This window comes from Rhizobium sp. NFR03 (assembly GCF_900111275.1).
Taxonomy (GTDB): Bacteria; Pseudomonadota; Alphaproteobacteria; order Rhizobiales; family Rhizobiaceae; genus Ferranicluibacter.
In genome coordinates this window covers 1-113,997 of record NZ_FOGR01000009.1, presented here as the reverse complement: position 1 = coordinate 113,997, position 113,997 = coordinate 1, and the positions used below count along the sequence as shown (strand labels likewise).

The window sequence follows — 113,997 nt, the reverse complement described above, 5'->3', positions numbered from 1 at the left end:
CCGTGCAGGGTGCCGCCGCAAGAATGATCAGGCCGGCAATATAGCTGTCGATCTGGGTCTCCGGCAGGTAGGGGCGGAATAGCCAGCCTATAAACAGCCAGCCCAGCAGCGCCATCGAGAACGGCTTGACCGCCCAGTTGATGAACAGGGTGACGCCGATACCGCGCCAGTGGCGACCGACCTGGGCCAGAGCCGAGAAATCGATCTTCAGCAGCATCGGGATGATCATCAGCCAGATCAGCACCGCCACCGGCAGGTTGACCTTGGCGACGTCCATCGCGCCGATGGTTTGGAACACCCCGGGCATCAGGTGCCCGAGGCTGATGCCAACTACGATGCACAGGGCGACCCACAGGCTCAGGTAACGCTCGAAAGTCGTCATTGCCGGCTCTGCGGAGAGGGCGGGTCGCAACAGGGGGTGAGAGCGGTGATCAGGGGCGCGCACAGGTCGGCACTGCCGCCGCAGCAATCCTTGACCAGATAGAGGGTCAGGTCGCGCAGCGCATCGATCTCGGCGCGGTAGATGATCAGGCGGCTGTGGCGCTCGCCTTTGATCAGCCCGGCGCGCGACAGGATCGCGAGATGGGCAGACATCGTGTTCTGCGGCACGCCAAGCAGACGTGCGAGTTCACCGGCTGGTACGCCCTCCGGCTCATGGCGGACCAGCAGCCGGAAGGTGTCCAGGCGGGTGGATTGGGCAAGGGCTGCAAGCGCCGCAATAGCTTTATCTGATTCCATGTATCCAGAGTAATGGATGCATGGATGTTGTCAAGCCTCTCGATCCCGTCAGCGATAACATTTCAGCACCAGTGAGCTTGTACTTTGCGCAATACTCGGCCCGATAAAATCGAGGGACATATGACCGCTGTTGGCGCGAAGTGAAAGACACTCCACAGCCCAAAGCTGTCATTCGTGCGAGCAATCGGCTAAGCGGGTTTGCCGTTTGATGCTCGCTGACAGACAACCGGCGATCCACACGGCGAGCGCAAGCCCGCTGAATGTTGCTCCTAGAATGGAAACTCCCGTCCAACCAGATCGCGCGTAGGTCGCCGTGGCGGCAATTGCCCCGATGGCGCTGCCGATCGAGTAGAATACCATGTACCCTCCAATCAGGCGGCTACTTTTCTCCGGGTTAAGAGCCACGATGACGCTGAGATTGCTGACGTGGACAGCCTGGACCGCCAAATCGAGCAGGAACACCCCTATCAATAGCATTGCTATGGAGAATGATAGGAGAGCGATCAAACCCCAGGATGCCAGCAGGATGGCCAGAGAGATTCCGGTCGTCCAAGCATTATGCCCTCGATCTGCCAGCCTTCCCGCGAATGTTGCACCGATTGCTCCGGCCAATCCAACCAGCCCGAACAGGCCTATCTGAGTGTGAGAATAGGAAAAGGGCGGAGTGCTCAGCGGAAAAACGAGTGCCGTCCAGAAGGTACTAAAGGATGCGAAGATTAACAGCGCGAGACCGCCGCGAAAGAGCAAGACGGGGTCTCGCAAAAACATTCCTGGAATAGACAGTACAGCGTTGAAATATTTTTCCGATTTCCTTTCTACCGATTGCCGCGGCAGAACTGACATCAGAATGCCGACCATCACGAGAGTCGCAAGCGCAGATGTTAGATACACCGCCCGCCACCCACCGAGATCGGCAACCGTGCCAGCGAAGGCGCGGGCTGATAGGATGCCCGCTACGACACCGCTGGTAACCGTACCTACCACCCTGCCACGCTGAGCCGGAGTGGCCAGCGCCGCCGCCTGAGCAACCAATACCTGAACGACGACAGCCAGCAGGCCAAGCGAGGCCATACCAGCCAAGAGCATTGTTTTCGCTCCTGCTGTCGCGACGACCACAAGAGCAATCGTCAGCAGTAGACCTTGGACTATGATGAGCTTGCGTCTATCGATGAGATCGCCAAGCGGCACGATAAAGATCAAACCAAGTCCGTACCCGATTTGGGTCAGCATCCCGATGAGACCGATGACAGCCGACGAGATCCCAAGGTCGGCTGCAATCATGTCGAGCAAGGGCTGTGAGTAATAGATATTCGCCACGCTCAAACCTGCGGCGGATGCAACTATTAGCGTCTGCGCTCCCGACAATCCATGACCCTGCACCTCGCGGGCACTAGTCGCCGTCTTCTCGTCCATCATGCAACCCTCGTCATCTCGTCAGCCATATTCCAAGACCACTTGGCGTGCGGCATTTCCAGTTCTAAGATAGAACCAGATTATGAAATGGAGACCAGGATAGATGGTGAAACGCGTAAGCCTATGGAATGCCGGTTGCCCGGTGGCGCGTTCTCTTGATGCAATCGGGGACTGGTGGTCGCTCCTGATTATCCGCGATGCGTTCGATGGAAAACGCCGTTTCGGGGAGTTCCAGCTTGGGTTGGGCATCAGCAGGGGTGTGCTGGCAACCCGATTGCGCGACCTCGTGAAGCGAGGGATTTTCGAGACAGGACCTGCGTCGGATGGAACGGCCTACCGCGAGTATGTCCTGACCGCGAAGGGGTGTGGCCTGTTCCCCGTGATTGTCGCACTCCGCCAATGGGGTGAAGATTTCCTGTTCGCTGACATGGAAGGTCACTCCTCATTGGTAGATCGAGAGAAACGCGTACCAGTCGCGCGACTTGTGGTCCATGCAGCAGACGGCCGATCCCTTGACTGGCACGACACCGAGGTGACACCTGATCGTGTCCCAGCGCGTGGTGTGGCTTAGACGACCATAGCTCATCCCAGAGGACCGGAGGAGTGTCAGTTTGCGGCTGGCAGGTTGATGAGCGGCTCATCGTAGGGACCGTCTTAAGTGTCATGTACCGGGATCGCTGGACAGCCCGTCCATCGTTCTGTTCAAGCAGCAGCGCATCAACCAAGCGAACGATGGCTTCATCGTTGGGAAAGATGCCGACGACCTCGGTCCGCCGATTGATTTCTCCGTTCGATCGCTCGATCGGGTTATTCAAGTGCAACTTGGTCCAGTGCGCCTTGGGAAAGATCAGTAGGCGGCGCTGCGGTTACCTGGCGCGCGATACGTGAGAGTCGCTCGGTGCCAGCAGACCTGAACGACCACGCGCACGCGGCGCACGGCTGATAGCGAGCATGTCCTGATAGCCGTTCGCAATCGGGTAACTGCTGAAACTTTATGCCTATCGCATTCGTCTTGCACCGGACCGAAACAACGAGATGGTGTTCCAGTTTGCAGAAAATGACGAGATACTACTTCCACACGAGGACCGGCGACGAATTCCGCGAGGATGCGGAAGGAATTGAGCTGCCCACACTTGATGCCGCCATGACCAAAGCCGTAGGCGATGCATACTCGTTGATTGCCTCGTGTGTTCAGCAGCGCAAAGACATCCGGCCACAGCTCATCGAAGTTACCGCCAAAGAGGGGGGTGATCGAGGTATCGTCAATCTGCACCAGCTCGTTTTCGACCTGCTGAAGACCTAAGCAGCGCGACCTCGCTCAAACATGATGGTCAGGAGGCGAAGTGTTGGCGAACGGAACTCCGATCACTTCCGCTAAGGTCTCGGCCACAGAAACCTCTGCTAGGAGCTGCCCGCTCTCGCTGCCGACACGAATACTGGTGAGGGTGAACTTCCTCTTTGCCCTCAAGGCATCAGCTGCCATTTCTCGTATCGTATCGCGCGCATCGCTTTTCGCGGTTTCGAGGTCGGGCAGCTCGGCGCCGTCTGGGTCCTGGACACATTCTCGAAGGTAGTTCAGGTGGAGGAAATATTTCTGCATCTCAATATCGGTTCTTTTTTCGGCCCCGGCTTTCACCAAATCGAGCAACGGATAAAATGTTGCACCCGGCTACCGTACAGAACTCGAAGGCCACAGACGTCTAGAACGCCCTGTTGATCAACCGCCGGTACTCCTCCTCGGGAAGCCCATAGCTCCCTCCAGCAGTAGCGATAAGTCCCGGTCGGTCCAAGATGGTGATGGACGCTCTCTCAGCTTTGATAAGATGCTCCCCCTCAAGGACATGCATTGCCGTCGTGACGCCGGGACGACGCACTCCGAGCATGAGGGCTAAAAACTCGTGGGTAAGGGGCATCTGATTGCCTAAGCGGTCCTGACACATGAGCAGCCAGCGAGCCAATCGTTGTTGGAGGGTGAAGCGCCCATCTGCGAGAGCAGACTGTGCAATCTGCGTCATAAAGACGTGCACATAGCGCGAGAGCAGTTTCCGTAGGCTGGAGCTCTGATCCACCATCCTAACCAGATCGCAAGACCGAATACGTAGCGCGGTCCCGGCCCCCTGCATGAAGGCATAATGGGGAGAGCATTCGACATCGAGCAGGACTGCATGTCCGGATAGGCCCTCCCGCCCGACGCAGCCGACCTCAATGTTTTCGCGACCAACCGTTGCGATTTCGGAAGAGAGGCCGCTGAGGAAAAAGTAGACATAGTCGATGGGTTGGTGCGCATCGAAAAGCGGCTGCTTCAGCTCAAGTTCTACCAGCGTGAAATGAGGTTCGAGCAAAGCCCGGTCGTCACGAGACATCACGGATAGCAGGCCGTTCTCCATCAAGGCATTTCCCTCCAAAAGCATTCGGGGGCAGATGTAGCTTCTGACCAGCTCACGGCAATTGTCAGAAACGCACAATGACGGACGACGACGATTGTCTTTAACGACAGCCTGACCTTGTGATAGGACGCATGCGGCAGGCCGTACTGCCGAAAGGGAAATTGGCTCGCTCGCTATTCCATCATCGCTCGAAGCAGAGGCCACAAAACCAGCGCATATGCGGCAACTGTCAGAGTACAGCCAATAACCTGACCTGCGCGATCCACTGTTTTAAAGCTAGCTTCATCAATCATGATCGCCTCCGTGGTCTCAATAGCCATGCTCTCTTAGCGGAGTATCTTCGTCAAGACTGGGATCGCTGCTGCTCAACGATTATTGTCCCCAGTCCCTTTGATAGCAGCAGCAATCGTGGCCGCGGGTCCCAGAAGCATCCCTAGAGCCACCCATTGAAGCATCGGCAGTCGATGCGTGTACGCAATGAGCGCCGTACCGGCAATCGACGCAAGCCATACAAAGGCAATTTCCATTTCTTGTCTCAGACCCGATGTCACTCCTTGCCTCAAGAGCACGAGGTGAAGTCGGTGTCTATTACTGAGCGTGCTCATGCGACCAAGAGATTGTTGATTATTCTCCCCCGTGACCAGCTTCTTTCCGCAGCGCGAGCTGACCCAAACCGTGCGTGCACCGCGTGGGCGGGATCGCCAAGTCTGCTTGGGTCAGCTCGTTTCTAGTGGACGCCACACTATCGTCTCTCCCGTCGGACAAACAATCGAGCCTCTCTCGCTGTTCTGTAGGAATGCCGCCAAGAACAGCCGACCACAGTGTCGTTCGTCGACGAGAGCTGACAGCTCCTTCGTCGTCACATGCCGATCCACGCTAATGACGCCATCGGTGTTCGCAATCATGACGCGGTGTTCGTAGCTCAAGCGTCGCCACCATGTTCAAGCGCTTCGGCTAAGCGGTCTGTTTCGCTTGGGGCGTTTCCAGAATCTGAGTTTTCTCTCTCCACGGGAGTACAAAGTAAAATTCGCGCATACGCTTGCTCTGCGGCATCTGCCGCCGCGATGTGCGAAGGCGCCTGGCCAGCTACATCGTCTGCGGAGAGGCCCTTATGGTGTGCCGTCAACTCCCAATGCCAATTCTCATTCAAGCTGATGTCGGAGACCGCGAGGTAGATACGCGCAACAACCTTATCTCCGGCTAGGCCCTTGAAATCGCCATGACTAATCGGGTTGGCCTTGCGCCATTCAAGCCGCTCGTTAACAGAAGGGAGGACGGTTTTGCTCATGTTCTCGAAACCCCTGCTCGCCCGTGTTGTTCCGTGGGGGCAACATCGCTTTCCGCTATCGGCAGGTCGTTCAACCTTAAGCCCTCCCCTCGCCGGCTGCCGCGTGCATTTGCAAATGCCGCACGCTCTAAGACTGACGGCTTCATATGCGCACCGACTTCCAGAAGGAGACCGTGATGATAAGCCGTACTCGATGCGAACCGGTGCTCGAAGACGTTCGCAACTACGCTGCCCGAGCTACGACGCGGTTCTTCGCGGGGTCGTTCCGAGTGACTGTAGGTTTGGGTTGATCAACCGCCTGTACTCACTTTCCGGCAAGCCGTAGCATCCGGCGGCGACGTCAATCAGACCCTGTCGATCTTTTACAGTGATCAACGCTCTGACGGCCCTGATGAGATTCTCGCCTTCGAGCACGTGGATCATCTCCGTTACACCTGAACGGCGTACCCCCAGCATCAAAGCCAGGAACTCGTGGGTGAGAGGCAGCTCATCCCCGATGCGGTCCTGACACATCAAGAGCCAGCGCGCCAATCGCTGCCGCACTGTGAACCGCGCGTCCGAAACAGCGGATGAGGCAATCTGCACCATCAACACATGAATGAAGCGCAGGAGCAGCATGCGAAGCCGTTTGCTTGTATCGGTAGCAGATAGCAAAATGTCTGAACGGATGCGGAGTGCACTGCCGCTCGCTTGCATGAATGCAAAATGAGGCGATGCCTCCACGCCAAGCAAGACGGAGTGGCCTGAAAAGCCTTCTCTGCCAACACAGCCGATTTCCAGCTGCCCTTTTCCGTCGAGAGTTGCAATCTCGGAGGAAAGCCCTCCCAGGAAGAAGTGGACGTGCTCGATAGGGGCATCGGCTTCAAACAGAATGTGTTTGAGTTTGAGCTCGACTCTCTCGAAATGTGGCTGCAGGAGAGCAAGGTCGTCAGCATGCATGGCTGCTAAAGTGCCGTTTTCCAAAATCCTGCTCCCCTCGAGAAGAGGAGGGTGTAGGCTGCCCTTGATGCAAGAGATATGTTACAACGTACAGAGCAGCTACTGCGGTACGACTATCGACGCTCACTCGTGCTTTATGAGTTCGCTCTCGTAACCCCGGGGTACAAACTAAACGATCGCTGCCTGTTTTTCTGGTAGGAGCGGTAAAACCGCTTCGGTCATTGTCACAGAATGTAAAACAGCGCCTGCAGTATCAGTGACTTCGATCGCATAGACCTCAACGGGGTCTGCCGTCTTCAGGCTGTCTCCCGCGATTTCGCAAAGAGAAGAGATCGCGCCCATGTATGCTTCCGCGAAGGATGCAAACTCTTGGCCTTCCTCGTCAATGCATAGGCTAGTCCGTCGGCGAATGTTGAAGAAATAGCGGGTCATAGGCTCTCCGTTTTGCAGGAGCCTACAACAATCACGACATCATGTTCGTTTCAGTACGTTTCTGACGTAGGGCCACATCGCGCGTTTGTCCTGCAGGGTGCCTACGGCCTTGAACGAATTTCTGGAGTTTTGACGTGATGGGCTTCCCCAGTCGAAATCAGTTTCTGCAAAAGCTCGGTGGAGTGTGACGCGATAGTGCAGCACCTGAACTGCTCGTCTTTCCTTTGAACGAGCATGCCGCTAATCTGAGTTTCTTGAGATGCTGCGAGGCGGACGACAGAGAGAATCCAACCTTGTCAGCTAGTTCGCTCACCCGCTACTCACCTTCGAACATGACGTGGACCATGCGTATCCGCATCGCATTCGCCGTCGTGGCAACCAAGAAAGCCGCTTTATTCGCCTGTTCTTCTGTCGTGTTATCCTACCTCAGCTGAACGCCTTATCAGTAATCCTCGTAGGAGGGCGTTACTACCAAGGAGAGTTGATAGTTCTAGAGTCAGGCGCGTATCTCACGTGTCATGCCGCAAATTAATGCGATGTCTTCGTCTGGCGGTGCCTGTGATCACGGTTCAAGACCTCTGCGAGATATTCCGCAGTCGGAAGATCCATCCCGTCCTGCGCTACGCCGGTTATGGCAGCTGTTTCTCCTGTGTGAATATCTTCGACGGCCCACGAATTGTCGCGGTCGAGCCGGGGCCGGTAGCGGCTCTTAAATCTAACGGTCATTCCATCTCCGGCACTTTAACCGCCTAAAATCGCCCGGTATGACATCACCCCGAGAAAGCCGATCCAGCCAAGATTGATCGCGCCGACGGTAACGATAGCAACAATGCCCATGCCTGCCTCCACATTTGAAACCTTAGAAAAGCATGTTTTGAAGGGCACGCCCAACTGATCGTTAAGTTACGCTTAGCGAACATGGTTAACATCTCGGTAGCCTCGCTCCAGCCTGTCATGCATACTGCTAATGCGGAGGCTGGCTGCACCGTTGCCCGGTTACAGCCTCCGCGGTTCTCCCAAGACCTGAATTGCGCGCCCCCTTGTCATAACCGGCGAGGGGCTTTTTATTCCATCTTGCAGGGTGCCCACCCGGGTGCGCGGGCGTCCTAAATCGAGGGGTATGAATTCCTACGAAGGTCAGTTCCGCGCCATTGTCAGTGAAGACTTCGACTCATCACGGGATCTCGGGGCTGTGTTTCGGCGCGGTCTTTGACCCCACTACAGGCGTCGAACGGTGACCCATTCATTCTGCCGAAAGGGGGGCAAAGTTCCGGGCTCAATCACAGGCGAGCTCTCGGAGTATTTGTCGACAGTCGGAATCAGCCCTTCCTTTCCGATCTTTTCAAACCAACTGGTGAGAAACAGACTCCTGGAAGCGTCTACAGCAGCAGAGCACAAGGCATAGCCCTGACCGAGTCTCGATTTATCACGAGCCTCAGTGTGATATCGGTTTTGCGAATAGTTCGAGGTAGGTGATGAGCGACAGTACACCAGACATTGAGATGATCGACTCGAAAGTCGTCTACGAAAACCGGTGGATGAAGGTCAAGGAGGACAGCATCCGGCGGCGGGATGGTAGTTCCGGAATCTACGGCTTTGTTGACAAGCCTGATTTCGCGATGATCGTTCCTTTCGATGGAGAACGCCTCTACCTGGTTCAGCAGTACCGCTACCCGATTTGTCAGCGCCAGTGGGAATTTCCGCAGGGTTCGTGGGAGGACGATCCCGATGCCAAACCAGAAGACCTGGCGCGCGGTGAACTTGTGGAAGAAACCGGTTTAAGCGCCGATCGGGTCGAGCAGATCGGGCAGCTGTTTCCCCTTTACGGCACAACAACGCAGTCATATCGAATATTCTTCGCCACCGGTCTCACGCAAGGGTCCTCCAGGCTCTCTGTAGAGGAGCAGGACTTGGTCGTTGCCTCTTTCACCGTTGATCAGGTCGAAGCTATGATCCTATCAGGTGAACTGCGCGACGCCGGGACGGTCGCGGCACTATCGATCGCAAAGCTGCACGGTTTGTTTAGTTCATCCCGGCGATAGGATTGATGTGCCGTGTGAAAATGGAATTTCACATTGTCCTCACCTGGGAGAAGAGAAGATAACGTAAGGCTGCTACGCCGAGCCGGTCATCAGTCCGATCCGACGACGCCGAAGCGAGCGACTGGATACCGGACTGGGGGACCCCTGCGCGCAAAATCCGATCAATCCTGCCCGGTGCTATCCTCATCAACGCCATCGAACGGTAGCGCCACATCAGTTCCGCGCCCCTGCATCAGCCCCGCATCCTCCAGCAGCTCGACATCCGGCAGATCCTGGATCGTCTCCATGCCGAAGGCCGAGAGGAAATGCCGGGTGGTCACGTAGGTGTAGGGCGCACCGGGCGTCGGGCTACGCGGCCCCGAGGCGATCAAGCCGGCGCTGCGCAGACTTGCGATCGTGTCGCGGCTGATCTCCTTGCCGAAGGTCTTCGACAGCTCGCCACGGGTGACGGGCTGGAGATAAGCAATGGCCATCAGGACCGTTGCTTCGTTCTTTGAGAGAGCCGCCGCCAGGGACCGTGTCTGTGCCGTGGAGGCTCGAATGGTTTCGGCATAGACGCTGCGGGTGCGATGTTGCCAGCCACCGGCGACGGAGACGAGCTCATAGGGCCGCCCAACCAGATCCTCGCGCAGATCGTCGATCAGGAGATCGATGGCGCAATCCTTGCCGACGACGCGTGCCAGCGTTTCGCGCCTGACGGGCTCTGCGGAGGCAAAGATCACCGCCTCGACCCGCATCATCCACTCCCGCCACCGCAACGCTGGCGGCAGGTCCTCGAGCTCTCGGTCGAAGGCGCGATCCTCGTCCCGTTTCCCGGTGCGACGGCGGGAGCCTGTGCTTGCGCCCGCCATCGTCACAGCCCGTAGATCCGAAAAGTGCTGCGGCCGGACAGCTCCCGCACAGCACCGGAAGCCTCCAGCCGCTCGAACATGCGCCGGCTGGCCCAGCGCGACAGGTTTGCCCCGGGGGCAGAGGCGGACACCGCATCCTCATCCAGCAATCGCCGGAGCACGCCCTCCCCGCCTTTCGTGCGCAGTTTTGGCGCCACCGTCACGAGCTGCCGGGCGCGCCGGTCGATCTCACTCGCCGACTGCAAAGCGGCCCGCGCGCCCTCGACCAGCGCCAGACACACCGCACGCGCAAAACCCGGCTCGCCTGATCGCACCCGGCCGCGGCCGCCCAGCGTACGGAAGGCGGGTCCGCTTCGCTGCGCCATCAGGAGAAACAAGGGCCTCTGCCAGCCGAGCCGTTGCGCGATCAAACCGTCGGCAAGCGCCCAGGTCAGGCGTTCGGCATCCGGGCGAACGGCATGGATGGCGGAGACGAGATCGGCCGCGGCAAAGGGCGCGGATCGGGGTGACTGCAGCGCGCCGTCGATCAGATCGACCACCCCGGCCAGATGATCGTCCCATCGCAGGGAGAGCAGCATGGCGAGTTCTTTCAGGATTGCCGTGTTCACGGGCCCATTGCGGACACCGAGCTTCCGGTAGGCGCAATAGACGTGTCCAGCCGGACCGGGATCACCGGCGTCCGACGACAACAGCATGGCATCCCGCAGCTCGGCTTCCCCCTCGGTGCGCCCCGTCAGGCGTACGGCGGCAGCGGCGGATCGGAGCGCTAACCGTGCGCGCCAGCAACCGCTCCAGACCGGCTCGGTGCGAACCAGATCATCTAGCGTTTTCAGGGCGATGCCGGCGGAGAAGGCCGCGTCGCTTTCCGTCCCGGCAGACCGCAGCAATGCCGTCCATGCCGGCAGGACGAAGCTCTGGGCAGGTGAAGAACCGGTCGGGATGATGCGCGAATCCATGGCAAGAACATAGACCCGATGTGCGGATCCTGCTAGTCAATAGTGCCTGATCCGCACAGTCTGTCATCGTCGAAATACGTCCGATAACGTTGACTTATCGGACGTCTTCTTCATGATGCGCAAATGGCCCAAATCATCGAGCAGACCAACGAAAATCACATCGCGGAGCCATCCGCGCCGTCTCCTGCCACTGTACCCGGCAGCCTTTTGACCGCGCCAGATGTGTCAGGCAGCAACCCCCTCCCCTCCCCCGCCGATGCGGATCGGTCGCCCGCGCATCTTGCCGGCCTTGCCGATCGTGCGCGCGGTTACGTCGAAGCCGCCAGTTCGGCCAATACCCGCAAAGCCTATGCCGCCGACTGGAAGCATTTTTCCGCCTGGTGCCGTCGATCCGGCCTGTCTCCCCTCCCCCCGCAGCCACAGACCGTCGGCCTCTACATCACGGCCTGCGCCTCGGGCAGTGCCGTTGGCACCGCAACGCGCGGCATGAAGGCGAATGCCGTGTCGACGATCGAGCGACGTCTGGCGTCCCTGTCCTGGAACTATGCCCAGCGCGGCCTTGCCCTCGATCGCAAGGATCGTCACATCGCAACGGTCCTGTCCGGTATCCGCAAGAGCCATGCAAAACCTCCGGTTCAAAAAGAGGCGGTGCTGGCGGACGACATCATCGCCATGATCGCAACACTGGATCGCGGCACGCTGCGCGGCCTGCGTGACCGCGCCATGCTGCTGATTGGCTATGCCGGCGGCCTGCGACGTTCCGAGATCGTAGGTCTCGATCTGAAAGCCGACCAGACAGAGGACGGGCGCGGCTGGATCGAGATCCTCGATCAGGGCATGCTCGTCACCCTGCGGGGCAAGACCGGGTGGCGCGAGGTGGAGATCGGGCGGGGGTCGTCGGATGCCACCTGCCCGGTCGTGGCGGTGGAGACCTGGATCAAGTTTGCAAAGCTGATCCACGGGCCGCTGTTCCGCCGGGTGACGGGACAGGGCAAGGCCGTCGGGCCGGATCGTCTCAACGACCGGGAAGTGGCGCGACTGGTGAAACGCGCGGCGATGGCTGCCGGTGTGCGCGGTGATCTCGGCGAGAGAGAGCGGGCGATGAAGTTCTCCGGCCACTCGCTGCGCGCGGGCCTTGCGTCCTCGGCCGAGGTCGATGAGCGCTATGTGCAAAAACAGCTCGGCCATGCTTCCGCCGAGATGACGCGGCGTTACCAGCGGCGCAGGGATCGGTTCCAGGTGAACCTCACGAAGGCGGCCGGGCTCTGAGGTTGCCACATATTGAAGGGGTGCGGATAAGGCATTCCCGTGCCTTTTTGAATAGCTTTATCCTTTATCTGCGTCGGACTCCTTCGGCAGGATCAGAGGAACAGCGGCGAGGATAATCAAGACGATAACGGTCGATAACACGGCAGTTACTTCAAGTCCAAGACCGGCGATCACGCCGATCCCTGCGGTAGCCCAGATGTTCGCCGCAGTCGTAAGTCCTTCGACCTGACGCTGCGCCGAGCGAACCATAATAGCACCCGCGCCCAGGAAGCCTATCCCCTGAACAATGCCCTGGATCACGCGTGACAGATCTCCGATTTCCATTCCGCTCTGTAGCGGACCTACAACGAACAGTGCCGCACCCACGGCGACCAGCATGTGGGTTCGGACGCCGGCGCTTCTTCCCTTGCGTTCACGTTCGTATCCAAGAACCCCGCCCAGCACTGCCGCGATCACCAGACGGACCGTAATCAAGATGATGGTAGACACGTCTGGAACGTCTGAAAATTCTTTGACGAGGCTTGACCAGATTTCCTCTAGCACCGTGATGTCCCTATTCCGTTTTTATAATCTGGAGCAAGCAAAGCCCCGGCGGGGGCTTGTGAAAAAGTAGCGCAGGAATCTCAGAACACGGCTCATCCTCTTTGTTGACCTGACCGTAAACTCTCAGTCACGCGGGAGCGCAGACTTCACGACACGGCCGGAGGGACCCAAACCCTTGTTCTCGTTCAAGCAGCCACGTAAAGGCAGGGCGTAGCGGTCAGTTTGCTCACGATCGAATAGCCAGATCCACTATGCGGCCTCTCTGGTAATTGACCAAGAGGAGCGCGTGCTACGGCATAAGGGATCATGCGGCTTCAGGCGACGACAGCAATCTAATGTCTTGAAACGGTTGCGGCCTGCCGAATAGATACCCCTGCAGCACCTCGCAACCTAGCTCTGACATGATAGCCGCCTGCTCTTCCGTCTCGATCCCTTCGGCAACAACTCCAATGTTGAGCGCCTTTGCGATATCCAGAATGGAAGACAGCACGCGACGCTTTTCCACCGACATGGCGACATCGGCAATGAGATGTCGATCAAGCTTCAGCCGGTCGGGTCTTATCTTAAGCAGACCGAGCAAGGAGGCATTGCCCGTTCCGAAGTCATCGATCTCGATACGTGCGCCCAACGCCCGCAAGATGTTAATCGTGTCCAGGACCTCCTTCGTCGGATCATCGAGGAACACCGTTTCGACGAGCTCGAAGCTGATACCCACCAGCGACCGCTTCGTGTCGCGGATACGTTTGATGAAGCTTTCGTCCTGAAGGCGAGCGGCGGAAAGGTTTACAGCCATCTGCGGAACCGTCTTGTCATCCCGTGTCCAACGGTCGCGGTCCTCGAAGACGCGGAACAGGATCGCAGCATCCAGCTCGGCCGCAAGTCCGGCTTCTTCGGCAACAGGCAGGAAATCATTCGGTGGGAGCAACCCACGCGTGGGATGCCGCCATCGAGCCAGGGCCTCAAGCCCGATGATCACGCGCGTAACCGGTGAAACCTGTATCTGATAGAACGGCAGGATATCTCCAGTAGTCAGTGCAGGTTCGAGATCGGCGGAAAGCTGCCGGCGCACCAGCGCTTGGGCCGCTGATCGTGTTTCGAACAGGTGGGCCTGCCCGCGCCCTGCGCGCTTTGCCTCATACAAGGCCATATCCGCGTGGACAGGAAGATTCTCGAGAGAGCCCTGCCTCGTCGTGCTGATGCCGATCGATACGCTGGCGATTATATGCTTTCCGCCAACCATTAGCGGGTTAGCAATTCTTGCTATCAAGTCCTCTGCTGCTGCCACGAGGCTGCTCTCGTCGGATGCTCCGGGAAACAGCACGACGAACTCATCACCCCCGATACGGGCTGCGGTCCCGCCTACTGGAAGACAACGCAGAATGGACGTCGCTACATGCCGAAGAACCTCGTCCCCGGTTGGATGCCCATAGGTGTCGTTGATCCGCTTGAACTGGTCGACATCGATATGAAAAAGCACAAACACCCGATTTTTCGTATCGTTCGAAACTTCCCTGAGAACGCTATCGAAATGTCGACGGTTCGAAAGGCCCGTGAGGTAGTCGTGATTGGCGGCATGCGCGACTTCCGCATGCCCGAGAGCCAGAAGCAGCGCGGCCTCTTCCGCTTTCACCTGTTGTTCCCGCAGTTCGGCCGCCATGAGAACGTGATCGGTCACATCCCACTCACCGCCTATCAGACAAGGCTCGCCGTCGTCGTTGACATAGTGGCGGGCGCGGGAACGAAGGTGTCTTATCCTGCCATCGGGCCAGATGATCCGGAAATCCGAAGCATAGGGAACGGCGTTGGTGACAGCGCTGGTGAGGTCGGCGAAGGCGCGATCGACGTCTTCCGGATGGAGACGCTGGGACCAGACTTCTGCCGGGACTTTGCCGTTCATGTGTTCAGCACAGTAGAGGGCGTACATCTGCTCATCCCAGATAACCTCCTCCCGTTTCAGATTATGCTCCCACACACCCATGCCAGAAGCATCGAGCGCAAGCTCGAGGCGTCGTAGGAGATCACTGTTGTGTTTGCGCGCGTCTACCAACCGATTTCTTACTCCTTATCACGCGACAATGACGGTAAGTCATTAATGCCGCTTTAGGAGCGGAGCCGTCTTATCGGGAGCTTTAACTGTTTTCGAGGGCATAACGGGAACCCTGCCGTGGAGTCTCAAATTCCTTTGCAGGTGGCATCATCGATGCTCACGCTCGCTTAGAAAATTTGGGATAGGGGCCAAACGTCCGGGCATATCGCGCTGGACTCATCTGCGGATTTCCCCATACGAAATGGTGTTGTCCGAGAGCGGTGCAATCTATATGTGATAGATTGCGGCGAATTATCCGAGGAAGAACTGCATGACCGCGCACGTTACGACGCTACAGGCTGCCTCCATGGAAGGCCGCTATCGCCTGCTCGTGGACGCCATAACCGATTATGCAATCTACATGCTCGATATCGAAGGCCGTATTTCCAGTTGGAATACCGGCGCCCAGCGCTTCAAGGGCTATACGGAGCAGGAAATTCTTGGAGAGCATTTCTCCCGCTTCTATACGCCAGAAGACCTTGCCGCCGGAGTCCCGGCCACCGCGCTCTCAACAGCGGAAGCAGAGGGTCGATTCGAAGCAGAGGGCTGGCGTGTCCGAAAGGATGGACAGCGGTTTTGGGCCCATATTGTTATCGATGCTATTCGTGATCCGCACGGCCAGTTACTAGGCTTCGCGAAGATCACGCGTGATCTTTCAGAAAGGAAGGCGGCTCAGGAGGTTCTGAAGCGAAGCGAAGAGCAGTTCCGTCTCTTGATCCAAGGCGTCACCGACTATGCAATCTACATGCTTGATCCAGAGGGGAATGTCTCGAGCTGGAATGCAGGCGCCAAGCGGATCAAGGGCTACGAACCGGAAGAAATTATCGGACAGCACTTCTCCAGCTTCTATACCGCTGAGGATCAGGCTGATGATCTCCCGCGGAAAGCCCTTGAGATTGCGGCCAAGGAAGGACGCTTTGAGAAAGAAGGATGGAGGGTTCGCCGCGACGGCACGCGGTTCTGGGCGAATGTCATCATTGACGCGATCCATCTAGAAGATGGCAAGCTCATCGGCTTTGCCAAGATTACGCGGGACATCACCGAGAAGCGGCAAGCTCAGCACGCCCTCGAACAAGCGCAGCAGGAACTGTTTCAGGCACAGAAGATGGAAGCCGTCGGACAACTAACCGGTGGGATAGCTCACGACTTCAACAATCTGCTTATGGCGATCCTCGGTAGTCTCGAGATCGCGCGCAAGCGGGCCATCGAAGGGCAAAACGTTGTTGATCTGATCGACAACGCGATCACGGGCGCGAAGCGTGGTGCCTCACTGACGCAGAGACTGTTAGCGTTTTCGCGCAAGCAGGACCTTCAGCTTGAGGTCGTGGACGCTCCAGCTCTCGTTAGAGAAATGGCCGAGTTGCTGCAACGCTCTATCGGTCCGGCCATAGAGATCAGCACCACGTTTCCGCTTTCTCTGCCGCCCGTGGTATCCGACCCGAACCAGCTTGAGAGCGCCCTGCTCAATCTGGTGGTCAATGCCCGTGACGCGATGCCGGATGGCGGAACCATCACTATCTCGGCACGCAAACACGTGTTGAAGGAAAAGCAGGTTCCAGATCTGCGCGCGGGCGAATACGTCTGCTTGTCCGTTAAGGACGAGGGCGAAGGCATGGACGCTGCGACGCTAGAGAAGGCGACGACGCCTTTCTTCACGACAAAAGGCATAGGTAAAGGGACTGGGCTTGGACTACCTATGGTCCAGGGTCTGATGGCCCAGTCTGGCGGGCGCTTGGTTATGAAGTCTAGACTTGGCCAAGGTAGCACTGCCGAGCTATGGCTTCCAGTCGCTCAGATCAATGAACTGCCCAAGCCTGTCGCGGAAGCGCCCCCGTCCACTGCTGTACCGCCACTGACTGTCATGGCAGTCGACGACGACAGCCTAGTCCTGATGAACACGGTCCTCATGTTGGAAGATCTTGGACACACCGTGATCGAAGTAAGGTCGGGAGCGGAGGCGCTTAGTCGTCTTGAACAGGGAGTACGTCCCGATGTTCTCATCACCGATCACGCCATGCCGCACATGACAGGCGCGGAGTTGGCAAGGCACGTAGCCGAAAGACATCCTGCTCTTACCGTAATCCTCGCCACCGGCTATGCCGAGCTGCCGGGTGGTGAGGGTGCTGGTCTGGCTCGACTAGCCAAACCCTTCACTCAAGCTCAACTAAACGAAGCTCTTGGCGCTGCAGTGCGCGTCCAGCTGCCGTAATCTGCAGCTCGTCACCTATGGTGAGGTGAAGAACTGTCGGTTTGGTGCTTATCAGCCAGAGCGACTGTCGGCCCACTGCGGTCAACCGCCGTCGAAAGTTTGGCGCCAATCTCGGATTTGCGACCGCGTGAGACGGCATTCCCGCTAAACCACGGCTTCAGTTGCGGACCCTAAGCCCGTCCCTTGTGACACTTTTCGCCAAAGGCGCCGATCCAGCATATTCGCAGAGTTAGCCCCCGGGTGATCACTCGACATTGAAGTCGGAGAAGGCCGGTGTGGTTTTGTCGGAGGAGCCTTCGGTGGCATCGTCCTGCGGATCCGGCTCCTTTTGATAGACAAGTGCCCGACCTCTGCGACTTCCTCCAGAGCGGAGAGGACATCAGCCCTACGCCAGCCGGCCTGCACCGCACCTTCGACAAGTTCTTGTATAGGTAGGTCGAGCGCCACCTGACAGGAGAGATCATAGTCGGGATGGTGAGGTGAGAGGGATGGCTGCGGAATTTTCATACGGTCAATCTCGGTTGCACACGAAAGTTAAACTCAGTCATGCGGATGGCACCTGTCTGGAATTCAACTGGTACTCTCCCACAAGAGTCCGCGTCCGCCGATGTCGGCGACGATTCCGCCCAAACATAGCCGATGCCTGAAGACCAAGTTCAAGGCGGTAGCGGTGCGCATCAGGCACCTTGGCCCCAGTTCATTTCAAGCCCGCCGTCGATCGTGAAGCTCTGACCGGTGACGTAGTCGGCGTCATCAGAAGCAAGGTAAACTGCAAGGCGCGCTACCTCCCATGGCTCGCCCGGCCTATGCCAGGGAATACGCAGCATTTCCTCGGCGCGCTTTTCAGGATCGTCCGTCCTCTCCATTGTCATCGGCGTCCGGATCAGGCCTGGCGCAATAGCGTTGACGTTGATCCTTTGTTCGGCGAATTCCATTGCCAGGCTTCGAGTCAGCGTCAGCAGCCCGCCTTTGGCTGCGCCATAGGCTGTGATTCCGGGGCTCGGAATAGCTTCGTGAACCGAGGTGACGTTGATGATCTTGCCACCCCGCCTCCCCTGACGGCGTCGGACGAATTCGCGGCAGAAGAAGAAGGGGCCGTAGAGGTCGGTTTTGATCACATTGTCGAAATCCTCGAACGAGGTCTCGACGAACGGTTTGGAGCCGCCGATCCCGGCGCAGTTGACAAGAATGTCGGGAAGACCAAGCCTTTCCTCTACTGAACCCATGAGCATCATGACGCTTGCTTCATCGCGCACATCGAGGCTTTGGACAAAAGATCTGCAGCCGGCAGCTTCCACCTGCGCTGCCGTTGCCCGGGCGCCCTCATCATCGGTGTGATAGGTAACGGCAACGTCGGCACCTTCCAGGGCGAAGGCCTCCGCAACCGCGCGTCCAATGCCCGAGTCGGAGCCGGTAACGATGGCGATCCGGCCGGCGAGCGCTTTGACGCGTTTGCCGGGACCCGGCTCGAAATTCTCGGGGTCGTTTTCGGTATCATTGCCCATCGCCGTCTTCCTCGTTCTGAACGGTCGTGTCGTCCGGCGCCGGGCGCCAGAACATCGTTTCGGTCATCCACCCGGCAGGGATCCCTTCCGAAGATCCTGCGAACCTCCGTGGGCCGGCGAAGTTCCTTGCAGTCGAATGGGGAGGCATGCCGGAACACCAAGCGCTGAAGAAAGTTCGCGACGAGATCTTGCATTGAAGAGGAGGCACGATGCCCGCCGACCGTACTGTCGCTCGCCATGTCACATTGGCGGAAGGCTATCCCGGCTGCCTTGCAGCTGTTGCAGGCCGATCGGAATGACGGTCTGGCTTTGCCTTTCCGGCGGCAACGCTCTGGGTGCCTATCAGGCCGGGGTGTTTCAGGCGCTGAGCGAACATCGCATCGAGCCCGCACGGATCGCCGGCGCGTCGATCGGCGCCGTGAACGGGGCGATTATAGCCGGCAACGTTCCCGAGCAGCGGATGCCACGCCTGCTGGACTTCTGGCAATCGACGGCCGACGATGGTTTCTCCCCGGCCGCTCCGTCGGAGAAGAGCCGCTCGACGCTGCAGGCGCTGCTGACCGGACGCCCCACACTCTACAGGCCAAAGCTTCCGGGACTGTGGTCGACGCTTCCTTTCGCGGCTCCTGACGACAGCCTCTTCGATACTCAGCCCCAACGCGACACTCTGGAACGTCTCGTCGATTTCAGGCTCATCGGCGAATCCGCTGGCGTCCCGCTTGCCGTAACAGCCATCGATCAGGAGACCGGGGAGGATATCACGTTCGACAGCCGCTGCTCGGCGCTGAGCGTTGACCACATCATGGCAAGCACCGCATTGCCTGTTTTCTTCCCGCCCGTAGAGATCAATCGCCGCAAACTCATCGATCCCGGCGTCTCCGCCAATCTTCCGCTGGCCGCTTTGTTCGCGGAAGCACCGCCCGGCGCGGTAACGTGCATCTGCGTCGACCTCTTCTCGACCCGAAGCAAAGCTCAGCGCTCGCTCGGTTCTGCGCTCGGCCGTGGAACAGACCTCGTCTTTGCCAAGCAAAGCGAACATGCCCTGAACGCCATGAAGCGCCGGCTTGCGAACGGGCGCGGTCCTGAAATCGACATCGTTGTCTTGTCCTACGAGAACGAAGACGAGATCGGGATGAAGACCTTCGACTACTCTCGCAGGTCTGTCGATACACGGTGGGCTCTGGGCTATCGGGACGGTCTGCGACTGACAAACGCATTCGATCAGCGCCCGCCACGCCGAGATCGGGTGGAAATATACCGAATGGCCGGAGAACGCCTGACCAGCTGGATGGAGGATAGACGCGGGTAACGAGCGGCCAATCCCATTGCCCACTGCTCAGGCAGCATAGCAAGGCTCAGTTAGGCGCACCTTCCATGAAGTCTGCTGGCTTAGGCAGGCAATAATGCAGCCCCTACGCCGGCCGAAACACATCACCCGACGCCACCTGTGCGGTCATGGCGGTCGAGACGTGAATCCGGTTTACAAAGCTGGGTCATGGGCAGCTGTTCCTACGGGTGACGGGACAGGGCAAGGTCTCGGGCCGGATCTCCTCAACGACTGCGAAGTCGCACGTCTCGTCAAGCGTTCAGCCATGGCTGCCGATGTTCGCGGTGATCTCAGCGAGATCGAGCGGGCTGAGAAGCTCTCCGGCCATTCGCTGCGCGCGGGTCTCGCCTCGTCGGCCGAAGTCGAGGAACGCTATGTGCAGAGGCAGCTCGGCCATGCCTCCGCTGAGATGATCCGCAGATATCAACGGCGGCGGGATCGGTTCCGAGTGAACCTACCAAGGCAGCAAGGTTATGAGGTTTAATCGGACCATAGCGAATCTTCAGCTTCCTCGATCTAGTGACACAAGGATTCATGCGTCAGACTTCAAGTCCGATTAGCGTCATCGTCGGACTTGGTAGAGCCATTGGTTAAGTTGAATACGAACTGCCTTGCTACGCTGTTATCAAAAGAGGCGGATTCGAGGCTACTCTTCAGCAGGTTTGACTAGAGACGTTTAACGGCCTTCCAGCTATGTGATCTATCCTGTCACTGTTTGCGTAATTGCCGACCCTGATAAGAGCAAACAGGAGAAAGTCGGCGTGGAACATCCTTTGTTACTGGTCGTAGAAGATGAGGCGCTGTTGCACATTTTCCTTGAGGACGTTTTAGAGGGCTCTGGATATACTGTTTCAGTTCAATCTACTGTTGACGGAGCTTTGAAAGCGCTTGACGCAGATATCTCGCGCTTTTCTGGTCTCATCACTGACATAAGACTGGGCGACAGGAAAATGACCGGCTGGGATGTAGCTCGGCATGCCCGCGAGCTGTGTCCGACTTTACCTGTCGTTTACATGACAGCGGACAGCAGCCACGAATGGGCTGCATATGGCGTTCCAGGAAGTGTCTTGCTTGGTAAGCCATTCGCGGAAGCTCAGCTCGTCACCGCTATTTCTCAGCTGTTAAATGCGCAACTACCTGGCTGAGTGCCCCGGATCCGTCACAGTGCTGTTGGCATCGCTTTCATGCATTTTTGCGAAGTGACTTCTTCACCCTTTGCCTCGCTGAGAGCTATGATTGTTTATGAATGGGTCCGGATCATCGTCACCAGCAAAACACCTCCCGAGTTCCTGCTGAACAAGAAGACCGGCGTGTCTTTCTCCGTTGCACCGACAACGGCAGACCAGGATTATTACCCCCCGCTTCCGAACTGAGGAAATAGACAAACCACCATGACAACGGCTCAACTTCTCAAAAGTCGGAGCCTTTGGCGAAGCCGGTTTGGGTCAGTTCCCCATCGGTACTTATTCTGTCCAATGCGTGGTCATACTTTTGGACGTGCGGCTGCCTGGCGCGATCCCCAACGGCGATCAGGTTCAGCTCCCCGTGCTCCTGTTCAACAAGACCGCTCAAGTAGCGGAAATCACGCCAGATCGACGCAAGAAACGCGGCCTTCGCAATGGGTAGGTCAATAATCTGGTCGAGCTTCCTGAGCAAAGCACCGCTCGCCTTATGAATTTGTAATGTGGTGGCGGGATCGGCGGATACAGCCGACACGATGGCGTGGATCTGCCGCACCGATCGAACTTCGCCAACTCGCTTCAGGTAGGAAGATATGCTTTGTCCCATAATGCCACCCCATTTGCAGCCCCGCAGGTAGTGCAATCGACGTCCAAAATCACGGGTGAAGCGGCCAGCTTGGTTAAATGCAAGTTACCATACTCATTCGAAGACTTGGCGACTTTAGCAGTATCAAGACGAGCCACCGGTACTCGTGATCCGTTTCGATGGTCATTTTTCTTCCCTACGGTCCTAAGTCACCATTTGTCGGTCTTGGATCCGCAACAAATAAACTGCGTCCCACTTGCTAAGGCCTGAATAGAAGCGCTATCGGAAACGCGCTACATGCTGTTTCGGAGCTGCCTATGCTTGAGAACCCGTCTGTCGATGATCCAGTCATCGTTCTAACGACACGTGTCGTTGCCGCCTATGTCGGAAAACACATGGTTCCCGCGGCGCAATTGCCAGTCTTGATCGCACAGACCTACAGCGCCTTAAAGACGCTGGGTCAAGCTCAGACACCTGTTGCTCCCGACGTTGCTGGGAAGCTGACCCCTGCAGTTCCTATCCGCAAATCGGTCCAGGATGACTACATCATCAGCCTTGAGGACGGAAAACCGTTCAAGTCGCTGAAACGGCACCTGATGTCCAAATACGGGATGACGGCGGACGCCTACCGCGAGAAGTGGGGTCTACCAAAAGACTATCCCATGGTCGCTCCTGCCTACGCAGCGAGGCGTGCTGAGTTAGCCAAGGCGATCGGACTGGGAAACATACGTTCGAACCGCCGGTCAGTGACGAACGACAAACCGCAAACTTCGTGAACGGGCGGCGACAGGAATCCGACAGGTAGCCTGATGCAATGTCGTTTGCGTTGGGACTTCGACAAAACGGCGTGGGAAAGCTCAACTGACCTCCGCTAGGTCGTTCGCATGAATACGTGGCTGGATGTAAGCGGCCCGCGCCAGTTTTGATGACTATCGCTGCCCTGCAATACAACTGCAGGAGCGGTTTCTTTGCGCGCTAAATAGAATCGCTAATAGAGCGACGTCTTTCGAAATAAAATAAGATAAAAGTCCCAAAAGATGGGTTTTTTCATTTTCTTTTAATCGAATTCTCTGAAATGTAATTCAAGGGCTGGACGTCAACGCCAGCGAGTTGCGTGAACGTTTACCTCAGCAGATATGATGTCTGCATCTAGACCCCCAGCATGATGATTTTGCTTCCCGGGATCCGCGTGTCCTTCAATCAGGCTGGCTTATCGGGAAGTTTGTCATGCAAAATATCTCCATCATCGGAAAATTCCTCACGATCATGGCGGCCTTTGGGCTGTTCATCTTAGGTGTTGTTGCCTACTCCTCAACGCAAATCCTCAATGTCGATGCGCGATATTCAGAGTTGATGGTCGGTGAAGTGGTTGCTTCTCAGAAGTTGCTGCAAGCCAATCGAGCGTTTCAAACGGCTCGGGCTGATATCTCGGAAATGGCGGTGGCGCGCTCCGACCAACAGAATAAGCGTGCTCTCGATGAGTTGAGCGTCTCGAAGGTAACGATCACATCGGCCTTCGACGCCGCTATCGCTGCTATGCCATCAGAGAAACACTTCGTGGAATTAAGGGATCAGGTCCTGAAGGTTTTGAACGAGGGCTGCAGATCCTCAATCGAAAGTGCCGCTCGCTCAACATCCGAAGCGGACATCAAAACGAGCCAGGACCTTTTCTTGTCCGAGTGTCAGCCATTGTTTCCGGAACTGACGCAGGCGATCGCGACATTGTCGAACGCCACGAAAGACAAGGCTGACGCAGTCAACGCCGAGCTGTCCGCAATTTCCATAAGCACAGTGGTAAAGTCCATGATCGGCTCGCTGCTGGGGCTCGCTGTTGTCATGCTTGGTGGTTTCCTCGCAATTCGCGCCTGGATGGTGTCACCGATCAAGGCTCTTGGCTCGGCTATGGCGCGATTGGCGACGTCCGACTTCACAGCGAACGTAGATGGAACAGAGCGGAAAGATGAGATTGGCGGGATGGCTAAAGCCGTACAGGTCTTCAAGGACAACGGCGTCAAAGCAGAACAGCTGGCGGTCGAGACAGACGCGATGCGCGGAGAGGCTGAACGCAACCGGATGCGCACGGCCGATGCCGATCGCGCTCGGTCAGAAGCAATGGCTCAGGCAACGACGGGACTTGGCGAAGGCCTGAAGCACCTTTCGAACGGTGACCTCACGTTCCAGCTTGAAACGCCATTTGCCGCGGATTTCGAGGCACTCCGCACGGATTTCAATGCTGCCGTTGCGCAACTGGCAGGTACACTTCGCGCCGTAGCGGATGCGACAGGCTCTATCGATAATGGTAGCCGCGAGGTCAGCGTCAGCGCAGACGACCTTTCCAAACGCACGGAACAGCAGGCTGCTGCGCTGGAGGAAACGGCAGCTGCCCTCGACGAGATTACCGTAAACGTGGCAAACTCCTCCAAACGTGCCGATGAAGCCCGAAAGATTGCTGTTCTTGCAAATGAAAGTGCCGCACAATCGGGAAAGGTCGTCGCAGATGCGGTCGATGCGATGCAGAAGATCGAGCAGTCGTCGAACGAGATTTCAAACATCATCGGTGTCATCGACGAAATCGCATTTCAGACAAACCTGCTTGCGCTCAACGCAGGCGTGGAAGCCGCCCGTGCCGGAGAGGCAGGCAAGGGCTTCGCTGTGGTGGCGCAGGAAGTGCGTGAGCTTGCACAGCGGTCTGCGAAGGCTGCCAAAGAAATCAAGGATCTTATCCGTAACTCGTCCACCGAGGTGGAGAACGGCGTCAGGCTGGTCAGCGAGACGGGACAGTCGTTGAAGACGATCGAGGGCTTCATCGTCACAGTGAACCAGCACATGGAATCCATCGCCACATCTGCACGCGAACAATCCGTTGGACTGGCCGAGGTCAATACGGCCGTGAACCAGATGGACCAGGTTACACAGCAAAACGCAGCCATGGTGGAAGAGACAAGTGCCGCAGGTGCGACGCTCGCCAGCGAGAGCGGCAGACTGCGCGAACTCATTTCTCAATTCCAGCTCGGAAATGCTCTTCGGAAGACAGCTGCCGTGATGGCCGCGATGCCGGCTCATCGTCCGGTCCAGTCGCCTGCAAAAAAACTAGCCGTGAAGGTAGCTGGCGCGTTTTCCGGAAATGCAGCTATGAAGGAGAGCTGGGAAGAGTTTTGAGGTCTCCCTGCCAGGCCCATGACTTTATTGCTGCAGGACGACCCTTAATAGGGGGTCGTCTGTTACTCTACACGGGACAAGGTTGTTTGTCGCAGCCACGATGGCGTAGTTTTGGTACACCTAATCCGCACGGCACCGACTACGCCCGTTCGCAGCATACTACTCGATCGATACGTGTCACTTATCGGACATCTTCTTCATAATGTGAAAATGCCCCAGATCATCGAGCAGAACAGCGAAAATCACATCGCGGAGTTATCCGCTCCGGGTTCGGTGCCCAGCAGCATTCTGTCCGCGCCGGATGAGTCGGGCAGCAGCCTCCTGCCCTCCCCCGCCGATGCGGATCGGTCGCCCGCTCATCTTGCAGGGCTTGCCGATCGTGCGCGCGGTTACGTCGAAGCCGCCAGTTCGGCCCCGCAAAGCCTATGCCGCCGACTGGAGGCATTTTTCCGCCTGGTGCCGTCGATCCGGCCTGTCTCCCCTCCCCCCGCAGCCACAGACCGTCGGCCTCTACATCACGGCCTGCGCCTCGGGCAGTGCCGTTGGCACCGCAACGCGCGGCATGAAGGCGAATGCCGTGTCGACGATCGAGCGGCGTCTGGCGTCCCTGTCGTGGAACTATGCGCAGCGCGGTCTTGCGCTCGATCGCAAGGATCGTCACATCGCAACGGTCCTGTCCGGCATCCGCAAGAGCCACGCCAAACCTCCGGTTCAAAAAGAGGCGGTGCTGGCGGACGATATCATCGCCATGATCGCAACGCTGGATCGCGGCACGCTGCGCGGCCTGCGCGATCGCGCCATGCTGCTCATCGGCTATGCCGGCGGCCTGCGACGTTCCGAGATCGTCGGGCTGGATCTGAAAGCCGACCAGACGGACGATGGGCGCGGCTGGATCGAGATCCTCGATCAGGGCATGCTCGTGACACTGAGGGGCAAGACCGGATGGCGCGAGGTGGAGATCGGGCGGGGCTCGTCGGATGCCACCTGCCCGGTCGTGGCGGTGGAGACCTGGATCCGGTTTGCAAAGCTGGTTCATGGGCCGCTGTTCCGCCGGGTGACGGGACAGGGCAAGGCCGTCGGGCCGGATCGTCTCAACGACCGGGAAGTGGCGCGACTGGTGAAACGCGCGGCGATGGCTGCCGGTGTGCGCGGCGATCTCAGCGAAATCGAGCGGGCTATGAAGTTCTCCGGGCACTCGCTGCGCGCGGGTCTTGCCTCCTCGGCCGAGGTCGATGAGCGCTACGTACAGAAACAGTTGGGGCACGTATCCGCTGAAATGACTCGCAGATATCAGCGGCGACGTGATCGTTTCCGCATTAACCTGACTAAAGCTGCCGGTCTATAGAGCCCTCAGAGCAGGTCGCAGATTTACCTGTTTCGCAACGTTGCAAAAATCAGCTGTAAATTCGCTTGCAATAATGGCCCCCTGAGGGGGGATTTCGCGTCCAATATCCATCCCCTCTGACGATTGGTGTCAGCGTCCTTTCCTTTTGGCCCCGATTGGCCGGGAAGGGCTTACGGGGATGATTTGCGTGGAAAAAATTGGTGACATCAGGCGTGCGTATTTCGAACAGGGGCGAACGATCAAGGAGATCGTGCGCACGCTGTCGGTTTCGCGCGAGACGGTTCGCAAGGTTGTACGAGGCGAGAAGACCGAGTTCAATTACGCGCGTGGTGTTCAGCCGACGCCGAAGCTCGGAGACTGGATCAAGGATCTGACAACGATCCTTGAGAAGGAAGCGAAGCTGCCGAGGCGTGAACGCCGTTCGATACAACGGCTATTCGAGGAGTTGCGCGGCCGCGGATACGACGGCGCGCATGACAGTGTTCACCGGTTCGCCAAGGCATGGCGCGACGAACGCGCTCGTGTCCCGGTGCATGCCTATGTGCCAATGAGTTTTGCGCCTGGTGAAGCCTACCAGTTCGACTGGAGCCACGAGACGATCACGCTTCAGGGGCTGCCTGTGACGGTTAAAGCAGCGCACATGAAGCTGTCGCACGGCCGCATGCCGTTCGTGCGGGTTTACTTTCGGGAAACACAGGAACTGGTGTTCGACGCTCATGACAAGGCGTTCCAGTTTTATGGTGGTGTCTGCCGGCGCGGCATCTACGACAATATGAAGACGGCGGTGGAGGCGATCTTCGTCGGCAAGGCGCGCCGATATAATGGCCGCTTTTTACAAATGTGCTCGCATCATCTGGTGGAGCCTGTTGCGTGCACGCTTGCATCGGGTTGGGAGAAGGGTCAGGTCGAAAACCAGGTCGGCAATCTACGCGACTAGATGTTCCGTCCCAAGCCGCGGGTAAAAGTCTCGCCGAGTTGAATGCATGGCTGGAAGATCAGTGCATCGCCTACGCCAGGCGGACCTCGCATCCCGAGTTCAAGGCTCGAATGATCTTCGACGTGTTCGAGGAGGAACGGGCGAGCCTGATGGATCTGCGCGGTCCCTTCGACGGCTTTGTCGAGAAGGTTGTCAGGGCCAGTACCACGTGCCTGATCATGGCCGATCACAATCGCTATAGCGTCGATGCGCGGGCTGCAGGACATATGGTGCTGGTGCGCTCGCACGCCGAACGCGTCGTTGTTCGTTTGGGCGAGGATGTCGTCGCGGATCATCCGCGATGCTTTCGGCGCGACCAGATCGTCTACGATCCCTGGCACTACCTGCCGGTTTTGATGAAAAAGCCCGGTGCCTTGCGCAATGGCGCACCCTTCAAGGACTCGGATTTACCACTCGCCCTGACCCAGGTCCGTGCAAAACTGAAGAGCCATGCCGACGCTGACCAGCAATTCGTCAAGGTCCTGGGTGCCGTACTCGATCATGGCATTGCCGCTGTCGAGAGCGCTTGCACTGAGGCGTTGGAAGCCGGCGTCGCCAGCGGCGATGTGATCCTTGCCGTTCTGGCGCGCAGACAGCAGCCCACGCCGCCGCCCAGCGTCACCACCCCCGACGCGCTTCGTCTGAAGATAGAACCTGTCGCTGACTGCGGCCGCTACGATGCCATAAGGAAGAGAGCCTGATGGAACGCCATAATATCCTGGATGCCATGAACGAATTGAAGCTTTACGGCATGCGTGCCAGCTTTGACGAAATCGCCGGCAAGGGCCTTGCCCGGCGCGACGAACTTTATCCTCTCATCGCGAGTCTGATCCGCGCGGAGCGGACACACCGGCAAGCCCGCTCCATCAGCTATCGCATCGCTGCGGCCAAGTTCCCGGTTCTCAAGGATATCGACAAGTTCGTCTTCGCCGATACGCCGGTCGATGAAGGGCTCGTTCGCGAACTTGCCTCCGGTGCGTTTCTCGACGCCAGGCGCAACGCGAATTTTATTGGTGGCACCGGCACCGGCAAAACCCATCTGTGCATTGCAGTGGCATCAGCCGTCGTACGCGCACACGCCAGGGGCCGCTTCTTCAACCTCGTCGATCTGGTAAATCAGTTGGAGCAGGAAAAGGCCGCAGGTCGTAGCAGCCGGCTGTGCGAAAATCTGCTGCGCTACGATCTGATCGTCATCGACGAACTCGGCTATCTGCCGTTCAGCCAGCACGGCGGCCAGCTGCTGTTCCATCTGATCAGCAAACTCTACGAAAACACCTCGCTGCTGATCACCACCAATCTCGCTTTTGCAGATTGGCCGAGCGTATTTGGCGATGCCAAAATGACAACCGCCATGCTCGATCGCGTAACCCACCACTGCGACATTGTCGAAACCGGCAACCAGAGCTGGCGTTTTAAGAACCGCTCCTGAGCCCAACAGCATAGTCGTCAGACAGGGCTTCTGACAAACGCGTGCGACCCTGACACGCCTTCGGTCGGGCTACGCCCTCCCTACGTCGCGCCAGGGTCGCACACAGCACCATACAGCACCGAACCAAGGTCAAACGTCACATTCCCATGCCGAAATGGGGGTCAATATTGGACGCGAAAAGGGGTCGTCCTTGGAAGCGATTTGACAGTATCGCCCGCGACGAACAGGGCCGACCCCACCGGGTATCGACGCGAGGTAAAGGGCATCGATCAGGACGTGAAGCTCAACCGTGCCCTCTGGACCCTCACGCAAAAGATGGCCGAACTGAAGGGTGTCAGGGTCGCTGCCTGACCTTCAGGCGGGGCGGGTTCGAACTCGCCCCGCGTCGGTTATCCGCTGGAAGGCAGTCGGTATCGATGCGGATGCGTGGCCGCCCCGGGCTCTACGCGGGCCGGGAATTGCGCAGCGGTAAAAGCGGTCCGCCGCGCATCGAGCGCGCCGGACCGCTTTGAGGCCCTCTGCCCGCCTCAAACTCCCCACCCCCGCCCTCGACAGCGTTCGTCTCTCCAATGGCGAGCAGCATCAGGTTCGAGCAAAGGCGAGAAGTGGCGCGATGTCGTGTTCGTCGGCTGCCCGAAGGGCCGTGACATAAGCGTGCCGGGTTTCCTTCGGCTCGATCAGGTTCGCCCGGCCCCACGTCAGACGAGCCGCGCCAAGCTGGACCGCGAGCAGATCGGCCGCAAGGCGGGCATGGCGGCCGTTCCCGTTCGGGAACGGATGAATGGCGACCAGCCGGTGATGAAACCGAACCGCGATCTCGTCGGCTGCATAGGTCTGATGCGCGACCCAGTAGCGGACGTCGTCCAGGAGTTGATGCAGATCCATGCCGATGCGGTAGGCATCCACACCGATGTTGCGGCCCGTGGTCCGGTATTGCCCGGCCCAGCGCCAGACTTGGCCGAACATCCGCTTGTGCAGCCCCTTCAAGAAACGCTTGTCCAGCACGTCGCGCCTGCGCCCGAACGCCCACCGGTCGGATTCCTCGATGCCGATCTGCTCGGCCTCGTTCAATTCATGGCGCAGGGTGATATAGGTCGGGATCAGCCCTTCCCGCTCTTCCGGTGTCAACGGCGTTGCGGCATCGTCCTCGTCGTCAAAGAGAGGATCACTCACGCCTTGTCCCACAGACGACGCGGGTTGCCGCTCAGATAGGATGCCACCAGACGTTCCCGTGCACTGGCGAGGTCGCGCGCATCCAACGCCTGATCTTCCAGGCGCATCGTATGATGCACGCGCGCCAGCTCGGCATCGGCCAGGGCGACCGCGCGCGCGCGCAACATCTCATCCAGCGGTTTGGTCGGCACGATGGCATAGACGAAGGTGCAGCCCATCGCTTCGGCGGCCTCGCGCATCGTCTTCAAGGTCGTACTGCCGTTGACTTCCGCCTTTTCGAGCGCCGGAATCCTTGACGGGACCACGCCGAGCCGCGCCGCCAGTTGTGCGCCAGTTAGCCCTAACGCCTCGCGGATCGCGCGCAGCCAGCCGCGTGCCGGCGGCGCCAACGGGATGGAGCGAAGGGGCGACAGCTTGCGCTCAAGGTGTTTTCGGGCGAGTTCGGTCTGATCCATAGCACTTATATGTGACTTTCTACGTCGTTCAATATCACCCATAAATGACTTTTGGAACAAAAAATAGCACCTATGAGTGACTTAATCCTGCGGTCCTGCTACATCCGCGCTCTCGATGCCCAGCCCGCTGGATATGATTTCGCCTGTCCATTATGTTGGACGGCGTTTCTCAATATGAATAACAATATCTGCAATGCGTACGACGACGAACTTAATCATATGCAAATAGTGTTCACTTCTAGTGGATTGATTGAAACAAAGGAGTCCGAGTTGGGATTCCCTTTCGGTCTTCATCGTGCAACGATATCGTATGCGTACAGGTATCACATTTGACGTCGCTGCGGGGGACCGGGTCCGCTTGGAAGCAATTGTTGCAGCGCCAACCTCTGCTCAGAAGCACGTGTGGCGCGCGAAGATCATCTTGATGAGTGGCGACGGCTCGGGAACGGTCGCGATCATGGAGGCAACCGGCAAATCGAAAACCTGCGTCTGGCGCTGGCAGGAGCGCTTCATGACTGAGGGCGTTGATGGTCTTTTGCGCGACAAGAGCAGACCGCCCGGCATTGCGCCGCTGGATGGCGAACTCGTTGAGCGTGTCGTCGCACTGACGCTTGAGACGCCTCAACAGGAAGCAACGCACTGGACGGTTCGTGCGATGGCCAAGGTCGTTGGGATTGCAGCCTCTTCGGTCGTCAAGATCTGGCATGAGCATGGGCTGGCACCGCTGGCGTAGCTTCAAACTCTCCAACGACAAGGCTTTCGCCGAGAAACTGCATGATGTTGTTGGCCTCTACGTCTCGCCGCCGGCCCATGCCATCGTCCTGTCCGTCGATGAGAAGAGCCAGATCCAAGCACTCGACCGGACGCAACCGGGTCTTCCCCTAAAGAAAGGCCGCGCTGGCACGATGACCTACGATTACAAGCGCCACGGCACGACCACCCTGTTTGCCGCCCTCAACATCCTCGACGGCTCGGTGATCGGCCGAAACATGCAGCGTCACCGGCATCAGGAGTTCATCCGCTTCCTCAACGCCATCGAGGCGGAGTTGCCAAAGGATAAGGCCGTCCACGTCATTCTCGACAACTATGCGACCCATAAGCAGCCGAAGGTCCGCGCCTGGCTGGCAAGGCATCCGCGCTGGACCTTCCACTTCGTGCCGACATCCTGCTCATGGCTGAACGCCGTCGAAGGTTTCTTCGCCAAACTGACACGTCGACGTCTCAAGTACGGCGTCTTTCATTCCGTCGTTGACCTCCAGGCCACCATCAACCGATTCGTGAGAGAGCATAATCAGGAACCAAAGCCGTTCATCTGGAGAGCAGATCCAGACGAGATCATTGCAGCCGTCAAACGGGGGCACCAAGCGTTGGAATCAATCCAATAGTGGAGGGTGACGTGGATCACCACCTTCGACAGGAAAACGTTCATAAGCTCCCGGCCGAAGTGACAATGTGAGCGTTGCTGTGTGTCTACCGCCGACGTCGGCGTTAGAGCCCGCTTATGACGCTAGGCTGCGGTTGGAAGATGCGCGTCGCTCGCCTGCAGCAGCCTTTGAGTGTACGCATGTTGCGGATCGCGGTAGAGGGCTTCCGTTGGCCCCTGCTCGACGATCTGGCCCTTGTACATGACGATGGTCGAGGTTGCGAAGTCACGGATCAGAGCAAGATCGTGAGCGATGAAGATGTAGGAAAGACCGAAATCGCGACGGAGCGTCTTGAGGAGGTCGGTCACCTGCGCCTGCACCGAAACGTCGAGCGCCGACACCGCCTCGTCGCAGACGATGACATCCGGCTGGAGCGCCAGCGCCCGCGCAATCGCGATGCGTTGCCGCTGGCCGCCGGAGAACTGGTGCGGATGCCGGTCGATCTGGTCGGCTTTAAGGCCGACACGTTCGAGGAGATCGATGACACGGTCGCGCCAGAGAGACTTCTCCAGCACGTCGGTGTGGATCGCCCAGGGTTCCGACACGATCTGGCCAACGGTCATGCGCGGGTTGAGCGAAGCCGTCGGATCCTGAAACACGAACTGCATCCGCCGCCGCACCCGGAAGGTTTCAGCTGCCGACATCGCGTTGAGATTGTGGCCGTCGAAGCGGATCGTCCCGAGCGTTGGCTTGTCGAGGCCGAGCAGCATGCGGGCCAGCGTCGATTTTCCCGAACCGGATTCGCCGACGATACCGAGCGTTTCCCCCTTGTTCAGCACGAAGCTCGCATCGTCCACCGCCTTGACGGCGTTCGGGCCGATGTCGGCCACCTTACCGGGAAGAACACCATAGACCCGCGAGACGTTGCGCACCTCAAGCAGGGGCCGGTCGCTCGCGGCGACGCTTGGCTGCACCTCAAAGCCGTGCCGCCCGGGCATCGCGTCGATCAGCTTGCGGGTATAGGGATGCTGGGGTTCGGTCATGATCCCGGTTGCCGTCCCCGCTTCCACGATCCGGCCGTTCTGCATGACGACGACACGGTCGGCCACCTTTTCCACCACGCCGAGGTCATGGGTGATCAGCACGAGACCCATTCCGCTTTCCGCCTGAAGTTCTTTTAGAAGTTTCAGAACCTGCGCCTGGACGGTCACGTCGAGCGCGCTGGTGGGTTCATCGGCAATCAGCAGATCGGGCTCGAGCGCTATTGCGGACGCGATCATGATGCGCTGGCGCTGACCGCCGGAGAACTGGTGCGGGTATTGTTTCGCGCGACGTTCAGGATCGGCAATGCCGACGCGACCGAGAAGATCGATAACGCGCGCATGCGTCGCGGCCTTGTCGACGCCGTGGACCCGCAGCGTCTCGGCAATCTGCCAGCCGACAGGGTAGACGGGATTGAGCGCGGCCAGCGGGTCCTGAAAGATCATCGAAATGTTCTTTCCGTTGATCTTGCGGCGTTCCTCACGTGGCGTCTTCAGAAGATCGCGCCCGCGGTAGAAGATCTCCCCGCTGGTGATGAGGGCCGGCGGCGCGTCCACCAGATCCATCACGGCCGATGCGCTGACGCTCTTGCCGGAGCCGCTTTCGCCGAGAATCGCCAGCGTTTCGCCGGCATTGACCGACCAGCTGACATCTGCGACGGCGTGGACGACGCCGTGGCGGTTGGGGAAGTCGATGGAGAGATTGCGGATGTCGAGAAGCGGCTGATCAGTCATGTCTGCCTACCGATGTCTGGAGGCGCCAGCGTTCGACCGGATCGGTGACGACGCGGAGCCAGTTGGAAAGGAGGTTGAGAGCCATTGTGACGAGCATGATCGCGACGCCGGGCCAGAAGGCGAGCCACCAGGCGGAGCCGAGATAGTTGCGTCCGTCCGCCACCATCAGTCCCCAGGTCACTTCCGGCGGCTGAATGCCGATGCCGAGGAAGGAGAGACCGGATTCCACCAGCATCACGAAGGCGATCTCGAGAGCGGCAAGGTTGATGATGGTCGGCAGGATCATCGGCGCGACATGGCGCAGGAGCACACGGTCTGTCCGGGCGCCCATGGCGCGGGCGGCAACCACGAACATGCGTTCCTTGATCTCCAGCACCTCGGCGCGCACCGTGCGCAGGAAGATCGGGATGCGGGATACGGCAAGCACGAGGATGACGTTGGTCACGCCGGGATCGAAGACGAAGAGCACGATGACCGCCAGGAGCATGGACGGAAAGCTCATGATCGCGTCCGCCAGCCGCAGCAGCACGGCGCTTGCCCATCCCCCCTTGTAGCCGGCAATGAGGCCGAGCACGCCACCGATGGTGACGGAAAGGAGAACGGCGCTGACCGCGATCAGCATCGTGTTCTGGCTGGCGACGACGATGCGGGCCAGCAGGCTGCGTCCGAGCGCGTCAGCGCCGAGAACGAACATCCAGCCCTTGTCGATGGAGAACGGCGGGGCGTTGCGGGCCATGAGATTGAGGGCGCGCGCCTGATCGGCGAGCAGCCAAGGTCCGAAGAGGACGCAGGCAAGGACGAGGGTCAGGAGCGCGGCCGAGACCGTGGCCACCTTGTCCTGCCAGAGAAGGCCGAGGATCTCCCGGACGCCGGAGGACGGCGCGGCGGGCCTGACGGCGAGCGAGACGGGCGCGGCCATCTCAGCTGTACCGAATGCGCGGGTCGACGAGGGCATATGTGATATCCACGATGATGTTGATGACGAAGACGGCGAGTGCCGTGACGAGGACGGCGGCCTGGATGACGGCGAAATCCCGCAGGAGGACCGAGTCTATCATCAGCTTGCCGATGCCGGGGAAGCCGAACACGGTTTCCACGATGACGGCGCCGTTGACGATGCCGGCCGCCTGATCGCTCGCCACGGTGATGACGGGCAACAGGCCGTTGCGCAGCGCATGCACGAAAACAATGGCGCGGGAGCCGACCCCTTTGGCGCGCGCGGTCTTGATGTAGGTCGAGGACAGGGCCGTCATCATGGACGTCCGCACGACCTGCACGAGCACGCCGGTGGGACGGAGCATCAGAACGCCGACGGGCAGGATCCAGTGAAGGGCAGTCCCCGTGCCGGATGTCGGCAAGACCCGCAGCGTCACGGCAAAGACCAGAACGCCGACGATGGCCACCCAGAAGTTCGGCGTGCTGGCGCCAATGAGCGAGAGAATGCTGGCGAACCGGTCAAAGATGCCCCCGGGCCGGTAGGCGGCAAGCGAGCCGGTGACGATCGACACCAGCAGGACGAGCGGCATGGTGATGGCCGCAAGCGCGAGCGTGGTCGGAAAGGCCTGCAAAACGACATCGACGGCTGGACGCGAAAACTGCAGCGACTGGCCCATGTCGAAATGCAGGAGCCCCCACAGGAAGCGGCCGAACTGCTCGATCAGCGGATCGTTGAACCCGTATTGCTCGTTGAACTGGAAACGCGCTTCCGCAGATGCATCCTGCGGCAGATAGAGATCCGCAGGCGAGCCCGTCATGCGTGCCAGAAAGAAGATCAGAATGATCAGCGCCACGAGCGAGAACACGCTCTGCAACGATCGCTTGAAGATGAAAGAACCCATATCAGCCTCCTCCGCCGGATGTGGATCGATAATCGGTTGCGACGCGCCCTTTGCGGCGGGCGCGCCGCAGGATGGTCAGTCGGTCGCCTTGTCGGCCAGCTTGAGCCGGGCCAGCTGCAACTCCACCGCGTTGGCAATGGTCGGCGTGAAATCCAGCCGCTTTCCAACCCGCATGTAGTTGACCATGTGGAACAGCGGCACATCCGCGACGACGTCCTCATAGATCTTGCGGAAAACCTCGTTGTATTCCCGCACCCGCTCTTCGCCGGATTTTGTGCCGGCGCTGACGATCAGCGCGTCCAACGCCGGGTCGTGCAACTCGCTCTGGCGGCCATCGGAATGATACTTGAAGAAGGCCGTGAAAGCCGCATCGCCGCTATTGTTGTCATGCATCGTCAGGAAGATGTTGGGAGCACGGTCGGGTGAGAACGGCTTGTTCGCCATCTTCAGCCATTGCGTCATTTCAAGGTTTTCGAGTTTGATGTTGAAGCCGACCGCCCGCAACATCTCTGCAGAGGCCTCCACGAACTCGTTGGAGTTGGCAAACATCGCCGGCCGGCCGATCATGCGGATCTCGCGATCGACATCCACCCCATCGGCCTTGGCTTCCGCAAGCAGCTTCTGCGCCTGCTCCGGATCGTAAGCCCATGGCTTCAGGTTGGGATTAAAGCCCAGCGCGCTGGGGCCCACCTGCTGCATGGCAAGCTCCGCCTTGTCGCTGATAACGCTTCCGAGAAAGGCCGTGCGGTCGATGGCAAGGTTGATCGCCTTGCGAACGCGGATGTCATTGAGCGGGGGAATATCGACGGACAGCCGGAACAGCGCGCTGTCGGAGTTCGGATAGACTTTGTCCGTCTCCGGATTGGTCGCATCTTGCGGCGCTATGGAGAAGGCAAGATCGGCCTCACCCGTTTCGACCATGGCGGCAGCCACGGAAGATTCCGTGCGCCAGACATAGGTCGCCTTGTCGATCACCGGCTTCTGACCCCAATAGCCGTCGTTCCGGGCAAGACCCACATTCTCACCCTGTGTCCAGTGATCGAACGTGTAAGGGCCTGTACCGATCGGCTTGGCCGTGTACTCGCCCTTCGGCGTGTTGACCGAGGAGATGGTGAGCTGCGCCAGCAGCGTCGGCAAAATCGGCACCGCTGTCTTGGTCGTAAACTTCACCGTCAGTGGATCGACCTCCACGGCCTTGATGTCGATACCGTCAAGATATTTTGTGCGGGTGATGCAGGTCAGCGCCGGATCGTTGGTCCGCCCCAGTGAGTGGACGACGGATTTGGCATCGAACGGTGTACCGTCATGGAAGGTGATGCCTGGCCGAAGCTTGAACACCCACTCGGTGGGCGCCGTCTGCTCCCAGCTCGTCGCCAGACGCGGGAGCGTTTTCTGGTTGGCGTAGTCGAGCTCCACCAGCGTTTCCACGACATTCTGCTTGATGATGCGGCCGATGACCGAGCGAGGCGTCTCGCAAGGGTCCAGCCGGTCGGGACCGGCGGGAAGCACGATGGTAACGGCGGTCGCGTCCTGCGCATGCGCGAGACTGGCCGGGGCGATCAGGGCGGTCGACGCGACCAGCGCAATGGATTTCCAGATATTCAACGACGTTCTCCTCATTGTCGTTCGAATGGATCTGCCCGGTTGGACGGGCTCAGGCTCTCACAAGCTTCAGCCGCGCCTCCTTGAACTGAGCGATCTTGACCCTCTCGCGCTCCTCCTGCGCCCGGATTCCCGGCAGCAGATCGGCTGCCACCTGCGGCGACAGCGCAACCACACCGTCATCGTCCCCCACGATCAGGTCGCCCGGATGGACGACAAGCCCACCAATCGACACCGGCACGTTGAGCGCACCAGGCCCGTTTTTGTAAGGACCCTTGTGCGTGACGCCGCGTGCATAGCAGGGCAGATCGGATGCGCGAATGGCCGATACGTCCCGGATCGCACCGTCGATCACGAAGCCTGCAACACCGATAGACTCCGCATGTGTGAGGATAATTTCGCCGATCAGCGCCTGACTGACGTCGCCACCGCCGTCGACGACGATCACATCGCCACGGCGGGCGATCTTCAGTGCGGCGTGGATGGCGAGATTGTCGCCATTGCGTGTCTTGACCGTCAGCGCCGTTCCGATGAGCGGACCGCCTGCATGGTAGGGCAGCACGCCGGTCGCGCCCGGCAGGCGGGACAGGTTGTCGCTGATGATGGATGTAGCGACGCCACGATATTCGCCGATCAAGGTGGCATCTACCGGCTGCGGGGCTGTGTTTTCGTTGATCGACATGTCTCCTCCTGAGAGCTCGGTGTCTGATGTCCAGAAGCCTCTCCCAAGGCCTTCCGATAGCCGAACCTAGACTTGCAGTTATTCGAAAAAAAGCGATAAATATGCCTCTATCAAAATCGCTTTTGTTCATGCAATGTGAGACATGTTTACGTTAAAGCAGCTTGAAGCACTCTATTGGGTCGCAACGCTTGGCAGCTTCGAGGCCGCTGGATCTTATCTCAACGTGACACAGTCGACGATCTCCAAGCGTATCGGCGAATTGGAGGGAAAGTTTCCGGTACCCCTGTTCGATCGCTCCAGCCGTCAATCCATCCTGACAAGCAAGGGACAGGACATCCGGGATATCGCGGAACAGATGCTGCGGCTGAACGACCGTTTGACGCTGACCGCGCGCACGGCTACCGCGCCACCATTCCGGTTCCGTCTCGGCGTGACCGATCTTGTTGCGCTCTCCTGGCTGCCGCAACTGTTGGCGACCATCATGGAGCGCTATCCCGGCATTACGCTTGAGCCGGAAATCGACCTGACATCGGGTCTGCTGGACCGGCTCAACGAGCGGCGCATTGACTTCGTCATCTGCCCGCGCCTCATCCAGCATCCGCAGTTCGTCAACATGCCGCTGGGGGAGATCGAGCTGGTTTGGATGTGCAGCCCGAAGCTCTATGGTGGCAGTGCCGAGCTTAGCCGTGAGGACTTGCTCAAGTTTCCGCTGCTCATCCAGTCGGCTGGCTCTATGCTGCGCCCCATACTACAGGATGTCATAGACAATCCACGGATGCCGTTCACGAAAACGATTTCGTGCAATAATATGGCAGCCCTCGCCGAGCTCGCCGCCCATGGCCTAGGTCTCACTATCCTACCCAAGGCCTTCTTCAGTCGCTATGTTACGGACGGTCGCCTGCGGATTATCAGGTCAGCACTCCGGCTGCCAAAGCTCGAATATTTCATCACCTATCGCAATGACTATAGCAGCCTGTTTTTCGAGGAAATCGCCCAGCTCGGTATCGAGCTCTGTGATTTCGATCACAGCTTGGCAACTTGAGTGCGGCGACCGAACTCGCCGCAACAGCGCGACGGGCTTTCGCAGGATCACTGCACGGACGATGGATGTTAACTCCAAGTTCTCTATCTTGCCGTCTTCGCCACTTCAGCCTTAAAAATGAAAGCTCGAGAACGAGATGCTCTGAACGCTGTAACAGGCTGCTGAACAACGGCTTGCGTTGCCGCGAAATTGGGTCTGCGGTTTGATTTTTGTCGGCCTTGTCGGTCTGCGATGTGGGATTGGGGCGATACAGACTGTCATTGCTGTCATTCCCGGCCTATCTTGCCGCATCGAGACCCACCTCTCCCGTCGCCGCGATCGATCCGGGCAGGCGCACGATGTTGCAGGCGGCATGCGCGAGGGTGAAGACGGTCCTGACCTTCTCGATCCCGCGGACTTTCAACTGGCCGAGCCTGTCGTCTTGCCCCAGCCAAAGATTTCATCGATCCGCTTGCGGCAGCGAAGACTGACCGCATAGTCGTCACTGGCCGCGACATCGTCAGGGACCGCCGTCTTGCGGACCTTGCCGGTCTTCGACACGGTGCCGTTGATTGCAACATGCGGCACGATCCTGCGCGTCGTCAGTTCCTCGACGAAGGCCTCGGCATCGTAGCCTTTGTCGGCGCCGAGCGTAGCGCCCTGCGGCAGCGCTTCCGTCATTTCCAGCGCCGCCTCCCGCTCCGCCGTACCTGTCGCATGGGTCACCTGTGCTGCCACCGCAAGCCCGTTGCGGTTCTCCATCAGCGCATGGCCGAGACAGGCAAGCCGACTCTCCTGACCGGATGCCTTGTGGTAAAGCCGCGCATCCGGGTCGGTGGTGGATCGGTGGTGGACGCATGCGTCTCGTTCGAGCGCTTCTCCTCGCGAAAATTCCGCTCGCCGTTGCGGCCACCCTCCGTCAGCACCCGCGTCCGGTTCTTCGAAAACGTCGAGGCGTCCCAAACGGGGTCGTCCACCCCAAGACCCACGAACCAGCCAAACAGGGGTCGGAACAAGAGCAGTGCAAAATCGCACGCTAAGGTCGCACGAAACATGAACATCAGGCAGCGCGAAGAAGTCTGCCGGGAATCTGGAGCGGCCTGAAGCCTTCAGGCATCTGCTGCTCGGCGTCCCAGGAATAGATGCCGGTGAGATTGATATCCTCCCAACTGAGCGGTGAGACGTGTTTGAGCAGATCGTCAGGAATATGCCGACCCTGCTGGCGCAGATGGGCCGTCGCCCGGCTGAGATAGACGGTATTCCAATGCACGATGGCGCTGACCACCAGATTGAGGCCGGAGGCCCGGAATGCCTGGCTGTCAAAGGAGCGGTCACGGATTTCGCCGCGCTCGTGGAAAAAGACGGCGCGTTTTAGTTTATGGGCGGATTCGCCCTTGTTGAGACCGGCCTGACAACACCGGCGGAGTGTCGGCGTAGAATCGGGCGATGTTGCTCATCGGCTTTGCTGGAGGTCTTCGGCGCTCCGAGATCGTCGGCCTCGATCTGAAAGCCGACCAGACAGAAGACGGCCGCGGTTGGATCGAGATCCTCGACAAGGGCATGCTTATCACCCTGCGCGGCAAAACCGGATGGCGAGAGGTCGAGGTTGGCCGCGGCTCAGCCGATGCGACCTGCCCGGTCGCTGCGATCGAGACCTGGATTAAGTTCGCTAAACTGGAGCATGGTCCCCTTTTTCGTCGGGTGACGGGGCAAGGGAAGGCTGTCGGGTCGGAGCGGCTGAACGACAAGGAGGTCGCTCGGCTTGTGAAAAGGGCAGCGATGGCCGCAGGCGTGCGCGGCGATCTCAGCGAAATTGAACGCGCCTTCAAGTTCTCTGGCCATTCCCTACGCGCGGGCCTGGCCTCTTCCGCTGAAGTCGATGAGCGTTACGTCCAGAAACAGCTCGGTCATGCTTCAGCGGAGATGACACGCAGATATCGGCGCCGGCGGGATCGCTTCCGCGTGAATCTGACCAAGGCATCAGGGCTTTAGGTGGCCCTCCCCTACTCCAGAGTGAAATCGCAAGAGGAGATTTCAATGCCGAGTCTCTCGCTTAGCACTTCAATTGAAATCGCAAGCTAAAAGCCACAGGCGCTATAACCATTGATAAGGAACCCTTATCGATGGTTATTTGTACAGAGCCGTTGTACGACTTTTGCATCCGTGCTATTATGCGCTTCACATCCATGCCGGAGCCGCAAACCATGCCGCAAACCAGCTATAAAATCAGTGAGGCGCGCAAGAACTTTGCCGAAGTCCTCGAGCGGGCCAATCAGGGCGAAGAGATCATCATCATGCGCGGCAACGATGTTTACGCCCGCATCGGCCCGGCCGATCTTGGCGGCAAGCGGCCTTTCGGACTTTTGCGCCAACGCGGCCTTCCCGACAATCTCTTCGACGAGCAGGATGATGAGCAGGCAGCAATCGATGCCGGCGACTGGAACGATGACGCCGGCATCTGGCAAGGCAAGCCGGCAGATCGGAAGATCGAATCGTGAAGATTCTGCTCGATAGCCATGCCGTCTACTGGTGGACGATCGGCAGTGACCGTCTGTCTTCAAAAGCGCGATCACTGATCGAGGACAAAGCGAACACTGTCTTGGTCAGCGCCGTTTCATTCTACGAGCTGGACAACAAGATGCGACTGAAGAAGCTCGATCTGAAGCCACAGGAATTGCGCGCGGCGGTGACCGCAAGTGGTCTGCAAACGCTCCCCATCAGCGATATGCATGCCGAGCTGGCGGCCGCCTTCGATTGGGATCACCGTGACCCATGGGATCGGATCCTCGCGGCACAGGCACGGCTTGAACATTGCATTTTTGTCTCAACGGATGTGATGTTTGATGCAGTGTTGCACGACCGTGCGTGGTGAGGCGCACTCGACATGAGAATTCTTGTAGAGATTGGCGAGGCTGCCGAGCGGCTGGAGGAATTGATCGAACTGGCAGCGCGTCAGGATGAGATCCTGATCTGCCGCGACGGGCGGCCGACAGCCGTTCTGACATTGATCGCGTCTCGCCTAGATACAATAGACGATTGACGAACCTGGCTGCCGAGAGCCGCGCAAATGTCCCGCCCGGCACCACCTCGAACCACGACGAATTCTACGACGAACATGGTCTGCCGATATGAGTGCCGTCGATCGCCGTGCCGGCGAGCTCGACACCATCGCCGCAGTCCTTCCGCTTGAGCGGCGCGACGAGCTGGCCGAACTGCTGACCGACCACGACATCGAGACCCTCCGCCATCTCGTCAACGAGGGCATGGGCGAAAACACGCTGCGCGCGCTCACCTCCGATCTCGCTTATCTCCAGGCTTGGTCGCAGGCCGCAACGGGCGCCTCCCTCCCCTGGCCAGCACCCGAGGCCCTGGCTTTGAAATTTGTTGCGCATCACCTCTGGCAGCCGCGGCAACGCAAGATCGATCCACACCACGGCATGCCGGCGGATGTCGAGCAGAGCCTGCGCGAGCAGGGGTTCCTCAAAACCATCGGTCCACACGCGCCCGATACGGTGCGCCGCCGTCTTGCGACCTGGTCGACGCTGACGAAATGGCGCGGTTTCCTCGGCGTCTTTTCTTCCCCTGCTCTAAAATCCGCCATCCGGTTGGCCGTTCGCGCAACGCCAAGACCGCACAAACCGAAGAGTGCCAAAGCGGTCACGGGCGATATCCTCGCCAAGATGCTCGCCACCTGCGACAGCGGTAGCCTGACCGATCTGCGAGACCAGGCGATCCTCATGGTCGCCTTTGCCTCTGGCGGTCGTCGGCGCAGCGAGGTGGCCGGGCTACGGGTCGAGCAATTGACCGCAGAGCCCCCCATTTCCAATGAGAATGGCTCTCCCCTGCCCTCGCTTGCCATCCATCTCGGGCGCACAAAAACCTCGGGTGCCGATCACGACGAGGTCGTCTATCTCACCGGCCGGCCGGTCGAGGCGCTCAATGCCTGGCTTGTAGCGAGCCGGATCGAGACGGGGAGCATTTTTCGCAAGATCGATCGCTGGGGTAATCTCTCGCAGTGGGCGTTGGAGCCGGGTGCGATCAATCAGGTCGTCAAGTCTCGAGCGGCGCAGGCCGGGCTCGAGCCCGACGCGTTCTCCGCCCACGGCCTGCGGTCCGGCTATCTGACCGAAGCCGCCAATCGCGGTGTCCCGCTGCAGGAGGCAATGGAGCAATCACGGCATCGGTCCGTGCAACAGGCGTCTAGCTACTACAACAACACAACGCGGCGAAGCGGAAGGGCGGCAAGGTTGCTTTGAGCATCGTTGCGGGACAATAGCATACCCTCGTCGATTGCAACTGACAAAGCTATTGATTTCATCGGCAGCCATTTAGTTCATCGGGCATATCGGTTACGGCATTCTCGACGGCAAACCTTTGAAATCGCGTTCCAGCAATTCTGGTGGCATCTCCACCCAGGCCCATTGCTCGCCGTTCCATCGCGCCACCCCATGCTTGCGATCGAAATAAACGAGTGTGTCGCCGAAAGCCTGAATCTTCAGGGGAACCGGAACATTCTGACTGATTGACGGGGAGTTCAGCACCGGCTTCACCACATCAAGCTTGTGTTCATCGAAACGGCGCAAGCCGTTGTCGGTGGCCATATAGAGCGTCGAAGCGCGGCGGGCAGCGGCGAACATGGTCTCTGTATCGCCATGGAAGCCAAGTGTTTCAAAACCGCCATCGCTTCGGCTCCTCATGATCAGCCCGTTGACGCCGAGCAGCCAGACGCGGCCATCCTCGTCGCGATAGAGACCGCTGATCACGATGTCCTGCGGTACGGAACGTTCGGTAAAGCTGCCGTCGCGATATGTGTATAGCCGCTGCTGGCGCGATCGCGTGCTGCGCTCCCCTTCATCTTCATCCATCATTGCCAGGAACTGCTCCGGTGTCATGTTTTCCCAGCGTTTCGGATCGAGATCCGCAGCCGTCGTCTCGGAAGCCGGCCGTTGGAATGCTTCGATCAGCAGGGCACCATCCACAGCAATAGCCCTGCCGAAATGTTCAGCCTCATAGCCTTCTGCATGGGACGCATCCGCCGAGATGCGCTGCCAGTCGCCCAGTCCGTCGCGTTGATAAAGCTGCCGACTGTTGCCAACGACATACTGGCGCGCGCCATCCACAACGAGAGCATGTATCGCGCCGAAACCTTCCGCATCCTCGCTTAACACCCCGGCTCCCGGTATTTTTGACCACTTGGCCCGATCCTTTTTGACGACATAGACGTCACCCTCGTTGCTGAGAGAAACGGGAACGAAGCCTTCGGAGCCACCCATGTCCAGATAGGCGACGTCGACGATCTCGCGACGAACGTCGGTCCGGCTCCAGGGCTGCGGGAACTGGCCGTCATAGGAGATGATCGCCGTGAATGGATCGTCATATTCGAGTTCGCCGAGGCAGATGGTGAAATGGTCGGCGTCCAGCGCGACGGCTGCCTGCAGTGTTGCAGCCCATTCGTTGCCAAACATCAGTAATGTCCTTTTCTCAGCACCTTCTCGGCCTCGCCGGTTGGTAGCGGCCATTCCTTGATACGACCAGGCGCGGCAGCACCGGTTTTAGCGAACTGTTGCCCGGTCGCCATCGTCGCTGCAAGTTTTTTGCATTCCGGCGGCAGATCCGGGATGTCGTTGATGACCTTGATGCTTTCCCTGAGGATAGCTCCCATTGGGGCTGTTCCGGATACCGGCGTGACCTTTTCCAGCCGGGTGAGGCCTCGCGCAAATGGGCGTGCAGACCTTCAGAATCGCTGCCGGGCTGGCGGCTGAGCTGGCAGATCGACATGCCCTGATTGAGGGTCGGCGAGTTCGGCGTGCGCTTCGCGGTTGAACTGTATTCCGATTTCGCCGGAGGCGCCAAGGCGATAGGCCATGTCGGGAACGATATGATGGGCATTTCCCTTGCAGATCGGCTCGATTTCCCCATAGGGGCCGACGATGCAGTCTTTCTGCGAACCTTCCTCATCAACGCGTGCGCCGGTGGCCGGCTGCGGCGGCGCCCGGGGCTTTAATTGCGCGTCCTGCCTCAGGCGGCGCGCATGTTCGGCTCGTTCTCTGGCAAACCATTCAGCAATGTCATCTTTATCGACGCCCTCCTCCTCGGGTTCGCGGGTCTTGCGAAACAAAGCCCCTTCGAAATCGTCCTGCGGCACTTCATCATGCCAAGGTGGGCGGTGGAGGTCGGCGTCAGCGCCAGAATGACGGCGCCGACGTGGTCAACGCACCGACATCTTCCGGGTTCGACAAACTTCGCTCGAACCGCATCTGCCGTGGCCTGCAGCGCAATGGGCATGCCGGATCACGAAATGGCGCTGAACTGTGGCGGCAGCTTCGAATGAATGGGTTTGGCGGGGGTCTCCGTGTCGTCACAGAATGGGCAACACGACGAAGGCGAGCTGAAAAGGCCGAAAGTGGGCTTGGCCACGCGCCGGCCGCACACGCTATCGTCCGCCTGATGACCCTGGAACGCAACACTTTGACCAAGGCCCAAACGATGACCGTCGCCGCGATTGAAGAGAGCCTACCGGACCTTGTCGAGGCCAGGGACGTCATCGAGAGCTTTCACGCTATGCTGCGCCGAAAGTCTAAAAATGATCTAGAAGCTTGAATCGACCGTGCGGCAAGAAGCTTGGGCGCCTCATTCGCCAACGGCGTCATCCGCGACAGAGCAGCGATTCAAAATGCGATAACTTCAATTTGATCGAACGGACAGACCGAAGGTCAGATCATGAAGCTAAAACTCATCAAGCGCCAGATTTACGGCCGCGGAAAACTCGATCTGCTTGAGGCACGTCTAGTCGGAGCGCCATGATGTCATCGAGATTGCGTCAGACCCAATATTCCACGCCGAAACATAATTGAGAGCGCGATTGAAAAATTCGACAACTGAATAGCCCAGAGATTTGTAAACGCCTTCTTGCCTAACTGTGCGGCAAGAAGATCATCATGAGCAAATCGAATTACAGTGAGGGTTTAAGCTGGACGCGGTGCGTCAAACGACCGAATGGGCCCGTTGCCGTAGTTTCGCAGCGGCTGAGTGTGAGCGAACACGCGCTCTACGAGTCGAAGAAGACGTTTTCCTGCGCGTCTGGCTGTGAACCGGCTTACAAACTTACGTCGCCTAAACAAATTCTTATCGACGCTGATTTTTTCGTTTTAGGTCTGGGTGGCAGAGCTGGCTCGGGGAATTTGAACTGCCAGAGTAAGTGGGACTTCCGACTAGGTGGCGGAAACAGGAGACGACCGTGCCGAGCGATAGTCCGAGTTCAAAGGCGAAAGTTGCTCTGGTAACCATTCGGGCAGACAAACACTGATGGGCGTCCCCTTGCCAGTTTACCGGCCGGTGAACATGGCAGTCATGTTGCCGCCCAGCCGCGTGTCTTGCAGCGGGCGCAGTTGTGCGAGCTTTGCGGCTATTACGCCAGTGCACCGCACTGTCCAGCAATATGGTTCGAGCCAGGCGAACTTGGATTGTTTACCCTCAGGTTCGAATCGGACTTGCTTGGCGCCGGTTTTTGCCTCGAACGGGCGTAGGTCGTCGTAAGCGGTAATTGCGCGTTCCACCGCGCGGTGCAGAGCGTCGTGGCCCTCCCCTGCAAGATCCAGATCGTTGGCCTTGCCGAACGCAGCCATCATTGCCGCGGGCGCTACGGCGTAGACATGGTAGTCTGCTGCACGCGTCTGTCGCTTCAGTTCATTGGGTAAGAAGCCGTCGGCGTCCACCTGCTGGGCAAAGATCGCATACATGTCCGTCGCCCAGTCAAATTGATCGCGGCGATTGGTGACAATGCTCGTCGCCATCACGCTCCAGGCTGCCCAGTAATAGTGATTGTTGATCTTCTCGCGCGCGTCATCTTTGTCCCATTCGCGAGTGACCTGATCGGCGATCTTACCGAGCCAGTCATCTATCTCAGCAGCTTTTGAAGAGTAGACGAGAAGCGGCTGTGAGCGCGAAAATTTGAGGCGTAGCCATGCGCTACTCAAGCTTGCGAGGGCCCATTTGCGTTCTGACTTGCCGGTGTGATTGATCGCCGGGCCGAGAAGCGCTTTTGCGTCGGCCCAGACACTGTACCATGCGACGACACACTGCAGCGTCTGCGTCGAACCGCCGTCCATGTATTGATCGACGAGTTTGGTGGCCCCCTTCTCCATGTCGCTGATGGATTTGGTCAGCGTCTTGTACCGCTTTGCTGACACCTCGTTAAGAGTACTTCGCGATTTGCCAGAACCTTCGTACTTGCTCGGGAATTCGAGTGCTCCCACAAAAGGCTCGGGTGCCGGCGTACACGGTCGCATCGAACCGCTATTATGCTTCACCTCATTGTAATAGCCGGTGGGTGGCACCAAACCACTCGCCAGTGCAGATTTTGCCACGCCACCCAAGGTGAAGACCAAGGCAATCACAGCGGCGACCGGAGTGTGTAGATATCTGCACATTTTGCCATTTTAGCCAAATGGAGGAAGAGGGGAAAGCCCCGTCACCCCATACCCGCCGTGTACGGCGCGGCGTGTTGGAAGAAAGTTTATCCTGTGCCCGCCATCGCATTAGGCGCCTAATGTGTTTGAACGCGCTTAGGGCCAGCGGCGTGGCTTGCCGAAGAAGGGGGCAGAACAACAGCAGTTCAAAATCCTGCGCTAACTTCGTTCGAACGGAGCATGAACCTACGCCTCGTAGCCGCATAATCGTCTGCCGGGAAGTTGCAAATTTCCTCGCGATGGCCGAAACACTCATCCCCAGTTCCCGATCGTCACGGGCATCCTGCTTGAAAGCCGACCAGACAGAAGACGGGCGCGGCTGGATCGAGATCCTCGATCAGGGCATGCTCGTCACACTGCGCGGCAAGACCGGGTGGCGCGAGGTCGAGATCGGGCGGGGTCGTCGAATGCGACATGCCCCGTCGTAGCGGTGGAAACCTGTATCCGGTTTGCAAAGCTGGTTCATGGGCCGCTGGGCCGCCGGGGTGACGGGACAGGGCAAGGCGGCTGGACCGATTGGCTCAACGACAGGGAAGTGGCGCGACTGGTGAAGCGCTCGGCGATGGCGGCCGGTGTGCGCGGCGATCTTAGCGAGATCGAGTGGAAGTTGAAGGTTGCAGGCTTTCCGAGCCCGACCTTACCCCGCTGGGCCGCCGCGAAGCGGCCAAACTCGATAAGGCGGGTCTTATCCGGATGCAACGACAGCGCAAACTCTTGCAGTCGCTCTCGCATCTCATCCCGGAAGCGGCGGGCATTGTTCTAGTGGGGTACCGAGGATACCGGGTCTCCCTGATTGATCTGCCAGCCGGAAATCCAGATGCTACGCAGCCGATCTCCCTCCTTGCGGAAGTGATCTCCCGTCAAAATGCAGCTTTCCATACGGTCAATCCGAAAATTCCGAATTGCCTGTCTCAGTTCACACCATCCGACGATGACGGCAGTTTCTAAATAGTAAATCAGCGCCAGCGGCCAGACGATACGGCTGGTTGGATTGTTCTGCTGGTCCCGGTAGTCGAGCGACAGCTTTTCCTCGTCGCGGATCGCACGGCGGACAATCCCAAAATTGATGCCTTCAGGAACTGGAGTGATTGCGCCCCAAGCGTGAAGGGCGCGTGATGCCAGTGCTTCACGTAAGGGCGCGGGCACGGCGGCTGCGATCTTGGCAACGACCCGTTCGGATGCTCTTTTCAGGTCCGTGTCGCCTGTACGCTCGATCAGCGCCATGCCGAGCACGACAGCCTCCGTCTCTTCAACCGTGAACATCAGTGGCGGCAGATCGAAGCCGGGTCGGAGGATATAGCCAATCCCACGCTCGCCTTCGATCGGCACACGCATGGCCTGAAGGGCGGCGATGTCCCGATAGATCGAGCGCACGGTGACTTCCATTCGGGCCGCCATCTCCGCTGCAGTAACAGGCGTCTTTGCCAGCCTGAGAATCTGGATGATTTCAAAGAGTCTAGACGCCTTCCGCATGCTGATTGCCTCATCACAACTGACACATCCCTGTCAGTTGCACCCATGTATAGCACGCTCCAACCAACGAAAAGATAGGCGGTATCGAGACCGTCGGTCGAATGGAACGGCTCGCAACTGACATGACCTATGTTGAAAATCTCTGGCTTTTCTTTCTTCTGCTGACGGGCATTATCGTCGTTCCAGGCATGGACATGGTCTTCGTTCTCGCAAACGCCCTGACGGGTGGGCGGCGCGCGGGGCTCGCAGCGACTTTCGGAATGATGGCCGGTGGAGCCTGCCATACCCTGTTCGGCGCTTTCGCCGTTGCCGGGCTCACCAGATTGATACCATCTGTTTCCGGTCCAATGTTCATCATCGGCTCGGCCTATATGATCTGGATCGGCGTCAATCTCGCGCGCAGCTCGATCGTGATCGGGTCCGTTTTCAGCGGTGCGGCCCGATCCTCTGGACGTGTCTTCATCCAGGCCGTCGCGACTTGCATCCTCAATCCGAAGGCGTGGCTTTTCATTCTGGCTGTCTATCCGCAGTTCCTGAAGCCTGCCTTTGGACCGCTCTGGCCCCAAGCGCTTGCAATGGGTTTGATGACCGTGTTCGTTCAGCTTGTCGTCTATGGCGGACTGGCGCTGGCTGCCGCTCGGGGACGCGATGCCATCGTCTCCAAACCTGCTCTGACAATATGGATAGGAAGGGGAGCCGGTTTGGTGCTCGTTGTTATTGCGGCATACATGCTGCTGCGCGGGTGGAATGAATTGTGATCAGACCGACAGATTTTCGCGGAACTCCTGATTTTGCAGCGCGGTAAGTCGCGATAACCTTTTCAGAAAAGATCGCGGACTCTACAATATTTTACTTAAGTTCAATAATACGTCTTCCGTAAATGAACATCCCAATCAACTTATAATCTACTAAAATTAATATTTATTTTTTTAGACTTTTAATTTTAAGGTAACGCCATTCCGATATCCTCCAATCTTGACAAGTGCCGCAAATTTGAAAGTGCGAAACCCTTGATTGGTTACCGCTGCGTTCCATGAAGCCTTAAATTTGTGGTTTCCTCACCGGAGATACTTTATGCGGAGCCATCCATTTAGAAAGACTTAAGCGGTTCGATCTCTGCCAGCGCCTGTGATGAGCGACATCTCTTCACCCGCGTAGAGATACTCGCCGTTGTCCAAAAGCAGCGAGCCCGAATTCGATCGTCACGCATCGCCTAGAGGGGCCCGTCGCAAACGCGCGGTATTGCACCGCATAATCATACATGACGAAGTTGAATTCGTCTCGTCGTCGCCTTGCGCAGAATGATTTTGCTTCCGGCCATTCATTCCTTTGAACGTGGGATATCCACGCAGGGAGCATTTATGCAACGTCCTAGAATTAAAACAGCCCTGATTGCAGTCTTTGTCCTTGTTGGACTCATTGTGGGTGGCTTTGCCGCCTTTGCGTTGAATCGGCTCAGTGCGATCAACGGCAATGTCGAAGAGATCGCGACAAACTGGACGCCAAGCCTGAGCGCGGCACAAACAATCACCCTGAATGTATCACAACTCCGGGGTGCTTACCGTGACCATATTCTCTCACCGGACGAAGCCAATATGAATAAGTTCGAGAAGCGTATCTCGGATGTCATGAAGGCACTTCGCGATACGATCTCCGACTATCAAAGCATGCAGCCTTCCCAGATTGAAACCGACATCGTCAAAGATATGCTCGCAAATTTGGAGGATTACGACCGCGTCGGTACGAACTTGCTTGCAATTTCCCAAAAACGTGACGTGGATGGCGCGAAAGATATTTTGTATAATAAACTTTCTCCTATTGGCGAGAAAATAACGTTAGCCTCGGCTGAGCTTGTCAAAATCAACAAAAGTGGCATGGATGTGGCTTATAATGCCAGCAAACAGGTATATTCATCAGCAATTACGTTAACTGTATTTTCGATATTATTTACTATGCTCGTTGTTGCCACTGCTATTTGGTTCGCTGTATCCGGGATTGCGCGTCCGATCCAGAACATCACCTCATCCATGAAGAAGCTCGCAGAAGGCGACAACGCCACTGCCATTCCTTACGAAGGCCGTGCTGACGAGATCGGCGACATGGCTTCGGCCGTCGAAGTGTTCCGGGCCAACGCCATCGCCAACAAGAAGCTTGAGTCCGAAGCTGAAGCCAACAGAAACACCACGGAAGAAGAACGCCGACGCACATTGGAAGCCGACCGGCTTCGGGCTGAGGAAATGGCGCAGGCAACGGCTGGTCTGGGTGAAGGCCTGAAACATCTGGCAAGCGGCGACCTCACCTTCCAGCTAGCGGATCCGTTTGCACCCGATTTCGAAACATTGCGCGCCGATTTCAATGCAGCAGTTGGACAACTATCCGAAACCCTGCAATCTGTTGCCGAAGCAACCGGTGCCATAGACAACGGAAGCCGTGAGGTCAGCGCAAGCGCCGATGACCTGTCCAAACGCACGGAACAGCAGGCAGCGGCCTTGGAAGAAACTGCCGCCGCGCTCGACCAGATTACTGTCAACGTCGCCAATTCGTCCAAACGCGCCGAAGAAGCACGTAAAATAGCAGTGCAGGCGAATGAAAGCGCGGCTCAGTCCGGCCGCGTCGTCGCCAACGCGGTTGACGCCATGCAGAAAATCGAGTCTTCGTCCAATCAGGTCTCGAATATCATTGGCGTGATCGACGAGATCGCCTTCCAGACCAACCTGCTGGCGCTGAACGCAGGTGTCGAGGCGGCTCGCGCCGGCGATGCTGGCAAGGGCTTTGCCGTCGTCGCACAGGAAGTGCGCGAACTCGCGCAAAGATCGGCACAGGCTGCAAAAGAGATCAAGGATCTGATCCGCACCTCTTCCATCGAGGTCCATAGCGGCGTCAAGCTTGTCAGCGATACGGGCGAAGCCTTGAAGGCCATTGAAAGCTATATCGTGATGGTCAACCAGCATATGGACGCCATCGCCACGTCGGCGAAAGAGCAGTCCGTTGGTCTTGCCGAGGTAAACACCGCGGTAAACCAGATGGATCAGGTGACTCAGCAGAATGCGGCGATGGTCGAGGAGACCAGCGCTGCGGGTGCAACGCTTGCCAGCGAGAGCGGCAGACTGCGTGAGCTGATTTCGCAGTTCCAGATGAGCAGCACACCGCGCCAGACTTCGTCCATCATGGCCGCGGGTCCAGCCCATCGACCGTTTCCGTCACCGGTCCAGAAGCTCGCCGGCAAGGTTGTCAGGGCGTTTTCCGGCAACGCCGCAGTGAAGGAAACATGGGAAGACTTCTGATGAGCTCTCGCGCCCTTTGACGAGGACAGGCACGGAAGAGATGCTTGAGATCATTGCCTTCCGTTTGCCCGATCAAGAGTCCTGCGTGCGCACGACGACCATCCGCGAAAGTCGCGGATGGGACCCTCTATCCCCATTCCGCATGAGCAGGTGCCGGAGATAAGCATTTCTCCTGGCACGCGCTATGCTGATGGCATCATCGCCCAAGCGGACGGAACGATATGTTTCCTCAATCTGGAACATATGTTCGAGCAGATCGAGACGGCGAGGATAGTTGCTGCTGAATTTACAGGTCGCCTCATTGGAGGAACTGATTGTGACGAGGCAGCAACGCGGAAATGACAAGCCGCCTTCCAAAAGTCCTTTGGAGACCCGAAATATACAGGCAGCAGCATGTCGCGGATTTCCTAGGCTCAGGCATCATAAAATTCAGAGCCAGAAGATAACAGCGGCTGCGATGCAAATGCTTGAGAAGAAGGTATGCGCACAGCGGTCGTAGCGGGTGTGAATGCGCCGCCAGTCCTTGAGCTATTCTGTGACCATTCAGACGGGTGGGAAATGGAAGGTGGCGTTGAATGTTCTGCAATCATTGACTACAATGACATCATTGATGACTGGAGCTCCAATGGCAAGCATGACGATTCGCAACATCGACGACGCCCTAAAGCAGCGTCTGCGCGTGCGCGCTGCCACCCATGGTCGTTCGATGGAAGACGAAGCGCGCGATATTCTCCGCGTCGCACTGGCTGCCAGCGAAAAGCCGGCTCGCAATCTTTCAGAATCCATCCGCGCTCGGCTGGCGTCAGTCGGCGGTATCGATCTGGAAATCCCTGCACGCGAGGCTATTCGTGACGCGCCGGATTTCGGCCGGTGATCATTCTCGACACCAACGTCCTCTCGGAGCTGCTCACCTCAGCCCCCAGTAAGATTGTCATTGAATGGTTGGCGCTCCAGCACCCTCCTTCAGTGTTCACGACCGCAGTCACCGAGGCCGAAATCCTCTATGGGCTCCGACTCTTGCCGGAAGGCCAGCGCCGCCGTGATCTGGAAGCAGCCATCTCGCCGATTTTTGACGAGGATCTGTCTGGGCGCGTGCTGCCGTTTGATCGTGATGCCGCGGACCTTTATGCCACCATCGCCACACGTCGTCGTAGCGCGGGCCGGCCCATCAGTCAGTTCGATGCACAGATCGCGGCAATCGCTTTGTCGCGCGGTGCATCGGTCGCAACCCGCAATGTTTCTGATTTCGAAGGCGTGGGAGTTTCGATCATCAACCCATGGATGGACAGTTGATGGCGTTAGCAACCAGGTCTCAACTGCAGTGTTCCCTGATATGTTGCGGCGCGCCGAGGAACTGGATGCCCTCGACGCCATCTTGGCCTTTGATCGCAGAGACCAGCTCGCCGAGCTTCTGACCGACGACGATGTCGCCACGCTCAAGCAACTCGCAGCGAAGGCATGGGCGACAACACCATGCCGGCGCTGACGTCCGATCTCGCCTATCTGGAGGGATGGTGCGTACTGGCGCCAGGTACTCCCCTCCCCTCCCCTCCCCTAGCCTGCCCACGGGTTACGCTCCGGATATCTCACCGAGGTGGCGAACCGCGGCATTCCCTTGCCGAAAGCTATGCAGCAATCCCTGCACAAAGTCGGTCACTCGAGATTCGGGATACGACAACAATACCGAACGGAAGATGGGACGCGCCGCCCGGCTCGTGGTCTGATCGATGGATCAGCAGTCCTGACGCTGGCGCTGCCAGACCTTACGCGATTGGAACGATCATCCCCGGCACGAGTTCGCCTTATCTCGCGAAAGGAGGCAACCATGTCATACGGTCGCTTTGCCGCAATGATCGTCACCTCGACCGTGGTCATGTTCGGGTTGATGTACCTTAATACCTACGCTCTTGATCATGTGACTTACAGCCAGACAAGGACATGGATGGCCCTGCTGATGGGTGCCGTCATGGCGATCATCATGATGATATTCATGTGGTCGATGTACAGAAAGAAGGCGACAAACGCTGCCATTATCGCGGCGAGCGTCGTCGTATTCGCCGCTTCGCTCTGGTTGGTCCGCAGCCAGAAGACGGTTTACGACGTCAGTTATATGAAGGCGATGATCCCGCATCATTCGATCGCGATCATGACCAGCGAGCGCGCCCATATCCGGGAAACACGGGTGCGAAAGCTGGCGGACGGCATCATCGAAGCCCAGGTTCGCGAAATCGCCCAGATGAAATCGCTGATCGCCGATCTGGAAGCGCATCCCGCTCCGGACGACGCACCGGATCTTCTGTCTTACCGCAAGCGAGGGGCACCGACGCCGGAGTGAGCGAACGCCAAGAGCTGCGCTTACTACAGCGGACGTCGAGCGCGCACCCCTCCTCTGGGCTTTACGCGACGACCCTGTTCCGGCCAAGAGCTTTTGCTTGATAGAGGTTTTCATCCGCGGCCTTCAGGCAATCGGATGAATCAAATCCTCTTGGGCAATGACAGGCACCGATGCTCGCAGACATCATCACACGTGAGCCGGAGGGCGCATGCAGTATAATTCCCGCGATTTCTTCTCGAAGCTGCTCGCAATGGCCAAGCATTTCATCGAACATCAAGCCACTTTGAAATACGCCAAACTCCTCGCCGCCAAGTCGCCCAACGATGGAATGCGACGGCATCAGATAGCGTGCGAGGATCAGACCGACACAGCGAAGCGCCTCGTCACCCGCAGCGTGACCATAGCGGTCATTGATCGCCTTGAAATGATCGAGATCCAGATAAAGCAGCGCTCCAGACAGGCCCTGATGACTTGCGGCCTCAAGATCATCCATGAACGCGGTTCGTGTTAGCACTCCCGTCAGACCGTCTGTTCGTGATTGAAGGCGAAGGGCTTCATAGGCATCTGCTAGCCTTTGCAATGCCTCCCTTGTTGCGGCCTCAGCCCGCCGCACTTTTTCCGATTGCCAAAAATGCAGTGCCGAGGCGGGGATCGATATCGCCAGTGGGCAGAAGATCGTCATGAACGGGCCGGCGCCTTCTACGCGCCCGCCCAGAAACGGTACGACGCTGAACGAAAGCGCCAGCGAGGCGGCAACGGAAAGAAAGCCAGTCAAAACAGACTTCTGAACAACACGACGCATCGATATCACCGCCAGCGTTATCAGTTTATATGGATCCAGATGACTTTAAATTTGCTGAATCCAATACCTAAAAGCCGCCTCACCCGCCGAGGCGCTCAAACGATCAGTCAGCAACCCCCCCCTGCGTTTTGGTAGAAATCCTCACCGGAAACATATCCTCGCCGTAGTGATGAAGGCGCGTATGGTGGCGACGGCATAGCCATCGCACCCGCAAAGGTTCGTCGTATTGATCATGATGGGCATCGACCGCTTCAACGCTGCATACCTCGCAACTCTCTTTGTCGAGGCCACCCGCCTTGACGGCCCGCTGTACAGCGAGATGTGCTTCGTACTTGTCAGAATTGGCACGGCGCCAGTTCGCTTGCCGGGTATCGGTCTTGAGCATCTCCGCAATTCCTCGCGTGGTCTTTGGTGCGAGGGTACTATAAAGGCGGCTTTCCCGATACCGCATTGGTTGGCCCGAAGACTCATGCCCATCTGCGCCATTGCGCTACCGGACGGCTATCAGGCAGGAACTCCCTGCGCGTGAACAAAACAGAGTTCGTTTCCCTCATGGTCTTGGCAATAGGCGGCAGAAAATCTTCCGCATACGTTCCCTAGAGCGGGCGCCCACTTCGTGAAGTGCACCTTTCCCGGTCGCTGCGGTCAAGGCAAGATCGACGGCTCCTCTCGACGGCGCTAAGAAACAAATTTGCACGCCCTTGCTCCATGTTGCCGGCAACCCATTGATCGGGTGCCGGAGGGCGAACTGAGGCCGACGCCGTATCCTCTACGCCAGATGACGCCTGTCTCATTGATACCCTCTAACTCAACGACGCGCTGCAGTTGGAGTGGCGTCAAAATAGCATCGTAAAATACGACCATTGTCTCAAGGTCACGGGCGCCGATCATGATGTGACTGAACATGCCAGCTCCCATTTCCAAGGGTATGCGACCCGCCCCGAATTTGCGTTCGCTTGATCAACTGAGTGTCCAGACTTCTTCTCCTATCCTCCGAGAGTTGAAACATTTTTCGTCAGATATCCGCAGCATTTTAGAGACGGCAAGGGTTCGTTGCATATCTGAAAAAAACTGACACGAAGGACGCGCTACGCCAAACCCGTCCGCGGCGCAGCCACGAGTGATTCAACGAACTGTTGGGAAGCCGTATTAATTCGCTGAATCTTGATGAATGCCAATGACGTTGCATCCATTTCGGACGAAGCGAACTCGCTCGATGTGACACCTATGGAATCCGAGCAGCGATGTGCGTTCCCTCTCAATGCAATGAATTTATTCAACAAAACCGACGTTTGTACGGCTGGCAATTTTGCTGCCTCGCCGGAGGAAGCCGCCGCCGTGGCTACTATGACATTGGAACTGTCCATGGCTCCTGCAGACTTCCGGCTATCTGCCTCCTGCGTTCGAAGCAATGCCATCAGCATCGGCCCAAGGGAGAATTCGCCTCTTTCGGTCCGCCTTGTCAGGTCACGCAGGTATCCCCCCGGTGAGTTGATGTTCCCTGCCCGCTCTAGCACGCAGGCCATTGCGACCGCGGCATTTTCGGGTCCCATCGCCTCACATGCCTCTTGGTAGGCCGACGGACTGACGCCGAGTGTGGTTCGCACGACCACTGCGGCAGTCATCAGATCCCGCCAATGTGAGATTGCGCCACCTGTCGCGTAATCCGATATTTGAGGGCAAGCCCGCAGCACCATACCCAACGGAAAAGCTTTTATCGGCTCGGCACTCGATCTCCGTTCTCGTAGCAGTCTCTCGCCCTGCTCGTTTCTGGAGCTAGGTTCAAGTTCATTTAGGGATTCGGTATTTGAATTCTGTATGTGGTAGCGATTTTCGCTATCATTGGTATCGGTTTCTGTGGAAATAAATTGTGTTTCCAACATGTTGGTAGCTTCTTCGCTTAACAACGTGAGTTCGTCGAGGCAAGTTTCAAGGGAAGCTGCTGTCTTTGCAGTCTTGAGACGAGCAATTGCGGACACGAGAGCGCCTTCGACAGCTTGCCAATTTCCCGCCGCGCCTTCCTCCACCGCAGCGCTGATGAGCTTACGGATATCTCTGCGAGTTATCGTGATGCGCTCTTTTATGACGCGCAGCCGCCTGCTCTCCTCGGCGACTTGGTGAGCCATGATTGCGAGTTCTTCTGCCCTGGCGAGGAGCGGCGCGAGGCTGAAACCGTAGGCGGTCTCGATCGCACCGTCGTTTCCTTTCCGAGCGTAACGTTTGCCGTTTGGACTATCGTTCCGCTGGATAAGCCCAGCCTCGACAAGAATAGCAAGGTTTTCGCGTAGCGTTGTTCCCGCGATGCCGTTCGCTCGGATCGCCAGCTGCGCGTTCGATGGAAAGACAACGAGATTGCTCTCTCCGCTCAGCTCCTGTTCTGGGTAGAATGTCAGCAAGGCATTCAAAACAGCTAAAGCACGGTCACGCAGACCTAGTATTGTTCTTGCCTCGCAGGCGCTGCGATAAACCTTCCACTTGTCGACGGACTTACCCGCCTTGATGTTTGCCGTGGAAAGCTGAGCTTTCACCAAGGCAAGCGTCATCGGCCGCCGCCCAAATGGCGTCGTCACATTTCCTATTCGCATTTCCCTCTCACCTTTCTAAAGGCAAAAGAAATCCGCCCACCAAATTGGCGCCAAAGACTCTTGACTGTGTTTCATGGAAATGCGATTCTCAGGCTGCTTAGACATGAGGAAGGCTTCCACGACGGCGACGTTTGGGGGCCTTTTTCTTTTGCCGTTATTTTCCTTCTGTTTCAGTTGATTTCAGAAACTCCTGATGAAGACGACCTAGGTTTTCGGCGATGAAACGACCAAACCTTGCTGCGTCGTTCGCTTTCAGCGCGATAGAGTAGCTTTTCCCGCTTCCTTTAAACTCTGCCCGTACACTCGAGTCATCTGCGCGCCACTCACTTCCATTGCTGGACCGCTTCGAAGGCTTCGTTGCATTCTTGATGCCTCGAGCTAGAAACTCAAAACGAGCGTCCGATTCGAGAGACAGGAATGCTTGATCGGAGACTAGGACCCGCGCCAGTTCAAGCGTTGTCGGTCTTTCGATCTGCTGCGCCAACTCGGTCCACCGATCACGGCCCACGGACTTCGCAGCACCAATCGCATTCGCGATTTCCGCAGGGACGCGACCTGATACCGACAGCATCCGGGTCAACATCGGCGCATCTACGGAGAGAGCGGCCTGGATCGTCGTCCGTTCGTAGGCCAATTCTACCAAGCGCTGCGCGAACATTGCGCGCTCGATGAACGACAGATTTTCTCGCGCCGAGTTTTCCTGCCCCTGCGCGATGACGTGGTCTGCGTCTGAGATAGCTTTTACGACAGCGCGGACCGGGCGTCCGAGATCCTTGGCCGCGCGGGCGCGACGGTGCCCGAAGACAATTTGGTAGCGACCTTCTGCCGTCGGGTGAGGGCGGACCTGTATCGGCGTGTCTTGTCCCCGCTCACGGATCGCGTCGAGGAGCTCGATGTAAGCGACGTCATCGATGCCCATGCGGTCTGAGACGAAGGAGGAATCCAACGCCTCGGGATCGAGCTCGATGATCGTCTCGCCTGGAACCTGTTGCGCAGCCTGTTCAACCTTGTCTCGAAGCTCGCTCAAGGAACTGATCATCGACCTCGAAGCACCATGTGTGGCGTATCCAGGGGTTGCCTTGCGCTCTGTACCTGCGTTTGACTGAGACGTTATATTCGCGAAAATGTTCTTACGAGCCATAGACCCACACTCCGGGTTTGGTCATGTTTATGATTTCTCTATGGAAAGTTGCAGTTTGTACGGATGACAACGGCTTATGCATTGCGACGCCCCCATGACTTTTGAAGTTGCTCGATTACTTCGTTGTTGACGGCGTCCATCGACTCACGGGCTCGGTCATATGTGGCAGCCGTGAACTGAGCACGCTCAACTTCATACAGGCTCTGCTTGGTCAGACCTGCGTCTGACACGGCTGTCGACTTGACCATATGATTTTTCATCATGTGCTCGGCGAACATCGACTGCATGAAGCCGACCATCTGTTGCTGCGGTATATCGGTTGGCTCGTACCGCGTGACCAGATAGCGGAACCAGTCAAGGGATACATCAACGCCGACGCCTTCGACACTTTTCAGGATTTCGCCCAACATGAGCAGGAACTGGGACATGGACATGATGTCGAGCATCTGCGGGTGCACGGTGATGAGAACCGATGTTGCTGCCGTCAGCGCAGTGAGCGTCAGATAACCAAGCTGGGGAGGGCAGTCGACAACAACGACATCGTAGTGATCGTCGACTTCTGCCAACGCGTCGCCGATACGGGTGTAGAACATCTTGCCGGCGGTCGAATCTTTTCGCTGCATAGCAATGGGTGTGTCGTACTCATACTCTTGCAGTTCAAGATTGGCTGGCACGACATCGAGGTTTGGAAAATTGGTAGGCTGGATGATGTCCTTGATCGACTTGCGCCCGTCGTCGTAACGCAACGCTTCGTAGAAGGATTTCTTCTCGTCTAACTCAGGCTGGATGCCATAAAGCGCAGTCAAGGATGCCTGAGGATCGAGATCTACAGCTAGAACCCTGTAGCCCTTCAGCGCCAGGAACTGTGCTAGGTGAGCCGACGTCGTGGTCTTACCCGAACCGCCTTTGAAATTGACGACTGCAATAACCTGCAGTTTCTCGTGAGCCTGCCGGTGCGGAACCCGATCAAGAAGCTGACGAAGTTCGTTCACCTGATCCGCGGTATAGTAGCGTCGGCCGGTCGTGGTCGTGCTTGGCTCTACGCCCTTTCCTTGGAGGTGCAGCTTCTTAAGATAGCTCTGCGAGACGCCGACGAAGTCCGCGACTTCCGCTAATGAGAATTGGCGAAGCGATTTCTGCGCGCTGGGCGGAAATTTTTCGCGCCGCAGCATGTCGAGTTTCGATGATATATCTCCGCCCTGCGCGAGGATAATATCTGCAAAACTCGACAATTTCTCCGAAGTCGCCATTTTCACGTTCATTCAGCTATTCGCCTTTAGTCACGATAATTTCCAGGAAGTAATCCAATTATCGTGACAATTGCTCGATTCCCAAATCTGGGCAAGGGATTTAAGGTTAAGACGAAGTTAAAGCGAACTTCCAGGTTCCATCGCTCAAGCCGAATTTACGATCGTTTACCGTAGGTTAGTAAGGTTTTCGTTCTTTCGCCTATTTTCCGCAAAGCGCAGATTTGCGCACGTATCTCCTCTGCCTGGCTCACTCACGCTCACTTTCTATGAGCCGGACCAGCGACTCGTTAGAATCACCCGAGGTGCAGATCTGGATATAAGCACCCGCTCAAGGAGATGATGCTTGTCCGCATGACCTTGTTCATGCGGAGATCATCATGGGGATAATGACCGTCGCGCCCGAGAAATACGGGCGGCATTGCGCTTTCCGGAGCCAATCCCAGATCCCGACAACGCACCCGGCCCTGACGCGATGCTAATCGAATCACGTTGCAACTATGCGCAACTCGCGCACACCTCGCAAGACTGTCTCTTATAAGACATTAAACGTGGTTGGTCCTTCCCCACAAAATACGTGATCGTCTCATATCAGGTGTTCTCGAAGTGGCGAAGTTTGTCGAAAATCGTCTGCGGAATATCGAACTGACGAGCTCTTCCACGCCCCAGAGAGTTCTTGATCTGGGTCTCCGTGAGCAACTTACGCTGAATCAGGAAGTCCACCGCCTCCCATATGCCCCCCCGCGTCAATCCAGTCTCCTCGATTATATTGGCAATCGTCAGCTTTTTATTCGCCAAGTGCATGTAATAAAGGACACTCATCAGTCCGATTTGCTTCAGGCGCGACGAAGCTGTCTCGTTTTTAAGGGGGTTATCCATAATTTCACGGAGGATCATGGCTGCAAAGGACAGACTGTGCCAGTGACTATCGAAACGACTTGGCATGTGTTTAAACGCCCGCTATAAGACATTCAAGCGGAAGCCTGTGGTGCAACGCAGGGGCCCGCCTTTGGTTAAAGGGTGTCGCAAACATGAAAACAGCTGTCCTCAAGACGCTTTCTCCTGTCCTTTTGACAGCGGCTTTATATCTCATTCCGACCAGTCATGCCCATGCCGACAACTGGGGTTGCGAGGTTATTCTATGCCTTTCGAACCCCGGCGGCCCGACACAGTTCGAAGCCTGCCACCCCCCGATCGAGAAGCTTTGGAGAGAACTCGCCAAGGGCCACCCGTTCCCGACCTGCGGCGGCGTCGGCTTTTCCGCATCGCAACCCGGTTACGAGCCCTACTACTGCGATACGGGATTTCGCCTGACGTCCCGCTATGGCGACCGTCGTCGGGAGGCTGCTTGCGTCTCGGTTAAGCCTCGGGAGGTCCGCAGCTCCCGATGCACTTTTGGCGACCGCGACCGGGGCGGCCAGCAATCGCTCGCCCATTGGGTCCGCGACGGTGATCGCATGGTCTGCAAGGCGACGATTACGACAGCGCCGAACCGGCGGGAGAAGCCCCGGTTCGTCGATGTGACCATCGACGGCGCTGGCAAGCAGCGCGTCTGGTTCTGACGCCATGTCCATGGCCTTCGCAGACATCGCGCTAAGTTGCGCGCCCATGATCCAGATCGAGGTCCTCGCCGCCGTCGTCAGTGTCGAGAGCGGGTTCGATCCGCTCGCCATCCGGATCAACAGCGATGTGCCACGGCTCGATCGGCCGCGGAGCAAAACTGAAGCGATCGAAATCGCCACGACGCTTGTGGCCAAAGGCCATAGCATCGATCTCGGACTCGGTGGCATCAGCACCGATGATCTTCCCCGGCTCGGGTTGTCCGTGTCCGACCTCTTCGAACCCTGCCTCAATCTCGAAGCCACGGGCACGCTCCTCGACCGCTACTACCGCGCCGCTGTTACGACGGGTGGAGACGCCGAGGCCGCGATGCTCCAGTCTTATTATGGACGAGGTGACACCGCGGTCGGCGCGATGGCCGGCTACGACCGGCGAATTGCCGAGGAGCAGCGGCGTTTGGCCGACAGACTTTCGTCGCTGACCCTCGATGACGGCGGCGGAGCAGGGAGCTTGCAGGCACGAGAGCTGGCAGCGCCAGCGTCACTTGCGCCCCAAACACCCGAAGACGTCACGATTTCAGCGGAGGCGGTGACGCCACCGGATGAACCGGTCGCGGCGTCTCAAGCCTGGGACGTGTTCGGCCAGGCCCGGCAATCCACCGTCCTGATCTTTTCTCGATAGCATCCAGTAACAGAAGGAGTGAGCCCCATGTTCAAGGGAACCCGACCGACATCATTCGCCACCGTCATGGTCACGGCTGTCCTGCTTGGACTCGTCCTGTCCGAACCTGCCTATGCGCAGGCCGCTGGCGGCATCGAGGCGACACTTCAGAACGTCGTCACACTGCTGACCGGCAATGTCGCCCGACTGCTCGCCATCATCGCCACCGTCGTCGTCGGCATCGCCTGGATGTTCGGCTATCTCGACCTGCGCAAGGCCGCCTTCGTGGTGCTCGGCATCGGCATCATCTTCGGCGCAACCGAGATCGTCAACACGATCGCCGGAGGCTGAGACATGGCGGAGAGGATCGCGCTTGAAGAGGACACGCTGTTCCTCGCCTGCACGAGGCCGGCGATGATCGCCGGCGTCACGATGGAGGCAATGGGGATCAATGTGATCCTGACGACGGTGTTGTTCATCGTCGCGGGCTCGGTCGTCTACGCACTGATCGGCGTCGTCGTCCACATCGTCTTCAAGGCCGTCGTCAAGCACGACCACAACATGTTCCGGGTTCTGCTGGCCTGGGTCGATACACGGGGCAGGGCGCGCAACGGCGCGATCTGGGGCGGCTCGACGGTGACGCCGCTCAAGCTCGCCCGCCGTTACGATGCAAGGGATCTCGGCCTTGCCTAGCACCACCGCGATCAAAGCCCGGGAACTGGAGCCAGAGACCTTCATCCCCTATGTCCGGCATGTCGACGACAGCGTCATCGCGCTCGACAGCCGCGCGCTGATGGTGATGATCGCCATCGAGGGCGTCGCCTTCGAGACCGCGGACCCTGTCGATCTCAACGCGCTGCACCGTCATCTCAACACGCTCTATCGCAATATCGCCGACGAGCGCCTGGCGCTGTGGACGCACGTCATTCGGCGGCGGGACAATGCCTTTCCGGAAGGAGCCTTCGCGAATTTCTTCTCGGCACGCCTCGATGCGCGTTACCGCGAGCGGATGATCGGCGAGGAGCTGTTTCGCAACGAGCTCGTCCTCACCCTTGTCTGGCATCCTGGCCGAGATCCCGCCGAGAAACTCGTGACCCTGATGGCGCGCCTGCGCGGCACGCACCGGCAGGGGAGGGAGCTCGACCAGGACGCGCTGAAGAAGCTGCACGATGCCGTCATCGACGTGACGGCCGGGTTGAAGCGCTTCTCGCCGCGCGTTCTGTCGCTGGTCGAGAACGACGGGATCGTCTTCTCCGAGCCGAGCGCGATCCTGCATCAGCTCGTCGGAGGCCGCCGCGAGCCCGTGCCGCTTACCGAAGGCCGCATTTCCTCGGCCATCTATTCCGACCGGGTCATCATCGGCCGCGAGACGATCGAGATCCGCCATGAGGGTATGAGCCGCTATGCCGGCATGTTCGGCTTCAAGGAATATCCGGCGCGTACCCGGCCGGGCATGCTCGACGGGCTGCTGACCGCACCTTTCGAGTTCATCCTGTCCCAGAGCTTCGCCTTCGCGTCGAAGTCGGATGCGAAAGCGATCATGGCGCGAAAGCAGAACCAGATGGTCAGCGCCGGCGACCGGGCGAGTTCGCAGCTCGACGATCTGGACGACGCCCTCGACGATCTGGAATCCAATCGCTTCGTGCTCGGCGAGCATCATCTGACGCTCGCGGTCTTCGCGACCACGGTGAAGGCGCTCACCGACAATCTCGCGAAGGCCCGCTCGCATCTGACCAATGGCGGCGCGGTCGTCGCTCGGGAGGATCTTGGGCTGGAAGCCGCCTGGTGGGCGCAGCTGCCGGGCAACTTCCGCTACCGCGCCCGCTCCGGCGCGATCACGTCGAAGAACTTCGCGGCCTTCGCCCCCTTCCACGGCTACCCCTCGGGAAGCGCCGATGGCAACGAATGGGGTCCGGCCGTCGCCATGCTGAAGACCGCGTCGGGCTCGCCGTTCTACTTCAACTTCCATCATGGCGATCTCGGCAACACTTTCGTCTGCGGCCCGTCCGGCTCGGGCAAGACCGTGATCCTCAACTTCATGCTGGCCCAGCTCCAGAAGCACGACCCGCACATGGTCTTCTTCGACAAGGACTGCGGCGCCGATCTCTTCGTGCGCGCCGCCGGCGGCACCTATCTGCCGCTGAAGAACGGCGTTCCCACCGGCTGCGCACCGCTCAAGGGCCTCGAGCTGACGCCCGCGAACCGGATCTTCCTCGCCCAATGGGTGGCCAAGCTCGTCGGTTCGCGGTCGCGCGAGCTGTCGGTCACTGAGACCCGCGATATTGCCGGCGCGATCGACGGCCTCGCCGATCTCGCGCCGGAGAACCGCACCATCGGCGCGCTGCGCAGTTTTCTCAACAACACCGATCCGGAGGGCATCGCCGCCCGTCTGCGGCGGTGGGAGAGGGGAGGGCCGCTCGGCTGGGTGTTCGACAACGAGACCGACGACATCGGCATCGGCGCAAAATTCCTCGGCTACGACATGACTGACTTCCTCGACAACGAGGAAATCCGCACGCCGTTGATGGCCTATCTTTTCCACCGCGTCGAGCAGCTGATCGACGGACGGCGGATCATCATCGTCATCGACGAGTTCTGGAAGGCGCTGGCCGACGAGGGGTTTCGCGATCTCGCGCAGAACAAGCTGAAGACGATCCGCAAGCAGAACGGGTTGATGCTGTTTGCGACCCAGAGCCCGCGCGACGCGATTGCCTCGCCGATCGCCCACACGATCATCGAGCAGTGCCCGACGCAGGTCTTCATGCCGAACCCGCGTGGCAATCGGGCCGACTATGTCGAGGGCTTCAAGCTGACGGAGACGGAGTTCGAGCTTCTGGCTCGTGAGCTGTCCGCCGACAGCCGGCGCTTCATCGTCAAGCAGGGGCACGACAGCGTCGTTGCCGAGCTGAACCTGTCCGGCTTCGACGACGAGCTCGCGATCCTGTCGGGGCGCACCGCGAATGTCGAACTTGCCGAGACCATCCGCGCCGAGGTCGGGGACCGGCCGGAGGACTGGCTGCCGCTGTTCCAGAAGAGAAGGAGTGCAAGTTGATGCGACGAACGAAGCTTTCCCTCGTTGCGGCCATGATGGTCGCGACCTTCACAGCTCCGGTCGGACCTGTTGCCGCGCAGGGCATCCCGGTCATCGACCAGGCCGCGATCCTGAAGCAGATCGAATCCATTACCCAGCTCAAGAGCCAGCTAGACGCTCTGAACCAGCAGATCAGCCAAGCCGAGCAGCTCTACGGCTCGCTGAACAAACTGACCGACATGGCCGATGTCGCGAGCCTCCTCAACCGGCCGGAGATCCGCAAGGCCCTTCCGGAAGACTTCGCCGGTATCGAGGATCTTCTGAACGGATCGGGGGAGGGCGCCTTCGGTGAAAGCGCCGCCCGGCATCTCGACGAGAACGCCACCTATCGATCGGAAGCCGAGGATTTCTACGCGAGGGAACTGACGCGGACCCAGCAGCGCAATGCCGGGCAGATCACGCTTGGCGAGCAGATCTACGATGCGGCCACCAAACGCATCGACGGCATCGACCAGCTTCGCCAGAAGATCGGAACGGCAGGCGACGCCAAGGAGATCGCCGACCTTCAGGCCCGTCTTCAGGCGGAGAGCGCCTTCCTGCAGACGGACGTCCTGCGCATGCAGGGCCTGCAGATGATGCAGCAGGCGCAGGCCCAGGTGGACGAACAGCGCAAGGCCGAGGATTGGCGCAAGCGCATGGACACAATGGGAGCGGCGTTCAAATGAGAACGTCCACCGCCATCGTCATGCTCGCCCTGGGGCTCGCCGGATGCTCGGAGGCAACGCCGCCGGAGCGGGTCTACACGGTCGACGAACTCGTTGCTGACCAGACGCTGCTCGCCGATCAGATCGCCAAATGCCGGAACAATCCTGGCACGCTGCGCGACACGCCCAACTGCCGCAACGCCGAGGCCGCCGACGGAAAGTCGCGGCTGGAGCGCATGCGCAAGGCGCTCGAGGGATAGCGATGTACACCGTCTTCGCCTTCCTCGACGACCAGTTCCGAACGCCGCTGGAGACGTTCGTCTCGACCGGCACCTCGAACATCGCCGCCTGGATCGCGGGACCGCTCACCGTCGCACTGACGCTCTATGTCGTCCTCTACGGCTTCCTGATCCTGAAAGGCTCGATCAGCGAGCCGATCATGGACTTCGCCTTTCGCGCCATCAAGCTCGCCATCATCCTGATGCTCGTGCGCAATGCCAGCGACTACCAGACCTACGTCACCGATCTCTTCTTCGAGAGCCTGCCGCGCGAGATCTCGACCGCGCTGAACGCGGGCACGGCCCCGAGCGCCAGCACCTTCGACGGTCTCCTCGACAAGGGCCAGAAGTCGGCCCACGACATCTGGTCGCGCGGCTCCTGGCCGGTCGACATCGTGACGGGCTTTGGCGGCATGCTGGTGATCGGGGCGAGCTTCGTCGTCGCCGCCATCGGCTACATCGTCTCGCTCTATGCGCGACTGGCGCTCGCCATCGTACTCGCGATCGGCCCGATCTTCGTCGCGCTCGCCATGTTCCAGGCGACGCGTCGGTTCACCGAGGCCTGGCTCGGGCAGCTCGTCAACTTCGTCCTCCTTCAGGTTCTAGTCGTCGCCGTGGGTTCGCTGCTGATCTCCAGCATCGACACGACCTTCACCGCGATCGAGGCCTATAGCGACGTGCTGATGCGGCCGATCGCGCTCTGCGCCATCTGCCTTTCCGCCCTCTACGTCTTCTACCAGCTGCCGGGCATCGCCTCGGCGCTCGCCGCCGGCGGTGCGTCGCTGACCTACGGCTACGGCACGGCGCGCGATGCCCATCAGGGTTCGATCGCCCGCGGCGCGGTTCTGGCGGGCCGTGGCACGGTCGCCGCCGGTCGCGGAGCCCGTGCGGCCGTCCGTAAACTTCTCACCAGGGGGGTCGCCTGACCCCATGCCCGCAGTTCGGAGTCCAGAGTTCTTCATGCCGTTTCAAAAACTACTTTTCGTCTGCACCGCATCGATCCTCACCGGCTGCGCGTCGCTCTCCTATCCACTTCCCAAATGCGACGGCGCCGCCAAGCGACCTCTCAACCGATCCATGTGGCAATGGCAGGAGGAGAGGGCAGGGGTCGCCCGCCAAACTGCGGAGCCAGCACAAATGACCCCGGGCGCTGCTATCACGCCCCTCAACTATGCAAAGACAGTGACGGCACGGGCGGCCGACCTTCCGGCCTTTGCCTCATTCGACGAGGCGGGCTCGCGCCGCGCCTGCAGGGCGGGGTAGGGCGATGATCACCTCCGACACCCTCAAGAGCTATTTCGACAAGGCTCGCCGCTATGACCAGGACCGGCTTCTGCGCGTCGAGCGCTCGGCGCGGATCGCATGGTGCATCGCGACCGCCGCCAGCGTCGTCGCGGCGCTCGCCGTCTTCTCGGTGGCGGCGCTCACGCCGCTGAAGACGGTGGAGCCCTTCGTGATCCGCGTCGACAACTCCACCGGTATCGTCGATGTCGTCTCGGCGCTCACCTCGACGGCCGGGTCCTATGACGAGGCGGTAACCAAATACTTCGCCGCCCGCTATGTCCGGGCGCGCGAGGGTTACGTCCAGTCGGAGGCCGAGGAGAACTTCAGGACCGTCTCGCTGCTGTCGAGTGCGGCCGAGCAGACCCGCTTCGCTAACCTCTACAGCGGCAGCAACCCGGACTCGCCGCAGAACCTTTATGGCCGTAACGCGACTTCAGAGATCACGGTGAAATCGATCTCGCTGATCTCCGCGGACGTCGTCTCCGTCCGCTACATCCGCACTGTCGCGCGCGGCGAGGAGACCACGATGACCCATTGGGTCGCGACGCTCACCTATGCCTATACCAATGCCCCGATGTCCTCGACGGACCGCCTGACGAACCCGCTCGGCTTCGTCGTCAGCGAATACCGGGCCGATCCGGAGGTCACGCAATGAGGCAAAAACCGATCATCATCGCGGCGCTTGCAGCCGTCCTCCTAGCAGGACCGGCGCATGCCCTTGAAGTTCCCCGCGGCGCCGACGGCGACAGCCGCGTGCGCTTTGTCAACTACCAGCCCTACGACATCACCCGCATCGTCGGCTCGCTGCGCTCGTCCGTGCAGGTCGAGTTCTCCCCCGACGAGGAGATCGCCCATGTGGCGCTCGGCAACACGGTGGCCTGGGAGGTCGCCCCCGCCGGCAACATCCTCTTCCTCAAACCGCGCGAGAACCAACCGGTCACCAACATATCCGTCGTCACGACGCGCCGTGACGGCTCCAAGCGCAGCTACCAGATGGAGCTGATGGTCCGGGAGGGCTCGGTCGAAGCCGGGCAGAACACCTACTTCTACGTCAAATACCGCTATCCCGCCGACGAGGCTGCGCAAAAGCGGCTGGCGTCAGCCGCGCGTGCGGAGGCCGCGAAAGCCGGCAAGGCGGACGCTGTGCTCGGGATCCACGAGCAGTACGGGCCGCGCAACTGGCGCTATGCCGCGCAGGGCTCCGTCGCGATCGAGCCGCAGGCGGTCTACGATAACGGCAAGATCACCACCTTCGCCTTCTCCGGAAACCAGGAGATGCCGGCGATCTACATCGAGAACAGCGACGGCGTAGAGACGCTCGTGCCGAAATCCGTGACCGGCGATCTCGTGCTCGTCCACGCCGTCAGCCAAAAGTTCATCCTGCGTCGCGGCGGCGATATACTCTGCATCTTCAACGAGGCCTGGTCGCCGACCGGCATCAACCCCGGAACCAACACGACGTCGCCTTCGGTCGAGCGGGTTGTCGCCCTGCCGTCAGCGGCACGGCGATAGGGAAGGGGAGGGACAACCATGGCTGAACAGACCGAAACCACGATCAACGGCGAGCGCGCGGAGACGCCGACCGCACGCCCGGCCGAGAACAAGTTGGCGAAACGAGGGCTCGTGGTTCTCGCCGTTGTCGCCTTCATGGGCTTTGCGGCGTGGTCGATGCGCCCAGGCGCTCCGAAGACCGACGAGGCGCCGCCCGAGCGGGTCGTCCAGCGCCAGACCCGCGACTTCGAACCGGCAAAGCCGGAACCGGCGCCGGTTACTCCGGCCGCGCTACCCGTTCCGCTACCGACGCCGATGGAGGAACCGCAGTCCGCCCCCGTCACCGACGAACTGCTGGACTCGGCACGCCGCGCTCCAGTCATGGCCTTCGGCGGAGGCAGTGCGGGCAGTTCGTCTAGACGGGATGCGGCGCCGACGGACGCCGACGGAAGCGCAGACAGTGCCTTCCAGCCGTTTCCAGCTGCGGGCTTCGGCGGCGAGGCGCGAGGCGAGAACGAGGACCAGCGCTTCAACCGCATGCTGACGCCGACGCAGCTGGAGGGCTCGCGCGCCGGCCACCTCGGCAACCGCAACTTCATCGTCGCCATGGGCACTTCGATCCCCTGCGTGCTCGAGACGGCCATGGCCTCCGACCAGCCCGGCTTCGTCAGCTGCGTTACCAACCGCGACATTCTTTCCGACAACGGTCGCGTCGTGCTGATGGAGAAAGGCACCCAGATCGTCGGCGAGTATCGCGGCGGCCTGCGCCGTGGTCAGAACCGGCTGTTCGTCCTGTGGAACCGGGCGAAGACCCCGACCGGCGTCATCGTCACACTCGCCTCGCCGGCTACCGATCCGCTCGGCCGCGCCGGCTTTGACGGTCATGTCGATACCCACTGGTGGGAGCGGTTTGGCAGCGCGCTCCTTCTGTCGATCGTCGGGGACGCCACATCCGTTCTGTCGCAGCAGCTGCAGGACCAGGATATCGACATGGAAGGGACAACGAGCGCGGGCAAGGATGCCGCGGGCATCGCCGTCGAGCAGTCGATCAACATCCCGCCGACGCTGAACAAGCACCAGGGATCACTTGTCTCGATCTTCGTCGCCCGCGATCTCGACTTCTCCGGTATCTACCGCCTTCGCGTCATCGAACCGCGCAACACGATCTACGACCGCGCGGTCTCGGGCGACTTCAGCCGTCATTCCGACCTCGTGACCAAGTGACCGGTGGCGCCGCTTCCGACGTCGGCGTCGTCCGACAGCTGCTCGCGCCGCTGTCCGCGTTCCTGAACGATCCGTCGCTCTACGAGATCGTCGTCAACCGGCCGGGCGAGGTTCTGACCGAGGGCGCCGGAGGGTGGACGCGCCACGAGGTGCCGGAGCTCACCTTCGACAGGCTGATGCGGCTTGCGCGGGCGGTGGCCAGCCACTCCCACCAGGCCATCGATGAGGCGCATCCGCTTCTGTCTGCCACCCTTCTGGACGAGGAGCGCATCCAGATCGTCATCCCGCCGGCGGTGACCAAGGGGACCGTCAGTCTCACGCTCAGAAAACCTTCTTCGGTCTCCCTCAGCCTCAGCGAGCTCGACGATGCCGGTCTGTTCTCTGACGTCGCGCCCATGACCTCCGAGATCGCCAGAGACGACGCGGAACTCCGCGATCTTCACCAATCAGGCCGGATCGCCGCCTTCCTCGAAAAGGCCGTGCTGGCGCGCAAGAACATCATCATCTCCGGGGCGACCGGCTCCGGCAAGACGACGCTGTCGAAGGCCCTGATCCAGCACATCCCGACTTCCGAGCGGATCATCACCATTGAGGACACGCCGGAGCTTGTCGTGCCCCAGCCCAACCACGTCCGGCTGTTCTACTCCAAGGGCGGGCAGGGGCTGTCGAAGGTCGGGCCGAAGGACCTGCTGGAGTCCTGCCTGCGCATGCGACCGGACCGCATCCTCCTGCAGGAACTGCGCGACGGCACGGCATTCTACTACATTCGCAACGTGAACTCTGGCCATCCCGGCTCGATCACCACCGTCCATGCGGACTCCGCTCGGCTCGCGTTCGAACAGCTAACGCTTCTGGTGAAGGAGTCCGAAGGTGGGCGCGATCTCGCGCGCGCCGACATTCGAGGCCTTCTGACGGAGCTGGTCGATATCGTGGTTCAGTGCAAGCGCGTCGGCGGGCGCTTCAAAGTCGCTGAAGTCGCCTTCGATCCCTCTCGTGAACGCACGGGAATACGTACCTGACCGCAACTCACTGAAAGGCCCACGAGAACGATGGCATAATCCAGCTTCAAGGCATCACGGGCGCTGAAGCGCTTAGCAAGCGCGGACCGTGATCACACAAACTCTCGGAAGTGCATCCAGGAAAATTGCTCACGTTGCCAGACGAAATGTTGTGGCCCCGACAAGTGGTCGAGAAAGATGACGGCCAGGATCGCCTGGATGCCATCGCACATCATGAGATTGTCCGCTTCGACCGAGACGAATGACACCTCTCCGGAAATCCGCGTTTCCCCTCGCCGCATGCGAACCTGATGCGATAACCCATCTCGTTAATGTCGACAGCGTCGGCTATCGATGGGATCAATTTCTGAAACCGATCAAGCAAAAGATCGGTGTTTCGACAATTCAGTTCGGCAACAAACATCACGCCTTCGATCATAGCGCCTGACTGTCGGTTGGAGGGAGGTTGGATACGGAGCCAGACGAAGCACGAACCGTTAGCGAGGATTGCTTTAAGCTCACGCTTCGGCTTACAGAATGAGGCTGAAACCCATGAAGCCGGCGACGCCGACGAAAAGCGTCAGGAACCGGCTGCGCGAGATCAGACCGACGATCCCGGCTGCCACGGCAGAAACCAGCGCGATGCTGATGCCGGGCGGCGCGATTTCCGGGTCGGCGAGCAGATCGGCGATGATCAGGGCGGTCATGATAGCAACCGGGTTGAAGGCGAGCCAGCGCCTGACCAGGATTGGCATCTCGAAACGGGACAGGAACAGGATCGGAAGCGAGCGGACGGCGATGGTGACAAGCGCGTAGCCCCGATGACGGCGATCATCGATATGTTCATTCGGGCTTGTCGCAAATTTCTGCGCTCAACGGTATGTTAACCGTCGGAAGAGAAGTTTCCGCTCCGGATGTTGTGGAGCGTGCCGATGTTTGTGAATGCCATTCCGAAAAGCTAAAACGCCAGTCGAAGGACGATTTCAAGGGACGGCATTTCGAGGCATGGCTGATTGTGCAGGCGGTGAGCTGGTACCTGCGATATCCACTCAGCTATCGGGATCTGGAGGAGGATGTTCCGAGAGCGTGGGTTCGAGGCCGACCACAGGACAATCAATCGTTGGGTCCTGGCGTATGCGCCTATGATCAGAAATCGGCTTCGCCAGTTTCGGCGGCCGCATCGTGGATCGGTCCAGATTGACGAAACCTACGTCAAGATACGCGGCAAGTGGCGCTATGTATACCGGGCCATCGGGCAACCCGGTGCATTTCCTGCTGATCGCAAAGCGCGATCTCGACGCAGCCAAGCGTTTCTTTCGCAAGATGCTGAAAGATCGGCCCCTGCTGGCGCCGAGCAAGATAGGCACCGATGGCGCCAATACATTTCCCTCGGCAATCAAAGCGTCGATTGAAGACGGGCTTCTACAGGCCGATCCCGTGCATTACGTCACCAAGCATTTACAGCAAGGCGTTGAGCGTGACCATTTCCGTGTGAAGAAAAACATGCCGAAGATCTGCGGCTTTCAATCCTTCAACACCGCGCGACGAACGATTGCTGATTTCGAGGCATGCTGTGGCTGAGAAGAGGCTTCGGCTTTTCCGGTGGCTGGACCGTCAATGATCAGAACGATTTGCTTGCGCGCTTCTTCGACTTACAAAGGTTAAAAAATCGCGAAAATGGCATCAGTCAAGAGAGAGCCTCAGCCTCTGAGGAAGCTTGCGACAAGCCGGATTCCCTATCGATGAATCCGGTAGATCCGCTTAACCGAAGTTTAAGCCTGCTTCGTTACTTTGTGCTTACCTTAGAGGTCTTTAAACCTCCTCCGGAGGCAGCATGAAGCTGGCCTGTTCCCGCCTGAACGGCATGTCGCTGCTGCGCCAGAAGTTGAGAACCTGACAAGTGTCCCAGAAATCGAATTTGATGACGCGCATTCTTCTCGCCGCGTCTGTCGTCGTTGCCAGCTCTCTTGCCGGCTTCTCCTATTATATCGATACGCTCCAGCGTGCTTCGACCACGCGCGCCGTCGAGGAGAACATCGCCTTCTCCGGCAAACAGGCCGCGCAGAGTGTCGCCAACTGGCTGAACGGCCGCGTGACGCTGACCGCCATGGCAGCCAATGCCGCCGCAGGCACAACCGATACGGCGGGTATCAGGAGCGTGTTGAAGAACGATGTTCTCGTCCGGGAATTCCTGTCGACCTATGTCGGCGACGAGGCGGGAACATTCACCATGTGGCCCGACTCCGCCATGCCGGCCGGTTACGATCCGCGCCAGCGGCCCTGGTACAAGGGCGCCGTTGCAGCAAAAGGCGACGTTCTGACCGACCCGTACATCGACGCCGCAAGTGGCGACCTCATCATCAGCGCGGCGGTTCCCATCCTCCGGAACGGCGCCGTTTCCGGCGTTGCGGGAAGCGATTTCTCGCTGAAGACGCTGGTCTCCATGATCACGTCGGTCGACGTCGGTCAGGGCGGCTTTGCGTTTCTCGTCAACAAATCCGGCCAGATCCTGGTGCATCCCGATGCAAAGCTCGTGACGAAGTCGCTGGCCGATGCCTTTCCCGTCGCGACGCCGTCCATCGGCAGCGGCATCATGAAAACCGAGCTGGCCGACAGGCCGATGCTGGTCAGCTTCGTGCCGGTTGCCGGCTTGCCGACAGTCGAGTGGTATGTCGGCTTCGCGCTCGACAGCGATCTGGTCTATGCCGCCATCGGACAGTTTCGGATTGCCGCCACCGTCGCCACAGTGCTGGCGGTCGGCGCGATGATCGTGTTCCTTGCAAGCCTCCTCAGCCGCCTCGTCATCCGTCCTGTCACGGATATGACGCGCGCCATGGAGAGCCTTGCTGCCGGCGACCTCAAGGCGGATATTCCCGGACGGGAGCGTCGCGACCAGATCGGATCCATGGCCGCCGCCGTCGAGGTATTCCGCAGAAATGCCATCGACCGCGTGCGCCTGGAAGCCGAGGCCGACAGCGTGCGTTCGCTGTCGGAGCGGGAACAGCGGGACCGCGAAGCGGCGAAGGAAAAGGAAACCGCGGATATCCAGCATGCCGTCGAACAGCTTGCTCTGGGTCTCGGCCGGCTTTCGGATGGCGATCTCGGCTACCGTATCTCCACACCCTTCGTGCTTCACCTCGACCGGTTGCGCAGCGACTTCAACCACTCGGTCGCCAAGCTGCACGACGCGCTTCAGGCCGTCGGCACCAACGCCCGCGCCATAGACGCCGGCGCCAGCGAAATCCGTGTTGCCGCCGACGATCTGGCACGCCGGACCGAACAGCAGGCGGCCTCCGTGGAGCAGACGGCGGCCGCTTTGGAGGAGATCACCACCACGGTTCGCGACAGCGCACATCGTGCCGAAGAGGTCGGCCAGCTCGTCGCCCGCGCCCGTGCGGGAGCCGAGAAATCCGGCGAGGTCGTTAGCAAGGCGGTCGATGCGATGCAGGGCATCGAAACCTCGTCCGGTGAAATCGGCAACATCATCGGCGTCATCGACGATATCGCCTTCCAGACCAACCTGCTGGCGCTCAATGCCGGCGTCGAGGCGGCGCGGGCAGGGGAGGCCGGCAAGGGCTTCGCCGTCGTCGCCCAGGAAGTGCGCGAACTTGCCCAGCGGTCCGCGAATGCCGCCAAGGAAATTAAGGTGCTGATCAACACGTCGAGCGAGCAGGTGCGCGCCGGTGTGGCGCTGGTCGGCGAGACCGGCCAGCAGTTGCAGCGGATCGCGGGACAGGTGCAGGACATCAACATCCACATCGCTGCCATCGTCACGGCCAGCCGCGAACAATCGACAGGCCTTCAGGAGATCAACACCGCCGTCAACACGATGGATCAGGGCACGCAGCAGAACGCTGCCATGGTGGAAGAGCAGACGGCGGCAAGCCACGGCCTGGCAGCGGAAGCCGCCGCGCTAAACGATCTTCTTTCACAGTTCAACCTTGGCGAGGACGACACGCAGATGCGGCGGCCAGCGCCGGGCAAACGCAGGGCCGCCTGACAGGCGGCTTGCATCCGCCTTGACGCCGGAAGATCGTGCTTTCGGCGGATGCGCGATGCTCCCACCCGGCGCGCTCTAGCGCCGGGCAGTCGTCTTCTGTCGCGGGACGACCGAGGCAGAAATAGCCGATGAAATGCCACGGTTCGGGCACATCGAGTATCGCCGTGATGCGGACGGGATCGAGGATCGGCAGCCAGCCGAGGCCAAGCCCCTGCGCGCGGGCCGCCAGCCACAGCGTGTGCACGGCCAGAACCACGGGATAATCGAGGGTTTCAGGCATGGTGGCGCGTCCGAGCCCGTGCCCCTGGCGCGCATCCCGGTCACAGAATACGGCGAACTGGCAGGGCGCGGCATCGAGCCCCGCAAGATTGAGCCGGGCATATTGTGCCGCCCGCTCCGCGCGAAGAGCCCGAAAGCGCTGTCGCATTGCAGGTCTCGAAGATACGACGAATGCCGGTCTTCGGTTCCGCCCGCTCGACCAGCACGAACCGCCATGGTTGGCTGCGACCGACGGACGGCGCGAAGCAGGCGATATCGATCAGCCGCTCGACCGTTCCCGGCTCCAGCGGATCGGTGCGACATTGCCGGACATCCCGTCGCCATGTCAGGACATCGAGGAGCCCCGCACCGAAATCCTTGCCGAAAACCACCCGTTCCTTCATCCAGCTAGCCCTTGCATCAACAGCCGACTGCGGATCAGCAAAGACAGGTCATAACCGGTCGCCGGCCGCGATGTCCATGCGGGCATGCCGACCGGGCGGTCCTCGCCTCACTCGGGGTTGCAGGCACGCGATCCGGTGCTTCTCGACGGTATGGTCCCATCAAGCACGTCTGAGCTCTGGTGCATTCAAGGCTTTGAATTTCTTCAGCCTGGAAACGAGAGGCACCGATGTACGGATATTTCCAGCGTGCGGCCGTACTTGCCGCGCGAACCGGGCCTCTCGGTGAGAAACCGTACCGACACCGCATGCTGCACGCGAAGCCGTACATGCACCGAAGAGGCAGCCTCTACCGCTTTCGATCATATTGCGGTCTTCACCGTCCTGATGCTGATATGCCCGCGAAAATGACAAGGCGGGGGAGAGTGCAGTGAAGGTCGTCTTCGCAAACCGGTATTTCTACCCGGACCAGTCGGCGACCAGCCGGATGGTGTCATCCGTTGCCTTCGGTCTGGCAAAACGGGGCTTCGATGTCGCTGTGATTGCGAGCCGCGACATCCATAACCGGCGCGATATCGTGCTTCCCGCCGAGGAGATCGTCTCCGGCGTGAAAATCCGGAGAGTGTCGACCACGCGCTTCGGACGCCAGAACCTTATGGGCAGAGGCATCGACTACCTGCTCTACCATATCATGACCTTCTTCTGGATTGTCACCAATGTTTCGGCAGGCGACATCGCCGTGGTGTGCACCGATCCTCCCCTGCTGTCCGTGACCAGCGGCCTCGCGCTCAGGCTGAAAAACGCCACGATGGTCAACTGGATCATGGATCTGTTTCCTGAAACCGCCATCGAACTCGGCTACTTCTCCCGCCTGAAGCGTCTTGCTGGGCCCACGGTCGCCTTGCGCAACTGGTCCCTGCGGACGCGGGGGATCTGCGTGTGCCCGACGGGAACGATGGCGGATTATATCCTTCGCCAGGGGTTGCCGCGAGATCGGGTGGTTGCGATGCATCACTGGTCGGACGGCGAGGAAATTCGCCCGGTCGAGCCGGCCCGCAACAGCCTGCGCACCGAATGGGGTCTTGGTGGCACATTCGTGGTGGGCTATTCCGGAAATTTCGGTCGGGCGCATGACTTTGAGACCGTTCTCGGGGCGGCAGAGCGGTATCGCGCCGATGAAACGATCCGCTTTCTCATGATCGGCGGCGGTCACCAGCATGCAATGGTCACGGTCCGTGCCCGAAAGGAAGATCTGCGCAACGTCGTCTTTCATCCGCTGCAACCGATCGACAAGCTGTCCGAAAGCCTTGGCGCGGCCGATGTTCACCTGGTTTCGCTTCTCCCGAAGCTTGAGCATTGCATCGTGCCGAGCAAGCTCTACGGCATTCTTGCAGCGGGACGCCCGACGATCTTCATCGGCGATGAGGATGGCGAAGTGGCGCGTATCATCGCCAGAGCGGGGTGCGGCCTGCATGTCGCCATCGGCGATATCGAGGGGCTGACGAGGGCCATTTCATACCTTGCCGGAAACCCGGAGATCTGCCGGTCCATGGGCCAGCGGGCGCGCCAGCTTCTGGCGACCGATTATTCGCGCGATGGCGCCATCGATGCCTGGTCAGGGTTGATCTCGACGCTTGCACAGGAAACCCCTTCCGTCGCGGTCCTCAGTCAGGGTGTGTCGTCATGAACGATAAAGTCGTCGTCAGCCAGTTGGGTGCCCGCATGCACTATGCCGTTCCGAAGATCTTCGGCTCACGGGGAAGGCTTGCGCACTTCTACACCGATATCTGCGCCACCAAAGGCTGGCCGCGCATCCTGACGGCGCTGCCGCAAAAGGCGCTGCCGGCATCCATCAGGCGGCTTGCCGGCCGGCGCACGAACGGTGTACCGAGCGACCTGATCACCGTCTTCCCCGGCTTCGGCATCCGCTCCGCGCTCCGCCGCATGATATCGAAAGACGTCGTCAGCGAGACGTCTCACGCCTTATGGGCAGGCGCGCGGTTTTCGCATCTGGTCGCGGATCGCGGCTTTCATGGCGCAGCAGGGCTTTATGCCTTCAGCGGCGATGCGCTGGAACAGATGCAGGCGGCGCGGAAACAGGGGCTCTGGACGGCCGTCGAGCAGATGATCGCGCCGCGTGACGTGGTGGAGAGGCTGATCGACGCGGAGGTCGAGCGTTTTCCCAAATGGGCCGGCCCGCAAGCCAGCAATGCCTTCGCCTCCGTCTTTGCCGAGCGCGAAAAAGCCGAATGGGCCATTGCGGACGCCATCGTCTGCCCTTCACGCTTCGTGCGGGACCATGTGGTTGCCTGCGGCGGCCCGGCCGAGCGCTGCGTCGTCGTACCCTACGGGGTCAATGCACCCGTCGCGGCAGAGCGTACGCACCGCATGCCCGGCCCGCTCCGCGTCCTCACGGTCGGGGAAGTCGGCCTGCGCAAGGGCTCGCCCTATGTGGTTGAGGCCGCGAGGCTTTCACAAGGCTCGGCCTTGTTTCGCATGGTGGGCCGAACCTTCCTGTCGGACGAGATCCAGAGGGAGATTTCGCAATGGGTGACCTTGAGGGGCATCGTGCCGCGTGCCGAAATCGGAGCGGAGCTTCGCTGGGCGGATGTCTTCCTCCTGCCCTCGATCTGCGAGGGGTCGGCAACGTCGGTCTACGAGGCGCTGGCGGCCGGTCTGCCGGTGATAACCACGGAGAATACCGGCAGCGTCGTGCGGGACGGCGTCGAGGGCTTCATCGTTCCAACGGGTGATGCGGTTGCGATCGCTCTTGCCGTCGAACGTCTTTCACAGGATCCGCAATTGCGGGCCGACATGTCGCGCAATGCCCTGAGCCGGGCCGCGGAATTCACCGTGGAGCAATATGGAACGCGCCTGCTGGCCGCACTTTCGCAACTGTAGGCCTCAACATCGGGATGCCCTCCCGAACAGCAAACAGGGGAGAGCGCCGATGAAGATCGTTCATGTCATTGCTTCCATCGATCCGAAGAACGGCGGCCTCCAGGCTGTCGCCATGCGGCTTGCCGCAGCGCAAGCCGCCATGGGGTCGGAGGTCCATATCGTTGCCTATGGCAGCGAGGAGGCGCATCGGCAGGTGATCGAACTAGGCGAGGCGATACCCGGCTTTTCCGATGTCCGGCTGCATGTCCTGACCCTTCCCGGCCGGTTTGAAAGTATCTTCTGCATCCAGGGCAAGCGGCGGTTACGCCAGCTGTTTCCCGGCACGTCGTTCATCCATATCCATGGCATCTGGGAGCCCTTCCTGCTCTATGCCTCGAAACTGGCGGGCAAGATTCCCTATTGCGTCTGCCCGGCCGGAATGCTCGATCACTGGAGCCTCGCCCAGAAGCGATGGAAGAAGAAGATCGCCTTGCGCCTCTGTTATTCCGGCATGCTGAACAACGCGGCATTCATCCACGTTCTCAACATCGATGAGCTTCGAACGGTCAAGCCGCTCGGGTTCCGCGCACCGAACATCATCATCCCCAATGGCGTCTTTCCGGACGAGTTCGATCCACTGCCGGCAAAGGATCTCTTCCGCGCGCAGATCGGCCTTCCCCAGGAACGTCGCTACATCCTCTTTCTCTCGCGCCTGCATTTCAAGAAGGGGCTCGATATTCTGGCGGACGCCTTCGCAGTCCTTGCCGCGCAGCATCCCGATGTCGATCTCGTGGTCGCCGGCCCGGCCGATGGCGCGGAAGCGGGCTTTACGGCCCTGATCGAGAGGCATGGCCTTGGCGGCAGGGTGCATATGACAGGGCCGATCTATGGCGACACCAAGCTGGCGGCCATCGTGGAGGCGGACTGTTTTTGCCTTCCAAGCCGTCAGGAAGGGTTCAGCATGGCGATCCTCGAGGGGCTGGCCTGCGCCACGCCGGTGGTGATTTCCGACCAGTGTCATTTTCCAGAAGTGGCGGCCGCCCAGGCGGGCATGGTCGTCACGCTCGATCCCGTCGAGGTCGCAAAAGGCCTCGATGCCATCCTCGGGGATCGCATCCTCGCCCGGCAGATGGGCGAGAACGGGCGGCGGATGATTTTCGAGACGTTCACCTGGCCCCGTATCGCGGACATGACGCTCCGCGCTTACGAGGCGAGCGCATGTGCGGCACCCGCCTCGGGCCGGCGCGCCCGGACCGGCTTTGCCGGGTTTCCCACATAAATCGTCCAGGCTTCGAGTGAGCGGGCCGCGACCCCTCGTGCCCCGAGAACCGCGCCTTCCCCAACCATGACGCCGGGTCCGACGAAAGCCTCGGCAGCGATCCAGGCGTTCGCGCCGATGACGATCGGGCGGGACACCAGAGGAAAGGTACTGTCCTGAACGTCATGCGTGCCCGTGCAGAGATGGGCGCGCTGCGAGACGGAGGCGAAGGACCTGATCGTGATGGTTGCGACATTGTAGCAGATCACGCCCGGCCCCATGGATGCGTAATCCTCCATTACCAAATGCGCCGGCCACCAGATGCGGGCCTTGGCGTGGACGGTCGCCGTTTCGTGTATCCGCGCGCCAAAAATGCGCAGCAGCGCATTGCGCCAGCGGCGAAGCTGCGGCGGCGTCCATGCCGCCAGAAGCAGCCAGGCAGCCATCCAGAATAGGCGGAGAAGCCGGAAGCGCAGCGCGTAGGTCGGCCCTCCGAAGCGGGGCAGCGCCACGCCTGCCGGATTGAAAGACGGATCGTCATATCTGGAACGCATCGTTGCATCCTTGTTCAGGCGGGAAAATTTCACGGTTGCGGAGAGGTGGACGAAGCGGGCTTCACGCATCCCTGTCGGCTTCGCCGACGTGCGTGAAGGCCCCGACCGGTGCGCGTGCGCCGAGGACATCATGCCCCGAGGCAGCGCTTCGTGCCTTGGCACGCAGATGCACCAGACGCGTGCGGGTGAGGTAACCGGTGGAAACAAGGACGAAGAGCGTGTGCAGGCAGATCGGCAGGACAAGGGCCGCCGCCATGATCTCTCCGGCGATCCCCAGCCGGATGCCGGCATAGCCGATGCCGCCGCAAAGGGCGGACACGATCATCAGCGTATGCGTGGCCGACGAGGTCGTCAGGCCGTGATCCAGCAGAAGATGGTGCAGGTGCCAGCGGTCGGCCGACATCGGGCTTCGTCCGGCAAGGATCCGGCGGACGATCAGGCTCAGCGTATCGGCAATGGGAAGGAAAACCACCCATAGCAGGGCGGAGAAGGAAACGACCGGGCTTGCCGTGGCAATCATCAGGATAGCGCAGGCGATGACCATGCCGAGCGCCGTGCTGCCGGCATCGCCGAGAAAGACGCTGGCGCGCGCCCGCCACGGGCTGCGCATGTTGAAGACGAGGAATGCGCAGATGCAGACGAGCAGGGTTTCCAGCGACCGGATGAGATCCGGCATGCCGGCAAAGGTGGCGATGACGATCAGCCATACGAGGCTGACAGCCGCCGTTCCCCCGGCAAGCCCGTCGATGCCGTCCAGCATGTTCCAGGCGTTGATCAGCCCTGTCATGAACACCACGCAGATGAGGAAAAGCACCGGCAGGAGAACCACCGTATCCGGCAGGTCGAGAACGCCGAAGGAGAGCGAGCCGGTCTGCAGGCTTCCGGCGATCAGGATCGACACGAGCAGCTGCACCGTGAGGCGGCCTCCCGCCGACAGCGACAGGCGGTCGTCCAGCACGCCGATGCCGACGATCAGCGCAAGCCCGAGCCAGAACGGGACGCTCAGGAGAGACGAGCCCGGCCCGAGCTGCGATGCGCAGGCAAAGGTCGCAAAAATCGCGACGCCACCACACAGGGGAATGCTTCCCCTGTGACGCTTTCTCGCGAAATCCGGGCGGTCAACGAGCCCGAAGGCGACGCAAAGGCGTCGTCCGGTGGCGACGAAGATGACGCCGAGAAGAAATGTCGCGCCGGTTTCAAGAAGCATCCAGGACATGGCGGTCCTCCGTTAAGTCGACAAGGAGCCTGACGCGCTGCATCGCAGGGAAGCGCGCGCCCGGGCGATTACAGTCGTTCACGCACCACCCGCAGGTAGTTCTTCAAAGGAAGCGGGATGACCGTGCGCAGCCCCGCCCGAAGCCCGTTCGGGATCGACCATGCGTCGAGATCGAGGACCGGCGAGAGTTTCGGACGATTGATTATCGCCGAGGTGATGATGGCGTTGTAACGGGTGCCCATCGTATCGATACCGAAGCGGTCGGGCGCGGTCTCCTGAGCGGCGGTGGACATCCTTGCAAGAAGCTCACGGTCGGCATTGAGCCGGCCGATGGCCTGAGCTGCGGCTGTGTAGTTTCCAACCGGAAAAAGAATGCCGTTCCTCCCGTCGTCCACAACGGTATCGGTGACGCCCCGGATATGCGAGACCACCGGAACGCAGCCGCCGGCCATGGCCTCTATCATCGTCATGCCAAGCCCCTCGAACCGCGACGGCATGATCAGCACGTCGTGTTCGGCCATGATGGCGGGTATGCGGGCGGGGTCCACGGCGCCGGTGAAATGGACGCGCGCGGCATGGTTCGTCAGCCGCCGCCTCAGCTTTGGCAGATCGGGTCCGTCGCCGACCACGGTCAGGCCGACCGTTTCGGGCACGGCATCCAGAATTTCGCGTAACCAGAGAACGCCTTTCGAAGCGTCTTCTATGCGCCCGACGAACAGCGTCCGAAGCTCCGCCGGCGCCGGCTTTCGCTGCTGCCCGAGCGCGATGAACGCCTGCGTGTCGATGCCATTGGGCACGGCAAAGGTCCTGTCGCGCGGAAATCCATGGCGCTCGACGAGGTCTTCCTGACAGCGCTCGGAAACGCCGATGGTGATGTGGGTATAGTCCCGGATCGCCTTTGCCGCCGCATAGGTGCCCGGCGTGATGTTGTGGACGATGACGACGCGCAGGATATCCGGCGGAAGGTAACGCGCGATGTTGGTCTGGAAGCGGTCGCCGAGGACGTTGACGAAGACGCCTTCATAGCCCTGCTTGCGGATCTCGTCCGCGACGAGCCTTGCCCGCTCCTTCTCGCCCATGTGGCGCGGCAGGCGCAGCATCAGGCCGGTCTCGTCCTGATTGCCAATGCCCCGTGGCACATCGTGGGTCTCTTCGCAGAGGCCGAACCACCGGACATCGACGCCGTACGGGGCAAGCCCTTTGCGCAGCGCCGTGAACACGGAATAGGTTCCGCCGATATGCGGAATGACGAAATAGGCAAGCTTCATCGGACCCCCCTTCTTTCTCTTCCAACGAGGGGCGAACGCGTCGTTCGACCGGAAACTGGCCGCAGAACAGGCGCAGCCGTCTCGTCTTGCCTGATAGTAAGGCCGCTGCCCGACGGGTGTAGTCGCACTCCGGGCGCAAAGGCCGCCTCCTTCGACCGATCCGGGGCGTACAGCCTCTCCCTTCGAGGTAGCCCACCCGCCAAAGAGGGGCATGGGAATATCGTTGGATGAGCGCTAACCGTTGCTTCGTGGCCGATCCCGTGGGTCAGCCTCTGTTTTTCGAGCCTCCCGCACGTGCCTGGTATCCGGCGTTTTCCGTTCTGGCGCGCCCCTCCCTCATGCCGGCTCCCCAGTCTGGTCCTCCCGCTGGCGCTTATGGAGATCCGATGAAAATCAGCCTGATCGGACAATTCGGTTCCGGCAACACCGGCAATGACGGCTCTCTGGAGGCGATGATCCTTTCGCTGCGCAAGCTGCGACCCGATGCCGAACTCCTTTGCATCTGCTCAAATCCGAAGGTCGTTTCGGCGCGGTACGGCATTCCCTCGATGAGCGTCGGCGGACCGGTCCTGTCGGCCCCCGCCGCAAGGCTGGTGAACAGGATCCTGTTCAACGTGCCGCGCCGTCTCATGCTTCTTTGCACAGCGCTCTCGCGGTTCAACGGCATCGATCTCATGATCGTCCCCGGCACCGGCATCCTTGATGACTTTCAGGAACACGCGTTCGGCTGGCCTCTCGTGCTGTTCTTCTGGTGCCTTGCGGCCCGGCTCCGCAACACGAAAATAGCCTTCGTCAGCATCGGAGCCGGCCCGATCACAGGCCGGTTCAGCCGCCGGCTGCTGTCGGCGGCGGCAAGGATGGGCACCTATCGTTCGTATCGCGACGACACGTCGCTCCGTTTCATGACGTCGCTCGGCATCGATGTCGCGAAAGACCATCGTTACCCCGATATCGCCTTCAGCCTTCCGGCTCCCGTACCAGGCCCGCGTCCGGCGGTGCCCGGCACATCGCTGAACATCGGCGTGGGGATCATGCAATATCGCGGATGGCGAGCCGGCGACCCGCAGGCCGGTCGGATCTATGCCGATTATATCGGCAAGATCTCCCATCTCGTCGCGGGCCTTCTGAGGGAGGGGCACAGCATCTCCCTTTTCATGGGAGACGTCACCGACGAGCACGCCCGCGACGACATTCTGGAAGCCCTGAGGCACATGGTATCCGTATCGGAGCGAAGCCGCATCGAGACGCCTTCGAGCGTGTCGCTGCACGACATCATGGCGCTGGTCGCGCGCGTCGATCTCGCCGTCGTCTCGCGCTATCACAATCTGGTCTGCTCGCTCAAAATGGGCCGACCGACCATTTCACTCGGCTACGCCCGCAAGAACGACGACCTGATGCAGGCCTTCGACCAGCAGGTCTACTGCCGGCATATCGAAACCTTCGACCCGGACGAACTTCTGGCGCTCGTGCGGCGGCTGATCGCCGACAGGCAGGGTGCGGGTCTCGCCATCGACCTCGTCAACGCCCGCGTGCGACTGCAACTGGCAGATCAGCAGGACCTTTTGCAGCGCATGTTCCTGTCCGAACCCTGGCAGCGCGCGATGCCGGACTTGCCGGATGGCGAGCCCGTCCTGCTCAAATGAGCGCCGGCCACCGCCGATATAGGCCAACGATTTAGATGGAGCGATCGCGATGTCCCTGATCCCACAGCCGAGAAAACAGCCGGATCCGCAACCGCCGGCGGTGGCCCTGCCGGCCGGGAGACAATCATGACAGCACGGCGCGCCTTCATCATGTCGTCCGTCGAACAGTATCTGGCGATCGTGATCAATGTCGCCGTCGTCGCGACCATGGCGCGTCTGCTGACCACGGACGGTATCGGTCACATGGTCACCGGCATCGGCATCGGCGCCGTCGCACTCTCGATCCGCGAATTCGCCACGCCGGAGTTCCTAATCCAGAAGCAGACGATAGATGTGAAGGATATCCGGACCGCCTTCACGCTGCTGGCGGGTATTACGGTGTTCGTTACCGCCTGCGTCATGGCGGCGGCCGGGTGGATCGCGCGGTTCTACGATTTCCCGGAACTTCCGTTCTTCCTGTTCCTTGTGCTGATGTCCGCATTCGCGGAGATCCTGTCGCTGCCGATCATCGCCATCATGCGGCGGGACATGGCGTTCGGGCGGCTGGCGAACATCCGCACCGTCTCGCTCGTCATATCCGCCATCGTCACCATGCTGCTCGGCTATCTCGACGTCGGCTATATGAGCTATGCCTGGGGCATGCTGGCCGGCGCGATCTCGCTTGCCATGCTTGCTGTGGTCGTGTCCCCCTATCCGCTATCAACGATCTGCCGTCCGAGCCTTGCCTCCCTCGATGCGGCCATTGCCTTCGGGCGCTACAAGGGCGCGTCCCAGCTCATCGACCGGATTTACGAAACCGTGCCGCAACTCCTGCTCGGCAAGATCATCTCGATGTCCTCGGTCGGTCTCTACAACAGGGCCAACACCGTCTGCGGCATCCCGGACAGGATCATCATGTCGGCCTTCTACGCGATGGCGTTTCCCGCCCTCAGCGCCAGCGTGCGGGAGGGCCGCAACATCCGCCAGGCATATCTCCAGACGCTCGCCTATATCTCCTGCCTTTACTGGCCGGGCGTGCTGCTGATCGCCGTGACCTCCGAGCCGATCGTCAATCTCGTGCTCGGCCCCCAATGGCACGAGGCCGGCCATCTGGTGCACATCCTGTCGCTCGCAGCCGTCTTCTGGTTTGCCGTTATCGTCACGAACCCGCTGCTTCTGGCACTCGGCGAAAACAGGGATGCCTTTCTTTCCAGCCTCTTCTGCCGATGCATCGCCACCATCCTGCTGTGTATTGCCAGCGTCTACGGGGTGACGGCGATGGCCCTCAGTCAGTTCGTGTCGCTGCCCATCCAGATGATCATCTCGCTCGCATTCGCAAAACGGCATCTGGGCTTCACACTGTCCGAACTCTGGTTGGCGATCATGCCGAGCGTCGTCGTCACCGCCTTCACCATGGCCGGGCCGCTGGCTTTGCTGGCGTTCCATGGCTGGGATATGGACATGGGGCTGATCACGCTCGGCGTCACATTCCTGCTGGCCCTTGCCGGATGGCTACCGGGACTGGTGCTGGCGCAGCATCCCTTCCTCGACGAGGTTCGTTTCATCGCGCTGAGGCTACTGGGCGCCATGCCCTGGCTACGGCGGCACTTTCCGGCACTTGGAGCGTGAATCATGTCCAGCATCGATGTCGTCGTCCCCAACTATAATTATGGCCGGTATCTCAGGTCCTGCGTGGAAAGCGTGCTGGATCAGGAAGACGTCACGGTTCGCGTGCTGATCATCGACAATGCCTCGACCGACGACAGCGCCGATATTGCAAGGGCGCTTGCCAGCGAGGACGACCGTGTGCAAATCATCCTGCGGCCCCGCAATATCGGCCCGCATGCCTCCTTCAACGAAGGGATCGACTGGGCCGAGGCGGACTGCTTCCTCATGTTGTGCGCGGACGATGTTCTCGTTCCCCGCGCCCTCAGGCGCGCGCTGACCGTGATGGAGATGAATCCCTCGATCTCGTTCTGTCACGGCCGGGATCTCGCCATACGGGATCGGATGCCCGTGCCCCGGATCGCGCGGCAACCCGATATGCCGCCCCACCGCCTGATCAGCGGAAGGGCCTTCATCAAGCGTTTCTGCCGGATGGGAGTTTTCCGGATCTCAAGCCCGACCGTCATCGTCAGGACCAGCGCGCAGAAGCAGGCCGGCCACTATCGCGAGGCCTTGCCGCATACAGACGATTACGAAATGTGGCTGCGGCTGGCGATGTACGGTCCCGTGGCGGAACTCGATTGCATCCAGGCCGGCATCCGCTCACATGACGCCAACCGGTCGAAGGAGATCGCAGCCGACCAGATGCAGCACATCGTGCATACCGCGGCAGCTGTCGAATCCTTCTTCGCTCACGAGGGCAGCGGTCTGCGGGGCAGCCGGTCCATGCGGCGGCTCGCCTTGCAGGGCATCGCCAATCGCGCCTACTGGTGCGGTATCGCGAACCTGCTGCAGCGCAACCGGAAAGCACGGGATTTCTTCCGGCTGGCGTTCCGTATCTCGCCGATCTCCGTCGTGCTGCCGCCCATCGACTACCTCCTAAGCCGCCCCGACAGATGGGGCCGCTTGTACCGGGTCTTTTTGGCAGGCCCGAAGAAGCAGAACCGTCGCCTGTCGTAAAAGGCTGTCCGGCGCCCTGGTCGCCGGGCGCCGGCCTCGTGAAACGAACGGCGCCTATTCCACCGTGACGGATTTTGCCAGGTTGCGTGGCTGGTCCACATCTGTCCCCATGATCACGGCCGTGTGATAGGCCAGCATCTGAAGCGGCAACGCAAAGATCAGCGGGGAGATGATGTCGTCGACATGGGGCAGGACGATCCTGGCAATGGTCGCGAGACTGGACTTTGCAGCCCCTTTCTCATCCGTGATCAGGATGATCCGCCCGCCGCGCGCGGCGACCTCCTGCATGTTGGAGACGGTCTTTTCGAAGAAACGGTCATAGGGCGCGATGACGATCACGGGCATGCTGTCGTCGATGAGCGCGATAGGCCCATGCTTCAGCTCGCCGGCCGCATAACCTTCTGCATGGATATAGGCGATTTCCTTGAGCTTGAGCGCGCCTTCCATGGCGAGAGGATAGCTGGTGCCGCGCCCCATATAGATGACATGCCGGACACGGGCGAGACGGGCCGCCAGATCCTCGATCTGCGGCTGAATCCTCGCAATCACGTCGCTCATGATCCTCGGGACTTCGATGAGATGCCCGACGAGCGCCTGCTCCTGCGCGCTATCGATCGTCCCCCGGCGTCGCCCGGCGGCAATGGCAAGGCAGGCGAACACGGCCAGCTGGCAGGTGAAGGCTTTGGTGGAGGCAACGCCGATTTCCGGTCCTGCGAGAATGGGAAACACCGCATCGGACTCGCGCGCAATCGTCGAGCCCTCGACATTGACGATGGCGCCGGTGACCACGCCGTTGTTCCGGCAAATATGCAATGCGGCCAGCGTGTCGGCGGTCTCGCCGGATTGCGAGACGAACAGGGCGGCCTGCCGCTTCGAGAAGGGCAGGGTGCGATACCGGAACTCGGATGCGACATCGACCTCCACCGCGATTTCGGCATAACGTTCCAGATAGGATTTACCGATGCAGCCCGCGAGATAGGCCGTTCCGCAGGCCGCGATGTGAAGGCTGTCCGTTCCCGAAAAATCGATAGCGTTGCAGGCCTTGACGCTTTTCGACGTGAAATCGACGTAGCGGGCCAGCACATGCGAGATGGCCTCGGGCTGCTCGGCGATTTCCTTCTCCATGAAATGTCTGTGGTTGCCCTTGTCTACGAGGTAGCTGGATGTCTGCGTCATCTGCCGGGTGCGTTGGACTGGCAGGCCGTAGAAATCGAAAAGCGTTACGTCAGTGCGAGTAATGACGGCGCAATCGCCGTTGGCGAGATAGGTCACCTCGTCCGTGAAGGGGGCAAGAGCAATGGCGTCCGAGCCGAAGAACATCTCGCCATCGCCGTGACCGATGGCGAGAGGCGGGCCGCACCGTGCCGCCATCATCATGCCGGGATGCGATCTCAGCATGATCGCGAACGCATAGGCGCCGCGCAGCCGCCGCAGCATTTCGAGCATGGCGGCGACGGGCTTGTGTCCCTCCGCAGTGTAGCGGGCCATCAGATGCGCGAGGATCTCGGTGTCGGTCTGGGTCTCGAACAGCGCGCCGTCTTCGGCCAGTTCCTGCCGAAGCTCGGCGAAGTTCTCGATAATGCCGTTATGAACGACGCAAACGTCTCCGACGAAATGCGGGTGGGCGTTCGTTTCGTTGGGAATGCCATGTGTCGCCCATCTCGTATGTCCCATGCCGATCGCGCCTCCGATCGGGTCGGCATCCAGACGCTGCTCGAGGTTGAAGAGCTTGCCCGGCGCCCGGCGACGCTCCATCCTGTCGCCTTCGATGGTCGCGATGCCGGCGGAATCGTATCCCCGGTAATCCAGCCGCCGGAGCGCATCCACCAACCGGCCGGCAACAGGCTTTCCACTGACAATTCCAACCAGTCCGCACATGCGAGATCCCCCGTTCGATCCATGATCGGGGCTGAGTCTACAAGGCGCGGCGGCAAATCCTATCGCAGCTTTGGATGGTGAAAAACGGCGATATAAGTCTTTAGGAGTACCGGCTGCCGGCGCGAGCGGCGAGGTTATTCTTCCGCCGAAACCACGATGCGCATCAGGGCAGACAGCGAGATCGCGCCCGTCCTTGTCATGATCTGCGCGCGATGATTTTCGACGGTCCGCTGGCTGAGGCCGAGCCGGGCGGCGATGATCTTGTTGGAGCAGCCTTTGACGACAAGATCGAGCACCTGCCGCTGACGTGCCGTCAGAAGCGCCAGCTGGCTACGGGCGCTCTGGCGACGATGATCGCTCTGGCCGCCGGTCGGTATGCTGCGCAGGGCGGCGCACAGGCTGCGCCGAAAGACATCGGTCGAAAAGGGCTTCCCGATGACATCGGCGGCACCGAGCTTCATCGCTTCCACAGCGCTGGACATATCGTTGCGGCCGGTCATGACGATGACGGGAAACCCGTGCTTCCGGGCCTTCAGGGCACGCAGGACATCCAGTCCCGTCATCCCCGGCAGGTCCATATCGATTACGACGCAGCCCGTCCGGGACGGATCGTAGGATTCCAGATAGTCTTCGCCGCTCGTGTGCGCGACGACGGTCATACCTGCACCTTCGAGCCCGGCCCGCAGCGTATCGCGAACGGTCGTCTCGTCATTGACGATTTCCACCGTCTGGGGCAAATCTTCTGCCGGAAAACCCGGCTCTCCGCCATGGTCCAACTGTTCGCAAGCTGCGGGGTAGGTCAGAAGGTCGGCCACGCGGCGCAGCATTTCATCCAGCCCGACCGGCTTTTTCAGCTGCGAAACCCGACGATGCGCACCGTCGGCCGATATTTCGCCGGACAGGCTGAGAGCCGGCACGTGGTAGCCGAGCAGGGCCCGCATCTTCTCCATGACATCCGTGCCATCCCGTCCGGCCATCCCGCGCGTCAGGTTGCTGTCGGCGATGACGAGGTGGGGCAGAAACCTTTTCTCTTCGATATGACCAAGCGCCTCGACGCCATCGACTGCCGTCGCGACACGGTAGCCGGCCCCTGCCAGTCCAAGGCTGAGAAGCTCGCGCACATCTGCGTCCTCCTCGACCACCAGAATGGAGCCACCTTTCGGAGCGGTCGTTGCAGGGGAACGATGCGGACGGGGGAGAGGGTCCATGGTCTCGGGAGGGCCGGTTGCCGGAATGTCCACCATGGGAACATGGATGGAGACAATGGTGCCCTTGCCGGGAGCGGACTGGAAAGCGAGGTTCGATCCCAGACGGTCGGCGAGCCGCCTGACGATGACAAGACTTGAATCCTGGCCCGGACATTCGTCTTGCCGGTTTCCATCAGCGGGCCAGTTCTCGTCCTCCGGCATGCCGGCGCCGGCATCGCGGACCTCGATCCGCAACACTCCGCCACGCCGCCGGCATCCCACAAGGACTTTTCCACCCGCGGTAGATTTGACAGCGGCGGACACGAGATTTCGCAGGATCTGCTCGATCATGCGGCGGTCGGTTTTGACGAACAGGCTGGACGGGACGATGCGAAGCTCCAGCTTCCGAGCCTGCGCGATCTCGGAAAACTCTCGCTCCAGCCGTTGCAGAACGGCGGAAACCGGGAACTGCTCCAGGTCCGGCGGCAGGTCACCGGTCAGGATTCCATCCACATCGAACACGGTATCGAGAATACTCGATATCGTACAGAGCGTATCTTTCATGCGTCGAAGCAGCCAGCTCGACGCATCGTCCGGGTGGTTCCTCTCCAGCAGGCCATGCAGCAATCGCAAGGCCTGCACGGGGCGACGCAGGTCATGGCTGGCGGCTGCAAGTCCCTGTGATTTCCATGCATTCTCGGCCTCTGCCACGGCGCGGGCACCGTCGCTGCTCAAGCCTCGCCCTTTCTGTTCACTGATATCGGTGAAGGTGACGACGACGCCTTCGTTTTCGCCATGCAGCGTTTCGCACAAGGCAACCCTGCGCACGCACCAGACTGTCTCGGACAGCGCCATCTCACGAACGACCGTCTCGCCGGTCGAAACAACTTTCGCAGCATCGGCATGGAGGGGGTGGGCGCTTGTCAATTCGACGATGCTGGCGACCGGCTGGCCGATATCGCCCGGAGCGATCCTCAGGAACGAAGCGGCGGCGGCGGTGAAAAAACGGACCCGACAGGCTGTATCCAGCAGAAGCGTCGCGACACCGGAACAGGTCATGACGGCCTCAAGCGTCGTCATTGCGTTGCGCTGCCGATCGAGGGCATCGAGCAGAAGCGCCGCTACGCGCTGGCTTTGGGCGGGAAATCCCTTTTTGGCAGACACTCCCGTTCCGCTGCGGTCCAGCGACCGGCTGATATCGTCGATACGGTCTTGCAGGCTACGCAGTCCCGGCGACCAGTCCGCGTGAAAGCGCAGTCCCACATTCGGCGGCGCCAGCCGCGGATCGGGGTCGCTCTTCCTCCTGTTGGAAGTGCTTCCGGAGACAGTATCGCGGCCGGGACCAATGCCGGACCAAGGCACCATCCCCCGCACTCTTGCGCGACGTTTTGCCATACGGGTTTCTCGATTAAGCGGTTGTTGACGGCTAACACCGACGACCGGGACGAGGGACCAAATGCACTGACTTTCACCCCCCCAGCGAAAGATAGACCAGTCGAAACGCAACCATAACGTGATAGAAACTGCAATGCTGAAAATTATTTGTACGTTTCCGTACCGCACGTGCGAAATACTGCTGAATTACCGAAAGAAGAACCCCCCACTGGATACCACTATAACAGCGAAGTTATTGCACGTGTTGTTGTGTCTGAATCGTACACAAGTCATCAAACCTAACTCCTTAGAATCGACGATTCAAAATTGTCCATCTCAAAAATTTACACATACCAAATCTTTATATCTAAATTCAGTAAAATAACATAATAGGTATATTCCGATGCTTTTATCGTGGTTTATTTTGTTATAATTGTGTCGTTACTAACATAATTCATTTCATATTAATTTCCACCGAAATAGGCCTGCCACTATTTGAGGTAGAGGGCGTTTGGAGCAGTAGGGCATCAGAGATCCATCGATCAGCATCTGGATGAAATGATGCTCATTCCATTCAATACGGGTTTTAAAAGATATCGGTTCAGCCATTCACATAAACGATCGCGGAGGACACATGTCAGTAGCAGTCTCAACCATTGGTCATCTATCGCAGGCACAACCGTTCCGCGTCGTTCCGCGTGACATTGCAGCATCCGGGCTTCAGCAAGCTTCTGTTTCCAGGCTGGCGATCATCGACGATCGGGCGCTGGATCGTGAATGTCTCGCCCAGAGCCTTATCGCGCACGGCCTTAACATGAATGTCGAGCTGTTTTCGACGATCTCGATGTGGCGCAAGGCGCCGGACCCCACCCATGCCGGAATCCTCATCAACATCGGCCGCGGCAATTTCTGCGAGGCGTCGTTCGTCTCCGATGTCCGCCAGCTGGTCGCGGATTATCCAGGCCTGCCCGTCGTCATCCTTGCCGAAAACAGGGATCTTCGCCAGATCATGCAAGCTTTCGAACTGGGCGTTCGCGGCTATATTTCCTCTGCGATAGGGCTTTCCGTATGTGTCGGCGCGATATCGCTCGCTGTTGCCGGCGGCGTTTTCATCTCCGCCGAGAACCTCGACGATCTGCGCCAGCTGCTCGTCGTTGCCGAGAACAGGGAGCGCAGGCGGGCTGAGATCTTTACGGACCGGGAGGTGGATGTCATCGACGCCCTGACCAAGGGCAAGCCGAACAAGATCATCGCCTACGAGCTGAACCTTCGGGAAAGCACCGTGAAGGTGCATGTGCGCAACATCATGAAGAAGCTTCAGGCCCGCAACAGGACGGAAATCATCTTCAAGATATCCGCGATGTTCGACGCCTGACGAGCGTGCGCGGGCTCTCAGCCGCTTGGTTTACAGGCGGTCTCTAAGCCTTTCGGTCATGTCGCGCTGACGAACTGTCAGAATGACGCCGCTTCCATCTGGGGCAATCCTCGATCTTCGGGATCGTGAACCAGAGGACGCGGCGAATGGGACATCTGATACAGAATTTCGAGAACTCGAACCGCCTTCGCATGCGCGCGCACCGCCTCATTCCCGGCGGCGCTCATACCTACGCCAAGGGGGACGACCAGTATCCCATGCTTTCGCCGGGCTTTATCGCCAGCGGCTATGGCAGCCATGTCTGGGACGTCGATGCCAATGAGTATATAGAATACGGCATGGGCAATCGCGCCGTTGGCCTTGGCCACGCCTATGCGCATGTCGTTCAGGCCGTGATGGAGGAACTGGAGCGCGGCTGCAATTTCACGCGACCGTCGAGAGTAGAAATCGATTGCGCGTCCGCCTTTCTGGAAACTGTGCCATCGGCCGAAATGGTGAAATTCTGCAAGAACGGATCGGACGCGACGTCGGCCGCGATCCGTCTGGCGCGCGCGGCAACGGGCCGGGATCTCATCGCAATCTGCCGCGATCATCCCTTCTTTTCCACCGACGACTGGTTCATCGGCACGACCCCCATGAATGCCGGCGTTCCCGATGCCGTGCGGGACCTGACGCTTGGGTTCCGATATGGCGACCTCGACAGCGCACGGGACCTGTTGCGGCGGCATCCCGGCCGGATCGCGGCCTTCATTCTGGAGCCGTCGCGGGGGGATGCTCCGAAAGACAAGTATCTGCACAGGTTGAAGGACCTCTGCCATGAGAATGGCGCGCTTTTCATTCTCGACGAGATGATCACCGGCTTCCGGTGGCACAGCGGCGGGGCGCAGCAGGCCTACGATATCGTGCCGGACCTCTCCTGTTTCGGCAAGGCGCTTGGCAACGGCTTTGCCATTTCCGCGCTTGCGGGAAAGCGGGAGTTCATGGATCTTGGCGGCATCGAACAGACAAGCGCGCCCCGCGTGTTCCTTCTTTCGACCACGCATGGCGCCGAAACCCATGCGATGGCCGCGGCAATCGCGACGATGCAGGTCTACAGGCATGAACCCGTCATCGAGCATCTGATCCAGCAGGGTACGAAGCTCAAGACGGCGCTGGCGCAGGTGGCCGCGGTACACGGCCTGCAGAACCATTTCAAGGTTTCGGGGCACCCCGCCTGCCTGACCTATGCGACCCTCGATGCGGCCGGCCAGCCGTCGCAGATGTTCCGGTCTCTGTTTCTTCAGGAAACGATACGACGCGGCGTTCTCGCGCCGTCGCTCGTTGTCAGCTACACGCATTCCGACGAGGATATCGAGAAGACCATCGACGCCATCGATGGTGCGCTGTCCGTCTACAAGCGCGCGCTCGACCGAAGGGTCGAGACGTTTCTGGTCGGACGCCCGTCCGATCCCGTATTCCGCCGCTTCAACGGCCCGTCGACATCCGCCCCGCCATTGCCTCGTCTGGACGGCGCCGGCGTCGGCTTTGCAATGCCGGCTGCGGACATGATGGCCCGAAAGACGTAATCGCGCAGCGCGCATTCCACCTTGGCATGCCGCGGACCGCCGCATGCGTCGCTCCCGGTTGTCGCATCGGGGCGGTAGGTTTCCCATCCCGTAAATCTGGAGGAGACGGCAATGAAGGTCATGGTAACAGGGCATCGCGGCTACATCGGCTCGGTCATGGTGCCTATTCTCAGGGCGGCCGGCCATGATGTGCATGGGTTCGACTGCGAGCTTTATCATCGCTGCACCTACGCACCGGGCGGCCCGATGCCGGAGGTATCCGGTCTCCTGAAGGACGTGCGGGATATCACCGATGAGGACCTGCGCGGTTTCGATGCAGTCATCCACCTCGCCGCGCTCTCGAACGATCCGTTGAGCAACCTCAACCCGGCGAACACCTACGCCATCAACTACCATGGGAGCGTGCGGGTGGCCGCCGCCGCGAAGAAGGCGGGCGTCCGCCGGTTCCTCTTCGCATCGTCCTGCAGCAATTACGGTGCTGCCGGCACTGGTCTCGTCGATGAAACCGCAGACCTCAACCCGGTGACCGATTACGGCCGCTCGAAGGTGCTTGCGGAACGCGCCATCGCGGATCTCGCCGAAGATGGCTTTTGCCCGGTCTATATGCGCCCGGCGACAGCCTATGGCCTGTCACCCATGCAGCGCTTCGATATCGTCCTTAACAATCTGATGGCCTGGGCGGTGACGGAGGGCGTGATCCTGCTGAAATCCGATGGTACGCCATGGCGGCCGATCGTTCACATCGCAGACATTTCCCGCGCCTTCCTCGCAGCCCTCGAAGCGCCCGTGGATGTGGTGCACAATCAGGCCTTCAATGTCGGGCAGGAGGCGCACAACTACCAGATCAGAGATATCGCGCAGATCGTCGCCGATACCGTGCCGGAATGCAGGTTGGTCTATGCCGAGGGTGCAAGTCCCGATACGCGGTCCTACCGGGTCGATTTCAGCAAGATCGCCAAAGCGCTGCCGGCCTTCAAGCCAACATGGAACGCCAGGGACGGCGCGGGCGAACTCTACCGGGCCTATACCGCTGCCGGCCTTGTCATGGCGGATTTCGAAGGGCCACGATACCAGCGCATCGGCCAGCTCCAGCTGCTTCTGGCAAACGGAGACATCGACCATGAGCTTCGGCGCGTCGGCATCGCAGAAGTGCCTCATGCCGTGCGCCTGCAAGAGGCTGTGTGATCCATGGATCTCACAAGCGTGGCGCCCGCTTCGTCCGGAACGCAGGACATGGGCACGGCCATCCACGCGCTGGCCGCTCGCCTCTATCCGATCTGCCGCAGCATAACGGGGCAGGGGGTTCTGGATACGATCGACATTCTCAGGGAGCATATCGATCTCGATGTGCACCGGGTCCCCTCGGGAACGAAGGTGTTCGACTGGATCGTGCCCCCGGAATGGATCGTTCGCGGCGCAAGCCTCAGGGATGCAAACGGACAAAAGATCCTCGATTTCGCCGACCACAATCTCCATGTCGTCAACTACAGCACGCCGATGAAGGCGCGCATGTCGCTCGAAGAGCTGAAACCGCACCTTCATACGCTGCCAGACCAGCCGCACGTCATCCCCTACAAAACAGCATATTACACGGACGCCTGGGGCTTCTGCATGCGGCACGATCAGCTGACGACGCTGGAGGATGGCGATTACGAGGTCTTCATCGACACCGAAAAGGTGCCGGGACACCTTTCATATGCCGAGCATCTGCATCGGGGCGAGGTCGAAGACGAGGTGCTGCTCTATGCCCACATCTGTCACCCGAGCCTTGCCAATGACAATTGCTCGGGCCTCGCGCTCCTGGCCTGTCTGGCGGAAAGCATGCGGTCGGTGGCCACCCATTTCAGCTACCGCTTCGTCTTTGCGCCGGGAACCATCGGATCGCTGGCCTGGCTGCAACGCAACGAAGCGGGGCTGGGCAGGATCAGACACGGGCTGGTGCTCTCCTGCGTCGGGGATGGCGGCGGCCCGAACTACAAACGCAGCCGCAACGGTCAAACGATGATCGACCGCGCGGCGGCCTGCGTGCGCTGCGGTGCGGATGATGTTTCCCCGACGTTGCACGACTTCATTCCCTACGGTTACGACGAGCGCCAGTTCTGCTCTCCCGGCTTCGACCTGCCGGTCGGGCTGTTGCAAAGGAGCGCCTTCGGCACGTTTCCGCAATATCACACGTCCGCCGACGATCTCGATTTCATTCGCCCGGAGCATCTCGGGTCGTCCTTCAGGCTGGTTCAGGACATTTTGCAGATCCTGGAAACCAACTGGACACCGCTCAACCTTTCGCCAAAGGGGGAGCCGCAGCTGGGGCGATACGGGCTGTTCTCGCCGATGGGCGGTCACAAGACCAATAGCGACCGTGTGATGGCCTATCTCTGGGTGCTCAATCTGGCCGATGGGGCGCACTCGCTGCTCGACATTTCGGAAAGGTCGGGCATGCCCTTCACCGAGATCACTGCCGCCGCAAAAGCGCTTCAGACCGTGGGCCTCGTCGCAAATCTCGGCTTCTCCAGACAGTAGCGTCATACCGGTACGGGACGCTCCAGCGGCGGCCAGTCGAGATCGCGGGACGACAGGACGGACGGCAGCGCCGGCCATTCGATGCCGATGGCCGGATCGTCGTAGCGCAAGCCGCCGGCGCTGTCGGGAACATGGGGCGCCGAGATCATATAGGCGACGGCGACATCCTCCGTCAGCGACAGGAAGCCGTGAGCAAAGCCCTCGGGTATGAGAAACTGCGCGCCGTTCTCCTGCGACAGGACCGTGGACACCCAGGCAAGATAGGTCGGGGAACGGCGGCGCAGATCCACGGCGACGTCCCAGATCGCACCCCGCACGCATGAGACGAGCTTGACCTCCCCATGAGGAGGCTTCTGGAAATGCAGGCCACGCAGCGTATGCTTCCGCGTCGATATCGACATGCTGTGCTGGACGAAGCTGTGCGGCAAACCGCGGGCGGCAAAGTCGGCGGCGCAGAACGTGCGCGCGAAAGATCCCCGATAATCCTCAATTTTTTCAGGCTGCACGATCCAGAGACCGGTGATTCGCGTTTCGGTAAAAATCATCGATTACCCCCCGTTTCAAGCCGTCGGACAAGCCGACATTCCGCGATTGGCGGCTCGTTGAAAACACCGACATTGGTCGCTTTGAACACCCGGAACATGTCCGATGCGTCACGGCCATCCGTCTATTTGCCGGCAGGAGTAAAGCTATAGGTAGAAGCGCGGAAAAGGAGCGTATGGGGTACGGCTTTTGGATGAAAGCCTAAGCCTCTAATCACCCTCGCCCGTTCCGGTTGTTCGTACTAGCCTGATTTCACAACAAAGGCTGGCTTTTCAAGACAAGTAAAACCGGGGGATGTCACATGGATGTGAGAGCGGATTTCGGAAAGACGAAAGAGAAAATAATGCAAACAAGGCGATGCCGCCTTTGCGATGAGCCGCTTCACCACACGTTTGTCGATCTCGGCATGTCACCGCCCTGCGAGAGTTTCCTGACGGCCGACGCCATCGACAGCATGGAAAGCTACTATCCCCTGCATGCCTTCGTCTGCGAGGCGTGCTTCCTCGTGCAACTGCCGGAACATGTTTCGCCGGAGAATATCTTCGAGGAGTACGCGTACTTCTCGTCCTATTCCGACAGCTGGGTCGCCCATGCCAAAAGCTACTGCGACGCCGTCATCCCGCGCTTCTCGCTCGGCTCGCAGAGCTTCGTCGTCGAACTTGCGAGCAATGACGGATACCTGCTGCAACACATGCTGGCGGACGGCATCCCGATCCTCGGCATCGAGCCCGCGATCAACGTGGCGCAGGTCGCCATCGACAAGGGCATCCCCACCATCACCCAGTTCTTCGGGACGGTTCTTGCGGGCGAAATGGTCTCGAACGGCGATCAGGCCGACCTGATCATCGGCAACAATGTGCTGGCACAGGTGCCGGATCTCAACGACTTCGTCGCGGGGATGACCCTGCTTCTGAAGGAGCACGGCGTGATCACGCTGGAGTTCCCGCATGTCGCCAAGCTGATCGCGGAAAGCCAGTACGATACGATCTACCACGAGCACTTTTCCTACTTCTCGCTGCTGACGATCGAGAAGATGGCGGCCCGCCATGGACTGAAGGTGTTCGACGTCGATCAGCTTCCTACCCATGGCGGCTCCCTGCGCGTCTATCTGGCTCATGAGCGCAACCCGCTGGCGCGCGAGGCGCGTGTCGATCTGCTGCTCGAACAGGAGAAGGCCGCCGGGCTCGATGCGCTCGAGACCTACACCGCATTCGGGATCGCGGCTCGCCGGAGCAAGAAGGATCTCCTGTCCTTCCTGATCGGGCTGAAGACCGCCGGAAAATCGATCTGCGCCTATGGTGCACCCGGCAAGGGCAACACGCTGCTGAACTATTGCGCCATCGGCACCGACTTCATCGATTTCGCCGTGGATCGCAATCCCTACAAGCACGGCCGTTTCACCCCCGGCATGCATATCCCGATCAGGCCGGTCGAGGAGCTTGCACGGGCGCGGCCCGACTATGTGCTCATCCTGCCCTGGAACCTCAAGACGGAGATCGTCGCGCAGATGAAGGTTATCGGCGACTGGGGCGGTAAATTCATCGTCCCGATACCGCATGTGGCTGAAATCGACCCGAAGGAGCTGGCATCATGAAAGTCGTTCTGTTCTGCGGCGGCCGCGGCACCCGTATCCGGGAATATTCCGAAAGCGTGCCGAAGCCGCTGATCCCCCTCGGCTCTCAGCCGATCATGCGCCACGTCATGCAGTATTACGCCGGCTACGGCCATGAGGACTTCATCCTTTGCCTTGGCTACAAAGCCAATGTCATCAAGGACTTCTTCCTCAATAGCAAACCCGAAACCTACGCCGACTGCATCGTTTCCGGCTCCGGCCATGTGGAAATGATGAAGGCGCCGACCAGGGACTGGCGCGTCGCGCTGATCGATACCGGCATCTGGCGCAATATCGGGGAGCGGCTGTGGGCCGTCCGCGACCAGGTTCGCGACGAGGAGATCTTCCTTGCGAACTACAGCGACGGACTGACGGACGTCGATCTCGACGACATGATCGAGACGTTCCGTGCCAGCGACAAGCTCGCCTGCTTCCTCGCCGTCCGGCCGCCACTGACCTACCACCTGGCGGACATCGACCCTTCCGGGCGCGTCAGGGAGTTCCGTTCGTCGGAAACCTCCGACATGTGGATCAATGCCGGCTTCTTCATCATGCGCAACGAGATCTTCGATTATATGCGGGAAGGGGAGGAGCTGGTTCTCGAGCCCTTCACCAGGCTGATCGCCGACGACAAGCTGATGGCCTACAAGCATGAAGGCTTCTGGCGGTCCATGGACACGTTGCGCGACTGGCAGACGCTGGAGGCGATGGTCGAGCGCGGCGACATGCCATGGATGAGCCGCGTGTCCACGACCGGCACGAGCGTGACGGCATCGGTGACGCTGCCATGAAACCGCTGCTGGTCGCCTCACCGGGAGAGCGCCTGTCGATCCTCTGCCTTGGCGCGCATTCCGATGACATCGAGATCGGGGCGGGGGGAACGATCCTGGACCTGATCGCCCGCGGCGTCCTCCTCGACGTCACCTGGTGCGTTCTGAGCGCTGGAAACCAGCGTGTGGCGGAGGCTCAGGATTCGGCGGCGGCGTTCCTCATGGGAGCCGCCTCCTCGTCCATCGCGTTCGGCAATTTCGACGACAGCCTTTTTCCGAGCCAGAGCCGCGAAATCAAGGCGTGGCTGCTCGCTCTGCGCGACAGATGCAATCCCGACCTCATCTTCACCCATGCCCGCGACGATGCACATCAGGATCACCGCGAAATAAGCCAGCTGACGAGCAACGTGTTCCGCGATCACCTGATCATGGAATACGAGATCCCCAAATGGGACGGGGACCTCGGGAAGCCCAACATCTACGTGCCTCTCAGCGAGCATGCGCTCGACACCAAGGTTGCTCTCCTTCTCGATCACTTCGGCACCCAAAGGTCCAAGGACTGGTTCGATGCGGAAACGTTCCGGGGTCTCGCGCGTCTGCGGGGCGTCGAATGCCGGGCTCCGGCCCGCTTCGCCGAGGCCTTCACCGTTCGAAAGATGACGCTCGCATAAGCCATCCTTGCGGGCGCGGCAGATACCCTCCACCCAGAATCTTTCCCGTCAGATGACTTGCGGAGTTCATTCCAATGAGTGTCGAGATCGCCCGTTCGCACATTACAATGCCTGCTATCAATTCGATGCAGTTCGATCCTTCTCTTCTCGCCCGTATTGACGACGGCGATCACGACGCCGCTCCGCAAACCGATGCCGGCTACGTCGCGCTGATCGACAAGCGGGTGCTGGAACGGGAATGCCTTTCCCATAGTCTGGAATATCACCGGATCGACCGAAAGGTACTGACCTTCTCCAGCCTTGGCGAATGGCGGGCGGCCAGCCGCACGGTCGGCGCGCCGTCGGCGGTGCTGTTCAATGCGGGCAATGCGGCCATCGCGCCGCAGCAGCTCGTGGCCGAGATCTCCGAGCTGGTCAATGCCATGTCCCCGGCCGCCGTGGTCATCCTGTCCGACAATCAGGACATCAACGTCATTCTGGACATCATCGCGCTCGGCGTCCGCGGCTATATCCCCAGCAGCGTCTCCATCGAGGTCTGCATTCAGGCCATCAGCCTTGCCATTGCCGGCGGGCGCTTCATCCCCGTCAGCAGCCTCCTCGGCGTTCGGGATCTGCTTGGTCTGTCGGAGCAGAAATCCCTGTCGGCGCTCGCATTCACGGATCGCCAGTCGGCCGTGGCCGAAGCCCTCCGGTGCGGCAAGGCGAACAAGGACATCGCGCATGAGCTGAACCTCTGCGAGAGCACGATCAAGGTTCACATCCGCAACATCATGAAGAAGCTCGGCGCGACCAACAGGACCGAGGTCGCCTGCAAGATCGGTTCCATGGCCACCCAGAGATGATGGCCAGCCGGAGATGTCCAGCAACACAGGTTTCGGCGGGAAGAGCATGATCAGGAAAACCGAGCAGACATCGACCGCGCAAGAGGGCCTGTCCCGTCTTGTCACACTTATCTGGCAGCACCGGGCCGTTTTTACGGCCTGCCTCCTCCTCAGCGCCTTGGTCGCGGCCATCGGCTTTGCGCGCGCGCCCAAACGCTATCATTCCGAGGCCGTGGTCGCCCTCGACGTCCGCAAGCTTCAGGCGCTTCCGAGCGAGTCCGTGATGTCTCCGCTTCCACAGGAAAGCCCGGTCCTGCGCACGGAAATCGATATCATCGGGTCCCGGTCGATGGCCGAGCGGGTCTATGCGAATCTGCGGCTCGGACCGTCCGCTATCGACACCGGCGGCAAGAACGACCGGATCGTGGCCGGCGGCAATCCGGACGTGTACAGGAAAGCAATCGACGAGATTCTGAACAATGTCCGCGTGATAAACGACGGCCGTTCCTACACGATCTATATTTCCTACACGGCAACGGATCCGGTTCTGGCCGCGACCATCGCCAATGGGTTTGCCGCAGCCTACATCGACTACCAGATCGACCTTCAGACAACGGCGACCCGACGCGTGAGCGAATGGCTGGGCGAACGTCTGGTCAGCCTCCAGAAGAAGCTGGAGCAATCCGAGCGCGGCGCCGCCGAATTCCGCGAGAAGGAAGGGCTGGTCAACACCGGCGGCACGAGCCTTCAGGCCCAGCAGCTGTCAGGCCTCAACACCGAACTGACGGCATTGCAGGCGCGCCTTGCAGGAACCAGGGCGCGGCTGGCCACGGCCACCGAGGTCCTGCGAACCGGGGAAGGTGTGGGTCTGGTCGAGGTTCTGTCCTCGCCCGCCATCCAGCTTCTGCGAGCCGAAGAGGCGCGCGTCATCCGCGTCATCGCCGACATCAACCAGAGCGGCGCCCGGATGAACCCCCAGCGCCCGCAGCTCGAATCCCAGCTCGCGTCCCTCAAGACGCAGATCGGCGAGGAAGTCTCGCAGATCGTTTCAAGCCTTCGCAACGAGATCGACATCAACCAGAAGCAGCAGCGCGAAGTCTACGCGAACCTTCAGGAGGTCCAGCGCGCCATGTCGGCGGCCAGCATTGCAACGGTCCATGCCGGTCAGCTGGAGCGCGAGGCCAACGCCAACCGCTCGATCTACGAGACCTATCTTGCCCGCTACAAGCAGATGATCGAACAGGACGGTATCGCCACCGCCGAGGCAAGGATCATCACACAAGCCATGCCTGGCACGAAGCCCACCAGCCCCGACCGGATGCTGTGGGCGCTCGGCGCGCTGCTGCTCGGCACGATATCGGGCGCGGGCGCAGCACTTCTGATGGGGGTCAACAGCAGGTCCGTCGGCTCCATCGGCACGCTCCAGCAGCAGACGGGCCTTGCCGTGATCGGGCGCGTGCCGCGCATGCGGACCGGCGAGATCAAGGCCGGACCCGGCATGTTCAGCGGATCGGCCGCCGACTTCCATTGCGCGGTCGCCGACATCCAGACGTCCATCCAGCTCAATCAGGCAAAGGCGAACGGCCGGAGCCAGGTCATCGCCTTCACGTCCTCCGTGGACGGCGAAGGTAAGACCTTCGTCGTCACCAACCTTGCGCGTTCGCTTGCGTCGAGCGGGCTGAACGTGCTGGTGATCGACGCCAACCTGCGGGACCCCTCCATCGGCGATGCCTTCGGCATCCAGAGCGCCTACCATCTGGCACGCGCCATGCAGGGCGCCACGCCGTTCGACGACGTCATTCACCACGATCCCTTGTCTCCGGTCGATGTGATCGTCTCCGAACGCCAGGCCACGCCGCCCGATTTCATTCTCGGGGCGGACAGCTTCGCGGCCCTGATCGCCGAGATGCGACATCGCTACGATCTGGTGCTGATCGATTGCCCCTCCGCCACCTATGAGCTGGACCTGATGCGGCTTGCCGGCATGGCGGATGCCGTGGCGTTCGTGGTCGACCGGGAGCGCGCGGACAGGAAGAACTTGGAAAATGCCGTCGCCCGGCTGCGCGCCAATGGCGAACAGGTGGTCGGAATGGTGGTGAACGGCGTTCGCCGGCGCAAGCGTGGACGGGACAAGACGGCAAGCTCCGTCATTGTCGACACGGCCGGCAGCCGCCAGCTGAAACCGTCACCACGTCCAACGGTATTGGCAGGGGAAGCGAGATGAACAGGCGTTCGGGTTTTATATCGATGTTGAAGATCGGCATTGCGCTCGGGGCAGCACTTCCGCACGGCACCGCCCTTGCGCAAGGCCCCTCCGCGCACCGCGTGGCCGCCGGCGACGTGCTGATGATCTGGGTCTATGGCGACACCGGTCTGACCGGCGTTTTCCCGGTCGGTGCGGAAGGCACGATCGGCTATCCCATCCTCGGCAGCGTCGATGTGGCCGACAAGACCACGGCCGAGATCGGCGACACCATCGGCACGGCGCTTGCGGTGCATGTGCCCAACCTTTCGGTTGCCGTTACCGTCAAGGAATATGCCCCTGTCTTCATCGTCGGAGAGATCCAGAAGCCCGGAAAATACGAGTTCCGGCCCGGAATGATCGCACTCGAGCTTTTTGCGCTCGGAGGCGGCCTTCGGGACGCCGCCACGCGGACGGATATGTCGGGCGTGCAACTCATCGCGGCGCAGCAGGAATACGAGGACATGGCGCTCCAGATGCTCGGGATGGAGATCAGGCAGGCGCGGCTGGAGGCGGAACTGAACGAAACGCCGTTCGATGCGAAGGCCGGCAGCGTTTCCGGCCGCGACCCGTCGTCCGTCCAGCAGATCGTCAATGCCGAAACCAGCATCTATAATCTTCGACTGGAGGCGCTGAAAAACGAGCAGGTCAATCTGGAGACCCAGCGACAGAACTATGCCGAAGAAATCGAGACGCTGACGAAGACCGGCGAGCTTCGAAACGAGCAGTTCGAACTGATCCGTCAGGATGTGGAGGCGGCGCAGGCGCTTGTGGCGAAAGGCGCGGCGACCCAGGCGGCCCTGCGTGAAAGAAAGCGCGACCTTCTGGCGATGAACCAGCAGCTTCTGGAGTTCGGCTCGTTTCTCGCGCGCGCCCGGCAGAACAGAAACGAGGTTGAGAGACGGCTTCAGGAGCTTTCCAGCAACCGCCACAACACCGCCGCAACCGAAATCCGCGACATCCGGCTGGACATGCTGCGCCTCCGGCAGAAAATGGCGTTCAGCGGCCAGACCATGGCCGAGATCGGACTCGCCGCCAAGCGTGTCAGCGCCATGGAGAATACCATCGATACCGAATATACCCTTGTTCGCATCGTCGATGGAGACTACCGCGAAAGCGTGATCGACGAGCACGAGACGTTGCAGTCCGGCGATGTCGTCCGCGTCAACCTCGTTCCCCGCCGTCCCGGCGAGCGCACCGCATCTTCACCCACACGTCAGGCGCTTCGCTAACGTTTTCGGCCCTATTTGCCGGGAATCAAGGAAGCTGGGCCGGTATTGCCGGTTTCGAAACCATCCCATGTCGAGCCGACGTTCACCCAGCTGTTGTCGGGATGCATCGTCACGAAACCACGGCTCCCGTCAGAGCGGGGGGTGCCTCGCTCGAACCTGTTGTGATAGAGCACGGTGTCGATCCGCTTGGGGCGGTGTCCGGGTGCCGCCTTGAACTGGCCGTCATGAGTCCACATCAGCTTGTAGCCGTCCACAAGGCCGAAGCGCACGTCGGAAAAGCTGTTCCGGTCGAAGACCGTGCCGGCAAAATCCGATCCGTCGTGATCCCAGGTTTCGTATTCGATCCCGATATAGGCGATCCGCTCGAACCGGTTCTTGCGATAGACATTGCCGAGCCCGCCCCAGACACCCGCCACGCCGTCGGCGGCAAACGTCGTGCCGACATAGAGGCCGCTGTTGCTGTCCACCACGAGGTTATTGGAATATTGCAGAAAATAGGGACTGAGGCCGAGAGTAGAATCCAGTGCGACCGTCATCATGCCGTGGCGCATGCGGGAGATGCGGTTGCTGTCCACCACCACATCGTAGACGCTGCCATAGAGAAGCACGCCTGTCGTATCCGAATCGTGAGCGCTGTAGCTCGCGCGGCCCTCGAAGCTGTTGTCATAGATGGCGGCGCGCGAGGCGATGGCCGCAAGGGCAAACCGGCTCGTTGCGTCCGGCATCACGGTCCACGGTTTTTCGAGGCGCACCGTCGATCCGGACCCTGAAACGATGTGCCGATGCTGGCCGGCGCCACGGCCACCGACGATCACCAGATCCCGGCCGCCGGGAACCTCTTCCGGCATGTCGGCGAGAGACCGGAACGTGATCTCCGCGCCGGATGCGCCGACGAGGTCAGTTGTCATCAACCGGCTGCCATATATCTCGAAGCAGATCTGTTCGCCCTTGTTGCAATCGACCTTCTCGCAATCCCGCGGCCCGGCATTGCGCGAGACGTTTCCGCCCCAATAGAGGTTTCGCATGCTGCCGCGATGGGTCTGGGCAACAAAGAAGCGGCCGATACCGTGTCCGTCCTCCCGGCTTTCATCCGCATTCGTCAGCGTGTTTCCGGTCATGGAAAAATCGTGCCCGCCCCACAGAGCAACGACGGACTCGCCGTCGCCCGTCATTCTGAAGCGGTTATCGGACAGGAACACCTGCCGACTGTTTCCGTAGAACGATCCGTCTTCGATCAGTTCCGATGACTGGATCACAAGGCCGTCCGCATCCTGCGCATCGAGTGCGGCGGCACCCCAGGCATCAAGCCGGACATGATCCAGCCGGATATTGCGCGCCGAGCCGAGGACGAGAAGCGGGCTCCGTCCAATCCTGCCATCCGCATTGAAGGTGAGATGCCGGAACTGCGCATCGCGTCCGGTGCTCGCAATCATCGCCGTTGCAAGCGGGGTCCGAAGCCGGATCTCCGTCCTGTCCATTCCCGCGCCGAGCCATGTCACGTCGTCGGGTGCGACCAGCGTCTCCGAAACGAGATAGGTGCCGGCCGCAAAGGATAATGTCGCGGGTGCCGCGGCCCCGGCTGCCTGCAAGGCGCGCATGATCGCGCCCGTATCGTCCGTCACACCGTCTGCCGTCGCCCCGAAGCGCGCGACATCCACGACCGTCTCCTCCTGCATCGCCCAGCGCGAGCGTGCGACGACATCGAGCTTCAGCGGCCCGCTCCAGCCGAACCGGCCACCATGGCCGTTGTGCATCCAGATGTCGTATGTGCCCGCCGGCAGATCGGGAATATCCACATCGACCTTGAAGGGATTGACCGCAACGGGCTTCAGATAGAGGCCCGGCCCGCCGGCAGGTTTCAGGTAGACATGAGAAGCCTTGGTCCCGTTCGACGTGGCGAGGTTTCGGCCGTAGATCGAAATCCGTTCACCCGGCGCTCCTTTTTCAGGCCCGACCCACCACGCTTCCGTCCGGTTAATGGCAAGCGGCGCGCCCTGCGCGCCTTCACGCCTGGGCCAGAGCAGATACATCGACCATGCCGCCAGCTCCTCCGGCAGCGCGAGGGTGGCCGCTGTCGCATTGGCCGCCAGAGGCGCGACCGTTACGGTCACGCCATCGCCTGCACGCGGCGCCTGCGAAAACACCTCGAACGTCGTCCCACCATGGAGATCGACGCCGGTCATGGAAACGACCTCGCCACGGTCGGCGGTGCTGGACATCTCCGCTATGGCCGGCGCCGTCTTGTCCGCCGTCCGGAACGGAGGATCGAAACGATCCACCCCCTCCGGCAACGCCGGCTCGGGAACCGGCACCGGAAATCCGAACGAGGCCGGATCGACGCGGTTCTGCGCGAGCGCATGCCCGTCCCACGAGAGGGGAAGGGCAAGCAGACCGATGGATAGGAACAGACCTTTGCGACCGGGAAACCTCATCTCGTCCTTTCCTCAGGCTGCCTGCAGCCTTATTCCGCTGCGATCTGCGCCTCGCATTGCCAGCGGCGATAGAGATCCTCGATACCGCTTCGCAGGTCCGTCTTCGGCGCCCATCCCATTGCCGCAAGGCGAGAGCTGTCGAGCAGCTTTCGCGGCGCGCCATCCGGTTTTGCCGGATCGAACACTATATTTCCCTCGTAACCGACGATGTCTGCCACCAGATGCGCCAGATCGCGGATGGAAAGTTCGTGTCCCGATCCGATGTTGACGAGCGACACATCCGCATGCTTTTTCACCAGAAAGATGCAGGCATCGGCGAGATCGTCGGCATGCAGGAATTCCCGCAGAGGGGTGCCGCTGCCCCAGAGCGTGACGGCGGCAGCTCTCGTCGTCTTCGCCCGATGCATCCTGAGGATCATTCCGGGTATGACGTGGGAAAGCTCCGGGTCGAAATTGTCATTCTGCCCGTAGAGGTTCGTCGGCATGACGGAAATGGAATGGATGCCGTGCTGCCGGGCGTAGGCCTCAGCAAGTTTGAGCGCGGCGATCTTTGCGATGGCGTAGGGCTCGTTGGTCGGTTCCAGCGGACCCGTCAACAGGGCACGCTCGTCTATCGGCTGCGCCGCGTGCTTGGGGTAGATGCAGCTCGATCCCATCCAGAGCAGCCGCTCGGTACCGATCGTGGCGGCTGCCTTCATGATGTTCATCGCTATCATCGTGTTGATGTAGAGAAAATCGGCGGGGTAGGTGGCATTGGCCACGATCCCCCCGACTTTCGCCGCCGCGACAAGGATGACGTGGGGCCGGGCGTGGTCGATCCAGCGCTCGGTGTCGGACTGGCGGGTCAGGTCTACCTCGCGTCGGCTGACGGTCAGTATCTCGCAGTCTTCCCGCTCCAGCCGCCGCACCAGCGCCGATCCGACCATGCCCTTGTGGCCGGCCACCCAGACGCGTTTCCCCTTCAGGCAGAAGTCACCGTCGTATGTTTCAGGCAAAGATGTCATTGCGACCCTCCTCGCGGGTGATGAGGCGCATGTCCGACTGGACCATATCCGCAACCAGATCGTCAAACGACGTCGTGTGATGCCAGTTCAGTTCGCGGCGGGCCTTGGTCGGATCCCCCAGCAGAAACTCGACTTCCGTCGGGCGGAAGTAGCGCGGGTCGATCTCGATCAGCGCCCTTCCGCTTTTCTCATCGATCCCGACCTCGGCCAGCCCCTTGCCTTCCCAGGTAATCTTCCTGTCGACCGCGCCGAACGCGCGTTCGACGAATTCGCGCACCGTATGCGCTTCCCCGGTTGCCAGAACAAAATCGTCGGGCTTTTCCTGCTGAAGGATACGCCACATGCCATCGACGTAGTCGCGGGCATGTCCCCAGTCGCGCTTGACGTCGAGATTGCCGAGAAACAGCTTGTCCGCCAGGCCGTGTTCGATGGATGCAACGCCGCGGGTGATCTTGCGCGTGACGAAGGTCTCTCCGCGCAGGGGACTTTCATGGTTGAACAGGATGCCGTTGGAGGCGTGGAAACCGTAGGCCTCGCGGTAATTGACCGTCATCCAGTAGGCATAGAGCTTGGCGGCGGCGTAGGGGCTCCGGGGATAGAACGGGGTTTTTTCGTGCTGCGCCGTTTCGCCCATACCGCCGAACAGCTCGGACGTGGATGCCTGATAGAAGCGGCAGGTCTTTCCCAGACCGAGGATCCTGATAGCCTCGAGGATCCGCAGCGCGCCGAGCGCATCCGAGTTCGCCGTATATTCCGGGGTCTCGAAGCTGACCTGAACATGGCTCTGCGCGCCGAGATTGTAGATCTCGTCGGGGCAGACTTCCTGAATGACCCTGCACAGATTGGTTGCATCCGTCAGATCGCCGAAGTGGAGATGAAACCGCGTGTCCGGGCGGTGGGGATCGCCATAGAGATGATCGATCCGGCCGGTATTGAACGAGGAGGATCGCCGCTTCAGGCCATGGACGATATAGCCCTTGGATAACAGCAGTTCGCTGAGATAGGCGCCGTCCTGTCCCGTCACCCCTATGATCAATGCAATCTTGTCCGCCATATCGTGTCCTCGCGTCTTGACCCTTGGCCCGTCTGGAGAGCCCGGGACCCAGTATAGGGAGGCACGGACAGACGGCAGCTTGCCAAAAGTGAGAGGAGGCGACGCCGGAACTCCACCATAAGTCGTATATCCGCGATCCCACGGCATCTTTGCGCAGGGGAGCCGCTCGAAAAGGCAGCTGGAGGCGACATATCCGTAAGCGGTAACGCGCATCCTTCCGGGCGTTTCCCAACCAAAGCATGGGTGCTACCTTTTAAAAACCACGGAGACAGGCAGCCCGGCCCATGCCATTCAGAAACCCGTCGACGGGTTGGACGGGAGGACGATATGCTCGATATCATCATCATCGGTGGCGGGATCGTTGGAATAGCCACCGCCTTCAGGCTACAGGCGGCTTATCCGGGCATGGGTATTGCCGTGGTCGAAAAGGAAGACAGGCTGGCAGCGCACCAGACCGGGCGCAACAGCGGTGTCATCCATGCAGGCATCTACTACGCCCCCGGCAGCATGAAGGCCGAGTTCTCCCGCCGTGGCCTTACGGAGACAATTGCCTTCTGCAAGGCGCATGGCCTGCCGTTCGAGCAATGCGGAAAGCTGCTTGTCGCGACCTCGCCGGAAGAGATGACGCGGATGGACGCGCTGCATCGGCGCGCGGCCGAGAACGGCCTGCATCTTCCACGGCTCGATGCCACCGCGCTGCGCGAGAGGGAACCGAACATATCGGGCATCGGCGCGATCCTCAGCGCATCCACTGGCATCGCCGACTATACGGCAATCGTGCGAAAAATGGCCGAACTGTTCGTCGCCGGGGGCGGGACCATTCATACGTCCTCGCCTGTCGGCGATATCCAGGAAGAGGCAAGCTGCGTCAGCGTTTCCCTGATCGACGGGCGCACCCTCAAGGCCCGTCACCTCATCGTCTGCGGCGGATTGCAGGCCGACCGGCTGGCGGAAATGTGTGGCGTCGGCGGTGATTTTTCCATCGTTCCGTTCAAGGGCGAATATTACCGGCTGGCCGCGCGCCATGACGATGTCGTGAAGCATCTGATCTATCCGATCCCCGACCCGACCCTGCCGTTTCTCGGCATTCATCTGACGCGTATGATCGGTGGGTATGTGACCGTCGGCCCCAACGCCGTTCTGTCGATGGCGCGGGAAAAATACGGCAAGCTCGGCATGGACATCCGGGACATGAAGGCGATGGTCGCGTTTCCCGGCTTCTGGCGAACCTGCTTCGGCCATATGAGATCCGGGATAGACGAAACCGCCAATTCCGCATTCCGCTCACGCTATCTGAAGGCCTGCAGGAAATACCTGCCGACGCTGGAGCTGGAAGACCTGACGCCCCATCCCTCTGGCATCAGGGCGCAGGCTGTGATGCGCGATGGCAGCATGGTGCACGATTTCCTCATTCGCACGACCTCCCGGACGATCCACGTCTGCAACGCCCCGTCCCCCGCCGCAACCTCGGCAATTCCGATTGCCGATTACATCACCGCCCTTGCAGCAGAGACCTTTGCGCTGGCACCTCGGGGCCTCGGGCAAAATGCAGAAGAGATCGCGGACGTCGCCGGGCGCATTTGAGGTCGATCGGAGGGCCAGGCCTGCCGCCGGCTAGGGTGTGTTCGTAAAACCGGAGCGGTTGACTACCCCTTTCGGCTCAATTGGTCTTTTCCAGAAGCGACGTATTATTCGAGGAGGATAAGCTGCATCCGCAGCAACGCCGACTGCCGATCCCTACAGATCTCGTGACGGGCAGGCTCTCTTTATTGGCTCGGGCCAACGAGGTTGCTATCGATGAATGATTTGATGACGGGCCTTCTTTTCCTTGTCGTCTTCGCGCTCTTGGCGTGGGGCATGACGAAGGAAAGCCGCATCTACGAATTTCCATTCCAGATTGGAGCCGTGACGTTCGCCTTCATCCTTGTCCAGGTCCCAGGGCTTGCGCACGACTATTTCGTGCCCGACGCGGCGTTTATCAAAACCGTCGCCTTCATGATCCTCTGCCTTTCCATGTGCTGGCTGGGGTGGACGCGCAGTGCCAAACCGTTCGCACTGCTGGAATGGACGTTCAGCGAAACCCGGCTTCTCTTCGCCGCGATGTGTTTTTCCGTGATCGGCGCCTACTTCTACTTCGCGTTGAGCCGGCTGCCGAGCGAGTTGACCATCGCCGTCCAGATGACCGGCATTCCCGTTATCTTCGTCTTCTTCTCCCGTCTGCTCGTCTACGGCCTGGCCATTTCGGTCCTGTGTCTGGTGCGCCGCTTTTCCCTTGCCGCACTGGCTGTCGTGACGTTCGACGTCGCTTTCATCGCGGACCGGATCGTTCGCGGCGGGAGCCGGGCCGATACGGTCGAACTCTTCATGATATTCGCGCTGGCGTGGTGGTTCTATCGCGGTCGGGCCATACCGAGGTCGCTGGCCTTATGCGGGCTGGTTTTCGGTACGCTCCTGATGAACAGCGTCGGCGAGTACCGCGCCATCAGCAAAAGCGACAGCGGCCTGACATGGCAGGATATCACCGAGATCGATCTGGTCGGCAACACGTCGGCGGTCTTGTCGAGAGGAGGCGACGAATTCAGAAATGCCATCAATAGGGTCAGCTATACCAATGAGACGATGCAGTTCGACTATGGCTTATCCCACTGGAACAACATAATATTCTCGTTCGTCCCAGCACAGCTTCTCGGAACGAAATTCAAAGCCGATCTGATGATCCCGTTGCCGTCCGTTGCAAAAGACTACAATCCCATTCTCGGGACGACGGAGACAGGACTGGCCGACGCTTTCCAGTCCTTCTGGTACTTCGGGGCCATCAAGTTCTTCCTGCTGGCCTATATATTGCGGCGCATCTTCGCGTCGGCGGATTCCGGAGAATTCGCGGGTCAGTTCGTCTACGTCCTTTCCGTGGTTCCGGCGATGCACGCCATATCCCATAAAACGGACTGGATTCTGATGGTGTGGGTGCACATGGCGTTGTTCGCCGTTCCCATCCTCGCTTTCACCCTTCTTCCCTCGCGTCATCGATCCGCACTTCCGTCGTAGTAGCGACCGATCAATCAAGAACCTGTATTTACAGAGTCAATGTCAGGAGCAACCATGCCAGACCAGCACCTCCGTGATCTCAGATTGTTCACGGTTCTCTATATCGACGAAAAGGAGACCCAGCATTCCAGTATTGGAAGGGGAGTGCTGTCCTCCAGGGATGTCTACGTGAGATGCGCGTCGAACCTGCTGGCAAGCTGCCATCGGAATGGCGTTCAGGTCGAAATCCTGACCAACCAGCCGGAATATGTGAATGGGCAACTCAGACGCTCGGGTGCGCGAGAAATTGCCGTCGGCACGAGTTTCACGCGCGACGTGCCGAAAGGCATTCCTTTCTACGCCGCTCATTTCAAGCTCGACGCCATCCGTCAGCTCGGGAGCGGTGCGTTCGGGGATTTCGTCGGTCTGGTCGATAATGACGTGGTCATGCTCACACCGCCTCCGGTCGATTTCAGCACGTGGACGGACGATCGGCTTTTTGTATACGATATCTCCGAAACCGTTCTGGAAGAATATGGAGAAAAGCTGGTTTCTGCGGATCTGAAACGCGTCGCCGCTGCCGATCTGACATCCACGCAATGGTATGGGGGCGAGTTTATCGCCGGGTCGCGTTCGGCGTTTGGAATATTGTCCGAACGGCTCGAAGAGCTGTGGCCGGCATACAAGCAGCTAACCGGATCGCTGCATCACGTCGGCGATGAAATCATCGTGTCCGCAGCCATCGACCGACTGGTCGATGAGGGAAAAATTCTGGTGACGGACGTCGGCGATGAAAAACACCGCTGGATCAGCCGGTGGTTCTCGACGAGATCGCGCTTTCGCCAGAGGCCACTGTCCCACCACCTCGGCAGCGCCATGTTGCACCTTCCGGCCGACAAGAGGTTTATCGCAGTATCGGATGTCCGCCATTTCGAACCGGAGCCTTTCATTTCAACGTACAAGAAGCATGTGAAACGTAAACTTGCCCTCAGAAAACTCGTCAATCTGATCGGCATGTTGAAAGGCGACAAGGCGCGCCAGGTGCCAAGCCTTTCCTGATGTCGGAGCCGCGTCGGCTCGTTGTGAGGATCATCAGGCACCTTGCTCTGACGTTAGTTCCATAATTACGCTTATCTGATCTGGCGGGTGTAGCGGCTATTTAGTAATGCGACAGTCGGGCCAGTTAGAGATGCGACAGCCTCGCCTCTTGATGCACTGGTCAAAGCCAACGTCGGGAGCAAGGATGACGACTTCGAGCTTGGTCGAGACCATGAGCGGTTGGAGTCGTCATGTCCTGTTTGATCACCATGTCGCAGAAAGAATTGCATCGCCTCGAAGTCATTCAGAAGATCCGTGACGACCGCCTGAGCGTCGTCCAGGCTGCCGAGCAGCTTGATCTCAGTCGAAGTCAGGTCCATCGGCTTTTGCAGGCCTATGACCTTTATGGTGCAGCTGGTCTTGTTTCAAAGAAGCGA

Annotated in this window: 100 protein-coding genes and 14 pseudogenes (1 of these 114 only partly in view); 65 read left to right on the top strand and 49 right to left on the bottom strand. The window is 59.9% G+C overall.

Annotated elements, in window-relative coordinates:
- From arsB to BSG19_RS21530, 3 genes are all read right to left on the bottom strand, one after another.
- Window positions 1-382, bottom strand: partial view of an ACR3 family arsenite efflux transporter gene (gene arsB / locus BSG19_RS21540; RefSeq protein WP_092990063.1) — the beginning only. Its footprint begins 653 nt before the window's first position; only the first 382 of its 1,035 coding nucleotides appear in the window; it begins with the start codon at window positions 380-382; its stop codon lies off the left edge, out of view.
- Window positions 379-738: an ArsR/SmtB family transcription factor gene (locus tag BSG19_RS21535; RefSeq protein WP_092990062.1), complete on the bottom strand. Its 360-nt coding sequence runs from the start codon at window positions 736-738 to the stop codon at window positions 379-381. Before BSG19_RS21535 ends, arsB begins: the two co-directional genes overlap by 4 nt.
- Window positions 739-906: 168 nt before the next feature.
- Entirely contained in the window at window positions 907-2,154 is a 1,248-nt protein-coding gene (locus tag BSG19_RS21530; protein WP_244529369.1) for an MFS transporter, read from the bottom strand.
- A 100-nt stretch (window positions 2,155-2,254) separates the two neighbouring features.
- On the opposite strand from BSG19_RS21530, the gene BSG19_RS21525 reads away from it, so the two are divergent.
- Window positions 2,255-2,722, top strand: coding sequence for a winged helix-turn-helix transcriptional regulator (locus BSG19_RS21525; RefSeq protein WP_092990061.1), 468 nt, complete (start codon window positions 2,255-2,257; stop codon window positions 2,720-2,722).
- Between the two features lie 35 nt (window positions 2,723-2,757).
- On the opposite strand, the pseudogene BSG19_RS21520 reads toward BSG19_RS21525, so the two are convergent.
- Window positions 2,758-3,002, bottom strand: a pseudogene (locus BSG19_RS21520) (transposase); the annotation flags it as partial.
- A gap of 206 nt (window positions 3,003-3,208) precedes the next feature.
- Here BSG19_RS21520 and BSG19_RS21515 point away from each other — a divergent pair.
- Window positions 3,209-3,454 (top strand): DUF6894 family protein, encoded by a 246-nt coding sequence (locus BSG19_RS21515; RefSeq protein WP_139274807.1) that lies wholly within the window; start codon window positions 3,209-3,211, stop codon window positions 3,452-3,454.
- A 15-nt stretch (window positions 3,455-3,469) separates the two neighbouring features.
- On the opposite strand, the gene BSG19_RS21510 is transcribed toward BSG19_RS21515, so the two are convergent.
- The 7 genes from BSG19_RS21510 to BSG19_RS21485 all read right to left on the bottom strand — a co-directional run bounded on the left by BSG19_RS21510 (window position 3,470) and on the right by BSG19_RS21485 (window position 7,923).
- Complete coding sequence (locus BSG19_RS21510) at window positions 3,470-3,751, bottom strand: DUF6894 family protein (protein ID WP_092990059.1); 282 nt, start codon at window positions 3,749-3,751, stop codon at window positions 3,470-3,472.
- Window positions 3,752-3,851: 100 nt separating this feature from the next.
- Complete coding sequence (locus BSG19_RS21505; protein ID WP_244529368.1) at window positions 3,852-4,538, bottom strand: Crp/Fnr family transcriptional regulator; 687 nt, start codon at window positions 4,536-4,538, stop codon at window positions 3,852-3,854.
- Window positions 4,539-4,711: 173 nt separating this feature from the next.
- Window positions 4,712-4,858, bottom strand: a complete 147-nt coding sequence (locus tag BSG19_RS26185) for a hypothetical protein (RefSeq protein WP_170866067.1) — start codon at window positions 4,856-4,858, stop codon at window positions 4,712-4,714.
- Between the two features lie 602 nt (window positions 4,859-5,460).
- Window positions 5,461-5,826, bottom strand: coding sequence for a hypothetical protein (locus BSG19_RS21500; RefSeq protein ID WP_092990057.1), 366 nt, complete (start codon window positions 5,824-5,826; stop codon window positions 5,461-5,463).
- A 237-nt stretch (window positions 5,827-6,063) separates the two neighbouring features.
- The gene (locus BSG19_RS21495; protein ID WP_244529367.1) at window positions 6,064-6,789 is read right to left on the bottom strand and encodes a Crp/Fnr family transcriptional regulator; all 726 of its coding nucleotides are present in this window, start codon (window positions 6,787-6,789) and stop codon (window positions 6,064-6,066) included.
- Window positions 6,790-6,933: 144 nt separating this feature from the next.
- Entirely contained in the window at window positions 6,934-7,197 is a 264-nt protein-coding gene (locus BSG19_RS21490; RefSeq protein ID WP_092990055.1) for a DUF6894 family protein, read from the bottom strand.
- A gap of 528 nt (window positions 7,198-7,725) precedes the next feature.
- Complete coding sequence (locus tag BSG19_RS21485) at window positions 7,726-7,923, bottom strand: hypothetical protein (protein ID WP_092990054.1); 198 nt, start codon at window positions 7,921-7,923, stop codon at window positions 7,726-7,728.
- Between the two features lie 749 nt (window positions 7,924-8,672).
- On the opposite strand from BSG19_RS21485, the gene BSG19_RS21480 reads away from it, so the two are divergent.
- The gene (locus BSG19_RS21480) at window positions 8,673-9,239 is read left to right on the top strand and encodes an NUDIX domain-containing protein (protein ID WP_244529366.1); all 567 of its coding nucleotides are present in this window, start codon (window positions 8,673-8,675) and stop codon (window positions 9,237-9,239) included.
- 161 nt (window positions 9,240-9,400) lie between these two features.
- On the opposite strand, the gene BSG19_RS21475 is transcribed toward BSG19_RS21480, so the two are convergent.
- Window positions 9,401-10,090 carry an SMC-Scp complex subunit ScpB gene (locus BSG19_RS21475; protein ID WP_092990053.1) on the bottom strand — a complete coding sequence of 230 codons (690 nt, stop codon included), beginning with the start codon at window positions 10,088-10,090 and terminating at the stop codon, window positions 9,401-9,403.
- A gap of 2 nt (window positions 10,091-10,092) precedes the next feature.
- The gene (locus tag BSG19_RS21470; protein ID WP_092990052.1) at window positions 10,093-11,046 is read right to left on the bottom strand and encodes a DUF1403 family protein; all 954 of its coding nucleotides are present in this window, start codon (window positions 11,044-11,046) and stop codon (window positions 10,093-10,095) included.
- A gap of 123 nt (window positions 11,047-11,169) precedes the next feature.
- Here BSG19_RS21470 and BSG19_RS21465 point away from each other — a divergent pair, with 123 nt between their 5' ends.
- On the top strand, window positions 11,170-12,315 hold the full coding sequence (locus BSG19_RS21465) for a site-specific integrase (protein WP_092990051.1): 1,146 nt from the start codon (window positions 11,170-11,172) through the stop codon (window positions 12,313-12,315).
- 57 nt (window positions 12,316-12,372) lie between these two features.
- On the opposite strand, the gene BSG19_RS21460 is transcribed toward BSG19_RS21465, so the two are convergent.
- Together BSG19_RS21460 and BSG19_RS21455 are read right to left on the bottom strand one after the other, a co-directional pair.
- A complete protein-coding gene (locus tag BSG19_RS21460) occupies window positions 12,373-12,858 on the bottom strand; it encodes an MgtC/SapB family protein (protein ID WP_170866066.1) in 486 nt (161 codons plus the stop codon).
- A 304-nt stretch (window positions 12,859-13,162) separates the two neighbouring features.
- Entirely contained in the window at window positions 13,163-14,905 is a 1,743-nt protein-coding gene (locus BSG19_RS21455) for a bifunctional diguanylate cyclase/phosphodiesterase (RefSeq protein WP_139274805.1), read from the bottom strand.
- 310 nt (window positions 14,906-15,215) lie between these two features.
- Between BSG19_RS21455 and BSG19_RS21450 the strand changes: the two genes are divergently transcribed.
- A complete protein-coding gene (locus BSG19_RS21450; RefSeq protein WP_092990049.1) occupies window positions 15,216-17,153 on the top strand; it encodes a hybrid sensor histidine kinase/response regulator in 1,938 nt (645 codons plus the stop codon).
- Between the two features lie 677 nt (window positions 17,154-17,830).
- Here the strand turns inward: BSG19_RS21450 and BSG19_RS21445 are convergent.
- Entirely contained in the window at window positions 17,831-18,658 is an 828-nt protein-coding gene (locus BSG19_RS21445) for an SDR family NAD(P)-dependent oxidoreductase (RefSeq protein WP_092990048.1), read from the bottom strand.
- Window positions 18,659-18,953: 295 nt separating this feature from the next.
- On the opposite strand from BSG19_RS21445, the gene BSG19_RS21440 reads away from it, so the two are divergent.
- From BSG19_RS21440 to BSG19_RS21430, 3 genes and pseudogenes are all read left to right on the top strand, one after another.
- The gene (locus BSG19_RS21440; protein ID WP_170866065.1) at window positions 18,954-19,967 is read left to right on the top strand and encodes a patatin-like phospholipase family protein; all 1,014 of its coding nucleotides are present in this window, start codon (window positions 18,954-18,956) and stop codon (window positions 19,965-19,967) included.
- 122 nt (window positions 19,968-20,089) lie between these two features.
- Window positions 20,090-20,469: pseudogene (locus BSG19_RS26465) on the top strand (integrase); the annotation flags it as partial.
- A gap of 277 nt (window positions 20,470-20,746) precedes the next feature.
- Window positions 20,747-21,130 carry a response regulator gene (locus tag BSG19_RS21430; protein WP_092990047.1) on the top strand — a complete coding sequence of 128 codons (384 nt, stop codon included), beginning with the start codon at window positions 20,747-20,749 and terminating at the stop codon, window positions 21,128-21,130.
- A 265-nt stretch (window positions 21,131-21,395) separates the two neighbouring features.
- Here the strand turns inward: BSG19_RS21430 and BSG19_RS21425 are convergent, their stop codons facing one another.
- Window positions 21,396-21,773, bottom strand: a complete 378-nt coding sequence (locus tag BSG19_RS21425) for a hypothetical protein (RefSeq protein WP_092990046.1) — start codon at window positions 21,771-21,773, stop codon at window positions 21,396-21,398.
- A 296-nt stretch (window positions 21,774-22,069) separates the two neighbouring features.
- Between BSG19_RS21425 and BSG19_RS21420 the strand changes: the two genes are divergently transcribed.
- The 6 genes and pseudogenes from BSG19_RS21420 to BSG19_RS25825 all read left to right on the top strand — a co-directional run bounded on the left by BSG19_RS21420 (window position 22,070) and on the right by BSG19_RS25825 (window position 29,012).
- Complete coding sequence (locus BSG19_RS21420) at window positions 22,070-22,528, top strand: Ros/MucR family transcriptional regulator (RefSeq protein ID WP_092990045.1); 459 nt, start codon at window positions 22,070-22,072, stop codon at window positions 22,526-22,528.
- 451 nt (window positions 22,529-22,979) lie between these two features.
- On the top strand, window positions 22,980-24,911 hold the full coding sequence (locus tag BSG19_RS21415; protein ID WP_092990044.1) for a methyl-accepting chemotaxis protein: 1,932 nt from the start codon (window positions 22,980-22,982) through the stop codon (window positions 24,909-24,911).
- A gap of 210 nt (window positions 24,912-25,121) precedes the next feature.
- Window positions 25,122-26,256, top strand: a pseudogene (locus BSG19_RS21410) (site-specific integrase).
- A 178-nt stretch (window positions 26,257-26,434) separates the two neighbouring features.
- Window positions 26,435-27,933: pseudogene (gene istA, locus BSG19_RS21405) on the top strand (IS21 family transposase).
- Window positions 27,933-28,661, top strand: coding sequence for an IS21-like element helper ATPase IstB (istB, locus tag BSG19_RS21400; protein WP_092990043.1), 729 nt, complete (start codon window positions 27,933-27,935; stop codon window positions 28,659-28,661). Before istA ends, istB begins: the two are co-directional and overlap by 1 nt.
- Before the next feature lie 201 nt (window positions 28,662-28,862).
- Window positions 28,863-29,012, top strand: coding sequence for a hypothetical protein (locus tag BSG19_RS25825; protein WP_210185408.1), 150 nt, complete (start codon window positions 28,863-28,865; stop codon window positions 29,010-29,012).
- 231 nt (window positions 29,013-29,243) lie between these two features.
- Here BSG19_RS25825 and BSG19_RS21395 read toward each other — a convergent pair whose 3' ends face one another.
- Window positions 29,244-29,834 carry a mobile mystery protein B gene (locus BSG19_RS21395; RefSeq protein ID WP_092990042.1) on the bottom strand — a complete coding sequence of 197 codons (591 nt, stop codon included), beginning with the start codon at window positions 29,832-29,834 and terminating at the stop codon, window positions 29,244-29,246.
- The gene (locus tag BSG19_RS21390; RefSeq protein WP_244529365.1) at window positions 29,831-30,289 is read right to left on the bottom strand and encodes a mobile mystery protein A; all 459 of its coding nucleotides are present in this window, start codon (window positions 30,287-30,289) and stop codon (window positions 29,831-29,833) included. Before BSG19_RS21390 ends, BSG19_RS21395 begins: the two co-directional genes overlap by 4 nt.
- A 310-nt stretch (window positions 30,290-30,599) precedes the next feature.
- Here BSG19_RS21390 and BSG19_RS21385 point away from each other — a divergent pair.
- Window positions 30,600-31,674 (top strand): annotated as a pseudogene (locus BSG19_RS21385) (IS630 family transposase).
- Window positions 31,675-31,796: 122 nt separating this feature from the next.
- Here the strand turns inward: BSG19_RS21385 and BSG19_RS21380 are convergent.
- The 5 genes from BSG19_RS21380 to BSG19_RS21360 all read right to left on the bottom strand — a co-directional run bounded on the left by BSG19_RS21380 (window position 31,797) and on the right by BSG19_RS21360 (window position 37,550).
- Window positions 31,797-33,428: an ABC transporter ATP-binding protein gene (locus BSG19_RS21380; RefSeq protein ID WP_092990040.1), complete on the bottom strand. Its 1,632-nt coding sequence runs from the start codon at window positions 33,426-33,428 to the stop codon at window positions 31,797-31,799.
- Window positions 33,421-34,383 carry an ABC transporter permease gene (locus tag BSG19_RS21375; RefSeq protein ID WP_092990039.1) on the bottom strand — a complete coding sequence of 321 codons (963 nt, stop codon included), beginning with the start codon at window positions 34,381-34,383 and terminating at the stop codon, window positions 33,421-33,423. The genes BSG19_RS21380 and BSG19_RS21375 overlap by 8 nt, the downstream gene beginning before the upstream one ends.
- A complete protein-coding gene (locus tag BSG19_RS21370; protein WP_092990038.1) occupies window positions 34,349-35,266 on the bottom strand; it encodes an ABC transporter permease in 918 nt (305 codons plus the stop codon). The genes BSG19_RS21375 and BSG19_RS21370 overlap by 35 nt, the downstream gene beginning before the upstream one ends.
- Before the next feature lie 75 nt (window positions 35,267-35,341).
- Entirely contained in the window at window positions 35,342-36,871 is a 1,530-nt protein-coding gene (locus BSG19_RS21365; protein WP_170866063.1) for an ABC transporter substrate-binding protein, read from the bottom strand.
- Window positions 36,872-36,920: 49 nt separating this feature from the next.
- Window positions 36,921-37,550, bottom strand: a complete 630-nt coding sequence (locus tag BSG19_RS21360; protein ID WP_092990036.1) for an RraA family protein — start codon at window positions 37,548-37,550, stop codon at window positions 36,921-36,923.
- Window positions 37,551-37,692: 142 nt separating this feature from the next.
- Between BSG19_RS21360 and BSG19_RS21355 the strand changes: the two genes are divergently transcribed.
- Window positions 37,693-38,592: a LysR family transcriptional regulator gene (locus tag BSG19_RS21355; protein WP_092990035.1), complete on the top strand. Its 900-nt coding sequence runs from the start codon at window positions 37,693-37,695 to the stop codon at window positions 38,590-38,592.
- Window positions 38,593-38,869: 277 nt separating this feature from the next.
- On the opposite strand, the pseudogene BSG19_RS21350 reads toward BSG19_RS21355, so the two are convergent.
- Window positions 38,870-39,575 (bottom strand): annotated as a pseudogene (locus tag BSG19_RS21350) (transposase); the annotation flags it as partial.
- A gap of 56 nt (window positions 39,576-39,631) precedes the next feature.
- Window positions 39,632-40,093: pseudogene (locus tag BSG19_RS21345) on the bottom strand (Tn3 family transposase); the annotation flags it as partial.
- Between BSG19_RS21345 and BSG19_RS21340 the strand changes: the two are divergent.
- From BSG19_RS21340 to BSG19_RS21320, 5 genes are all read left to right on the top strand, one after another.
- On the top strand, window positions 40,060-40,563 hold the full coding sequence (locus BSG19_RS21340) for a tyrosine-type recombinase/integrase (RefSeq protein ID WP_348272153.1): 504 nt from the start codon (window positions 40,060-40,062) through the stop codon (window positions 40,561-40,563). The pseudogene BSG19_RS21345 and the gene BSG19_RS21340 sit on opposite strands and share 34 nt — an antisense overlap.
- Window positions 40,564-40,775: 212 nt before the next feature.
- Window positions 40,776-41,069 carry a type II toxin-antitoxin system Phd/YefM family antitoxin gene (locus BSG19_RS21335; RefSeq protein WP_092990119.1) on the top strand — a complete coding sequence of 98 codons (294 nt, stop codon included), beginning with the start codon at window positions 40,776-40,778 and terminating at the stop codon, window positions 41,067-41,069.
- A complete protein-coding gene (locus tag BSG19_RS21330) occupies window positions 41,066-41,443 on the top strand; it encodes a type II toxin-antitoxin system VapC family toxin (protein ID WP_092990034.1) in 378 nt (125 codons plus the stop codon). Before BSG19_RS21335 ends, BSG19_RS21330 begins: the two co-directional genes overlap by 4 nt.
- Window positions 41,444-41,455: 12 nt before the next feature.
- Window positions 41,456-41,611 (top strand): hypothetical protein, encoded by a 156-nt coding sequence (locus BSG19_RS26550; protein WP_348272152.1) that lies wholly within the window; start codon window positions 41,456-41,458, stop codon window positions 41,609-41,611.
- A gap of 88 nt (window positions 41,612-41,699) precedes the next feature.
- Complete coding sequence (locus tag BSG19_RS21320) at window positions 41,700-42,827, top strand: tyrosine-type recombinase/integrase (RefSeq protein WP_092990033.1); 1,128 nt, start codon at window positions 41,700-41,702, stop codon at window positions 42,825-42,827.
- 93 nt (window positions 42,828-42,920) lie between these two features.
- Here the strand turns inward: BSG19_RS21320 and BSG19_RS21315 are convergent, their stop codons facing one another.
- The 3 genes from BSG19_RS21315 to BSG19_RS21305 all read right to left on the bottom strand — a co-directional run bounded on the left by BSG19_RS21315 (window position 42,921) and on the right by BSG19_RS21305 (window position 44,716).
- A complete protein-coding gene (locus tag BSG19_RS21315) occupies window positions 42,921-44,036 on the bottom strand; it encodes a hypothetical protein (RefSeq protein ID WP_092990032.1) in 1,116 nt (371 codons plus the stop codon).
- On the bottom strand, window positions 44,036-44,233 hold the full coding sequence (locus BSG19_RS21310; RefSeq protein WP_092990031.1) for a hypothetical protein: 198 nt from the start codon (window positions 44,231-44,233) through the stop codon (window positions 44,036-44,038). Before BSG19_RS21310 ends, BSG19_RS21315 begins: the two co-directional genes overlap by 1 nt.
- A 72-nt stretch (window positions 44,234-44,305) precedes the next feature.
- Window positions 44,306-44,716 (bottom strand): hypothetical protein, encoded by a 411-nt coding sequence (locus BSG19_RS21305; RefSeq protein WP_092990030.1) that lies wholly within the window; start codon window positions 44,714-44,716, stop codon window positions 44,306-44,308.
- A 59-nt stretch (window positions 44,717-44,775) separates the two neighbouring features.
- Between BSG19_RS21305 and BSG19_RS21300 the strand changes: the two genes are divergently transcribed.
- A complete protein-coding gene (locus BSG19_RS21300) occupies window positions 44,776-45,171 on the top strand; it encodes a hypothetical protein (protein WP_139274804.1) in 396 nt (131 codons plus the stop codon).
- Window positions 45,172-45,896: 725 nt separating this feature from the next.
- Here the strand turns inward: BSG19_RS21300 and BSG19_RS21295 are convergent.
- Complete coding sequence (locus BSG19_RS21295) at window positions 45,897-46,967, bottom strand: mannuronate-specific alginate lyase (RefSeq protein ID WP_170866062.1); 1,071 nt, start codon at window positions 46,965-46,967, stop codon at window positions 45,897-45,899.
- Between the two features lie 362 nt (window positions 46,968-47,329).
- On the opposite strand from BSG19_RS21295, the pseudogene BSG19_RS26460 reads away from it, so the two are divergent.
- Window positions 47,330-47,640: pseudogene (locus BSG19_RS26460) on the top strand (integrase); the annotation flags it as partial.
- A gap of 158 nt (window positions 47,641-47,798) precedes the next feature.
- On the opposite strand, the gene BSG19_RS21280 reads toward BSG19_RS26460, so the two are convergent.
- On the bottom strand, window positions 47,799-48,512 hold the full coding sequence (locus BSG19_RS21280) for a helix-turn-helix transcriptional regulator (protein WP_092990027.1): 714 nt from the start codon (window positions 48,510-48,512) through the stop codon (window positions 47,799-47,801).
- Between the two features lie 122 nt (window positions 48,513-48,634).
- Here BSG19_RS21280 and BSG19_RS21275 point away from each other — a divergent pair, with 122 nt between their 5' ends.
- The 3 genes and pseudogenes from BSG19_RS21275 to BSG19_RS25820 all read left to right on the top strand — a co-directional run.
- The gene (locus BSG19_RS21275) at window positions 48,635-49,270 is read left to right on the top strand and encodes a LysE family translocator (RefSeq protein WP_092990118.1); all 636 of its coding nucleotides are present in this window, start codon (window positions 48,635-48,637) and stop codon (window positions 49,268-49,270) included.
- 603 nt (window positions 49,271-49,873) lie between these two features.
- Complete coding sequence (locus BSG19_RS21270) at window positions 49,874-51,796, top strand: methyl-accepting chemotaxis protein (RefSeq protein ID WP_092990026.1); 1,923 nt, start codon at window positions 49,874-49,876, stop codon at window positions 51,794-51,796.
- Between the two features lie 40 nt (window positions 51,797-51,836).
- Window positions 51,837-52,057: pseudogene (locus BSG19_RS25820) on the top strand (hypothetical protein); the annotation flags it as partial.
- 168 nt (window positions 52,058-52,225) lie between these two features.
- Here BSG19_RS25820 and BSG19_RS21260 read toward each other — a convergent pair.
- A pseudogene (locus BSG19_RS21260) lies at window positions 52,226-52,324 on the bottom strand (IS5/IS1182 family transposase); the annotation flags it as partial.
- A gap of 97 nt (window positions 52,325-52,421) precedes the next feature.
- Between BSG19_RS21260 and BSG19_RS21255 the strand changes: the two are divergent.
- The 4 genes and pseudogenes from BSG19_RS21255 to BSG19_RS21240 all read left to right on the top strand — a co-directional run bounded on the left by BSG19_RS21255 (window position 52,422) and on the right by BSG19_RS21240 (window position 54,131).
- Window positions 52,422-52,670 carry a FitA-like ribbon-helix-helix domain-containing protein gene (locus BSG19_RS21255; protein ID WP_080867842.1) on the top strand — a complete coding sequence of 83 codons (249 nt, stop codon included), beginning with the start codon at window positions 52,422-52,424 and terminating at the stop codon, window positions 52,668-52,670.
- Window positions 52,667-53,089 carry a type II toxin-antitoxin system VapC family toxin gene (locus tag BSG19_RS21250; protein WP_092990025.1) on the top strand — a complete coding sequence of 141 codons (423 nt, stop codon included), beginning with the start codon at window positions 52,667-52,669 and terminating at the stop codon, window positions 53,087-53,089. The genes BSG19_RS21255 and BSG19_RS21250 overlap by 4 nt, the downstream gene beginning before the upstream one ends.
- A 40-nt stretch (window positions 53,090-53,129) precedes the next feature.
- Window positions 53,130-53,347: pseudogene (locus BSG19_RS26450) on the top strand (integrase); the annotation flags it as partial.
- Between the two features lie 274 nt (window positions 53,348-53,621).
- Complete coding sequence (locus BSG19_RS21240) at window positions 53,622-54,131, top strand: DUF305 domain-containing protein (protein WP_092990024.1); 510 nt, start codon at window positions 53,622-53,624, stop codon at window positions 54,129-54,131.
- Window positions 54,132-54,192: 61 nt separating this feature from the next.
- Here BSG19_RS21240 and BSG19_RS21235 read toward each other — a convergent pair whose 3' ends face one another.
- From BSG19_RS21235 to BSG19_RS21205, 6 genes and pseudogenes are all read right to left on the bottom strand, one after another.
- A complete protein-coding gene (locus BSG19_RS21235) occupies window positions 54,193-54,933 on the bottom strand; it encodes a GGDEF domain-containing protein (RefSeq protein WP_092990023.1) in 741 nt (246 codons plus the stop codon).
- A 103-nt stretch (window positions 54,934-55,036) separates the two neighbouring features.
- Window positions 55,037-55,318, bottom strand: a complete 282-nt coding sequence (locus tag BSG19_RS21230) for a hypothetical protein (RefSeq protein WP_092990022.1) — start codon at window positions 55,316-55,318, stop codon at window positions 55,037-55,039.
- A 988-nt stretch (window positions 55,319-56,306) separates the two neighbouring features.
- Window positions 56,307-57,518 (bottom strand): annotated as a pseudogene (repC, locus tag BSG19_RS21220) (plasmid replication protein RepC); the annotation flags it as partial.
- A 154-nt stretch (window positions 57,519-57,672) separates the two neighbouring features.
- Window positions 57,673-58,659 (bottom strand): plasmid partitioning protein RepB, encoded by a 987-nt coding sequence (gene repB, locus BSG19_RS21215; RefSeq protein WP_092990021.1) that lies wholly within the window; start codon window positions 58,657-58,659, stop codon window positions 57,673-57,675.
- Between the two features lie 74 nt (window positions 58,660-58,733).
- Complete coding sequence (repA, locus tag BSG19_RS21210) at window positions 58,734-59,921, bottom strand: plasmid partitioning protein RepA (protein WP_092990020.1); 1,188 nt, start codon at window positions 59,919-59,921, stop codon at window positions 58,734-58,736.
- Window positions 59,922-60,497: 576 nt separating this feature from the next.
- Complete coding sequence (locus BSG19_RS21205) at window positions 60,498-60,851, bottom strand: MarR family transcriptional regulator (protein WP_092990019.1); 354 nt, start codon at window positions 60,849-60,851, stop codon at window positions 60,498-60,500.
- 86 nt (window positions 60,852-60,937) lie between these two features.
- Between BSG19_RS21205 and BSG19_RS21200 the strand changes: the two genes are divergently transcribed.
- From BSG19_RS21200 to virB11, 13 genes are read left to right on the top strand one after another with little or no spacing between them, the layout of a single operon-like run.
- Window positions 60,938-61,468: a hypothetical protein gene (locus BSG19_RS21200; RefSeq protein WP_092990018.1), complete on the top strand. Its 531-nt coding sequence runs from the start codon at window positions 60,938-60,940 to the stop codon at window positions 61,466-61,468.
- A 46-nt stretch (window positions 61,469-61,514) separates the two neighbouring features.
- Window positions 61,515-62,147: a lytic transglycosylase domain-containing protein gene (locus BSG19_RS21195; protein ID WP_348272151.1), complete on the top strand. Its 633-nt coding sequence runs from the start codon at window positions 61,515-61,517 to the stop codon at window positions 62,145-62,147.
- Between the two features lie 27 nt (window positions 62,148-62,174).
- On the top strand, window positions 62,175-62,477 hold the full coding sequence (locus BSG19_RS21190; protein WP_092990016.1) for a TrbC/VirB2 family protein: 303 nt from the start codon (window positions 62,175-62,177) through the stop codon (window positions 62,475-62,477).
- A gap of 3 nt (window positions 62,478-62,480) precedes the next feature.
- Window positions 62,481-62,819: a VirB3 family type IV secretion system protein gene (locus BSG19_RS21185; RefSeq protein WP_092990015.1), complete on the top strand. Its 339-nt coding sequence runs from the start codon at window positions 62,481-62,483 to the stop codon at window positions 62,817-62,819.
- Window positions 62,812-65,178, top strand: a complete 2,367-nt coding sequence (locus BSG19_RS21180) for a VirB4 family type IV secretion/conjugal transfer ATPase (RefSeq protein WP_092990014.1) — start codon at window positions 62,812-62,814, stop codon at window positions 65,176-65,178. The genes BSG19_RS21185 and BSG19_RS21180 overlap by 8 nt, the downstream gene beginning before the upstream one ends.
- Window positions 65,179-65,210: 32 nt before the next feature.
- Window positions 65,211-65,882, top strand: coding sequence for a P-type DNA transfer protein VirB5 (virB5, locus tag BSG19_RS21175; RefSeq protein WP_244529374.1), 672 nt, complete (start codon window positions 65,211-65,213; stop codon window positions 65,880-65,882).
- Window positions 65,879-66,121 (top strand): EexN family lipoprotein, encoded by a 243-nt coding sequence (locus BSG19_RS21170; protein WP_092990012.1) that lies wholly within the window; start codon window positions 65,879-65,881, stop codon window positions 66,119-66,121. The genes virB5 and BSG19_RS21170 overlap by 4 nt, the downstream gene beginning before the upstream one ends.
- Before the next feature lie 2 nt (window positions 66,122-66,123).
- Window positions 66,124-67,065, top strand: a complete 942-nt coding sequence (locus BSG19_RS21165; RefSeq protein ID WP_170866061.1) for a TrbL/VirB6 family protein — start codon at window positions 66,124-66,126, stop codon at window positions 67,063-67,065.
- Window positions 67,066-67,099: 34 nt separating this feature from the next.
- Window positions 67,100-67,402 carry a hypothetical protein gene (locus BSG19_RS26445; protein ID WP_092990011.1) on the top strand — a complete coding sequence of 101 codons (303 nt, stop codon included), beginning with the start codon at window positions 67,100-67,102 and terminating at the stop codon, window positions 67,400-67,402.
- Window positions 67,403-67,406: 4 nt separating this feature from the next.
- Window positions 67,407-68,078 (top strand): VirB8 family type IV secretion system protein, encoded by a 672-nt coding sequence (locus BSG19_RS21155; RefSeq protein WP_092990010.1) that lies wholly within the window; start codon window positions 67,407-67,409, stop codon window positions 68,076-68,078.
- Window positions 68,075-68,935, top strand: coding sequence for a P-type conjugative transfer protein VirB9 (virB9, locus tag BSG19_RS21150; protein WP_092990009.1), 861 nt, complete (start codon window positions 68,075-68,077; stop codon window positions 68,933-68,935). The genes BSG19_RS21155 and virB9 overlap by 4 nt, the downstream gene beginning before the upstream one ends.
- Before the next feature lie 18 nt (window positions 68,936-68,953).
- Window positions 68,954-70,138, top strand: a complete 1,185-nt coding sequence (virB10, locus tag BSG19_RS21145; protein WP_092990008.1) for a type IV secretion system protein VirB10 — start codon at window positions 68,954-68,956, stop codon at window positions 70,136-70,138.
- The gene (gene virB11, locus BSG19_RS21140; protein WP_092990007.1) at window positions 70,135-71,157 is read left to right on the top strand and encodes a P-type DNA transfer ATPase VirB11; all 1,023 of its coding nucleotides are present in this window, start codon (window positions 70,135-70,137) and stop codon (window positions 71,155-71,157) included. The genes virB10 and virB11 overlap by 4 nt, the downstream gene beginning before the upstream one ends.
- Window positions 71,158-71,666: 509 nt before the next feature.
- On the opposite strand, the gene BSG19_RS21130 is transcribed toward virB11, so the two are convergent.
- Complete coding sequence (locus tag BSG19_RS21130) at window positions 71,667-71,975, bottom strand: AzlD domain-containing protein (RefSeq protein WP_092990005.1); 309 nt, start codon at window positions 71,973-71,975, stop codon at window positions 71,667-71,669.
- 80 nt (window positions 71,976-72,055) lie between these two features.
- Between BSG19_RS21130 and BSG19_RS21125 the strand changes: the two are divergent.
- A pseudogene (locus BSG19_RS21125) lies at window positions 72,056-72,800 on the top strand (IS6 family transposase); the annotation flags it as partial.
- A gap of 257 nt (window positions 72,801-73,057) precedes the next feature.
- Window positions 73,058-75,136 carry a methyl-accepting chemotaxis protein McpU gene (locus tag BSG19_RS21120; protein WP_244529363.1) on the top strand — a complete coding sequence of 693 codons (2,079 nt, stop codon included), beginning with the start codon at window positions 73,058-73,060 and terminating at the stop codon, window positions 75,134-75,136.
- Window positions 75,137-75,176: 40 nt separating this feature from the next.
- Here BSG19_RS21120 and bluB read toward each other — a convergent pair.
- A pseudogene (gene bluB / locus BSG19_RS21115) lies at window positions 75,177-75,798 on the bottom strand (5,6-dimethylbenzimidazole synthase); the annotation flags it as partial.
- 427 nt (window positions 75,799-76,225) lie between these two features.
- On the opposite strand from bluB, the gene BSG19_RS21110 reads away from it, so the two are divergent.
- From BSG19_RS21110 to BSG19_RS21100, 3 genes are read left to right on the top strand one after another with little or no spacing between them, the layout of a single operon-like run.
- A complete protein-coding gene (locus BSG19_RS21110; RefSeq protein WP_244529362.1) occupies window positions 76,226-77,482 on the top strand; it encodes a glycosyltransferase family 4 protein in 1,257 nt (418 codons plus the stop codon).
- Window positions 77,479-78,696 carry a glycosyltransferase family 4 protein gene (locus BSG19_RS21105; protein WP_092990003.1) on the top strand — a complete coding sequence of 406 codons (1,218 nt, stop codon included), beginning with the start codon at window positions 77,479-77,481 and terminating at the stop codon, window positions 78,694-78,696. Before BSG19_RS21110 ends, BSG19_RS21105 begins: the two co-directional genes overlap by 4 nt.
- Before the next feature lie 49 nt (window positions 78,697-78,745).
- Complete coding sequence (locus tag BSG19_RS21100) at window positions 78,746-79,954, top strand: glycosyltransferase (protein WP_092990002.1); 1,209 nt, start codon at window positions 78,746-78,748, stop codon at window positions 79,952-79,954.
- Here BSG19_RS21100 and BSG19_RS21095 read toward each other — a convergent pair.
- From BSG19_RS21095 to BSG19_RS21085, 3 genes are all read right to left on the bottom strand, one after another.
- On the bottom strand, window positions 79,879-80,487 hold the full coding sequence (locus BSG19_RS21095) for an LbetaH domain-containing protein (RefSeq protein WP_092990115.1): 609 nt from the start codon (window positions 80,485-80,487) through the stop codon (window positions 79,879-79,881). The genes BSG19_RS21100 and BSG19_RS21095 overlap by 76 nt on opposite strands.
- A 61-nt stretch (window positions 80,488-80,548) precedes the next feature.
- Window positions 80,549-81,703, bottom strand: coding sequence for an MraY family glycosyltransferase (locus tag BSG19_RS21090; RefSeq protein ID WP_092990001.1), 1,155 nt, complete (start codon window positions 81,701-81,703; stop codon window positions 80,549-80,551).
- A 68-nt stretch (window positions 81,704-81,771) separates the two neighbouring features.
- On the bottom strand, window positions 81,772-82,971 hold the full coding sequence (locus BSG19_RS21085) for a glycosyltransferase family 4 protein (RefSeq protein WP_092990000.1): 1,200 nt from the start codon (window positions 82,969-82,971) through the stop codon (window positions 81,772-81,774).
- A gap of 386 nt (window positions 82,972-83,357) precedes the next feature.
- Between BSG19_RS21085 and BSG19_RS21080 the strand changes: the two genes are divergently transcribed.
- The 3 genes from BSG19_RS21080 (at window position 83,358) to BSG19_RS21070 (ending at window position 87,218) form a co-directional block, all read left to right on the top strand.
- A complete protein-coding gene (locus BSG19_RS21080) occupies window positions 83,358-84,614 on the top strand; it encodes a polysaccharide pyruvyl transferase family protein (RefSeq protein WP_092989999.1) in 1,257 nt (418 codons plus the stop codon).
- 126 nt (window positions 84,615-84,740) lie between these two features.
- Window positions 84,741-86,222, top strand: coding sequence for an oligosaccharide flippase family protein (locus tag BSG19_RS21075; protein WP_092989998.1), 1,482 nt, complete (start codon window positions 84,741-84,743; stop codon window positions 86,220-86,222).
- 3 nt (window positions 86,223-86,225) lie between these two features.
- Window positions 86,226-87,218: a glycosyltransferase family 2 protein gene (locus BSG19_RS21070; RefSeq protein ID WP_092989997.1), complete on the top strand. Its 993-nt coding sequence runs from the start codon at window positions 86,226-86,228 to the stop codon at window positions 87,216-87,218.
- Window positions 87,219-87,272: 54 nt separating this feature from the next.
- Here the strand turns inward: BSG19_RS21070 and glmS are convergent, their stop codons facing one another.
- Together glmS and BSG19_RS21060 are read right to left on the bottom strand one after the other, a co-directional pair.
- Complete coding sequence (gene glmS, locus BSG19_RS21065; RefSeq protein WP_092989996.1) at window positions 87,273-89,096, bottom strand: glutamine--fructose-6-phosphate transaminase (isomerizing); 1,824 nt, start codon at window positions 89,094-89,096, stop codon at window positions 87,273-87,275.
- A 134-nt stretch (window positions 89,097-89,230) separates the two neighbouring features.
- Window positions 89,231-91,648, bottom strand: coding sequence for a response regulator (locus BSG19_RS21060; RefSeq protein ID WP_170866060.1), 2,418 nt, complete (start codon window positions 91,646-91,648; stop codon window positions 89,231-89,233).
- A 643-nt stretch (window positions 91,649-92,291) separates the two neighbouring features.
- Between BSG19_RS21060 and BSG19_RS21055 the strand changes: the two genes are divergently transcribed.
- The 4 genes from BSG19_RS21055 (at window position 92,292) to BSG19_RS21040 (ending at window position 97,117) form a co-directional block, all read left to right on the top strand.
- Window positions 92,292-93,032: a LuxR C-terminal-related transcriptional regulator gene (locus tag BSG19_RS21055; RefSeq protein WP_092989994.1), complete on the top strand. Its 741-nt coding sequence runs from the start codon at window positions 92,292-92,294 to the stop codon at window positions 93,030-93,032.
- Window positions 93,033-93,178: 146 nt separating this feature from the next.
- Window positions 93,179-94,597: a glutamate-1-semialdehyde 2,1-aminomutase gene (locus tag BSG19_RS21050; RefSeq protein WP_092989993.1), complete on the top strand. Its 1,419-nt coding sequence runs from the start codon at window positions 93,179-93,181 to the stop codon at window positions 94,595-94,597.
- Window positions 94,598-94,708: 111 nt separating this feature from the next.
- Window positions 94,709-95,782 (top strand): NAD-dependent epimerase/dehydratase family protein, encoded by a 1,074-nt coding sequence (locus BSG19_RS21045; protein ID WP_092989992.1) that lies wholly within the window; start codon window positions 94,709-94,711, stop codon window positions 95,780-95,782.
- Between the two features lie 3 nt (window positions 95,783-95,785).
- Complete coding sequence (locus BSG19_RS21040) at window positions 95,786-97,117, top strand: DUF4910 domain-containing protein (protein WP_092989991.1); 1,332 nt, start codon at window positions 95,786-95,788, stop codon at window positions 97,115-97,117.
- Between the two features lie 2 nt (window positions 97,118-97,119).
- On the opposite strand, the gene rfbC is transcribed toward BSG19_RS21040, so the two are convergent.
- On the bottom strand, window positions 97,120-97,662 hold the full coding sequence (gene rfbC, locus BSG19_RS21035) for a dTDP-4-dehydrorhamnose 3,5-epimerase (RefSeq protein WP_092989990.1): 543 nt from the start codon (window positions 97,660-97,662) through the stop codon (window positions 97,120-97,122).
- A gap of 299 nt (window positions 97,663-97,961) precedes the next feature.
- Here rfbC and BSG19_RS21030 point away from each other — a divergent pair, with 299 nt between their 5' ends.
- From BSG19_RS21030 to BSG19_RS21005, 6 genes are all read left to right on the top strand, one after another.
- On the top strand, window positions 97,962-99,254 hold the full coding sequence (locus tag BSG19_RS21030; RefSeq protein WP_092989989.1) for a class I SAM-dependent methyltransferase: 1,293 nt from the start codon (window positions 97,962-97,964) through the stop codon (window positions 99,252-99,254).
- Entirely contained in the window at window positions 99,251-100,063 is an 813-nt protein-coding gene (locus BSG19_RS21025; RefSeq protein WP_092989988.1) for a sugar phosphate nucleotidyltransferase, read from the top strand. The genes BSG19_RS21030 and BSG19_RS21025 overlap by 4 nt, the downstream gene beginning before the upstream one ends.
- Window positions 100,060-100,713 carry a PIG-L deacetylase family protein gene (locus tag BSG19_RS21020; protein ID WP_170866071.1) on the top strand — a complete coding sequence of 218 codons (654 nt, stop codon included), beginning with the start codon at window positions 100,060-100,062 and terminating at the stop codon, window positions 100,711-100,713. Before BSG19_RS21025 ends, BSG19_RS21020 begins: the two co-directional genes overlap by 4 nt.
- 74 nt (window positions 100,714-100,787) lie before the next feature.
- Window positions 100,788-101,555 carry a response regulator transcription factor gene (locus BSG19_RS21015; protein WP_244529361.1) on the top strand — a complete coding sequence of 256 codons (768 nt, stop codon included), beginning with the start codon at window positions 100,788-100,790 and terminating at the stop codon, window positions 101,553-101,555.
- A 46-nt stretch (window positions 101,556-101,601) separates the two neighbouring features.
- Window positions 101,602-103,758 (top strand): GumC family protein, encoded by a 2,157-nt coding sequence (locus BSG19_RS21010; protein WP_092990112.1) that lies wholly within the window; start codon window positions 101,602-101,604, stop codon window positions 103,756-103,758.
- Entirely contained in the window at window positions 103,755-105,008 is a 1,254-nt protein-coding gene (locus BSG19_RS21005; protein WP_244529360.1) for a polysaccharide biosynthesis/export family protein, read from the top strand. The genes BSG19_RS21010 and BSG19_RS21005 overlap by 4 nt, the downstream gene beginning before the upstream one ends.
- A gap of 11 nt (window positions 105,009-105,019) precedes the next feature.
- On the opposite strand, the gene BSG19_RS21000 is transcribed toward BSG19_RS21005, so the two are convergent.
- The 3 genes from BSG19_RS21000 to gmd are packed head-to-tail and all read right to left on the bottom strand — an operon-like array spanning window position 105,020 to window position 109,498.
- A complete protein-coding gene (locus tag BSG19_RS21000; RefSeq protein WP_092989986.1) occupies window positions 105,020-107,440 on the bottom strand; it encodes a glycosyl hydrolase family 28-related protein in 2,421 nt (806 codons plus the stop codon).
- A 29-nt stretch (window positions 107,441-107,469) separates the two neighbouring features.
- On the bottom strand, window positions 107,470-108,444 hold the full coding sequence (locus BSG19_RS20995; protein WP_092989985.1) for a GDP-L-fucose synthase family protein: 975 nt from the start codon (window positions 108,442-108,444) through the stop codon (window positions 107,470-107,472).
- Window positions 108,428-109,498: a GDP-mannose 4,6-dehydratase gene (gene gmd / locus BSG19_RS20990; protein ID WP_092989984.1), complete on the bottom strand. Its 1,071-nt coding sequence runs from the start codon at window positions 109,496-109,498 to the stop codon at window positions 108,428-108,430. The genes BSG19_RS20995 and gmd overlap by 17 nt, the downstream gene beginning before the upstream one ends.
- A gap of 327 nt (window positions 109,499-109,825) precedes the next feature.
- Here gmd and lhgO point away from each other — a divergent pair, with 327 nt between their 5' ends.
- The 4 genes from lhgO to BSG19_RS20970 form a co-directional block, all read left to right on the top strand.
- Window positions 109,826-111,082, top strand: a complete 1,257-nt coding sequence (lhgO, locus tag BSG19_RS20985) for an L-2-hydroxyglutarate oxidase (protein ID WP_092989983.1) — start codon at window positions 109,826-109,828, stop codon at window positions 111,080-111,082.
- Between the two features lie 225 nt (window positions 111,083-111,307).
- Window positions 111,308-112,543 (top strand): hypothetical protein, encoded by a 1,236-nt coding sequence (locus BSG19_RS20980; protein WP_244529359.1) that lies wholly within the window; start codon window positions 111,308-111,310, stop codon window positions 112,541-112,543.
- A gap of 54 nt (window positions 112,544-112,597) precedes the next feature.
- Window positions 112,598-113,581 (top strand): hypothetical protein, encoded by a 984-nt coding sequence (locus BSG19_RS20975; protein WP_092989981.1) that lies wholly within the window; start codon window positions 112,598-112,600, stop codon window positions 113,579-113,581.
- A 230-nt stretch (window positions 113,582-113,811) separates the two neighbouring features.
- The coding region (locus BSG19_RS20970) for a helix-turn-helix domain-containing protein (protein ID WP_139274771.1) at window positions 113,812-113,997 on the top strand (186 nt) is incomplete at its 3' end.

What these genes read in the sequence shown, in the direction of transcription:
- BSG19_RS21360 (WP_092990036.1), bottom strand. Translation starts at nt 37,550, where the DNA reads ATGTCGATCAACGAAAACACAGCCCCGCAGCCGGTAGATGCCACCTTG.
- BSG19_RS20980 (WP_244529359.1), top strand. Translation starts at nt 111,308, where the DNA reads ATGACGGGCCTTCTTTTCCTTGTCGTCTTCGCGCTCTTGGCGTGGGGC.
- istB (WP_092990043.1), top strand. Translation starts at nt 27,933, where the DNA reads ATGGAACGCCATAATATCCTGGATGCCATGAACGAATTGAAGCTTTAC.
- BSG19_RS21185 (WP_092990015.1), top strand. Translation starts at nt 62,481, where the DNA reads ATGGCGGAGAGGATCGCGCTTGAAGAGGACACGCTGTTCCTCGCCTGC.
- rfbC (WP_092989990.1), bottom strand. Translation starts at nt 97,662, where the DNA reads ATGATTTTTACCGAAACGCGAATCACCGGTCTCTGGATCGTGCAGCCT.
- BSG19_RS21275 (WP_092990118.1), top strand. Translation starts at nt 48,635, where the DNA reads ATGACCTATGTTGAAAATCTCTGGCTTTTCTTTCTTCTGCTGACGGGC.
- gmd (WP_092989984.1), bottom strand. Translation starts at nt 109,498, where the DNA reads ATGGCGGACAAGATTGCATTGATCATAGGGGTGACGGGACAGGACGGC.
- BSG19_RS21415 (WP_092990044.1), top strand. Translation starts at nt 22,980, where the DNA reads ATGCAAAATATCTCCATCATCGGAAAATTCCTCACGATCATGGCGGCC.
- BSG19_RS21235 (WP_092990023.1), bottom strand. Translation starts at nt 54,933, where the DNA reads ATGCGTCGTGTTGTTCAGAAGTCTGTTTTGACTGGCTTTCTTTCCGTT.
- virB10 (WP_092990008.1), top strand. Translation starts at nt 68,954, where the DNA reads ATGGCTGAACAGACCGAAACCACGATCAACGGCGAGCGCGCGGAGACG.
- BSG19_RS21240 (WP_092990024.1), top strand. Translation starts at nt 53,622, where the DNA reads ATGTCATACGGTCGCTTTGCCGCAATGATCGTCACCTCGACCGTGGTC.
- BSG19_RS21170 (WP_092990012.1), top strand. Translation starts at nt 65,879, where the DNA reads ATGAGAACGTCCACCGCCATCGTCATGCTCGCCCTGGGGCTCGCCGGA.
- BSG19_RS21480 (WP_244529366.1), top strand. Translation starts at nt 8,673, where the DNA reads ATGAGCGACAGTACACCAGACATTGAGATGATCGACTCGAAAGTCGTC.
- BSG19_RS21055 (WP_092989994.1), top strand. Translation starts at nt 92,292, where the DNA reads ATGTCAGTAGCAGTCTCAACCATTGGTCATCTATCGCAGGCACAACCG.
- repA (WP_092990020.1), bottom strand. Translation starts at nt 59,921, where the DNA reads ATGAACGTGAAAATGGCGACTTCGGAGAAATTGTCGAGTTTTGCAGAT.
- BSG19_RS21255 (WP_080867842.1), top strand. Translation starts at nt 52,422, where the DNA reads ATGGCAAGCATGACGATTCGCAACATCGACGACGCCCTAAAGCAGCGT.
- BSG19_RS21005 (WP_244529360.1), top strand. Translation starts at nt 103,755, where the DNA reads ATGAACAGGCGTTCGGGTTTTATATCGATGTTGAAGATCGGCATTGCG.
- BSG19_RS21030 (WP_092989989.1), top strand. Translation starts at nt 97,962, where the DNA reads ATGGATGTGAGAGCGGATTTCGGAAAGACGAAAGAGAAAATAATGCAA.
- BSG19_RS21095 (WP_092990115.1), bottom strand. Translation starts at nt 80,487, where the DNA reads ATGCGTTCCAGATATGACGATCCGTCTTTCAATCCGGCAGGCGTGGCG.
- BSG19_RS21515 (WP_139274807.1), top strand. Translation starts at nt 3,209, where the DNA reads ATGACGAGATACTACTTCCACACGAGGACCGGCGACGAATTCCGCGAG.
- BSG19_RS21040 (WP_092989991.1), top strand. Translation starts at nt 95,786, where the DNA reads ATGGATCTCACAAGCGTGGCGCCCGCTTCGTCCGGAACGCAGGACATG.
- BSG19_RS21045 (WP_092989992.1), top strand. Translation starts at nt 94,709, where the DNA reads ATGAAGGTCATGGTAACAGGGCATCGCGGCTACATCGGCTCGGTCATG.
- BSG19_RS21380 (WP_092990040.1), bottom strand. Translation starts at nt 33,428, where the DNA reads ATGACTGATCAGCCGCTTCTCGACATCCGCAATCTCTCCATCGACTTC.
- BSG19_RS21195 (WP_348272151.1), top strand. Translation starts at nt 61,515, where the DNA reads ATGATCCAGATCGAGGTCCTCGCCGCCGTCGTCAGTGTCGAGAGCGGG.
- virB5 (WP_244529374.1), top strand. Translation starts at nt 65,211, where the DNA reads ATGATGGTCGCGACCTTCACAGCTCCGGTCGGACCTGTTGCCGCGCAG.
- BSG19_RS21390 (WP_244529365.1), bottom strand. Translation starts at nt 30,289, where the DNA reads ATGGATCAGACCGAACTCGCCCGAAAACACCTTGAGCGCAAGCTGTCG.
- BSG19_RS21155 (WP_092990010.1), top strand. Translation starts at nt 67,407, where the DNA reads ATGATCACCTCCGACACCCTCAAGAGCTATTTCGACAAGGCTCGCCGC.
- BSG19_RS21440 (WP_170866065.1), top strand. Translation starts at nt 18,954, where the DNA reads ATGACGGTCTGGCTTTGCCTTTCCGGCGGCAACGCTCTGGGTGCCTAT.
- BSG19_RS21205 (WP_092990019.1), bottom strand. Translation starts at nt 60,851, where the DNA reads ATGCCAAGTCGTTTCGATAGTCACTGGCACAGTCTGTCCTTTGCAGCC.
- BSG19_RS20995 (WP_092989985.1), bottom strand. Translation starts at nt 108,444, where the DNA reads ATGACATCTTTGCCTGAAACATACGACGGTGACTTCTGCCTGAAGGGG.
- BSG19_RS21465 (WP_092990051.1), top strand. Translation starts at nt 11,170, where the DNA reads ATGGCCCAAATCATCGAGCAGACCAACGAAAATCACATCGCGGAGCCA.
- BSG19_RS21445 (WP_092990048.1), bottom strand. Translation starts at nt 18,658, where the DNA reads ATGGGCAATGATACCGAAAACGACCCCGAGAATTTCGAGCCGGGTCCC.
- glmS (WP_092989996.1), bottom strand. Translation starts at nt 89,096, where the DNA reads ATGTGCGGACTGGTTGGAATTGTCAGTGGAAAGCCTGTTGCCGGCCGG.
- BSG19_RS21535 (WP_092990062.1), bottom strand. Translation starts at nt 738, where the DNA reads ATGGAATCAGATAAAGCTATTGCGGCGCTTGCAGCCCTTGCCCAATCC.
- BSG19_RS21075 (WP_092989998.1), top strand. Translation starts at nt 84,741, where the DNA reads ATGACAGCACGGCGCGCCTTCATCATGTCGTCCGTCGAACAGTATCTG.
- BSG19_RS21015 (WP_244529361.1), top strand. Translation starts at nt 100,788, where the DNA reads ATGAGTGTCGAGATCGCCCGTTCGCACATTACAATGCCTGCTATCAAT.
- BSG19_RS21090 (WP_092990001.1), bottom strand. Translation starts at nt 81,703, where the DNA reads ATGTCCTGGATGCTTCTTGAAACCGGCGCGACATTTCTTCTCGGCGTC.
- BSG19_RS21165 (WP_170866061.1), top strand. Translation starts at nt 66,124, where the DNA reads ATGTACACCGTCTTCGCCTTCCTCGACGACCAGTTCCGAACGCCGCTG.
- BSG19_RS21370 (WP_092990038.1), bottom strand. Translation starts at nt 35,266, where the DNA reads ATGGGTTCTTTCATCTTCAAGCGATCGTTGCAGAGCGTGTTCTCGCTC.
- BSG19_RS21315 (WP_092990032.1), bottom strand. Translation starts at nt 44,036, where the DNA reads ATGTTTGGCAACGAATGGGCTGCAACACTGCAGGCAGCCGTCGCGCTG.
- virB9 (WP_092990009.1), top strand. Translation starts at nt 68,075, where the DNA reads ATGAGGCAAAAACCGATCATCATCGCGGCGCTTGCAGCCGTCCTCCTA.
- BSG19_RS21450 (WP_092990049.1), top strand. Translation starts at nt 15,216, where the DNA reads ATGACCGCGCACGTTACGACGCTACAGGCTGCCTCCATGGAAGGCCGC.
- BSG19_RS21425 (WP_092990046.1), bottom strand. Translation starts at nt 21,773, where the DNA reads ATGGGACAAAGCATATCTTCCTACCTGAAGCGAGTTGGCGAAGTTCGA.
- BSG19_RS21080 (WP_092989999.1), top strand. Translation starts at nt 83,358, where the DNA reads ATGAAAATCAGCCTGATCGGACAATTCGGTTCCGGCAACACCGGCAAT.
- BSG19_RS21010 (WP_092990112.1), top strand. Translation starts at nt 101,602, where the DNA reads ATGATCAGGAAAACCGAGCAGACATCGACCGCGCAAGAGGGCCTGTCC.
- BSG19_RS21510 (WP_092990059.1), bottom strand. Translation starts at nt 3,751, where the DNA reads ATGCAGAAATATTTCCTCCACCTGAACTACCTTCGAGAATGTGTCCAG.
- BSG19_RS26185 (WP_170866067.1), bottom strand. Translation starts at nt 4,858, where the DNA reads ATGGCTATTGAGACCACGGAGGCGATCATGATTGATGAAGCTAGCTTT.
- BSG19_RS21060 (WP_170866060.1), bottom strand. Translation starts at nt 91,648, where the DNA reads ATGGTGCCTTGGTCCGGCATTGGTCCCGGCCGCGATACTGTCTCCGGA.
- BSG19_RS21120 (WP_244529363.1), top strand. Translation starts at nt 73,058, where the DNA reads ATGACGCGCATTCTTCTCGCCGCGTCTGTCGTCGTTGCCAGCTCTCTT.
- BSG19_RS21475 (WP_092990053.1), bottom strand. Translation starts at nt 10,090, where the DNA reads ATGGCGGGCGCAAGCACAGGCTCCCGCCGTCGCACCGGGAAACGGGAC.
- BSG19_RS21320 (WP_092990033.1), top strand. Translation starts at nt 41,700, where the DNA reads ATGAGTGCCGTCGATCGCCGTGCCGGCGAGCTCGACACCATCGCCGCA.
- BSG19_RS21505 (WP_244529368.1), bottom strand. Translation starts at nt 4,538, where the DNA reads ATGGAGAACGGCCTGCTATCCGTGATGTCTCGTGACGACCGGGCTTTG.
- BSG19_RS21500 (WP_092990057.1), bottom strand. Translation starts at nt 5,826, where the DNA reads ATGAGCAAAACCGTCCTCCCTTCTGTTAACGAGCGGCTTGAATGGCGC.
- BSG19_RS21375 (WP_092990039.1), bottom strand. Translation starts at nt 34,383, where the DNA reads ATGCCCTCGTCGACCCGCGCATTCGGTACAGCTGAGATGGCCGCGCCC.
- BSG19_RS21020 (WP_170866071.1), top strand. Translation starts at nt 100,060, where the DNA reads ATGAAACCGCTGCTGGTCGCCTCACCGGGAGAGCGCCTGTCGATCCTC.
- BSG19_RS21085 (WP_092990000.1), bottom strand. Translation starts at nt 82,971, where the DNA reads ATGAAGCTTGCCTATTTCGTCATTCCGCATATCGGCGGAACCTATTCC.
- BSG19_RS21420 (WP_092990045.1), top strand. Translation starts at nt 22,070, where the DNA reads ATGCTTGAGAACCCGTCTGTCGATGATCCAGTCATCGTTCTAACGACA.
- BSG19_RS21280 (WP_092990027.1), bottom strand. Translation starts at nt 48,512, where the DNA reads ATGCGGAAGGCGTCTAGACTCTTTGAAATCATCCAGATTCTCAGGCTG.
- BSG19_RS21200 (WP_092990018.1), top strand. Translation starts at nt 60,938, where the DNA reads ATGAAAACAGCTGTCCTCAAGACGCTTTCTCCTGTCCTTTTGACAGCG.
- BSG19_RS21525 (WP_092990061.1), top strand. Translation starts at nt 2,255, where the DNA reads ATGGTGAAACGCGTAAGCCTATGGAATGCCGGTTGCCCGGTGGCGCGT.
- BSG19_RS21335 (WP_092990119.1), top strand. Translation starts at nt 40,776, where the DNA reads ATGCCGCAAACCAGCTATAAAATCAGTGAGGCGCGCAAGAACTTTGCC.
- BSG19_RS21230 (WP_092990022.1), bottom strand. Translation starts at nt 55,318, where the DNA reads ATGCTCAAGACCGATACCCGGCAAGCGAACTGGCGCCGTGCCAATTCT.
- BSG19_RS21000 (WP_092989986.1), bottom strand. Translation starts at nt 107,440, where the DNA reads ATGAGGTTTCCCGGTCGCAAAGGTCTGTTCCTATCCATCGGTCTGCTT.
- lhgO (WP_092989983.1), top strand. Translation starts at nt 109,826, where the DNA reads ATGCTCGATATCATCATCATCGGTGGCGGGATCGTTGGAATAGCCACC.
- BSG19_RS21490 (WP_092990055.1), bottom strand. Translation starts at nt 7,197, where the DNA reads ATGACCCGCTATTTCTTCAACATTCGCCGACGGACTAGCCTATGCATT.
- BSG19_RS21025 (WP_092989988.1), top strand. Translation starts at nt 99,251, where the DNA reads ATGAAAGTCGTTCTGTTCTGCGGCGGCCGCGGCACCCGTATCCGGGAA.
- BSG19_RS21070 (WP_092989997.1), top strand. Translation starts at nt 86,226, where the DNA reads ATGTCCAGCATCGATGTCGTCGTCCCCAACTATAATTATGGCCGGTAT.
- BSG19_RS21190 (WP_092990016.1), top strand. Translation starts at nt 62,175, where the DNA reads ATGTTCAAGGGAACCCGACCGACATCATTCGCCACCGTCATGGTCACG.
- BSG19_RS21470 (WP_092990052.1), bottom strand. Translation starts at nt 11,046, where the DNA reads ATGGATTCGCGCATCATCCCGACCGGTTCTTCACCTGCCCAGAGCTTC.
- BSG19_RS26550 (WP_348272152.1), top strand. Translation starts at nt 41,456, where the DNA reads ATGAGAATTCTTGTAGAGATTGGCGAGGCTGCCGAGCGGCTGGAGGAA.
- BSG19_RS20975 (WP_092989981.1), top strand. Translation starts at nt 112,598, where the DNA reads ATGCCAGACCAGCACCTCCGTGATCTCAGATTGTTCACGGTTCTCTAT.
- BSG19_RS21105 (WP_092990003.1), top strand. Translation starts at nt 77,479, where the DNA reads ATGAACGATAAAGTCGTCGTCAGCCAGTTGGGTGCCCGCATGCACTAT.
- BSG19_RS21355 (WP_092990035.1), top strand. Translation starts at nt 37,693, where the DNA reads ATGTTTACGTTAAAGCAGCTTGAAGCACTCTATTGGGTCGCAACGCTT.
- repB (WP_092990021.1), bottom strand. Translation starts at nt 58,659, where the DNA reads ATGGCTCGTAAGAACATTTTCGCGAATATAACGTCTCAGTCAAACGCA.
- BSG19_RS26445 (WP_092990011.1), top strand. Translation starts at nt 67,100, where the DNA reads ATGCCGTTTCAAAAACTACTTTTCGTCTGCACCGCATCGATCCTCACC.
- BSG19_RS21270 (WP_092990026.1), top strand. Translation starts at nt 49,874, where the DNA reads ATGCAACGTCCTAGAATTAAAACAGCCCTGATTGCAGTCTTTGTCCTT.
- BSG19_RS21485 (WP_092990054.1), bottom strand. Translation starts at nt 7,923, where the DNA reads ATGACCGTTAGATTTAAGAGCCGCTACCGGCCCCGGCTCGACCGCGAC.
- BSG19_RS21310 (WP_092990031.1), bottom strand. Translation starts at nt 44,233, where the DNA reads ATGGGAGCTATCCTCAGGGAAAGCATCAAGGTCATCAACGACATCCCG.
- BSG19_RS21050 (WP_092989993.1), top strand. Translation starts at nt 93,179, where the DNA reads ATGGGACATCTGATACAGAATTTCGAGAACTCGAACCGCCTTCGCATG.
- BSG19_RS21530 (WP_244529369.1), bottom strand. Translation starts at nt 2,154, where the DNA reads ATGATGGACGAGAAGACGGCGACTAGTGCCCGCGAGGTGCAGGGTCAT.
- BSG19_RS21100 (WP_092990002.1), top strand. Translation starts at nt 78,746, where the DNA reads ATGAAGATCGTTCATGTCATTGCTTCCATCGATCCGAAGAACGGCGGC.